Source organism: Frankia sp. CcI156, assembly GCF_001983015.1.
GTDB classification, from domain to species: domain Bacteria; phylum Actinomycetota; class Actinomycetes; order Frankiales; family Frankiaceae; genus Frankia; species Frankia casuarinae.
In genome coordinates this window covers 57672-173014 of the sequence record NZ_MOMD01000003.1, presented here as the reverse complement: position 1 = coordinate 173014, position 115343 = coordinate 57672, and the positions used below count along the sequence as shown (strand labels likewise).

Annotated in this window: 93 protein-coding genes, 4 tRNA genes and 3 riboswitches (1 of these 100 only partly in view); of the genes, 31 read left to right on the top strand and 66 right to left on the bottom strand. The window is 70.3% G+C overall.

Annotated elements, in window-relative coordinates:
- Position 1: 1 nt before the first annotated feature.
- A riboswitch (SAM riboswitch) is annotated at positions 2 to 118 on the bottom strand.
- A 207-nt stretch (positions 119 to 325) separates the two neighbouring features.
- On the top strand, positions 326 to 1123 hold the full coding sequence (locus tag CcI156_RS02305; RefSeq protein ID WP_011438750.1) for an HAD family hydrolase: 798 nt from the start codon (positions 326 to 328) through the stop codon (positions 1121 to 1123).
- Positions 1124 to 1185: 62 nt separating this feature from the next.
- On the opposite strand, the gene CcI156_RS02300 is transcribed toward CcI156_RS02305, so the two are convergent.
- Complete coding sequence (locus CcI156_RS02300) at positions 1186 to 2727, bottom strand: trehalose-6-phosphate synthase (protein ID WP_076804150.1); 1542 nt, start codon at positions 2725 to 2727, stop codon at positions 1186 to 1188.
- 173 nt (positions 2728 to 2900) lie between these two features.
- On the opposite strand from CcI156_RS02300, the gene CcI156_RS25390 reads away from it, so the two are divergent.
- Positions 2901 to 3062, top strand: coding sequence for a hypothetical protein (locus CcI156_RS25390; protein ID WP_023840657.1), 162 nt, complete (start codon positions 2901 to 2903; stop codon positions 3060 to 3062).
- A 54-nt stretch (positions 3063 to 3116) separates the two neighbouring features.
- On the opposite strand, the gene otsB is transcribed toward CcI156_RS25390, so the two are convergent.
- The 3 genes from otsB to CcI156_RS02285 all read right to left on the bottom strand — a co-directional run bounded on the left by otsB (position 3117) and on the right by CcI156_RS02285 (position 5047).
- On the bottom strand, positions 3117 to 3965 hold the full coding sequence (gene otsB, locus CcI156_RS02295; RefSeq protein WP_023840658.1) for a trehalose-phosphatase: 849 nt from the start codon (positions 3963 to 3965) through the stop codon (positions 3117 to 3119).
- Between the two features lie 69 nt (positions 3966 to 4034).
- Complete coding sequence (locus CcI156_RS02290; RefSeq protein WP_023840659.1) at positions 4035 to 4700, bottom strand: LytR C-terminal domain-containing protein; 666 nt, start codon at positions 4698 to 4700, stop codon at positions 4035 to 4037.
- Between the two features lie 8 nt (positions 4701 to 4708).
- Positions 4709 to 5047 (bottom strand): DUF3263 domain-containing protein, encoded by a 339-nt coding sequence (locus CcI156_RS02285; RefSeq protein ID WP_023840660.1) that lies wholly within the window; start codon positions 5045 to 5047, stop codon positions 4709 to 4711.
- Positions 5048 to 5355: 308 nt separating this feature from the next.
- On the opposite strand from CcI156_RS02285, the gene CcI156_RS02280 reads away from it, so the two are divergent.
- Complete coding sequence (locus tag CcI156_RS02280) at positions 5356 to 5733, top strand: RNHCP domain-containing protein (RefSeq protein WP_049761025.1); 378 nt, start codon at positions 5356 to 5358, stop codon at positions 5731 to 5733.
- A gap of 7 nt (positions 5734 to 5740) precedes the next feature.
- Here the strand turns inward: CcI156_RS02280 and CcI156_RS02275 are convergent, their stop codons facing one another.
- The gene (locus CcI156_RS02275; protein WP_076804149.1) at positions 5741 to 6997 is read right to left on the bottom strand and encodes a Glu/Leu/Phe/Val dehydrogenase; all 1257 of its coding nucleotides are present in this window, start codon (positions 6995 to 6997) and stop codon (positions 5741 to 5743) included.
- Positions 6998 to 7116: 119 nt separating this feature from the next.
- Between CcI156_RS02275 and CcI156_RS02270 the strand changes: the two genes are divergently transcribed.
- Complete coding sequence (locus tag CcI156_RS02270) at positions 7117 to 8652, top strand: glycosyltransferase 87 family protein (protein WP_254847237.1); 1536 nt, start codon at positions 7117 to 7119, stop codon at positions 8650 to 8652.
- Here the strand turns inward: CcI156_RS02270 and mptB are convergent.
- The gene (gene mptB, locus CcI156_RS02265; protein ID WP_023840662.1) at positions 8600 to 10288 is read right to left on the bottom strand and encodes a polyprenol phosphomannose-dependent alpha 1,6 mannosyltransferase MptB; all 1689 of its coding nucleotides are present in this window, start codon (positions 10286 to 10288) and stop codon (positions 8600 to 8602) included. The genes CcI156_RS02270 and mptB overlap by 53 nt on opposite strands.
- 266 nt (positions 10289 to 10554) lie before the next feature.
- Here mptB and CcI156_RS02260 point away from each other — a divergent pair, with 266 nt between their 5' ends.
- Positions 10555 to 12204, top strand: a complete 1650-nt coding sequence (locus tag CcI156_RS02260; RefSeq protein ID WP_011438741.1) for a hypothetical protein — start codon at positions 10555 to 10557, stop codon at positions 12202 to 12204.
- Positions 12205 to 12298: 94 nt separating this feature from the next.
- Here CcI156_RS02260 and CcI156_RS02255 read toward each other — a convergent pair whose 3' ends face one another.
- The 22 genes from CcI156_RS02255 to fbaA form a co-directional block, all read right to left on the bottom strand.
- Positions 12299 to 13657 (bottom strand): PP2C family serine/threonine-protein phosphatase, encoded by a 1359-nt coding sequence (locus CcI156_RS02255; RefSeq protein ID WP_076804146.1) that lies wholly within the window; start codon positions 13655 to 13657, stop codon positions 12299 to 12301.
- Between the two features lie 270 nt (positions 13658 to 13927).
- Positions 13928 to 17578 carry a hypothetical protein gene (locus CcI156_RS02250; RefSeq protein ID WP_236707285.1) on the bottom strand — a complete coding sequence of 1217 codons (3651 nt, stop codon included), beginning with the start codon at positions 17576 to 17578 and terminating at the stop codon, positions 13928 to 13930.
- A 914-nt stretch (positions 17579 to 18492) separates the two neighbouring features.
- Positions 18493 to 20253, bottom strand: a complete 1761-nt coding sequence (locus CcI156_RS02245) for a metallophosphoesterase family protein (RefSeq protein WP_076804145.1) — start codon at positions 20251 to 20253, stop codon at positions 18493 to 18495.
- A gap of 68 nt (positions 20254 to 20321) precedes the next feature.
- Positions 20322 to 22826, bottom strand: a complete 2505-nt coding sequence (locus CcI156_RS02240; protein WP_076804144.1) for an ATP-dependent Clp protease ATP-binding subunit — start codon at positions 22824 to 22826, stop codon at positions 20322 to 20324.
- A gap of 566 nt (positions 22827 to 23392) precedes the next feature.
- Positions 23393 to 24340 (bottom strand): (2Fe-2S)-binding protein, encoded by a 948-nt coding sequence (locus CcI156_RS02235; protein WP_076804173.1) that lies wholly within the window; start codon positions 24338 to 24340, stop codon positions 23393 to 23395.
- Positions 24341 to 24575: 235 nt separating this feature from the next.
- The gene (locus CcI156_RS02230; protein ID WP_076804143.1) at positions 24576 to 25493 is read right to left on the bottom strand and encodes an SGNH/GDSL hydrolase family protein; all 918 of its coding nucleotides are present in this window, start codon (positions 25491 to 25493) and stop codon (positions 24576 to 24578) included.
- A gap of 202 nt (positions 25494 to 25695) precedes the next feature.
- Complete coding sequence (locus CcI156_RS02225; protein WP_076804142.1) at positions 25696 to 26448, bottom strand: type III pantothenate kinase; 753 nt, start codon at positions 26446 to 26448, stop codon at positions 25696 to 25698.
- On the bottom strand, positions 26448 to 27491 hold the full coding sequence (gene nadC / locus CcI156_RS02220) for a carboxylating nicotinate-nucleotide diphosphorylase (RefSeq protein ID WP_076804141.1): 1044 nt from the start codon (positions 27489 to 27491) through the stop codon (positions 26448 to 26450). Before nadC ends, CcI156_RS02225 begins: the two co-directional genes overlap by 1 nt.
- Entirely contained in the window at positions 27488 to 29188 is a 1701-nt protein-coding gene (locus CcI156_RS02215; RefSeq protein ID WP_076804140.1) for an L-aspartate oxidase, read from the bottom strand. Before CcI156_RS02215 ends, nadC begins: the two co-directional genes overlap by 4 nt.
- A complete protein-coding gene (panD, locus tag CcI156_RS02210; RefSeq protein WP_076804139.1) occupies positions 29185 to 29667 on the bottom strand; it encodes an aspartate 1-decarboxylase in 483 nt (160 codons plus the stop codon). Before panD ends, CcI156_RS02215 begins: the two co-directional genes overlap by 4 nt.
- A 2-nt stretch (positions 29668 to 29669) precedes the next feature.
- The gene (gene panC, locus CcI156_RS02205; protein ID WP_083718254.1) at positions 29670 to 30815 is read right to left on the bottom strand and encodes a pantoate--beta-alanine ligase; all 1146 of its coding nucleotides are present in this window, start codon (positions 30813 to 30815) and stop codon (positions 29670 to 29672) included.
- 200 nt (positions 30816 to 31015) lie between these two features.
- Positions 31016 to 31222 carry a hypothetical protein gene (locus CcI156_RS26115; protein WP_133056995.1) on the bottom strand — a complete coding sequence of 69 codons (207 nt, stop codon included), beginning with the start codon at positions 31220 to 31222 and terminating at the stop codon, positions 31016 to 31018.
- A gap of 302 nt (positions 31223 to 31524) precedes the next feature.
- Positions 31525 to 32436, bottom strand: a complete 912-nt coding sequence (locus tag CcI156_RS02195; protein ID WP_076804137.1) for a phosphoribosylaminoimidazolesuccinocarboxamide synthase — start codon at positions 32434 to 32436, stop codon at positions 31525 to 31527.
- Between the two features lie 97 nt (positions 32437 to 32533).
- Positions 32534 to 33841, bottom strand: a complete 1308-nt coding sequence (gene purB, locus CcI156_RS02190; protein WP_011438726.1) for an adenylosuccinate lyase — start codon at positions 33839 to 33841, stop codon at positions 32534 to 32536.
- On the bottom strand, positions 33838 to 34362 hold the full coding sequence (purE, locus tag CcI156_RS02185) for a 5-(carboxyamino)imidazole ribonucleotide mutase (RefSeq protein WP_011438725.1): 525 nt from the start codon (positions 34360 to 34362) through the stop codon (positions 33838 to 33840). The genes purB and purE overlap by 4 nt, the downstream gene beginning before the upstream one ends.
- Positions 34363 to 34365: 3 nt before the next feature.
- Positions 34366 to 35676 carry a phosphoribosylamine--glycine ligase gene (purD, locus tag CcI156_RS02180; RefSeq protein ID WP_076804136.1) on the bottom strand — a complete coding sequence of 437 codons (1311 nt, stop codon included), beginning with the start codon at positions 35674 to 35676 and terminating at the stop codon, positions 34366 to 34368.
- A 338-nt stretch (positions 35677 to 36014) separates the two neighbouring features.
- Positions 36015 to 36854, bottom strand: a complete 840-nt coding sequence (locus tag CcI156_RS02170; protein WP_369808115.1) for a hypothetical protein — start codon at positions 36852 to 36854, stop codon at positions 36015 to 36017.
- 179 nt (positions 36855 to 37033) lie between these two features.
- On the bottom strand, positions 37034 to 38317 hold the full coding sequence (locus tag CcI156_RS02165; protein ID WP_076804135.1) for an adenylosuccinate synthase: 1284 nt from the start codon (positions 38315 to 38317) through the stop codon (positions 37034 to 37036).
- 91 nt (positions 38318 to 38408) lie between these two features.
- Positions 38409 to 38843, bottom strand: a complete 435-nt coding sequence (locus CcI156_RS02160; RefSeq protein WP_023840671.1) for a DUF3151 domain-containing protein — start codon at positions 38841 to 38843, stop codon at positions 38409 to 38411.
- Between the two features lie 85 nt (positions 38844 to 38928).
- Positions 38929 to 39648 carry a transglycosylase family protein gene (locus CcI156_RS02155; protein WP_076804134.1) on the bottom strand — a complete coding sequence of 240 codons (720 nt, stop codon included), beginning with the start codon at positions 39646 to 39648 and terminating at the stop codon, positions 38929 to 38931.
- A 2-nt stretch (positions 39649 to 39650) separates the two neighbouring features.
- A riboswitch (cyclic di-AMP (ydaO/yuaA leader) is annotated at positions 39651 to 39840 on the bottom strand.
- Positions 39841 to 40313: 473 nt separating this feature from the next.
- Positions 40314 to 40991 (bottom strand): transglycosylase family protein, encoded by a 678-nt coding sequence (locus tag CcI156_RS02150; protein WP_076804133.1) that lies wholly within the window; start codon positions 40989 to 40991, stop codon positions 40314 to 40316.
- Positions 40992 to 40997: 6 nt separating this feature from the next.
- A riboswitch (cyclic di-AMP (ydaO/yuaA leader) is annotated at positions 40998 to 41232 on the bottom strand.
- 905 nt (positions 41233 to 42137) lie between these two features.
- Positions 42138 to 43175 carry a class II fructose-bisphosphate aldolase gene (gene fbaA / locus CcI156_RS02145; protein WP_076804132.1) on the bottom strand — a complete coding sequence of 346 codons (1038 nt, stop codon included), beginning with the start codon at positions 43173 to 43175 and terminating at the stop codon, positions 42138 to 42140.
- A gap of 233 nt (positions 43176 to 43408) precedes the next feature.
- On the opposite strand from fbaA, the gene CcI156_RS02140 reads away from it, so the two are divergent.
- The 5 genes from CcI156_RS02140 to CcI156_RS02120 all read left to right on the top strand — a co-directional run bounded on the left by CcI156_RS02140 (position 43409) and on the right by CcI156_RS02120 (position 48731).
- The gene (locus CcI156_RS02140; protein WP_023840672.1) at positions 43409 to 44008 is read left to right on the top strand and encodes a DedA family protein; all 600 of its coding nucleotides are present in this window, start codon (positions 43409 to 43411) and stop codon (positions 44006 to 44008) included.
- A gap of 309 nt (positions 44009 to 44317) precedes the next feature.
- On the top strand, positions 44318 to 45037 hold the full coding sequence (locus CcI156_RS02135; protein WP_076804131.1) for a CAP domain-containing protein: 720 nt from the start codon (positions 44318 to 44320) through the stop codon (positions 45035 to 45037).
- A gap of 270 nt (positions 45038 to 45307) precedes the next feature.
- On the top strand, positions 45308 to 46603 hold the full coding sequence (locus CcI156_RS02130) for an NAD(P)-dependent oxidoreductase (RefSeq protein WP_023840673.1): 1296 nt from the start codon (positions 45308 to 45310) through the stop codon (positions 46601 to 46603).
- Positions 46596 to 47195 (top strand): GNAT family N-acetyltransferase, encoded by a 600-nt coding sequence (locus CcI156_RS02125; protein WP_076804130.1) that lies wholly within the window; start codon positions 46596 to 46598, stop codon positions 47193 to 47195. Before CcI156_RS02130 ends, CcI156_RS02125 begins: the two co-directional genes overlap by 8 nt.
- Positions 47196 to 47633: 438 nt before the next feature.
- Positions 47634 to 48731 carry a nucleotidyltransferase gene (locus CcI156_RS02120; RefSeq protein ID WP_076804129.1) on the top strand — a complete coding sequence of 366 codons (1098 nt, stop codon included), beginning with the start codon at positions 47634 to 47636 and terminating at the stop codon, positions 48729 to 48731.
- 32 nt (positions 48732 to 48763) lie between these two features.
- Here CcI156_RS02120 and CcI156_RS02115 read toward each other — a convergent pair whose 3' ends face one another.
- The 8 genes from CcI156_RS02115 to CcI156_RS02080 form a co-directional block, all read right to left on the bottom strand.
- Positions 48764 to 50095 (bottom strand): PH domain-containing protein, encoded by a 1332-nt coding sequence (locus tag CcI156_RS02115; RefSeq protein ID WP_139341399.1) that lies wholly within the window; start codon positions 50093 to 50095, stop codon positions 48764 to 48766.
- Complete coding sequence (locus CcI156_RS02110; RefSeq protein WP_076804128.1) at positions 50092 to 50577, bottom strand: PH domain-containing protein; 486 nt, start codon at positions 50575 to 50577, stop codon at positions 50092 to 50094. The genes CcI156_RS02115 and CcI156_RS02110 overlap by 4 nt, the downstream gene beginning before the upstream one ends.
- A 116-nt stretch (positions 50578 to 50693) precedes the next feature.
- Positions 50694 to 53303: an ATP-dependent chaperone ClpB gene (gene clpB, locus CcI156_RS02105; protein ID WP_076804127.1), complete on the bottom strand. Its 2610-nt coding sequence runs from the start codon at positions 53301 to 53303 to the stop codon at positions 50694 to 50696.
- A gap of 135 nt (positions 53304 to 53438) precedes the next feature.
- Entirely contained in the window at positions 53439 to 54062 is a 624-nt protein-coding gene (locus CcI156_RS02100) for a heat shock protein transcriptional repressor HspR (protein ID WP_023840675.1), read from the bottom strand.
- On the bottom strand, positions 54059 to 55249 hold the full coding sequence (locus CcI156_RS02095) for a DnaJ C-terminal domain-containing protein (RefSeq protein WP_076804126.1): 1191 nt from the start codon (positions 55247 to 55249) through the stop codon (positions 54059 to 54061). The genes CcI156_RS02100 and CcI156_RS02095 overlap by 4 nt, the downstream gene beginning before the upstream one ends.
- Positions 55250 to 55351: 102 nt before the next feature.
- On the bottom strand, positions 55352 to 56167 hold the full coding sequence (gene grpE, locus CcI156_RS02090; protein WP_011438707.1) for a nucleotide exchange factor GrpE: 816 nt from the start codon (positions 56165 to 56167) through the stop codon (positions 55352 to 55354).
- A complete protein-coding gene (dnaK, locus tag CcI156_RS02085; protein WP_076804125.1) occupies positions 56164 to 57993 on the bottom strand; it encodes a molecular chaperone DnaK in 1830 nt (609 codons plus the stop codon). Before dnaK ends, grpE begins: the two co-directional genes overlap by 4 nt.
- Positions 57994 to 58311: 318 nt before the next feature.
- Positions 58312 to 59541 (bottom strand): nuclease-related domain-containing protein, encoded by a 1230-nt coding sequence (locus CcI156_RS02080; protein WP_076804171.1) that lies wholly within the window; start codon positions 59539 to 59541, stop codon positions 58312 to 58314.
- Positions 59542 to 60201: 660 nt separating this feature from the next.
- Here CcI156_RS02080 and CcI156_RS02075 point away from each other — a divergent pair.
- The gene (locus CcI156_RS02075; protein ID WP_076804124.1) at positions 60202 to 62421 is read left to right on the top strand and encodes a (Fe-S)-binding protein; all 2220 of its coding nucleotides are present in this window, start codon (positions 60202 to 60204) and stop codon (positions 62419 to 62421) included.
- A gap of 79 nt (positions 62422 to 62500) precedes the next feature.
- Here CcI156_RS02075 and dcd read toward each other — a convergent pair whose 3' ends face one another.
- A complete protein-coding gene (gene dcd / locus CcI156_RS02070) occupies positions 62501 to 63100 on the bottom strand; it encodes a dCTP deaminase (RefSeq protein WP_011438703.1) in 600 nt (199 codons plus the stop codon).
- Positions 63101 to 63277: 177 nt separating this feature from the next.
- Here dcd and CcI156_RS02065 point away from each other — a divergent pair, with 177 nt between their 5' ends.
- The 4 genes from CcI156_RS02065 (at position 63278) to CcI156_RS02050 (ending at position 67754) form a co-directional block, all read left to right on the top strand.
- Positions 63278 to 64039, top strand: a complete 762-nt coding sequence (locus tag CcI156_RS02065; RefSeq protein WP_076804123.1) for an HAD family phosphatase — start codon at positions 63278 to 63280, stop codon at positions 64037 to 64039.
- Positions 64036 to 66450: a glycoside hydrolase family 65 protein gene (locus CcI156_RS02060; protein ID WP_076804122.1), complete on the top strand. Its 2415-nt coding sequence runs from the start codon at positions 64036 to 64038 to the stop codon at positions 66448 to 66450. Before CcI156_RS02065 ends, CcI156_RS02060 begins: the two co-directional genes overlap by 4 nt.
- 78 nt (positions 66451 to 66528) lie before the next feature.
- Positions 66529 to 66602: transfer RNA gene (locus CcI156_RS02055), tRNA-Gly, on the top strand.
- 153 nt (positions 66603 to 66755) lie between these two features.
- Positions 66756 to 67754 carry a PIG-L deacetylase family protein gene (locus tag CcI156_RS02050; protein ID WP_232234820.1) on the top strand — a complete coding sequence of 333 codons (999 nt, stop codon included), beginning with the start codon at positions 66756 to 66758 and terminating at the stop codon, positions 67752 to 67754.
- Positions 67755 to 67791: 37 nt separating this feature from the next.
- Here the strand turns inward: CcI156_RS02050 and CcI156_RS02045 are convergent, their stop codons facing one another.
- Positions 67792 to 69135, bottom strand: coding sequence for a glycosyltransferase family 4 protein (locus CcI156_RS02045; RefSeq protein WP_076804121.1), 1344 nt, complete (start codon positions 69133 to 69135; stop codon positions 67792 to 67794).
- Between the two features lie 746 nt (positions 69136 to 69881).
- Here CcI156_RS02045 and CcI156_RS02040 point away from each other — a divergent pair.
- The 4 genes from CcI156_RS02040 (at position 69882) to CcI156_RS02020 (ending at position 74119) form a co-directional block, all read left to right on the top strand.
- The gene (locus CcI156_RS02040) at positions 69882 to 70772 is read left to right on the top strand and encodes a class II glutamine amidotransferase (RefSeq protein ID WP_076804120.1); all 891 of its coding nucleotides are present in this window, start codon (positions 69882 to 69884) and stop codon (positions 70770 to 70772) included.
- Positions 70773 to 70939: 167 nt separating this feature from the next.
- Positions 70940 to 71806 (top strand): LLM class F420-dependent oxidoreductase, encoded by an 867-nt coding sequence (locus CcI156_RS02035; protein WP_076804119.1) that lies wholly within the window; start codon positions 70940 to 70942, stop codon positions 71804 to 71806.
- Between the two features lie 448 nt (positions 71807 to 72254).
- The gene (locus CcI156_RS02025; protein WP_076804117.1) at positions 72255 to 73361 is read left to right on the top strand and encodes an ABC transporter ATP-binding protein; all 1107 of its coding nucleotides are present in this window, start codon (positions 72255 to 72257) and stop codon (positions 73359 to 73361) included.
- Positions 73358 to 74119: an ABC transporter permease gene (locus CcI156_RS02020; protein WP_076804116.1), complete on the top strand. Its 762-nt coding sequence runs from the start codon at positions 73358 to 73360 to the stop codon at positions 74117 to 74119. The genes CcI156_RS02025 and CcI156_RS02020 overlap by 4 nt, the downstream gene beginning before the upstream one ends.
- Positions 74120 to 74278: 159 nt before the next feature.
- Here CcI156_RS02020 and CcI156_RS02015 read toward each other — a convergent pair whose 3' ends face one another.
- The 4 genes from CcI156_RS02015 to CcI156_RS02000 form a co-directional block, all read right to left on the bottom strand.
- Complete coding sequence (locus CcI156_RS02015) at positions 74279 to 74725, bottom strand: hypothetical protein (RefSeq protein WP_023840681.1); 447 nt, start codon at positions 74723 to 74725, stop codon at positions 74279 to 74281.
- A 382-nt stretch (positions 74726 to 75107) separates the two neighbouring features.
- Positions 75108 to 75180, bottom strand: a tRNA-Lys gene (locus CcI156_RS02010).
- A 160-nt stretch (positions 75181 to 75340) separates the two neighbouring features.
- Positions 75341 to 75472, bottom strand: a complete 132-nt coding sequence (locus CcI156_RS27365) for a hypothetical protein (RefSeq protein WP_023840682.1) — start codon at positions 75470 to 75472, stop codon at positions 75341 to 75343.
- A 487-nt stretch (positions 75473 to 75959) separates the two neighbouring features.
- Positions 75960 to 76169: a negative regulator of replication initiation SeqA gene (locus CcI156_RS02000; RefSeq protein WP_023840683.1), complete on the bottom strand. Its 210-nt coding sequence runs from the start codon at positions 76167 to 76169 to the stop codon at positions 75960 to 75962.
- A 284-nt stretch (positions 76170 to 76453) separates the two neighbouring features.
- Between CcI156_RS02000 and CcI156_RS01995 the strand changes: the two genes are divergently transcribed.
- The 3 genes from CcI156_RS01995 to CcI156_RS01985 all read left to right on the top strand — a co-directional run bounded on the left by CcI156_RS01995 (position 76454) and on the right by CcI156_RS01985 (position 78388).
- Entirely contained in the window at positions 76454 to 76687 is a 234-nt protein-coding gene (locus CcI156_RS01995) for a type II toxin-antitoxin system Phd/YefM family antitoxin (RefSeq protein WP_011438691.1), read from the top strand.
- On the top strand, positions 76684 to 77109 hold the full coding sequence (locus CcI156_RS01990) for a type II toxin-antitoxin system VapC family toxin (RefSeq protein WP_023840685.1): 426 nt from the start codon (positions 76684 to 76686) through the stop codon (positions 77107 to 77109). The genes CcI156_RS01995 and CcI156_RS01990 overlap by 4 nt, the downstream gene beginning before the upstream one ends.
- 322 nt (positions 77110 to 77431) lie before the next feature.
- On the top strand, positions 77432 to 78388 hold the full coding sequence (locus CcI156_RS01985; RefSeq protein WP_254847236.1) for a terpene synthase family protein: 957 nt from the start codon (positions 77432 to 77434) through the stop codon (positions 78386 to 78388).
- Between the two features lie 81 nt (positions 78389 to 78469).
- Here CcI156_RS01985 and CcI156_RS01980 read toward each other — a convergent pair whose 3' ends face one another.
- From CcI156_RS01980 to CcI156_RS01960, 5 genes are read right to left on the bottom strand one after another with little or no spacing between them, the layout of a single operon-like run.
- Positions 78470 to 79924, bottom strand: coding sequence for a cytochrome P450 (locus CcI156_RS01980; RefSeq protein WP_076804113.1), 1455 nt, complete (start codon positions 79922 to 79924; stop codon positions 78470 to 78472).
- 2 nt (positions 79925 to 79926) lie between these two features.
- Positions 79927 to 80571, bottom strand: a complete 645-nt coding sequence (locus CcI156_RS01975) for an ATP/GTP-binding protein (protein WP_076804112.1) — start codon at positions 80569 to 80571, stop codon at positions 79927 to 79929.
- Positions 80552 to 80926 carry a DUF742 domain-containing protein gene (locus CcI156_RS01970; RefSeq protein ID WP_011438686.1) on the bottom strand — a complete coding sequence of 125 codons (375 nt, stop codon included), beginning with the start codon at positions 80924 to 80926 and terminating at the stop codon, positions 80552 to 80554. The genes CcI156_RS01975 and CcI156_RS01970 overlap by 20 nt, the downstream gene beginning before the upstream one ends.
- A complete protein-coding gene (locus tag CcI156_RS01965) occupies positions 80923 to 81333 on the bottom strand; it encodes a roadblock/LC7 domain-containing protein (protein WP_023840687.1) in 411 nt (136 codons plus the stop codon). The genes CcI156_RS01970 and CcI156_RS01965 overlap by 4 nt, the downstream gene beginning before the upstream one ends.
- Positions 81334 to 81336: 3 nt before the next feature.
- The gene (locus CcI156_RS01960; RefSeq protein ID WP_011438684.1) at positions 81337 to 82887 is read right to left on the bottom strand and encodes an ATP-binding protein; all 1551 of its coding nucleotides are present in this window, start codon (positions 82885 to 82887) and stop codon (positions 81337 to 81339) included.
- A 325-nt stretch (positions 82888 to 83212) separates the two neighbouring features.
- On the opposite strand from CcI156_RS01960, the gene CcI156_RS26110 reads away from it, so the two are divergent.
- Together CcI156_RS26110 and CcI156_RS01955 are read left to right on the top strand one after the other, a co-directional pair.
- Positions 83213 to 83356 (top strand): hypothetical protein, encoded by a 144-nt coding sequence (locus tag CcI156_RS26110; RefSeq protein WP_198030927.1) that lies wholly within the window; start codon positions 83213 to 83215, stop codon positions 83354 to 83356.
- Between the two features lie 91 nt (positions 83357 to 83447).
- Positions 83448 to 83536: transfer RNA gene (locus tag CcI156_RS01955), tRNA-Ser, on the top strand.
- 568 nt (positions 83537 to 84104) lie between these two features.
- Here the strand turns inward: CcI156_RS01955 and CcI156_RS24405 are convergent.
- Positions 84105 to 84251 (bottom strand): hypothetical protein, encoded by a 147-nt coding sequence (locus CcI156_RS24405; protein WP_198030930.1) that lies wholly within the window; start codon positions 84249 to 84251, stop codon positions 84105 to 84107.
- A 972-nt stretch (positions 84252 to 85223) separates the two neighbouring features.
- Here CcI156_RS24405 and CcI156_RS01945 point away from each other — a divergent pair.
- Positions 85224 to 85814: a hypothetical protein gene (locus tag CcI156_RS01945; protein ID WP_023840742.1), complete on the top strand. Its 591-nt coding sequence runs from the start codon at positions 85224 to 85226 to the stop codon at positions 85812 to 85814.
- 46 nt (positions 85815 to 85860) lie between these two features.
- Here CcI156_RS01945 and CcI156_RS01940 read toward each other — a convergent pair whose 3' ends face one another.
- From CcI156_RS01940 to CcI156_RS01925, 4 genes are all read right to left on the bottom strand, one after another.
- Complete coding sequence (locus CcI156_RS01940) at positions 85861 to 86283, bottom strand: DUF3817 domain-containing protein (RefSeq protein WP_076804111.1); 423 nt, start codon at positions 86281 to 86283, stop codon at positions 85861 to 85863.
- Positions 86283 to 86717 carry a hypothetical protein gene (locus CcI156_RS01935; RefSeq protein WP_049761022.1) on the bottom strand — a complete coding sequence of 145 codons (435 nt, stop codon included), beginning with the start codon at positions 86715 to 86717 and terminating at the stop codon, positions 86283 to 86285. The genes CcI156_RS01940 and CcI156_RS01935 overlap by 1 nt, the downstream gene beginning before the upstream one ends.
- A 402-nt stretch (positions 86718 to 87119) precedes the next feature.
- Positions 87120 to 88052 (bottom strand): hypothetical protein, encoded by a 933-nt coding sequence (locus tag CcI156_RS01930; protein ID WP_023840741.1) that lies wholly within the window; start codon positions 88050 to 88052, stop codon positions 87120 to 87122.
- Positions 88053 to 88710: 658 nt separating this feature from the next.
- The gene (locus tag CcI156_RS01925) at positions 88711 to 89490 is read right to left on the bottom strand and encodes a SigE family RNA polymerase sigma factor (protein WP_235463006.1); all 780 of its coding nucleotides are present in this window, start codon (positions 89488 to 89490) and stop codon (positions 88711 to 88713) included.
- 914 nt (positions 89491 to 90404) lie between these two features.
- On the opposite strand from CcI156_RS01925, the gene CcI156_RS01915 reads away from it, so the two are divergent.
- Positions 90405 to 91397, top strand: coding sequence for an NAD(P)H-quinone oxidoreductase (locus CcI156_RS01915; RefSeq protein WP_076804109.1), 993 nt, complete (start codon positions 90405 to 90407; stop codon positions 91395 to 91397).
- 81 nt (positions 91398 to 91478) lie between these two features.
- Positions 91479 to 92051 carry a bacterial proteasome activator family protein gene (locus tag CcI156_RS01910; RefSeq protein WP_076804108.1) on the top strand — a complete coding sequence of 191 codons (573 nt, stop codon included), beginning with the start codon at positions 91479 to 91481 and terminating at the stop codon, positions 92049 to 92051.
- A 128-nt stretch (positions 92052 to 92179) separates the two neighbouring features.
- On the opposite strand, the gene CcI156_RS01905 is transcribed toward CcI156_RS01910, so the two are convergent.
- The 3 genes from CcI156_RS01905 to CcI156_RS01895 all read right to left on the bottom strand — a co-directional run bounded on the left by CcI156_RS01905 (position 92180) and on the right by CcI156_RS01895 (position 96382).
- Entirely contained in the window at positions 92180 to 93715 is a 1536-nt protein-coding gene (locus CcI156_RS01905) for a metallopeptidase TldD-related protein (protein WP_083718250.1), read from the bottom strand.
- On the bottom strand, positions 93712 to 95280 hold the full coding sequence (locus CcI156_RS01900; RefSeq protein WP_217697665.1) for a TldD/PmbA family protein: 1569 nt from the start codon (positions 95278 to 95280) through the stop codon (positions 93712 to 93714). Before CcI156_RS01900 ends, CcI156_RS01905 begins: the two co-directional genes overlap by 4 nt.
- Before the next feature lie 307 nt (positions 95281 to 95587).
- Positions 95588 to 96382, bottom strand: coding sequence for a Cof-type HAD-IIB family hydrolase (locus CcI156_RS01895; protein ID WP_076804168.1), 795 nt, complete (start codon positions 96380 to 96382; stop codon positions 95588 to 95590).
- Positions 96383 to 96552: 170 nt separating this feature from the next.
- Between CcI156_RS01895 and CcI156_RS01890 the strand changes: the two genes are divergently transcribed.
- Positions 96553 to 96882: a phosphoribosyl-ATP diphosphatase gene (locus tag CcI156_RS01890; protein ID WP_241882770.1), complete on the top strand. Its 330-nt coding sequence runs from the start codon at positions 96553 to 96555 to the stop codon at positions 96880 to 96882.
- 40 nt (positions 96883 to 96922) lie between these two features.
- Complete coding sequence (gene hisG, locus CcI156_RS01885; RefSeq protein WP_076804167.1) at positions 96923 to 97771, top strand: ATP phosphoribosyltransferase; 849 nt, start codon at positions 96923 to 96925, stop codon at positions 97769 to 97771.
- A 16-nt stretch (positions 97772 to 97787) separates the two neighbouring features.
- Here the strand turns inward: hisG and folE are convergent, their stop codons facing one another.
- The 6 genes from folE to CcI156_RS24400 form a co-directional block, all read right to left on the bottom strand.
- Positions 97788 to 98522, bottom strand: a complete 735-nt coding sequence (gene folE / locus CcI156_RS01880; RefSeq protein ID WP_076804166.1) for a GTP cyclohydrolase I FolE — start codon at positions 98520 to 98522, stop codon at positions 97788 to 97790.
- The gene (gene ftsH, locus CcI156_RS01875; protein WP_076804106.1) at positions 98519 to 100780 is read right to left on the bottom strand and encodes an ATP-dependent zinc metalloprotease FtsH; all 2262 of its coding nucleotides are present in this window, start codon (positions 100778 to 100780) and stop codon (positions 98519 to 98521) included. The genes folE and ftsH overlap by 4 nt, the downstream gene beginning before the upstream one ends.
- A gap of 235 nt (positions 100781 to 101015) precedes the next feature.
- A complete protein-coding gene (hpt, locus tag CcI156_RS01870) occupies positions 101016 to 102803 on the bottom strand; it encodes a hypoxanthine phosphoribosyltransferase (RefSeq protein ID WP_083718248.1) in 1788 nt (595 codons plus the stop codon).
- A gap of 82 nt (positions 102804 to 102885) precedes the next feature.
- Positions 102886 to 104007, bottom strand: a complete 1122-nt coding sequence (locus tag CcI156_RS01865) for a zinc-dependent metalloprotease (protein WP_011438666.1) — start codon at positions 104005 to 104007, stop codon at positions 102886 to 102888.
- Between the two features lie 94 nt (positions 104008 to 104101).
- Positions 104102 to 105553: a D-alanyl-D-alanine carboxypeptidase/D-alanyl-D-alanine-endopeptidase gene (gene dacB, locus CcI156_RS01860; protein ID WP_011438665.1), complete on the bottom strand. Its 1452-nt coding sequence runs from the start codon at positions 105551 to 105553 to the stop codon at positions 104102 to 104104.
- A 9-nt stretch (positions 105554 to 105562) separates the two neighbouring features.
- On the bottom strand, positions 105563 to 106054 hold the full coding sequence (locus CcI156_RS24400) for a hypothetical protein (protein WP_076804105.1): 492 nt from the start codon (positions 106052 to 106054) through the stop codon (positions 105563 to 105565).
- An 83-nt stretch (positions 106055 to 106137) separates the two neighbouring features.
- Between CcI156_RS24400 and CcI156_RS01850 the strand changes: the two genes are divergently transcribed.
- Positions 106138 to 106677, top strand: a complete 540-nt coding sequence (locus CcI156_RS01850) for an inorganic diphosphatase (protein ID WP_011438664.1) — start codon at positions 106138 to 106140, stop codon at positions 106675 to 106677.
- A 178-nt stretch (positions 106678 to 106855) separates the two neighbouring features.
- Here the strand turns inward: CcI156_RS01850 and CcI156_RS01845 are convergent.
- A tRNA-Thr gene (locus tag CcI156_RS01845) sits at positions 106856 to 106927 on the bottom strand.
- 331 nt (positions 106928 to 107258) lie between these two features.
- Between CcI156_RS01845 and CcI156_RS01840 the strand changes: the two genes are divergently transcribed.
- Positions 107259 to 107993: a response regulator transcription factor gene (locus CcI156_RS01840; protein ID WP_011438663.1), complete on the top strand. Its 735-nt coding sequence runs from the start codon at positions 107259 to 107261 to the stop codon at positions 107991 to 107993.
- Here the strand turns inward: CcI156_RS01840 and CcI156_RS01835 are convergent.
- From CcI156_RS01835 to topA, 4 genes are all read right to left on the bottom strand, one after another.
- Positions 107975 to 108922, bottom strand: a complete 948-nt coding sequence (locus CcI156_RS01835; RefSeq protein WP_076804104.1) for a regulatory iron-sulfur-containing complex subunit RicT — start codon at positions 108920 to 108922, stop codon at positions 107975 to 107977. The genes CcI156_RS01840 and CcI156_RS01835 overlap by 19 nt on opposite strands.
- A 152-nt stretch (positions 108923 to 109074) precedes the next feature.
- Entirely contained in the window at positions 109075 to 110319 is a 1245-nt protein-coding gene (locus CcI156_RS01830) for a DNA polymerase III subunit delta' (RefSeq protein WP_011438661.1), read from the bottom strand.
- A gap of 42 nt (positions 110320 to 110361) precedes the next feature.
- Complete coding sequence (gene tmk, locus CcI156_RS01825) at positions 110362 to 112440, bottom strand: dTMP kinase (RefSeq protein ID WP_371681747.1); 2079 nt, start codon at positions 112438 to 112440, stop codon at positions 110362 to 110364.
- A gap of 299 nt (positions 112441 to 112739) precedes the next feature.
- A protein-coding gene (gene topA / locus CcI156_RS01820; protein WP_076804103.1) for a type I DNA topoisomerase crosses the window boundary here: on the bottom strand, positions 112740 to 115343 show its 3' portion. 576 nt of this gene lie beyond the right edge of the window; only the last 2604 of its 3180 coding nucleotides appear in the window; the start codon falls outside the window, past its right edge; it ends in the stop codon at positions 112740 to 112742.

The following is a 115343-nucleotide window of genomic DNA, read 5'->3' as shown; positions in this document are numbered from 1 at the left end:
CTCCTCATCTTTCCCGGGGCAGTCTGCCACCAGGCCGGAATTAGCACCTGCCGCGCACGGGATGCGGGTGGTTGCCGGGGCTTCGCTGGGCCGTTCCCTCTGCCCCTCTGGATGAGCCAGATGAAGTTGTCTGTCCGTACTGTAGACCGTGCGCGGGTGGTCGTGCACCGGTGTTGCCTCTGGTTGTGGACATGATATGGGTCGGTCGGAGGTTTCTCGGTGTGGTCCCACCGGTGCGGGCGGGGCCTGCCCGCTCCTACCGGCCGCGCGTGCCCCCATGCCCGGAGATCGACCCGATCATGYCAGAGCCAGGGAGTCTGTAACAGTGAGTATCCGCGTCGTCTATACCGATCTTGACGGCACGATGGTCGGTCCCAAGGGTTGTTTCTTCCGGGCGGAGGGGGGAGCGATCACGCTGGAGCCGGCTCGCGCGCTCGCCGAGCTGCACGACGCCGGCATTGCGCTGGTTCTGGTCAGCGGGCGTACCCGTCCGCAGCTTCTCGAGGCCGCGGCGATCTTCGGTGCGGACGGGTTCATCGGGGAGCTCGGCGCGATCGTCGGCTGGAACGAGGGGCGCGACAGCGAGATCCTGCGCGGCGCGATGCCGCCCGACTTCGACCAGGTACCGGAGTACCTGCTCGACCGGATGGTCGAGCGCTACCCCGGGCGGCTGGAGCTGCACACCCCCTGGCACTCCGGCCGGGAGGTCGACGTCATGCTTCGCGGGAAGATCGACGTGTCGGAGGTCGACGGCTGGCTCACCGAGACCGGATTCTCCTGGTTGAGCATGCGTGACAACGGGCTGATCTCGCCGGTCCACATGCCTGATCTTGGGGTGAATCCGCACGTCTACCATCTGGTCCCGGACGGTGTGGGTAAGGGGGACGCGGTCGCCTACGACCTCAAGCGGCGCGGGGTGTCACCGGCCGAGGCGATCGCCATCGGCGATTCCGCCAGCGACCTGGCCATGGCTCCCCATGTCGGGCGGATGCACCTGGTCGCGAACGCGGTGCGGCACCCGGACATCGCCGCCCTGCTGACGCGGTACGACAACGTCACGGTCGAGGCGGGCCCGGTCGGCGCCGGCTGGGCCAGCGCGGTGCGAGCGGCCGCCGCCGTCTGAACGCCGCCGTCTGAACGCGGTCCGCGCGTCGACGTTCGGCCCCGGCAGGGCAGACCGGACGGTCACCGGTCGGCGGCGAGGGCGTGCAGTTGGTCAGCGAACCAGCGCTGGGGCGGTAGCCGCCCGGCGACGGCGGCCAGCTCCTCGGCGCGCCGACGCCGTTCGGGGGCGGGCATCGTCAGGGCGGCGTGCAGGGCCCGCGCGGTCGCCTGGATGTCGAACGGGTTGACGACCAGCGCCGCCGTGCCCATCTCCGCGCAGGCTCCGGCCTCCCGGGAGAGCACGAGGACGGCATCCCTGGTCGAGACGATCGGCCCCTCCTTGGCGACGAGGTTCATGCCGTCCCGGATCGGGTTGACGACGAGCACCTCCGCGAGCGAGAGGGCCGCGATCGACCGGGGGTAGTCGTCGGTGATCTCCAGCCGCAGCGGCAGCCAGGTGTCCGTGGCGAACTCGTCCTCGATCTCCGCGGCCAGGCGCTGCACCGCGGCGGTGTACTCCCGGTACTCCGGCAGATCGTGCCGTGACGGGTAGGCGCAGACCAGGTGCATCACCTTGCCGCGCCATTCCGGACGGGTGCGCAGCAGCTCCCGGTAGGCGTCGAGACCGCGGACGATGTTCTTGGACAGCTCGGTGCGGTCGACCCGGACGATGAGCCGCCGCCCGCCGGCCAAGTCGACCAGCTCGGCGGCCCGGGCRGCCACGTCGGTGGCGGCGGCCCGGCCAAGCAGCTCGTYCGCGCTGACGCCGAGCGGATGCACCCCGATCCGCACCGTTCGGTGCCGCCCGGCCTCCCGTCCCGACCCGGCTCCCCGTCCYGACCCGGCCGTCCCGATGGTCACCGCCCGCCGGTCGATCCGCAGTCCGAGGAGGTCGCGGCAGCATTCCTGGAACGCGTCGGCCCAGGCGTCGGTGAGGAACCCGAGCCGGTCGGCGCCGAGCATGCCGCGCAGGATCTGTTCGCTGACGTCGTCCGGGAGAATCCGGAAGTACTCCGGCGGTGCCCAGGGAGTGTGGCTGAAGTGGGCGATCCGCAGATCCGCCCGCAGCGCCCGCAGCCGGGCCGCGACCAGGGTCAGGTGGTAGTCCTGGATCAGCACCGAGGCGCCCGGGGCGGCCTCGTGCGCGAGAGCCTGGGCGAACATCTCGTTGTAGGTCTCGTACGCCTGCCAGTCGCGGCGGAACGCCGGGCCGAAGACCGGCTGCGACGCCGGCGCGTAGAGCAGGTGGTGGATGAACCAGAGCGTGCGGTTCGCGACCGCGTTGTAAGCGCGGTCGAAAACGACCTGGTCGACGTCGAGCATCCGGACGGCGGTGCCGTCGGTGTCGTGGCCGGCGAGATCGAGGCGGCCGGCAGGCGCGGAACGCGCCGCCCGGCGATCGGCGTCACTGAGGGCGGCACACACCCACGCCATCGGACCGTCACCGTTGTCGGCCGCCACCCGGCTGAGGCCACTGACGAGGCCGCCGGCGCCCCGCCGGATTCGCAGCCTCCCGTCGTCCCCGACGGCGAACGCCACCGGCCCCCGGTTGGAGGCGACCAGCACCCGCGCGGTGCCGGTCGGCCACAGCCGCGGCAGGGTGTCTTCCTCGGCTCCCGGCATCCGACGCACACTGCGGAGAGTAGGCCATCCGCTCAGCCCTGTACGCCGGTCCATCAAGATCGTATTTTTGGGCGGCGGAGGCTCACGAATCGGCGACAGATGTCTCACGGAAATGCCCCTGGCTCAGGTTTTCCATCCAGAGAGATCACGTACAGTAATGAATCATCGAGTTGGTGGCGCTGACGAACACGCACCGGCGGGTCGTCGGCATTGAGATGCTGGTCGGCCCGAACCGGCCGTACGGCGGTGGCGCCGAGCCCACCCTGACGGCGTGGATCCGCCTGCGGGAGGACGACCACCCGCCGGACACGAACCGGCTGATGCGGGTGGGATGAGCCCCGGGCGGGCTGAGCGCGCCCTGCGGGGATGAGCGAACAGGGCGCGGGCGGTCAGCCGCTGAGCCGCTCGACCAGCACCTCCAGCAGGGCGACCATCCCGGGGGGCCCGCCCACGACCAGGTCGGCGCGTTCGCGGATCACGTCCGGGACCTCCGGGCTGTCGCTGCACACGGTGATACCGGGCAGCCCGCCCGCCCGTAGCTCGTCGACGGCCTCGAATGCCGGCAGATCGCCGTAGTCGTCCCCGGCGACCAGCACCGAGCGCGCCTGGCAGGCCGCGATGAGCCTGCGCAGCGCACCGCCCTTGTCGTGCCCGGGCGGACGCAGCTCCAGCACTCGCTTGCCCGGTGCCGCCTCCATCCCATGGTCTTCGGCGAGGGCCGTCAACGCCGGCGTGAGCGCGGCGAGCGCCGAGTCCGGATCGGCGGTGCGCCGCACGTGTACCACCAGCGCCTGGTGCTTGTCCTCGACGGCGGTGCCGACCGGGGCGTCGCGGAGCAGTTCGGGCAGCGCCGCGCGGACCGCGGCGACACCGGGCAGCGGCTCGGGACTGCTGATCGCGCGGCTGCCCGAGTCCCAGCGTTGCAGTCCGTACTGGCCAAGGATGATCAGGTTCCCGAAGTCGGGGATCTTCTCCAGCCCGGTCAGTTTCAGCAGAGAGTCCACCGGCCGTCCGGTGATGATGGCGAGGGTGCCGATCTCATGGGAGATCCGGCGCAGCGCATCCATCGCCCCCGGCGCCGGGACGGCGTCCGACGGCCGCGGGACGATCGGCGCGAGGGTGCCGTCGTAGTCGAGGGCGATCAGGGCGCGTTCGGGCGCGGTGAGCAGGGCGGCGAGTCCAGCGCCCCCGGCGGGTGTGCGGGGGGCGGGTGGGCTGTTCGGCGCGGATTCGGTCACTGGGCCTTCCTCGGTCACGGGTCGAGGTGGTCGGGCGCCGGTGAGGAGCGCGGCGCGGCGGTCAAGTGATCATTTTTCCGGATGGGCGGGGAAGTCGCGGGTGATCACCAGGATCAGTGTGTCGGTGGAGACGATTCTGGTCTTCGACCGGGGCACGATGCTCTCGATGCCCGGCATCGCCTCCTTCAGGGCGCGGGCGGCGTCGGCGTCGGCGTCGTCGTAGAAGACCGTCGTCACCGGGACGTTGTAGATCGACTGGTAGTTGCCCACCCGCTCGACCCGGAACCCGGCCGACTCGACCTGCTTGGCGGCCACCTCGGCGAGTCCGGCGATCCGCGAGTTGTTCAGGACGACCACCGGGGCTGTGGCCTTTGGTCCCGGCGGGGCCGGCGGCTTCGTCGCGGTGGACGCGGACGGCGCCGGCGTCGGTTTCGGGGACGCCGGCGCCGTCTTCGTGGCCCTCGGGCCGGGGGCCGGGGCCGCCGCGCGGTGCGGCGGCGGGGCCGGAGTGGTCCGGCCGCCGCCGGCTTGGTCCGTGCCCGGCCGCGCCGAGCGCGTCGGGGCCGCGACCTGGGTGGTGGAGCCGTCCGTGTTGGACGAGCCGTTCAGCAGATTGACCACCAGGATGCCCGCGAGTACGGCGAGAACCGCGACGACGCCCGCGCCGAGGGTGTGGAGCCGGTCCGGGCGCCACCGGTGGGGACGCCGCTGCGGTGCGTTCGTGGCATGTGTCATGCGTGGTCTTACCTCTCGGCCCGGTCATGTCGGCCGGATCGGGCCGCCCGGCGTTGCTCCCGCAGCCGGCGCAGCCGGCGGACCAGCATCGGATCGGCTATCAGCGCGGCTTCCGAATCGATCAGCCGGTTCAACAACTGGTAGTAGCGTGTTGATGACAGTCCGAACTCGACCCGGATCGCCTCCTCCTTGGCTCCCGGGTGACGCCACCAACCCTGCTCGAAGCGCAACATGCGACGATCGCGATCGGACAGTTCGTTCGGCGGGACGTCCGCCCGCGCCGGTTTCTCGGGCGCCGGTTTCTCGGGCGGCAGTCTCTCGGGCGGCAGAGGATGTGCTGCCTCCACAGCGGGACCTCCTCGGGACGCATCCGGGACGATGGGCGCGATGGTGCGCCGACGTACCACGCCCGGTATGGTGCGCCGCCCACTATTTCACCCCGTGGGTCCGACATCTTCGGCGTCTCCGGCGACACACGTCCCGCCCACGGCCCGGCCGCCCGGCGCGGATACGATGAGATGTTCGCGGGAGGCCCCCACCMGGTTCCGGCCAGCTCCGAGTTCCGGCCAGCTCCGAGGGCCCCGATTGGCTACCGTTGGCGCTGATTGACTTCCGGGCAGGCGGGGCACGCCGTGTGGTGGCCTACCCTTGGCCGGTGAGCCGGCGCTTCACCCGCACCACCGAGGACTTCGTCTGCCTGGTCTGCGCGACGGCCGTGCGTGGTGACGGGTACACCAACCACTGCCCGTCCTGTCTGTCGTCGCGGCACGTCGACGTCAACCCCGGCGACCGGGCGGCGCGGTGCGGCGCTGTGATGCGGCCGGTCGCGGTGGAGAGCCGTACGCACGATCTGGTCATCACGCACGTCTGCGAGCGGTGCGGGCATCGGCGCCGCAACCGGTCCGTCCCGGCGGACGATCACGACACGCTGCTGGCGGTCGCCGCCGCGGCCGCGCAGGCTGCGACGGCCCCAGGGCTGCCGGCCCCAGGGGCACGACCGCCGCGCCGCCCGGGGCGCGCGCGGCGGTCATGACCGCCGGTCAGGGATACAGACCCCGGGTCCGGTGGGCGTCGGCCACCCGGCCGACCCCGATGACGTGCGCGGCGTTGCGCATGCTGATCTTCTGGGTCGTGGCCAGCAGGGAGACCTCGCGGTACGCGCGGTCCATCAGCGCCCGGAGCCGGTCGCTGACMTCGTCCTCGGACCAGAAATACGCCTGGATGTCCTGCACCCATTCGAAGTACGAGACCGCCACCCCGCCGCCGTTGGCGAGGATGTCCGGCACCACCAGGACGCCCCGGTCGTCCAGGACCTGGTCGGCCTCGGCGGTCACCGGGCCGTTGGCACCCTCGACGATGATCGGCGCGCGGACCCGGTCGACGTTCTCGACCGTGATGACGCCCTCCAACGCCGCGGGGACGAGCACGTCGACGTCGAGCTCCAGGAGCTCGTCGTTGGTGATCGTGTCGGTTCCCGGGTAGCCGACGACCGTCTCCGCGCCGCCGGCGAGATGGCGGATGAGGGCGGCCGGGTTGAGTCCCTGCGGGTTGTAGATCCCGCCCTTCACGTCCGAGACCGCGACCACAGTGCAACCGGCGTCGTGCAGGTACTGGGCCGCGAGCGCCCCCACCTTGCCGAAGCCCTGGACCGCGATCGTCATCGCGTGCGGGTCGCGCCCGGTCTCGCGCAGCGCGGCGAACACCGAAAGCTGCACCCCCAGGCTGGTCGCCCCGGCCCGACCGGCGGAACCGCCGATGGACAGCGGTTTGCCGGTTACCACACCGGTGGTGGTGTACCCGGTGTGCGCCGAGTAGGTATCCATGATCCAGGCCATGGTCTGCTCGTCGGTGCCCACATCCGGTGCCGGGATGTCCTTCTCCGGTCCGATCAACGGGACGAGTTCGGCGGCGTAGCGCCGGGTCAGGCGTTCGCGTTCCGGCAGGGAGAGCATCGCCGGTTCCACCGCGATGCCGCCCTTGGCCCCGCCGTAGGGGATCCCCATCAGCGCGCACTTCCAGGTCATCCACATCGCCAGCGCCTTGACCTCGTCGAGGTCGGTGGTTGGGTGGAAGCGGATCCCTCCCTTGCCCGGGCCACGGGCGAGGTTGTGCTGGACGCGATAGCCGGTCAGCACGGTCAGCTGACCGTCGTCGCGCTGTAGCGGAACGCTGACGGTGATCGCCCGGCGGGGCGTGCGGAGCAGGTCGTGCATACCGTCGTCAAGGCCCAGATGACGAGCCGCGTTCGCCAGTTGAACGCAGGCCGTGTCCCATGCTGAGCCGGATCCGAGGATCACAGGCACCTCCGCGGCGCGTTTCGAGCCACCCTTCGCCGCCGAACGCGCCGCCCGGTCCGCCGGCCACGGCGCGCTCCGTTGCGCGCCGCGGTGGTGACTCGATATGGCGCAAACAATAGGTGACGGGAGATGCCGTCCGTCAGGTGCGCGCAGGGCGCGCCATCGCCCACCAGGCACCTGCGGGTACGGTCGCGAGCGTGCGCGCGGACCCGTCGAGCCGCCTCCCGGTGCCGCGGCGCGCCGGGGGGCCGGCTTTGTCCGCACCCGGACGGCCGGCCGCGCTCGCTCGTCCCGGAGCCGGCACCCCCGACCGGTCAGCCCGGCGCCTCTGGGCATGGTGGCTGGTCAGCCGTGCCGTCCTCGTCACCCTGGTGGTGACCGACCAGGCGTTCGGCATGCAGCAGAGCGTGCTCGGCGATCTACACATCTATGCGGAGTGGGGCCGCGGGCTCAGTCGCGGCGAGGGGATGCCCACCGGTGACGACCGTTGGCAGTATCCGCCGGGCGCGGCAGTTGTGTTCGTGTTGCCCGACGTAACTCACGCCTATCTGGGATTGCCCTATCGAGCGGTGTTCGTCGGGATGATGGTGGCCGTCGACGCCGTCCTGACCGCCGCGCTGGTGCGTCGCTCGGTCCCGGCGGCGGGGTTCTGGGTGGCGGGTCTCACCGCGTTGGGACCGGTGGCGCTGGCCCGTTTCGATCTGCTGCCGGCCGCGGCGGCGGTCGCGGCCGTGCTCGCGCTCGCCGCGGGCCGGTTCGGCCGGGCGGGATTTCATCTCGCCGCGGGTGCGCTGCTCAAGATCTGGCCGGTCCTGCTGCTGATCGCCCTGTCCCGTCCGCCGCTCCGGTCCCCGGGTCGGTCGGCGTCCATCGATCCGCCCCCCGATCCGCCCCCCGGCCGGCCCACCGGTCGATTCCCGGCGCCCTCGCCGGACTGGTTGCGTCTTGCCGCCGGCGTCCTGTGCGCCGTCGGGGGGCTCGCGGCGCTGTTCGCGCTCACCGGGTGGTGGCGGGACGCGTTCGGGTTTCTCGGCGCGCAGCAGGCCCGCGGACTACAGGTGGAGGCGGTGGCCGCGACGCCGTTCGTCGTCGCCCACATGCTCGGCCATGGAACGGCACCCGGCTATTCCTACGGTTCGCTCCAGTTCGACACCCCGCTGGCCCGCGGCGTGGCCACCGCATGCTCGTTGACCGAGATCGTAGTGATCGCCATTTCGGCCCTGTGGTGGTGGGGGTGGGCGCGTCCGCCCGCGGCGGCGGACGGCGCGGGCCGGGCCGGTGTGCTCGTGGGGCGCACGCTCGCGCTGCTGCTTGTCGTGGTCGTGACCGCCCGCGTGCYCAGCCCGCAGTACCTCGTGTGGATCATGGCGCTCGTCGCGGTCTGGATCGCGATGGCCCGGCCCGCCGGCTCCGGCGGCCTGACCGTCCCGGCTGGTGGACCGGCTGCCCCCGTCCCGGCCGGTGGACCGTCGTGGCGGTGGGTGGCGCTGCTGCTGATCTGCGTTGTGCTCTCCCAGGTCGTCTATCCGTGGCGGTACAACGACGTCGTCCAGGGACGGATCATGATGAGCCTGGTCCTGGTGGTCCGCAACGTCGGACTGGTCACCGTCTGCGGGTGGGCGTGGCGTGCCGCCGCCGGATCGCGACCAGCGTGATGACCGTTCCCGCGGCCGCAAGGCCGGCGCAGCCGATGACGGCCAGGGACGTCTCGACGCGCCCGAGCAGCCGCCAGGTCGCGGCGAGCGGCGCGAGGGTCGTCAGGCACAGCCAGGCCGACGTGACGACCACCAGGGCGATGGTCCACCCCCCGACCCCCCCGACGATCCGCTCGACGGCCGCCCCGAGACGCCTCATGCGGCGTGGTTGCATCCCCGGCGTCCTGGGACGGGCCGTTCCAGGGTGGGGCGTCGGCGGGGTTGACCGGGCGAGGGCCACGACGACCGCGAGTGCCGGCAGGCACAGCGCGAGGTACCAGGGGTAGAGCACCGGGCTGCCGAGCGCCACCGCCAGCCCGCCGTAGCCKAGCACGATCAGGTCGTGCCGACGGCCGGTGTACCCGTCCCGGTCCCGCCAGGCGCGCAGGGCGAGCCAGGCCACCACCAGCGCCGCGCCGGCCAGGCACAGGGCCCGAGTCGCCCGCTGCGTTTCGGCGCCGGACGGATGGCGGCCGACCGGACCAAGCATGCCGTCGACCCCGTCGACCGCCGCGGCGAGAATCGAGGCCGGTGCGGTCCCCGTGGTCAGGGTGCCCGACGTGGACAACGCGTGGATCCAGGTCGGGCCGAAGCCGCCAGCCACCATGCTCAGCCCCGCGGCGAGCGCGACCGCGGCGGCATCGGCCGCGAGCAGCACGGCGCCGGCGCGGATCGGACGCCGCGCCGACCGGGCGGCCCGCAGATGCGCCAGCACCAGCCAGGCGACGCCGAGGAGGGCGGTCGCCTTGACGCTTCCGGCCACGCTGACCAGCGCCGTCGCCGCGGCGCCGAGCGCGGCCTGCCGAGCCGTCGGCGTGCTCCTTCCCTCCGGGCCGGGCGCCGGTGCCGAGGCGAGCCGTCGGCGGTCCACCACCAGCGCCGCCACGAGCAGCGCCGCGGCCGTTGCGTCGAGGTGGGCTCCGCCGATCAGGTGCACGACGACGACCGGATTGGCCGCGACGAGCACCATGACCAGGGCCCGTCGGCCCGGCTCCGGTCCGGCGAGCCGTAGCGTCAGGACGACCATCGCGATCGTTGCGAGGATCGCGACTATCTTGAGCAGCGCGACCGTCCCGGCCGGCCCGCCGCCGAGGGCCGCGGCGCTCTTCTCCACGGTGACCGCGGCACCGCCATAGGGCGCATGGGTGTTCCACCACCGGGGGTCAACGGCCCGGACGAACGCCGAGCCCGAGCCCTCGGCGGTCAGCAGGGCGGAGACGCCGTGTGTCGCCGGATCCAGGCCGAGCCTCGCCAGCTCACCCTGAGCGGCGTAGGCGTAGATGTCCCGGCTGAACAGTGGTGGGCCCACCGCGAACGGGAGGCTCCAGACGATCCACGCCGCGAGGGCGGCCCGCGGGGAGGTGCGGCCGGCGATCGTCGCGCGCACAAGTCCGCCCCAGCACAGACACAGAGTGATGATGCCCAGGGCCGCCAGGCCGGCCAGGACGCCCCTTGCGGTATCCGACGAGGCCGCCGATGGGAGAATGCCCCACCAGGAGGAAGGGTCGGTCGTGTGCGGATCGCGCGAACCGAGCCGACCCTCGCTCATCATGGCCACGACCGCGGCGCCGCCACCGGCGAGGACCAGCAGGGTCACCCTGGTCGGGGCCAGGATGCCGGCCGGTCGGGGCCTGCCGCTGCCCGGTCCGGACGGGACGGGCGCGGCCTGACGCCGCCCGCGGGGCAAGCTGTCGGGTGATGACCGGTCGGAGACGGCGGATGGACTGTCGTCGGTGTGTGGGGGGGTCGCGGGTGACAACGCTCGCGACCCCGGGTTCCCCGCCTGACGCCATCTCGGGGGGGCGGACGGCGTCGACCGCCCCGGCGACGGGTGGGCCCGGGYACCCCGGGTCGGAGCCTCGCGTGGCCACACTGCCCCAGACCCCTTCCATCGCCCTCGAGCCGCCGCGGCACCGCGGACCGCTCGTGCGGGGTGTTCTCGCTGTCGTCGTGGCGGTTCGCCGCTGGCCCTGGATTCTGACCGCCGCGCTCTGCCTGCTGTGCGTCGGTCTTGGCATCACCGGTCCGGACACCCCCGCCCAGGAGTACCGGGTCTGGCTGTTCCGGCACGGCGGAGTGGTGCTCTGGGATGATCAGTGGTACGGCGGTCACACCATCCCCGGCTACAGTGTGCTGTTCCCCCCGCTCGGTGCGCTTGTCGGGGTACAGCCGCTCGGCGCGATCTCCTGCGTCGCCTCGACGATGATCGTGACCCGGTTGCTCCGCGGTCCTGGCCGGCGGACCGGGCATGATCTGGTCCTCGTCTGGTTCGCGGTCTCGACGGTGGCGAACCTCGTCGTGGGCCGCATGCCGTTCGCGCTCGGGATGACCTTCGGTGCTCTGGCGCTGGTCGGCGCGCGGGAACGGCACACGAAGCTGACCTGGATCGGCGCGGTCCTGTCGTCGCTGGCGTCTCCGTTGGCCGGCGGCTTCGTGCTGCTCGTCGGCCTCGCGTTGCTGCCGACGATCGGATGGCGCCGGGCGCTCCCGTTCGCCGGCGCCGGATCCGGCATCATCGTCGCGCTCGCGTTTCCCGAGGACGGGTACCAGCCCTTTCCCGCGCTCACCTTCCTGTCGCTGCTGACCCTCATCGCGGTCGGCCTGCTCGTCGTGCCCGGGCACGCCCGGCTCATCCGGCCCATCCGGCACGGCCTGTTGCTCTGGGCGGCCGCGGCAGTGGTCTTCTTTTTCGTGCCCACCCAGATCGGCGGAAACATCACCCGACCGGCGACGCTGCTCGCCGGCCCTACCGCGGCGTTGTTGCTCGCCGAACGCCGCCGCGTCCTCGCGGTCGTGGCGATCCCGCTGATCGGCTGGCAGATCGGGCCGGTGCACGGGGCGCTGCTTGTCCACGGCGATCCGTCCGGGTCGAAGGCCTATTACACCGAGCTCCTCGACTACCTCGACCGCGGCGCACCGGTGTCGGCCGGGCGGGTGGAGATCCCCTTCACCCGGGCCCACTGGGAGGCGCGCTTCGTCGCCCCGTCCGTACCCATGGCCCGCGGCTGGCTGCGCCAGCTCGACAGCAAGTACAACGCGCTGTTCTACGACGGGACACTGAACGCCGAGACCTACCACGAGTGGCTGCTCGCCCGCGGCATCCGCTACGTCGCCCTCCCCGACGTCGAGCTGGATCCCTCCGCGGTCGCCGAGGCCAGGCTGCTGCGAGCCGGTCTGCCTTATCTCGATCTCGCCTGGCAGAACGCGCACTGGAAGGTGTGGCTCGTCACCGACTCCCCGGGCCTGGTGCAGGGACCGGCCTCGCTCACCGAACTGGGGGTGAGTTCGGTCGCGGTCGACTTCCACGCGCCCGGGGTCGCCACGGTGCTCGTGCACTACACCCCCTACTGGCAGCTGTCGGGGGGCACGGCGTGCGTCTTCCGGGCGGCCGGGGGCTGGACGGGCATTCTCACCGAGTCGTCCGGACCGGTGCGCCTGTCCGCCCGGCTGTCCGTCGACGGCCTGACCCGCGCCAGCGCCCTGGACTGCCCGGTCGGTCAGCGCGTCTCCTGACTTCTCGGGGCGRCTGTCGGCGGGTCTCAGCCCGTCTATCTAGGACGTCCGGACACCGGGCCGGACGACCGGGTGTCCGGGTGTCCGGACGAACTCACCGGGCGGCGGGTTCGGACACCAGATCCGCGACGACGATGGTGGTGTCGTCYCGGGCACCGGCCAGCAGGGCCGCTTCGACGAGCGCGTCCGCGGCCCGCTCGGGCGGCTCGGGCCCCAGCGCGCTCAGCAGGCCGTCGAGCTGTTCCGGGCTCATCACCTTGGTGATGCCGTCGCTGGCGAGAACGACCCGGTCACCGGCGCGGACCGGCTCGCTGAAGATGTCCGCCTCGATCTCGTCAGCGAGCCCGACGGCGTTGAGCAACGGACCGTTACGGATCGCGTGCGGCGTGGTCAGTGCCCGCGGCCGTCCCTTGCCGGGCTGCAACCACACCGAGCTGTCGCCCACGTGTGCGACGGTGAGGTACTCGCCGGTGCTCTGCTGACGCCCGAGGATGACGACGTCCAGCGTGCAGGCCATGCCGAGCCAGGCCGGCTCCTCTCGAGCCCGGGTCCGGACCACCCAGTTCGCCCGTTCCACGGCCTTGCKCAGGCCCTCGAGCGGATCCTCGGCGTACTGCGGGCGGAAACCCGCCACCGTGGTGACCGTCAGCGTGGACGCGATCTGGCCGGCAGCCTCGCCACCGACCCCGTCCGACACCGCCAGCAGCCCGTCGACGACGACGAACGCGTCCTCGTTGGGACCGCCGCGTTTGCCCCGGCGGGTGCGCCCCGCGGCGGCGAGTCGCAGCGCGGCGGCCGTCGTCTGCTCCGGCTCGATCGCCATGAGATCGCCCGTCTGCCCCCTCGGGGGAGCGGGCGGAGCCACGGGGATGGTCGTCGCCGTGGGGGAGCTCTCCCACGGCGTGTCCTCAACCGTTCGGGTTGACTCGGCGCCGCGCGGAGCCGGCGCGTGTTCCCCGGGTGGCGGGAGGGGATAGTCGCCGGTCGCCGGGTCGTAGTAGCGGGTGGCATCCGCCCGTTCGTCACCGAAGGCACCGGGCCCGAGGTGCRGCTGACCGGCGGGCGGTGGCGTCCAGCCGGTGGAGTCGGGATCGCGGTCGCCTTCACCGCCGCCGACGGAAACCTGCGAGGTCACATCCCCTCCCCATGCCGCGCCTGCGTCCGGGACGCCGCTCGCGCTGTCCGCTGACCTGTCCGCCGTGTTGCCCGTCRCACCGGTTGCCGAGGAGACCGGCGCCGGCTCGGCGAAGCCGGGCACGATCCCGTCGGGCGGGGTGGCGTCAGAGCTGTCACGGATCGGCACCGTACCGTATCGGTGGCGCTGATGGTCGAGGCCACGAGAGCGTCGCTGGTTCTCCCCGGGCCGGACGGGCCGGTTGTTGAGGATGACGAAGACCAGCCCACCCACCAGCAGCATCACAATGAGCATGATCGGTACCAGCGGGCTACCCATGGCCTCCGTCCTCGCCGTAGCAATTACGATCACGCTGTAGGACGTGTCGCCAGCCGTCTTCCTTCATACCTAAAGGCATCAACTCAGAAGAGACCGGGTATGTGTCGCGACACTGACACAAGTGCTGAGCATTGTTCCAGACTTGGGCGCGGCCGAGTAGGGCCGACGCCCGGGCGGCCCCGCCGAGAGGCGGGCGCCACGAAGGATGCCTCCGATGAACGGTGACGGCCCGTATCGGGGGGCGCGAGACGGTGATTGTTCGCCGCCRCATCAACGCGTCACGGTGATGAAGATCATCAGGGTCAGGCACAACGTCACGGCGGTCACGGCGACTCTGGTGGTCATGGCGGTCGTGGCGCGCCACGGGAGCAGGCGGCGGCGCCTGAGCGGTGCGGGTCGGCCGATCGCGGCGATCACCTGGCTCTCGACGAAGCCGGGCAGCTCGCTCGCGGCCCGCAGCCGCGGGTCGTCGGGGAGGTAGAGCGCCACCAGCCGGCGCACGACGCGTTCCAGGTCGGCGGGGAAGGGGTGATCTGCCTCCGATCCCCGCACTGTTCGGCGGAAGTACCTCTCCGCCGCTCTGGCCAACTCCGGACCCGTCAACGGCCCCTCCTCCGGATGGGCGGTTTCCTGGCCCGGGGCACCGTCCCGGCGGATAACCTCGTGCAGATCCCAGGCGTCGTCCCAGTTCGGAACGTGTCGGACCAACAGCCCGAAGATGCGGGCCGCGTTCGGCTGGCCAAGCTGGCAGGCTCGGAGGAAGGCGATCGCCGGATCGGGACCATCCGGCCAGGTCGGCGGAATGCGGGCGGTGAGCTCCGCACCCAGGACACGTAGATCGTTCTCGAGTGCTCCTGGTGCTCCTGGCGGACCGGGTTCGTGGGACGCGCCGGGCAGGTAGAGGCCGGCGATGCGCCGCACGGTCTGCATCAGCGGCCCGTCGCCTCGTCCCGACGCGGCCTCGACCGCGACCAACCGCTCGAAATACGGGCGCGCACCGGCTCCGAGTACCTCCGCCTCATGTGCCCGCGACGTGGGCCGGCCGGGTGGCCCGACCGGGGAGGCCCCCGCGTAGGCGATGTCATCGCGGATGTCCTCGGCGGTATGCCATCCCGGGGCGTAGAGAACGAGCAGCCGGAACGCATCAGCTCCCCGGGCATGGGTTTCGCGCAGCAGACGCACGACTTTCGCCGCGGCCGACTCCGGGGGCCACCGCGACCCGCCACCCGTCGGTGCGGCGCCTGTCACCACCTCGTCTGCCAGGGCTCTGGCGAATTCGAAACCCTCGGGCAGGCCGAACAGGTCGAAGAGGGCCCGCAGCGTCTGATGGATCAGATCGATGCGGCGCCCGGCCCAGACGGCGGGGTCTACCGCGGCCGCCGGGATCGCGAGCGCGGCGAGCCCCGCGACCAGCCGGGTCAACATCTCCACGACTTCGCGCTGCATCGTCGTCACCGCGCGGTGCACCGCGTCGATGTAGGCGGCGCGGTCGTGGTCGCTCTGGTAGGCGTCCGGGGCCAGCCGTCGAGTGATGGCCTGAGTGACGTCGCTCGCGGCGCGGGCCAGGACATCGGTACGGTGGCCGGGTGGGCGTTGAGAGACCGTTCCGAGAGGAGACCGGGCGGGCTCGCCGCGCTGCGGCAGGGTGCAGTGCAGCAGGTCACGTAGCGCGGCGAGCTCGCGGAGTTCGGTGGGTGACTCGAGCGGATCGACGAGAGGGTCGTACGCCGCGTCGCTGAGGGAGATACCCAGCGGGACGCCCAACGCGGCGAGCAGCCGGTCGATCGGGTGCAGACGATCGTCCCAGTACGACCACTCCTGCCGATACGCCTCCGCGACGTGTCGGATGACGGCGTTCCCCGCGTCCCGTTCCAGCCGTTCCAGGTGCCGCCGTTCCCCTGGGCCCGGATCGGTTGGCTGCGCGGTGGCCGATTCCGGGGTGGCGGGCGGCGGCGTGGCAGGTCGGGGGACGCGGCGCACGGTGACGGGGAGTCGGGCGGGTCGGGAAGCAGCGGTAGGCGACGCCGACAGGTGGTCCGGTCGGGCGGCGCGCAGCGCCTCGACGGTCTCCGTGGCCAGCCGGATCGCGTTGTCGCGCGCGGAGGTCATCCGGTATCCCGAGAAGATCGACTCCAGGGCGACCGCGAGCAGCGGGACTGCCTGGCGCAGTGGCTCGTCCCGGCGTGGTGGCTCGTCGTGGACCTGTGCGGGCGAAGGAACCCGCAACGCGGCGAGTTCGTCCGCGAGGGCGGAGATTGTTCCTTCGACCTGGCGCTGCTCCTCGGAGACCGCGTTGGCGACCGCGTTGGAGATTTTGTCGATCATCCGGCCGGCCGGCTCCTCCTCCCGCAGCCGGCCCAGAATGACGCCGACGATCTCCTCGCGCAACCGTTCCCGGGGCCCGGGGCCCGCTGCCCGGGCCGCTGGCACGAGCCCGCCGCCCGGGCCGGCGACGGGGCCGGCCAGCAGCCCCGCGACCCGGCGCAACTGACCGCGCAGCCGCTCCACGCTCGCCAGGTCCGCCGGCAGACCTACCGGTTCGATGAGGGCGGTGAAAAGACGGCGCACGGGGTCCGCGGCCGTGCCCTGTTCGGCGGAGCTCGACCAGTTCGAAGCCCGCAGGCGTTCGTACCGTTCGCGGAGGTGTTCGCGGACGGCGAGCGCTCCGGCGCCTGTCGTCGCTGCCGGTGCCGGATCGCCCGGCGCGGCCGGGGCCGTCGAGTGTCCCAGGCCGACGGCATCGGTCGTGGTCGAGAGGGGTGCCGGATCCGGGGGACCCGACGTACCCGAACCACTCGCGGTACCCGGGACGCCCGTACGCGGAGCACCCGCGGTATCCGCGAGGGTGGCCAGGTCGCCGCCGGGCGGCGGCGCGGTGGTYCTCTCGACCCCGTTCTCCATCACCCGCCGGCACCAGGCTTCCGGCCGGCTCGGGTCGAACATCTCGTCACCGACCAGGGCCAGCAGGTCGCCGATTCCCCGCATCCCACCGCGGCCGTGGAGGTCCACGAGCAGCCGGGCGGCGGCGGTCATGATCGGTGGAGCGTCCGGCCCGACCCGCGGATCCACGTGGATCGCGGCAGGCTCCCCGTTRCCGGCACACTCTGGTTCGAACGGGACAAACAGGAACCGCGGGCCTGGCTCGTCGGTGTGCCGCGCGCCCGAGGGGGTGGCGCCTGAAGGGACGGTGGTCGCATGCGTGGAGAAGGTCAGCCGGTAGGGCAGAACGCCTTCGAGGATCTCCACCAGGGCCCACATCAGCATGAGCGCCTCATCCGAACCGGTGTGGGCCACCACGAAGGGACGCTCGGCCCGCGACCATGCCAATACCGTCGCGATGAGCGTGACGAGCCGATCGCGCCGCACCCCCGCGCGCGCCGACTGGCGCAGGGTCCGCTCGCCCGTCCGCCGGCGTGCGGTGAGGTCGCGCAGGTGCAGGGGAGCCAGCCGCGGGATGGTGCGGGAGTTCCCCACCACGACCCCACCCGCCGCGTACAACGCGAGCCCCACCCGTTCGGTCAGATAGTCCGCCCGGCCGATCAGGATGTGGGCACGCAGCCGAGCCCGGCTGTCGCCGCCGCGTTCCGGGATCCGGATCCGGTGCACGAGCGCCGCCTCCGGGATGCGGTGCGGATCCCTCGCCGTAAGATGATCCGGCGCCTCGGGATGATCCGGAGATCGGATGAGGTAGGCGAGCGCCGACGGTGGGTGGGGGACCCGGCTCTCGTCGAGCTCGACCTCGCCGGCGAGAAGCCCGCTCCAGGACCTGGTCACCGTGGAGCCCAGGGAGCTCGCCGCCGGGAGGTGACCCTCGCCACCCGTCCTGCTTCGGCGCGGCCAGGCATAGATCATCTGGTCGAGCCGCGTTGCCTCCGCCGCCCGGCCGGACCGCGCCATCGACGTCCCCAGGTGATCGATCACGGTAGACACCCGTTCCGCCGGACCCGGCGGCGTCGCTGAACGTGCCAGCCGCGACAAGCGCCGAGGACGACGGATCCGGCGGCGACGCCTTCCCGGGCGTCTTCAAATCCGCTCGCACCCGCCGGTGATACTTTCTTCCGGGGACCGTAATACCGGGCCGCGTAATGCTGGTCCCGTCCGAAAATCCTGGTCATAGCGGGTGGGCCTGAGGGCAGGAGCCCCCTGGCCGCTCGCTGCTTCTCAGCCAATGGTCGCCCCCCAGACGGCGGTCCCTCAGCCGGGCATTGATCGTGCTATCCCGGTGAATTGTGGCGTGCTGGCGGAAAAATATTCCTGGCGCCTGGTGGATGTCCAGAGGAGTCCTGAAAAATCGGCCTTGCGATCGCTGCCGGCCCGTCGGTTGCGATCCTTCCGTGGGGTGYGCCGTCGCTCCCGCCCGAGGAAGGATCGGCAACCGGGCCCAGGGTCGTACCCCCGACGAAGTTCTGTAGTGCCCGCTGCCGCGCCGCCGGTATACGCGTGCGCCGGTGAACTTCCGCGGTCGTCCTTTCGTCGCATGGTGGGTCGCCGTTGTATCCATGATGTTGACATGATGTTATTCGGCTCGTTCGTCGTCCCGGATGTGCCCGCCACCGCGCGGGCGCGGTTTGTTCGCGGAATTGGCGGGATCCATCGAGCTGATCGGTGCAGCGGCGGTGGTTCCGGCGCCAATAATCCGACGGATCTCACAGCGAGTGACGCTATCCCGGGGGCGGATCTGACGTTGAATACCGTCACACGATGCGAGCGGTGAACGGTCTTCGGTCGAGATCGAGGTTGTCATGGTCGTGGCACGATTCCTGAGCTCCCGCCGGAAGGGCGATCAGAACCGGCCCGCTTCGCACCGTCCGACGGCTTCTCGGTCGGGTGGCCGGTCAGGTGGTGGGCACGGCCGCGTCGGCGCGTGGCCGGACGAGGGTGAACCGGTCGAACGGGACCGGCGTCGGTGCACTGGAGTCGTACACGGTCACCCGGATGCTCGTCGAGCCGCCCGGTTCACCTGGATCCACCTCGAAAGCCGCGAAGGCGTATGGATGCTCCGGTGCCCGGAAGGCGAGCCAGGGCGCGTCCTCTCTCGCCCGGACCGATTGGCGATGCCACCGGCCGGGATCCTGTTCGTGCACGCCGACGATGACCCAGCAGGCGGGTGGATCGAACAGTGCGTGCGCGGACGGCGACGAGGATCCTCCGGTGCCCACGAGCAGGTGGACGGTGCCCGCCGAGGTGTCGAGCAGGTCACCGGCCCCGTCACCGGCCGCGGCGCCCGCTCCGTCAGCGGTCTTCCGGGCGGGCGTCGTCGCGCCGGGGGCCGGGCGGGGAGTCCGGGTCGCGCTGTCCGGCACGACCCCGCGCAGCGGATGAGTGCGCTCGTAGTGGTGCTCGTGGCCGCAGAGCACCAGATCCACCTCGTAGGTGTCGAACAACGGCAGCCATTCTTCCCGGATACCGAGGTCGGCGCCGTTGTGCTCCACCGCGGTCGACACCGCGGCGTGGTGCATGCCGACGACGATCCAGTCGATACCGGGATCGGCGCGGGCCTGTTTGAGGGTCTGTCTCAACCAGGAGGTCTRCCGGCCGGCGCTGTACCCATGGAGGTAGACCCGCCCGCTGTCCTGATAGCAGACGTCGGCGGCGCTGAGCATGACGAACCGCACGCCGCCGACGGTGAACGCGTACCAGAGCCCGGCGAGGTAGGCCTCCTCGTCGTGCTGGGGAAGGGCGAAGTAGGTCTGGTAGGCGGCGAGCCCCAGAGCTCCGTTGCCCCGCTCGGTCTCATGGTTGCCGTTGCAGGGCATCCACGGCCGGAACCGGGCGGAGGCGCTGATCATCGCGAACCAGTCGAACCAGGCGCGAACCGGATCCGTGCGCTGGTTTGCGTACGACAGGTCACCGTTCGCGAGGTTGAACAGTGGCGCGAGGCGTTCCACTCCGGTTATCACGTGGCGTGACGSAGCCGAGCCGTACGGATCGTGCGGCTCGTCGGTGCCCTGGTCGCCGAAGCAGGTGAAGCTGAAGGCGGCCCGATGCCGCGGAGCCGTGCGGAACGACCCGTGGGCCAAGCCCCAGCGCCCGTCATGACCCACGTCATAGCGGTAGTCGGCAGCCGGCAGGAGCCCGGACAGGTGCGCATGGTGGGCGAAGACCACCTCGTTCGTCAGGGCGTCCGTGTAGGAACGGGTGAGCGCGGTCACCGAGCCGGTAGATCCGCCAGCCGCCGGACCGAACCGTACCTGGGGCCGAGGGACGGCCGTTCGGGTCAGCCACGAGACGACCATGGACGTGGCGGGATCGGAGCCGAAGGTCAGGTGAACGCCGAGCGCGACGTCGGGACTACCAGTCACCAGCGGAGCTCTCCCGTTCGCCGAACCAGCAGTCCGAATCGTCCTCGGGGCGATGAAGTTGTGCCTGTGCTCGTGCCTGCGCCGGCAACCGGACCCGATCTCGCCGGATGCCCCGGCCGGCAAGGTGGTTACCCGGTGGCTGACATTTTCCCATATTCTGTTACCGGTCGCCGATCGAGCGGTGCGACCGAGCGATGTGTGAGAGAACGAACGTGTTCCAGCTCTGGAGCGACCAGCCCGGCTACGCGGCCGAGACTGCGATGGCCGGAGCAGCCGCGGGGCTACTCCGGCCATCGCGTCCGGCCCTCGCCGGGTCACCGGACTGGCCGCCTCCCGGGAGGCGGCACGGAATTCCCGACCGCCTACTCGCTGGACTTGGCCAGATCGACCGGCGGGGCATCGGGCACCTGGTTCGGCTTCGCCTCGCCGCGGAAGACGAACTTCGCCTCGTCACCGTCGCCTTCGACATCCCCGACGACGATCTCGCCCGGCTTGAGCGTGCCGTAGAGGATCTTCTCGGACAGGACGTCCTCGATCTCCCGCTGGATCGTCCGGCGCAGTGGCCGGGCACCCAGCACCGGGTCGTACCCCTTCTTCGCCAGAAGCGCCTTGGCGGCCGACGTCAACTCGAGAGCCATGTCCTTGTTCTTGAGCTGGGCGTCCACCCGGGCCAGCATGAGATCGACGATCTGGATGATTTCGGCCTCGGACAGCTGGTGGAAGACGATGATGTCGTCGATCCGGTTGAGGAACTCGGGCCGGAAGTGCTGCTTGAGCTCGTCCTGGACCTTCGCCTTCATCCGCTCGTAGTCGACGGCGCCTTGGCCGGTGGCGAAGCCGATGCCGGGGCCCTTGGAGATGTCCCGGGTGCCCAGGTTCGACGTCATGATCAGGACGGTGTTCTTGAAGTCGACCAGCCGGCCCTGGGAGTCGGTCAGGCGACCATCCTCCAGGATCTGCAGCAGCGTGTTGAAGACGTCGGGGTGGGCCTTCTCGACCTCGTCGAACAGGACCACCGAGAACGGCTTGCGCCGGACCCGTTCGGTGAGCTGGCCGCCCTCCTCGTAGCCGACGTAGCCGGGCGGGGAACCCACCAGCCGCGAGACGGTGTGCTTCTCCATGTACTCGGACATGTCGAGCTGGATGAGCGCGTCCTCGTCGCCGAAGAGGAACTCGGCGAGCGTCTTGGACAGCTCGGTCTTACCGACACCGGAYGGGCCGGCGAAGATGAACGAGCCGCCGGGGCGCTTCGGRTCCTTCAGCCCGGCGCGGGTGCGCCGGATCGCCTGGGAGACGGCCTTGATGGCCTGCTGCTGGCCGATGACGCGCTTGTGCAGCTCGTCCTCCATGCGCAGGAGGCGCGCGGTCTCCTCCTCGGTGAGCTTGAAGACCGGGATGCCCGTCCAGATCGCGAGCACCTCGGCGATCTCCTCGTCGCCCACCTCGGCGACGACGTCCATGTCGCCGGCCTTCCACTCCTTCTCCCGCTTGGCCTTCTCGGAGAGGAGGGTCTTCTCCTTGTCCCGCAGGGACGCAGCCTTCTCGAAGTCCTGCGCGTCGATCGCGGACTCCTTGTCCCGGCGGACGGCGGCGATGCGCTCGTCGAACTCGCGCAGGTCCGGCGGGGCGGTCATCCGACGGATGCGCATCCGCGAACCCGCCTCGTCGATCAGGTCGATCGCCTTGTCCGGCAGGAACCGGTCGGAGATGTAACGGTCGGCCAGGGAGGCCGCCGCCACCAGGGCGGCATCGGTGATCGAGACGCGGTGATGCGCCTCGTACCGGTCCCGCAGCCCCTTGAGGATCTCGATCGTGTGCGCCACCGACGGCTCCGCGACCTGGATCGGCTGGAACCGCCGCTCAAGAGCGGCGTCCTTCTCCAGGTGCTTGCGGTACTCGTCGAGCGTGGTCGCGCCGATGGTCTGCAACTCACCCCGGGCGAGCATGGGCTTGAGGATCGACGCCGCGTCGATGGCACCCTCGGCCGCGCCCGCGCCGACCAACGTGTGMAGCTCGTCGATGAACAGGATGATGTCGCCGCGGGTCCGGATCTCCTTGAGGACCTTCTTCAGCCGCTCCTCGAAGTCACCGCGGTAGCGGGAACCGGCGACCAGAGCGCCGAGGTCGAGGGTGTAGAGCTGCTTGTCCTTCAGGGTCTCGGGCACCTCGCCCTTGATGATCGCCTGCGCCAGCCCCTCGACCACGGCGGTCTTGCCGACGCCGGGCTCGCCGATGAGGACGGGGTTGTTCTTGGTGCGGCGCGACAGCACCTGCATGACGCGCTCGATCTCCTTCTCGCGCCCGATGACCGGGTCGAGCTTGGACTCGCGCGCCGCCGCGGTGAGGTTGCGGCCGAACTGGTCGAGCACCAGGGAGGTGGACGGGGTCCCCTCGGCGGGCGCGCCGGACGTGGCGGTCTCGCCCTTGCCCTGGTAACCGGACAGCAGCTGGATGACCTGCTGCCGCACCCGGTTGAGGTCCGCACCCAGCTTGACGAGCACCTGAGCGGCGACACCCTCGCCCTCGCGGATCAGGCCCAACAGGATGTGCTCGGTGCCGATGTAGTTGTGACCGAGCTGCAGCGCCTCCCGAAGCGACAGCTCCAGGACCTTCTTCGCGCGCGGCGTGAACGGGATGTGCCCGCTCGGTGCCTGCTGCCCCTGGYCGATGATCTCTTCGACCTGTGACCGCACACCCTCAAGGGAGATGCCGAGGGACTCGAGAGCCTTGGCGGCGACGCCCTCGCCCTCGTGGATCAGGCCGAGCAGGATGTGCTCGGTCCCGATGTAGTTGTGGTTGAGCATCCTGGCCTCTTCTTGGGCCAGGACGACGACCCGACGTGCCCGGTCGGTGAATCTCTCGAACATGTGCGCTCCTTCGAGCTGCGACCGACCACACGACAGCCGGTATCCGCATGCTAGCTCCGCCGAGGCATGTCCTCACGCATCGAACAGAAACCTACCCGCCGGCACCGCCCACATCGTCGTGGGCGGCGGACCGGCGCAAGTGCCGGCCGTCCAGCGGAGACGTCTAATGCAACCGTGGCCGACCAGCCATGACTCCGTCACGTCGTTCCGCCAAGAGCAGAACGACGCCACCCGCTTCGCGACGCCACCCGCTTCGCGACGCCACCCGCTTCGCGACGCCACCCGCTTCGCGACGCCACCCGCTTCGCGACGTCTCCGGTCGGACGTACGGTGCGGCGGGACGCGCCAGGCGGTGCGTCCCACCTCGGTGAGCCTCCTCACCGATGCTACCGACGGTAGTGGATGAGGAGGTGCATCTTGTTGTGATTCAACTCACATGTATATCGTTTTGCGTTGTCAATGTTACTCATTGTCGTCGCCCTGGGGAGTTTCGGCGACGGATCTTGCTTGCATCTCGCGAGTAACTACTTTACGTGCGCATACTCGGGCTGTACTTCGGGTGGCTCTCAGACCGCAAGGCCTCCATTGCCCTGCGTGTCSATCCAGGCGCGCAGCCGTTCCTCGCGATCCTGGTCACCAGTAAAGGGACACGAGGTGCAGTAGTCGTCACCAAGCCGGTAGGCCAGGCAGCACGACCCACGGCGTATGCCGGTGTACCGTCGGCCGTGGTGGACGAACTCGTGCCAACGGGGCCGGGCCCGGATGGTGGGCGTGGCCCGGGAGAAGAAGGCGTCGGCCTCCACTCGGCCGAGGTKGGGATCGCCGGTCGCGCGCTCGGTCAGCAGGAAGGCGCGGGCGCACTGCGCGGCCACCGCACCCCACAGCGCCGGAAGGCCGAGCCGGACCCGTCCCCGCAGCTCCTCGACGAACGGTTGGAGATGCGCGAGCACCTCCTCGACCAGGCGACCGCGCAACGCGGCGACGTCCCCGACCACGCCGATCCGGGCATTCATCCCGTCTCCGGCGGTGGCGCCCCCCGCGATCGGGTCATCCGCCAGGACGGTCATGGCCGGTCGGTGGAACGCGGTCTGGTCGAACCAGCCGCCGTCGAGGACGCGCAGGGACATCGTCGCCGGGGTCAGGGCCGGCACCCGGTGCAGGAGGACGAAACAGGCGATGGCCGGGGCGGCGACGTTCGCCGAGTACCAGTTCGCCAGGTAGCTCGCGGCGACCTCCGGGCTGGCGCCGTGCGTGTCGCCCACCCGGGCCAAGGCCTCGGCCACGCCTGCTGGCCCGGTCAGGAAGGCACAGTCGGYCCAGCCCGGGCCGTCCGGCATCCCGAACTGCACACCGCGTGGCTCCAGCACCTCGGCGAGGTCCCGCAGGCTCGCCTCGAACGGCGGTTCGGCGCACTGAACGGTACCCCCGGAGAATTCCGGCGCCGTCCCCTCGGGGGCCACCTCCCTGGAAGGCGCCGCCGGGGACGCCGCCGAGCCGGTGCGGCGTTCGTTCACCGACTGCTTCACTGCCGGGACCGGGAGGTGTGTCGCGGCTGGGCCGGGCGTAGCTGTGCCAGGGTGCGGGATCTCCCGCGGAGTGGCGTGAGCGTGAGCATGAGCATAACTTTAAGTAAGCCTAACTTCATGTCTGGCGTCAACTGGAGTCGCCATCAGTGCTATGCCCACGAGTCATCGGGTCGGCATCATGAGTGGTTCGACATCGCGCGGTTGCCGGGATGGTCGGCCCGCGTCACCAGCTGTCCATGGCGAGATGGCGCTGGACGGCCTCGGCGATGGCCTGCTGCCCGTGCATGGTGGGGTGCGCGCTCAGATCACGTGTCGGTCCGAACAGATTGACCGGAGCCACCCACGGGTCCGGTGTGCAGATTTCGTGACCGCGTAGCACCCGATCCGTCGAGACGAACTCCACTCCCGCATCCGACGCGGCTTTTCTGATGACCCGGTCGAGCTGTCTGTTCAGCCTCGTCAGCTGTCRACGTTCCCTGTTGGTCAGCCAGGTACAGATGTTRTTGAGTTGGTTGTCCGGAAATATGTAGGGATAGCCGACCACGATGATCCGCGAATGCGGGGCGGCGGCCTTCACCGCCGTGTAGTTGGCGCTCAGGACACCCGRGAGTTCCTTGGTGACAAGATCGCGCTCGCGGCGGTCGTTGCCATCCCAGAAGCATCTCCACGCATAACAACTGAAGATGACTCTGCCGAATCCGGCATCGTTGCCGCCGATGGTGATGGTGACGACGTCCGGGGCCCGGCCCRGTGCACGTAGCTGGGCCAGCTGGGGTTTCTCGCCCTTGAATGACTCGTGTAGGGCGCCGGTGGTGGCTCCGGAACACGCGGCGAACAGCGAGACGGTGACCCCCGATCCCATACCGCCCAGTAGTCGTGGCCAGGCCTGGCTGCTCCGCCGGCACCGGGGGGCCAGCGAGTCGAAGGGGGGATTGCCCTCTCCCGAGGAGTAGGAGTCGCCCAGCACGGMCAGGGTACGGGGCTGCGGACCGGCCGAAGCCGGATCATTCCAACCGTATGTAATCGGAACCGCGGCGAACAAGAATGCTGCCATCGCGGTGACAAGAAAGGGATGAGTGAAGTATCCGCTGCCGGGATGTGACGATACGCCGGGTTGTGTTCCCGAGATTCGGTCCCGCATGGCACGGAATCGTAACCGAGTCGCGGGAGGGCGGTCCRTCGAACCCGGTGGCTGTCGCTCGGCAGAGTCGGTTGCCTAATCCGCTGGACCGGCCGAAGCCCCGGAGATGCACGATCGTCGTAATTAGCCTGGTCGCCGTAAGGCAGCCCGAACGAGCCCGAACGAGCCCGGTCGGGATCGGTCGGGATCGGTCGGGACCGGATCAGATATTCTTCTCGAAGACGAGACGCAGGCCGATGAGTGTCAGATGGGGCTCGTGACGGTCAAGGGTCTCACTTTCCTTGATGACCACGGACGCGAGACCCCCGGTGGCGATCGCCACCGCATCCGTGTCCAGCTCGGCCCGGATGCGGCGTACCAGGCCGTCCACCTGGCCGGCGACGCCGTAGATCATGCCAGACTGGAGTGCCTCGACCGTGCTCTTGCCGATGACGGAACGTGGCGCGACCAGTTCCACCTTACGGAGCTGGGCCGCCCGGGACGCGAGTGCGTCCAGCGCGATCTCGATGCCCGGTGCGAAGATTCCGCCGATGAACTCGCCGCGTGCCGAGACGATGTCCAGGTTCGTCGAGGTGCCGAAGTCGACGACGATCGYCGGCCCGCCGTAGAGGTGGTGCGCGGCGAGTGTGTTCATGATGCGGTCCGCGCCGGCTTCCTTCGGATTGTCGATGAGGATGGGAACCCCGGTCCGCGTCCCCGGTTCGACGATGACGACCGGGATGTCGTGGAAGGCCCGGACCACCATCCGGCGCAGCGCTCGAAGCGCGGCGGGAACGGTTGAGCAGATCGAGACACCGGTGACCTGGTACTCGCCGAGCAGGCCGCGGTAGAGAAGCACCAGTTCGTCCGCGGTCGCCTGCGGGTCGGTGCGCACCCGCCAGGAGTCGGCGAGGTGTTCACCCTCGAACACGCCGACGACGGTGTTGGTGTTACCGACGTCGATGGCGAGCAGCATCAGGATTCCTCCACGATCAGATCCTCGATCGGTGGGCCCGCGGTGGCCGATCCMGGGCGATGATCGGGGTCCAGGGCGAGATCGAGGCCGAGGTCGAGAGCGGGCGCCGAATGGGTCAGGGCGCCGACGGCGAGATAGTCGACGCCGACGGCTGCCACCGCCGCCGCCGTTCGCAGGGTCAGGCCGCCGCTCGCCTCGAGCCGCACCCCGGCCGGACGGGCGAGCTGGACCGCGGCTCGCAGGTCCGCCAGCGACATATTGTCGCAGAGGATGAGATCACATCCGGCATCGACGGCCTCCGCGACCTGGTCGACGGTGTMGCATTCGACCTCGACGGGCAGCCCGGGGAACCGTGCCCGCACCGCGGCGAACGCCGCCGCCACGCCGCCCGCCGCGACCACGTGGTTGTCCTTGATCAGGGCTGCGTCCGTCAACGACATGCGGTGGTTCACCCCGCCCCCGCAGCGCACCGCGTACTTCTCCAGCGCGCGCAGGCCGGGTAGCGTCTTGCGGGTGTCGCGGATCATCGCGCCGGTGCCGGCGACCGCGTCGACCCAGGCCCGCGTCAGGGTGGCGATCCCGGACAGGTGGCACAGCAGGTTCAGCGCGGTACGTTCGGCGGTGAGCAGGCCGCGGACCGGCCCGTTGACGTAGGCCACCGTGGTACCCGGCGGGACAGGGTCGCCGTCGCGAGCGGTCAGGGTGACGGTCGCGGCCGGCCCGAGCAGGCTCTCGAAGACGGCGGCGGCGACCGGCAGGCCGGCGACGACGCCCGCGGCCCGCGAGACGATGGCGCCGTGCCCGACGAGAGCGGGGTCGACCGTCGCCTCGGAGGTCGCGTCGACCGCGCCGATCTGGCCGGTCACCTCGTTCTCCTCCCAGACCGGGAGGTCCTCCACGAGCGCGCGGCCGACCAGGGCCACCACCCCGTCCGGGTCGAGGCCGGCCGAGGCGAGGGCACTGCGGGTGGCGGGCGAGAGCCGTCCGCCGGGCACACCGGCGGAACCGGGCCCGCAGACGGAGYCGGGCGCGGAACCGCTCACCGCGAGCCGCGCATGGGCTCGACGTCCACGATCAGTTCCCCTTCTGGATTGAGCCGGGTGAGGATCCGGCCGAGCCAGTGTTCGTCGTCCCGCTCACCGAAGTCCTCTCGCCAATGGGACCCGCGGGTCTCCGTCCGGCTGGCGGCGGCGGCGRCGAGGGCCGTCGCAACCGTGCGCAGGTTGGTCATCTCCCAGGCCGGCGGCCCGGCCGTGACCGTCGCCCCGCTGACCCGCAGGTCCCCGAGACCGGCCAGTACCTTCGCCGTCGCCCGCAGGCTGTCCGCGCTGCGCAGCACCCCGGCACCGTCGGTCATCGCGCGCGCGAGCTCCGCGCGTTCGGCGGGGTCGGTCAGACCACTGCCGCGACCGACCACCGGCGCGGCGGGGATGGYGACGCGGTGCCGGCCGCCGGGCGCTGTGCCGGCCAGGTGCTCCGCGATGCGTGCGGCGAAGACCAGCCCCTCCAGCAGGCTGTTCGACGCGAGCCGGTTGGCGCCGTGCACCCCGGTGCAGGCCACCTCCCCGCAGGCGTACAGGCCGGCCACGCTCGTGCGGCCCCACAGATCCGTGCGCACCCCGCCGCTGGCGTAGTGGGCGGCCGGCGCGACGGGGATCGGCCTGGCGACCGGATCGATGCCGGCGGACCGGCAGCGCGCGGTGATCGAGGGAAACCGCCGCTCGATGGTCGCCGCGCCCAGCCCCCGGGCGTCCAGGAACAGGTGATCGACCCCCTGGGCCGCCATGACCCGCGACATCTGCTTGGCGACGACGTCGCGCGGCGCGAGGTCGGCCAGCCGATGGACGCCCGCCATCACCCGTTCGCCGGCCGCGTCGACGAGAACGGCACCCTCCCCCCGCATGGCCTCGCTGACCAGTGGCTGCTGGCCCCCGAGCAGTTCGGCGACGGCGCCCGGCCTGGACGGGGGTAGCCACAGGGCGGTCGGGTGGAACTGGACGAACTCCAGGTCCGCGACGACGGCGCCCGCGCGCAGAGCCAGCGCCACCCCGTCCCCGGTGGAGACGCCGGGATTGGTCGTCGACGCGAAGATCTGCCCCATCCCGCCGGTCGCCAGGACCACCGCGCCCGCCGTCACCGCGCCGACGCCGTCCCGGCTGCCCTCCCCCAGCACGTGCAGGGTAGCGCCGGCGGCCCGGCCGTCGGAGTCGAGCAGCAGGTCGAGGACCAGGGCGTGTTCGATGACCTCGATGCTCTCATCGGCCCGGACGGCGGTGATCAGGGCGCGTTCCACCTCCAGGCCGGTGGCGTCCCCACCCGCATGGATGATGCGGTTGCGCAGATGGCCGCCCTCCCGAGTGAGGGCGAACGAGCCGTCGGTGGTCCGATCGAACCGGGCGCCGAGCTCGGCGAGCTCACGCACCCGCGCCGGTCCGTCGCGGACCAGCACTCGGGCTGCGTCCTCGTCGCACAGCCCGACGCCGGCGACCAGGGTGTCGGCAAGATGATCATCGGGCGAGTCCTCCGCGGCGAGCGCGGCGGCGATCCCACCCTGCGCCCACCGGGTCGACCCGGCGTCGAGGTGCGCCTTGGTCACCAGCAGCACCCGGGCGGCGGGCAGCGCCCGGCGCAGGTGCAGGACCGTCGTGAGCCCGGCGATGCCCGAACCGATGACGACGACGTCCGCGGCGCGCATCCATCCCGGGCGGGGCGCGCCGAGCCGGCAAGGTAGCACGGTCACTGCGTAGCCATGRCCGATCGGACCGCCGCCGCGGCTGTGGGTACCGGGATGTCGACCGGGATGTCGACCGGGATGTCGCCACGCAGGCTCGACGGGTCGCCGGGGAGCGGTTCGGCCGGGTCGTCGCCGTGCCCGATGATCCGGTTTGCCGCGTCGACGAACAGCACCTTCGGGACGTGCCGGCGCGCCTCGGCGTCGTCCATGAGCCCGTACGCAATGATGATCACTAGGTCGCCCGGCTGGACCAGGCGCGCCGCGGCACCGTTAATACCGATGATCCCGCTTCCCGCCGGTCCCGCGATGGCGTACGTCTCCAGCCGGGCGCCGTTGTTGATGTCGACGATCGTGACCTGCTCGCCAGGCAGCAGGTCGGCGGCGGCCAGCAGGTCCGCGTCGATCGTCACGGAGCCCACGTAGTGCAGATCGGCCTGGGTGACCGTGGCACGGTGGATCTTGGCGGTGAGCATGGTGCGCAACACGGTCAGGCTCCCGGGTGATCGCGGTCGGYGGGACGGTCCGGTCGGGGGGTGACGGCGGGGGATCCGGCTGATGCCGGAGTTCCGGTGGGGGCCGGCGCCGGGGATTCCGGAGGCAGGACGAGATCGATGTTGTCGATCAGGCGGGTGGTGCCCACCCGGGCGGCGACGAGTAGCAGGGCGGGACCGCTCCGGACCGGACGTAGATCGTCGGGGCTGGCCAGGGCGAGGTAGTCCACGTCCACCCCGTCCGCGGCGGCCAGAACCTCCCGCGCGGTCGCGAGCACGGTGTCCCGCCCGCCCGCCTGGGCCCGTGCCCCGGCGGCGAGCGCTCGGGACAGCGCGAGCGCGCTGCGCCGCTGGTCGGGGGTCAGGTAGACGTTCCGGCTCGACATMGCGAGGCCGTYGGGCTCGCGCACGGTCTCCACGCCGATCACGGTGACGTCGAAGGCGAGGTCCGCGACCATCCGGCGGATGCAGACCAGCTGCTGGGCGTCCTTGCGCCCGAAGAACGCCAGGTCCGGACGGACCAGGTGGAGCATGGTCCCCACCAGGGTCAGCATCCCATCGAAATGGCCCGGACGGGCGGCGCCTTCAAGCAGCTCACCGAGCGGCCCGGCCTGCAACCGGACGAGCGGCGGCGGGTCGTGGATCGCCCGGGGGACGAAGACGAGATCGACCCCCTCCCCCGCGCACACGTCGAGATCGGCGGCCAGGGTGCGCGGGTACCGGTCGAGATCCTCACCCGCGCCGAACTGCAGCGGATTAACGTAGATCGTGGCAACCACCTGGTCCGCCTGGGCCCGGGCGGCGCGCAACAGCGAGGCGTGGCCCTCGTGCAGCGCTCCCATTGTCATGACGACGGCCCTGGTCGGGCGCGGGTGCCCGGCTGCCGCCCGAGTGGGCGCGTCGTCCGGCGCGGGCGGACCGCCCTCACCCCGCCGGGCGATGTTGGCCTGCCGGTCGAGCGCGGCGAGCCCGGCGCGCAGCTCGGCCCGGTCTCTGGCCAGGACGGGACGGGACGAGCCGGGGAGCGTGCTGGGCCGGGCGGAGGGGGCAATGCTCCTTGCGGAGGGGACCGTGGCGGTGGCCGCCTGATCGCGGGATTCCGTCGATGGGCGGCCGGGCGTGGTGGAGGAAACAGTAGTCATGATCCGTTCCAGTCCTCGGATGGGGTACCGGACGTCGTTGGCAACTGTAACTCGGCTGCAATGGTTGCCGCCCTCCCCTGTGAGCTGGGCTTCGTTCGGGCGATCGTCCCGAACGAAGCCCTCTGCTCACGCCGGAAGGTGCAATTTGTTGCTTTATGACGTTATGCGCCACTTCGTGGGGGCGGCGAGTCCACCGGAGTTCAGGCCCCGGCGTGCGTGGGCTCAGCCCGCTCAGGGGCCTCGGCCTCCTCGGGGGAGGAGGGCGTGGGGGCTCCTGGGCGGGTGTGCTGCGCGACGTAGGTGCCGGCGGCGATCGCCGCCGCGACCGGCCATTCGATGATTGAGGCCGCGGCGAGCCCGCCGAGTCCCAGGTAGTAGGCGCTCTTGCCCAGTGACGGCCACTGCATGCTCGTACCTCGTCCAACCTCGAACCGCGACGTGAGTAGCGGTGCCCGGACCGTGAAGGTGCGTGTGCCAGACGACCGCTCGGGGCCCGTGGGCGCGGCCGRCTGCTGCTGGTCCCGCTCAGGGGCAGAGGTGTCCGTGTCCTCCCGGTGCGGCTGTGGCCGTGCCCGTGGCGGGGTGTCCGTCTTCGTGGCCATGGCAGCTCACCTCTCTCGATATCTCGATCTCCTTCTAGGAGAGAACCTAAGATGAACTTATAGTACCCAGAAGATAACTTCTCGTGTTGTTCGCGGTGCGAGCGCGGTCAGACGGTGGACAGGTAGTCCTTGAAGGAGATGCCGGTCAGCCGCTCGTAGGCCTCCACGTAACGGACCCGGGTCGCCTCGACAACGTCCGCGGGCAGCTCCGGCCCCGGCGCGGTCCTGTCCCAGCCGGTACTCGTCAGATAGTCACGGATGTACTGCTTGTCGAAGGACGGCTGGGAGGCCCCGGGCCGCCAGGTGTCCTCCGGCCAGAACCGGGACGAGTCAGGGGTCAGGACCTCGTCGGCGAGCCGCAGCGTGCCCTGGGTGTCATGACCGAACTCGAACTTGGTGTCAGCGAGCAGGATGCCGCGCTCRGCTGCGAGGACACTGGCCCGGCCGAAGATCTGCAGGGTCAGYCGCTCGAGCTCGGCGGCAAGCTCGGTGCCGATCCGGCCGGCCGCGTCGGCCCGGCTGATGTTCTCGTHGTGCTCACCGATCGGCGCCTTCGTGGACGGCGTGTAGATCGGTGCCGGCAGCTTGCTGCCGTCCACCAGCCCGGTGGGTAGGGGATGCCCGCTGACCGCGCCGGTGCGCTGGTAGTCCTTCAGCCCGCTGCCGGTCAGATAACCACGGGCGACGCACTCGATCTGCACCATGTTCAGGCGTCGGCACAGCATCGACCGGCCACGCAGCTGCTCCGTGTACGGAGTGAGCTCGGCCGGGTACTCGTCGACGTTCGAACTGACGACGTGGGACGGGACCAGGTCGGCGAGCTGGTCGAACCACCACAGCGAAAGCCCGGTGAGAACGGCTCCCTTGTCGGGAATCTCGGTCGGTAGGACCACGTCGAACGCCGAGATGCGGTCGCTGGCGACCAGCAGCACGGCGTCGTCCCCGACCGCGAACAGCTCCCGGACCTTGCCCGAACCCAGGTGGGTGAGTCCGGCGAATTCCTCATGTGTCAGCGGCATAGACAGACCGTACCCAGGGAGAACAACAGCACCTGCCGGCCGGGGCACCGCGCCATGCCTGCGCGGCTGCGCGGCGGGTCAGGTGCGGGGGTGCGGGTCAGGTGAGGGCCGCCAGGGCGTCGAAGACCGAGCCGAGGCGCTCGGTGTAGCGCTCGGGCCGGCTCACCTCGTTGAGCCTGGCCTCGTCCAGGGGCAGGCCGCGGTCGCCGGCGTGCTTGCGCAGCGTTTCCCAAAACGGCACGCCGGTCTGCCAGGTCTCCATCGCCGCCGCCTGGGTGACAGCGTAGGCGTCYTCGCGGGACAGCCCCGTCTCGACGAGTTCGAGCAGCACCGCCGAGGTGTAGACCAGCCCGCCCGTGGCATCGAGGTTCGCCCGCATCCGTGCGGTGTCCACGACCAGCCCGGTGACCAGCCGGGTCGTCAGGTGCAGCAGGTAGTCGACGCCGGTGGCGGCATCCGGCAGCGCGATGCGCTCGGTGGAGGAGTGGGAGATGTCGCGCTCGTGCCACAGCGGCACGCCCTCCAGCACCGGGACGTACTGCGCCCGGACGATCCGGGCGAGCCCGGCGATGCGCTCCGACATGATCGGGTTCTTCTTGTGGGGCATCGCGGAGGAGCCCTTCTGCCCGGAGCCGAACGGCTCGGACAGCTCCCGGACCTCCGTGCGCTGGCCGTGCCGGACCTCCAGGGCGACCGCCTCGCAGACGGTCGCGAGCCCGGCCAGCGCCGCGACCCAGGAGGCGATGCCGTCGCGCAGCACGACCTGGGTGGCCACCGGGGCCGCGGTGAGGCCCAGCTTGTCGGCCACGTAGGCCTCGACGTCGGGGTCGATGTTGGAGTACGTCCCGACCGCGCCGGAGATCTTGGCGACGGCCACGTCCGCGCGGGCCGCGCGCAGCCGGTCGCGGCAGCGGGCGAGCCCGAACGCCAGGTCCGCGACGCGGTGCCCGAACACCGTCGGCTCGCCGTGGATGCCGTGCGTCCGGCCGACCCGCAGGGTGTTCCGGTGGGCCAGGCCGAGGTCGCGCAGCGCGGCGACGAGAATGTCCGCCCGGGCGAGCAGCAGGTCGGTCGACTCGACCAGCTGCAGCGCGAGCGCCGTGTCGAGCAGGTCGGAGGAGGTCATGCCGAAGTGCACGTAGGCGGCGGCGGACCGGGGTTCGGTGCGGTCGGCCCAGGCGGTCAGGAAGGCGATGACGTCATGCTGGGTGACGGCCTCCACCTCGGCGACGGCTTCGGGCGTCGGAGCGGGGGCGGCCCGGACCGGCTCGATGGAATCGGCGGGGATGCGGCCCGCGGCGGCGTGCGCCTCCATGACCAGCACCTCGACGCGACACCACAGCTCGTACTTGTGCGCCTCCGACCACACCCGGCCCATCTCCGCCAGGGTGTACCGGCCGATCATGGCTGGCTGCCGGCCGCGGCCGCCGCGCTCAGCCCGTCCGCCGCGGCCTGCTCGAACTCGTCCTTGAACGCGGCCAGCTTCAGCCCCAGATCGGGATCGGCCAGCGCCAGGATCTGGATCGCCAGGATCGCCGCGTTCGTCGAGTTGTTCAGACCCACGGTCGCGACCGGGACGCCCGGCGGCATCTGCGCGATGGCGAGCAGCGAGTCCATGCCGTCCAGCGCCCCGCCGGAGATCGGCACGCCGATTACCGGCAGCGTGGTGAGGGCCGCAATGGTGCCGGGCAGCGCGGCGGCCAGGCCTGCCCCGGCGATGACCACCGAGATGTCGCGGGCCCGTAGCTGACCCACGTAGTCGGCGAGGGTGCGCGGCGCGCGGTGCGCCGACAGCGACACCTGCTCGTAGGGCACACCGAAGCGTTCCAGAGTGGCGCCGGCCTTGCTCATGGTCTGGGTGTCCGACGGTGATCCGAAGACGATCGCCACCTGGGGATGATCCGGCCCGGGGGTGCTCTGCGACACGGTCTACTCCTTCTTTCTATGTCCTGCGGGATCCTCGCCGGACGCGACGTCCGTTCGACGGACGTCGGCCGCGTGGCGCATCCGGGACGGATCTCCGATGTCGGTGCGGTAATGGGCGCCGGGCAGCGAGATGCGGCTGACGGCCTCGTAGGCCGATCCTCGCGCGGACTCCAGGTTGGAGCCGATGGCCGTGACGGACAGCACACGGCCGCCGGCCGAGACGACCCGACCATCCGGCTCCCTGCGGGTACCGGCGTGCAGGATGTCGACGCCGGCCAGCGCGCCGGCGGCGGCGAGCCCGCGGATCGGGTCGCCGAGCCTGGGGGCCGCCGGATAGCCGTGCGCGGCGACGACGACGCTGATCGCCGCGCCGGAGCGCCACACCGGTGCCCGCCGGCCGGAGAGCACGTCYGTCAACGGCGTCGTGAGCAGGGCGAGGATGGCCTGCACCTCGGGGTCACCGAAGCGCACGTTGAACTCCACCACCCGCGGCCCGCGGGTGGTCAGCGCGAGCCCGGCGTAGAGCAGACCGGTGAACGGGGTGYCGCGCCGGGCCATCTCGGCCACCGTCGGCCGGATCACCGTGGTRACGATCTTCGCCGGCAGGCCATGCGAGGCCCAGGGCAGCGGGGTGTACGCGCCCATCCCCCCGGTGTTCGGGCCGGTGTCGCCGTCGCCGACCCGTTTGTGATCCTGTGCCGGCAGCATCGGGAGGACCGCGCCGGACTCGGTCACCACGGCGAACAGGGAGACCTCGGGCCCGTCGAGGTACTCCTCGAGGACAACCCGGTCGTCCGGTCCGCGCAGGCTCGCGCGGACCGCGGCGACGGCCGCGTCGCGATCCTCGGTCACCGTGACGCCCTTGCCGGCGGCGAGCCCGTCGTACTTCACCACGTACGGTGGCCCGAAGACGTCCAGGTCGGCCAGGGCGGGCTCGATCTCGGTGTGGTCGCGAGAGGCCGCCGTGGGCACCCCGGCGGCGCGCATGACCTCCTTGGCGAACGCCTTGCTGCCCTCCAGCCGGGCCGCGGCCGCGCTCGGGCCGAAGACCGCGAGACCGCGGGCGCGTATCTCGTCGGCGGCCCCGGTTACCAACGGCATCTCCGGACCGATGACGGTGAGGTCCGCGCCGACCGCCTCAGCAAGGTCGGCGACGGCGTCCGGGTCAGCGACGTCGAGCGGGCGGGGCTCGGCGAGCTCGGCGGTTCCGGCGTTTCCGGGCGCGCAGACCAGCGAGCCGACCCGGGGATCGCGGGCGAGCGCCCGGCACAGCGCGTGTTCACGGCCGCCGGAGCCGACAACAAGAATCTTCATCAGTTCACCTCGCGACGCAAGCAGCGGCCCGGTGCGCGGCGGCGAATTCCCGGTAATGCCGGCGGAGCGGGCCGCGTCGCCGCCACGGCCGTGCGCGGGGGACGCGAGGGTCGGTGGCGGCCGTCACCGGTTGTCCCTGGCGCGCGGCGCCGGGACGGAGATCCGGACCGGGCGCGGGTGCCATCGCGAACCGGCGAACCCCGTCTGGGGCATCGCGTCGTCGCAGTTCGGTCGGGTCACGGTTCCACAGTAGCGGGTGTGCTGATCATCGTGCGCGTCGTGCCCGGTCGGTGCCGGTGACTCCCGGCCGATCACCTGGGACGATCCGCGCTGAGCGACTACAGCCCGACACCCGACCGCCAGAGCAGGTGGGCCATGCCGTGCACCAGGTGCAGCGCGCAGCGGCGTGCGTCCACCTCGGCCATGCCCGCGACGATGGCGGCGGCGTCGACCGGCCAGACCCGGACCTCCCGGCCGAGCACGGTCAGCGGGGCGGGATCGTCGCGGCCTTCGAAGGCGCGCCCACCCGGTTCGACGAACAGGTGCAGCGACCGCCCCGCAGCCGGGAAGTTCTCGCAGCGCCAGTACAGCAGCGGCCACGCCTGCAGCCGTTCCCGCCGTCCCGGCCAACGCCGGCGGCGACCGGGGTCAACGGCCGCCTCACCCGCGTCCGCCCGGTCCGCCCGGTCCGCCCGATCCGCCCGGTCCGCCCGATCCGCCGGGTCGGCCCGGGCCGCCGGGTCCGTGACCGCCCGTGTCGCCCGTGTCGCCCCGCCCTCGCTCAGGTCCAGCGCGGGCAGCGGCCGCCCGGCACGGTACCGCGCCGGCGCGCGGTGCGGCGCGGTGCGGGTCGCCCGCACCGTGACCGGTGGTACCAGGTGTTCGGCCGCGCAGAAGTCCAGGAAGTCACGGATCTGGGCGTCGACGTGACTGGCGACGGCCGCGGCGCGTTCGAGCCGCTGTGCCTCGGCCCGCTTCGAGCTCCGGATGGCGTGGCTGCCCCGCAGCAGCACGTCGGTCAGGGTCTGCGGCAGAGCCTCGCCGGTGGGGGAGAACCCGACCGGCCAGGCGTCGGAGTCGGTCGGGTGCAGGTAACCGCGYCTCACGGCTGGTGGCCAACGGGCCGGTTGCGGGGCTTCGGCCGGTTCCGGCAGCGACAGCGGTGTCCGCCCGGGGATGGAAGGATCGTCATCCGACGGCCGGGACCTGACAACGGCCACCGCCACCACCCCCGGACGTCATTGCTTTGCGTGACCGCCCAAGCGTCGACGGTAATGCTTCCGGGTGCAACCGGAACCGACCGGATCTCGGCCCGCGCCGGGCGGGATCAGATCAGGTCCGTTCCGGACCAGTCGTTTCAGACCAGGTCATTGATGACGAGCGTCTGGTCCCGCCCGGGACCGACGCCGACCGCCGACACCGGGGCGCCGGAGAACTCCTCCAACGCCCTGATGTAGTCCTTCGCGGCGCCGGGCAGGTCGGCGAACGACCGGACGTCGGAGATGTCCTCGTGCCAGCCGGGCAGGTCGGTGTAGATCGGCTTGGCGTGGTGGAACTCGGTCTGGGTCATGGGCATCTCGTCAACCCGTTCGCCGCCGAGGTCGTAGCCGACGCAGATGGGCACCCGGTCGAAGCCCGACAGGACGTCCAGTTTGGTGAGGAAAAGGTCGGTCAGGCCGTTGACCCGCACCGCGTAGCGGGCGATTACGGCGTCGAACCAGCCGGTGCGCCGCGCCCGGCCGGTCGTCACGCCGAACTCCCCGCCGATGCGGCGCAGCTCCTCTCCGACCTTGTCGTCCAGTTCGGTGGGGAAGGGGCCGGCGCCGACCCGGGTCGTGTAGGCCTTGATGATGCCGATCACCCGACTGATCCTCGTCGGGCCGATGCCGGCGCCGGTGGCCGCGTAGCCGGCGGTCGGGTTCGATGACGTGACGAACGGGTAGGTGCCGTGGTCGACGTCGAGGAGGGTGCCCTGGGAGCCTTCGAGCAGCACGACCTTGMCCGCGCGCAGCGCCCGGTCGAGGATCAGACCGGTGTCGGCGATGTGGGGTTGCAGGCGTTTCGCGTAGTCGGCGTACTCCTCGACCACCTCGTCGAGCTCGATCCGGCGCCGGTTGTAGACCTTGGCCAGGACCTGGTTCTTCTCCCGTAGCACCAGTTCGAGCTTCTTGTGGAAGATGCCCGGGTCGAGGAGATCCTGCACTCTGATGCCCGTACGGGCAACCTTGTCGCCGTAGGTGGGACCGATGCCGCGACCGGTGGTACCGATCCGCGCCTTGYCCAGGTAACGCTCGATGACCCGGTCCAGCGCCCGGTGATGGGGCATGATCAGATGGGCGTTCGCGCTGATCAGGAGCCGGGAGACGTCGATGCCGCGGGCGGTGAGCCCGTCCATCTCGGCCAGCAGCACGCCCGGGTCGATGACGACCCCGTTGCCGATCACGGGAACGCAGTCGGCCCGCAGCATGCCACTGGGAATCAGGTGGAGCGCGTAACTCTCCGCCCCGATGACCACGGTGTGGCCGGCGTTGTTGCCACCCTGGTACCGGACGACGTAATCGACGGCGCCGCCCAGGAGGTCGGTCGCCTTTCCTTTTCCCTCGTCGCCCCACTGGGCACCGATGAGGACAAGAGCAGGCACCGGGCGAGGTTACTAGGGATGGCGGGGTCGTGGGGCCGGCTGCGGCATCCTCGCTGGTCTCCACCACCGACGCGGCCTGATGAACTCACTGTCAGGTGAAGCCGAGCTCACTGGCAGCGACGGAATCGCTGTCGGCCAGGAACGTCCGGCAGCGGGTGGCCTCCTCGGCCTCCCCGATGGCCGCGGCCGCCCGACCGAGAGCGGCGAGCGAACGCAGGAACCCGCGGTTGGGTTCGTGTGACCAGGGGATCGGCCCGTTGCCCTTCCAGCCCGAGCGGCGCAGGGCGTCGAGGCCGCGGTGATAGCCCGTGCGGGCGTAGGCATAGGCCTCGACGGGTCGTCCGCCGGTGAGCGCGAGCTCGGCGAGCGCGGCCCAAGGCACGCTGAACGCGGGCAGCCGGGCGGCGACGGCATCCGGCGGATCACCGGCGACCAGCGCATCGGTCGCGGCCGCGTCGGAGGGCAGGAGCGTCGGCGGCGGACCGGAGAGCAGGTTGGGCTTTCCCGAGGTGGACGGCGTCGTCATGAGTGCATCCTGCCCGACGACCGGCCGCACACGTCATGGAGGTCACCCCGGACGCGCTTGCCCTGCGCGCACGGTGACCGGTCGGTCAGGCCCTGACGCTGACGTTCCACAGATTCTGGCCGACGACCCCGGGTTGACCGTCGCTCACCCGGGTGAGGTACGAGTACAGCGCGGCGATGCCCTGCGACTGCGGTCCGAACTTGCCGTCGAYGGTGAGTACGAAGCCCTTCTGACGCATCCTGTCCTGCCAGACGAAGGCGTCCGGGCGAACGTCGTCGCTGAGGGACGCGTCGAGGACCGTGCCCCTGAACGAGCCGTCCCCCATCTCCCGGCGGGCCCGGTCCAGCGTCATGGGGGGTTCCACCGGGGTGATGGCCTGCTGGATGACGTCACCGGAGCCGCCCGGGACACTGGCCGGGCCGTTGTTGGTCAGGCCCATCTTGACCGAGCAGGACGGCCATGGCTGCCAGCCCCGCTGGTTGTAGAGCTTCGCGGCCGCCTCGTCCTGCGTGGCGGGCGATGCCTGGTACGGGCGGCCGGAGTACCCGAGCCCGTGCCAGGTCTGGTCGTCGAACTGGTAGGCACCGGAGAAGCCGTTGCCGGTGTTGACCGCGTAGTTGCCGCCGGACTCGCATTGGCGGAGCTTGGCGAAGTCGTCGGAGGTGGCCGCGCCCGCCGGAGCCGCGGTGACCGCGAGGCCGCTGCCGACGATGGCCGTGACCGCGCCGGTGGTGCGCAGGATGCGACCGGCGGGCGATGGGGCCTGCGGTGCTCGATGTCTGCCGCCACGACGCCCAGAGGGCATGTCAGTCCAATCCCGTCGCCTGCGGGGTGAGCTGTCGGGTGCGGGCTGGGATGGCCCGGCCGGAGGATCCGACCCCGGGTGGGAACCGCTCTCCACCATGGGCCGGGACGCACCGGCTTTACCCCAAGGACGCCGCTTGCGGCGCCCGAAATGTGGGTCCCCCACTCCTGCCCGCTGCGGTCGATGTTCGTTCCGGCCGCTCGTACGGGGGCAGGACTCGGCGTCCGTCCGGGCGGCCTCGCCGACGAGGCGAGTGAGYGGCACTCTAGCGAGAACCGCTCATGGAGCGCAAACCGGGGTGGTCCGGAGTAACCAGTGAGGATCGCGCGAATCGTGCCACTTCCATACAGGTTCCGCAGGTGGCTCGCTGGTCCTGCTGTTCCTCGTCGGCCTTGCCGAAGATCGGCTCTGCCGAAGATCGGCCCTGCCGGAGGCCGGTCAGGGTGCGGTCCTGGTGATGCTGGTGGTGGGTTGTACGGGCCGGCCCGTACGGGCCGTCAACCGGAGATCGTCCGGAGACAGGTCGGGCCAGCCCGTCGTCGAGGTGAGATCCCCTGACCGGTGTCGCCGGGGTGGGATGTCCGGTTCCCGCGGCGGTCGTCCCTCCGCCACGGGGGCGGAGCGAATGGATCAGCTGATGGAGCTGATGGGGCTGATGGGGAGGATCAGCGGAAGGTGGCCCGCCAGGTCGCCGGGCCGACGATGCCGTCGACGGCGAGTCCCTTGGCGGCCTGCAGGGCGCGGGCGACTGCGGCGGAGCGTGGTCCGTAGCGGCCGTCGATCGTGATCGGATAGCCCAGATGGTTGACGCGGGCCTGCCAGGCCCGCACGTCGTCACGTACCTGCCTGGCCAGTGCGGTCGTCAGGTTACGGGTGAATACGGGGGTGCTCATGGAGATGGGGCTGACCGTCAGCTCGCGGCGTTCCGTCGTGCGCGAGGCCTGGCCCGAGGAGCTCGACGAGCCGCCCGCGAGCTGGTCGGCGCCCATCCCGCRGCCACAGGCCGGCCACTGGCCGAAGCCGGACCGTCGGGCGAGCTTGAGCGCGGCCTCGTCCTGGACGGCCGGGGAAGCCTGGTGCGGCAGACCGCCGTAGCCGAGGCTGTGCCAAGTGCTGGCGGAGAACTGGTAAGCGCCGTAGTACGCGTTGCCGGTGTTGGTCGTGTAGTCACCGCCGGACTCGCACTGCCGCAGGCCCGTCCAGGTGGTGGCCGCATCGGCCGGCTGGCTGAGCGCGAAGGTGCCGCCCACCGCCGCCGCGAGTACTGGTGCGACCACGAGGGCCCGGGCCCGGCTGCGGGTACCGGCGCGGCATTGTCGGCCACTGATACGTGCGTCGGACATGTCTTGTGGTCCTTCCCCACGCCTGCGAGGTGAGCTGTCGGATTCGGGCTGGGAACTGCCCGGCCGTGCCAGGGATCCCTGGAGACGGAAGCCGCACCGGAAATACCTTTCCGGGTGGTCGTCGCACATGGCTTCACCCCGAGAGCATCGAATCCTTTCGATACTCGGAGATGGGTCCCCCGTTCMTGCCGCCCGGTTCGAGAAATCGTCGGCCAGGGGCAGGATTCGGCGTGCCGCCCGACGAATGCCCGACGTTGTTGCCGGGCACGGCGAAAACCATAACCACGCCGCCCGGCGAGTCGCCAAGCATTGAATAGGGTGCGTGAAAAAGAGCACACTCGGCGCGCCTGCTTGAGTAGGAACTGGCGGCCTGGTATCGCGCGTGCGCGCCCGCTCATCAACCTGGCGGTACGGCGTGCGGAGGCATTTGTGCTCGGCCGATCACCCTGTTTGCCGATGGTCGACGATGAGCGGAGAGTCCCACATCAGGCCAGATGCGTGACATGTCGACAAAGGCGTGACGGCCCTGCTACGAGATCGACGCGAGTGATCGGCCTGATACTACGCTTCGTCCATTGAAGCCTGTTTTTGTGAGAAAAACAACGGAAATCGGGCGGTAACTTGCGGCGTTGTGATTTTTGCACACGGCGGATTCAATCGGACACCGACTGTGAAAAGCGCCCGTCGGATCACCACAGTGGGCGAAGGGGTTCCCTGGGGGTGGGGCGGTAGGTGAACGGTTACCGAAGGTCCGGTGCGTGTCCGCTCATTTGGCCGAAACCTGCTGGTTGCCGGCGGGGGCGGCGTTACGCGAGGAGCGGGATGCCGCGCCCGCTAAACAGTGGTCCCCCAGCCGTCGGAGCGACCGGGGGACCGCGCGGGCCGGCATAGTACGGGAAATCGGCGGGTCGTGCATCGGACCGGGGCGGGTCGGATGTCCGCCGCGTGCCGGTCGTTCCGTCCGCCGGAAATGATGGAGAGGGTCGGACCGAGGGGTCCGGAGAATGTCCTCGGACGAGCGGCGGCGGTTGCTCGGTTGCCCGTTCGCGGCCGGCGGCTATCTGTCCGCTTGTCCGCCGGCCGGCGGACAAGCGGCCGGTATCCGACGAACCGATCCCGCCAGCCGGCGTGCGCTCCTGGGCCCGACTATGCCCGCCCGAGGCTGGTGCCGGCGGAACGGAGGTCCTCACACGCCTGGGCGACGCGGGCCGCCATGCTGCTCTCCGCGAGCTTTCCGTAGGTACGCGGGTCGTACGCCTTCTTCACGCCGACCTCACCGTCCACCTTGAGAACGCCGTCATAGTTTTTGAACACGTGGTCCACGATGGGGCGGGTGAATGCGTACTGGGTGTCCGTGTCCACGTTCATCTTGACCACCCCGTAGTCGAGGGTCTCGCGGATTTCGGTGAGAGCCGACCCGCTACCGCCGTGAAAGACGAGGTTGAACGGCTTCGCGCCGGCTGGCAGCCCGAGCTTCCTGGCGACGTACTCCTGTCCTTCGTGCAGAATCGTCGGGCGTAGCTTGACGTTTCCGGGCTTGTACACACCGTGCACGTTGCCGAAGGTGGCGGCGAGCAGGTAGCGCCCCTTCGCGCCGGTGCCGAGCACCTCGGCCGTCCGCCACATGTCCTCCGGCGTCGTGTAGAGCTTCTCGTCGATCGCGCCGACGACGCCGTCCTCCTCGCCGCCGACGACCCCGATCTCGACCTCGAGAACGATCTTCGCGGCGGCGGCGTCCGCGAGTAGTTCTTCGGCGATCTTGAGGTTCTCCTCGAGGGGGACCGCCGAGCCGTCCCACATGTGCGACTGGAAGAGCGGCTCGCGTCCCTGGGCCACCCGATTCTTCGAGATCGCGATCAAGGGGCGGATGTAGGTGTCAAGCTTGTCGGCCGGGCAGTGGTCGGTGTGCAGGGCGATGTTGACCGGATACGCCTTCGCGACGTGGTGGGCGAACTCGGCCAGTGCCTCCGCGCCGAGGACCATGTTCTTCACCGTCGAGCCGGACAGGTACTCGGCACCGCCGGTGGACACCTGCACGATGCCGTCACTGCCGGCTTCGGTGAAGYCCCGCAGCGCGGCGTTCAGGGACTGCGACGAGGTCACGTTGATCGCGGGGTAGGCGAAGGACTGGGCCTTCGCCCGGTCGAGCATCTCGGCATATACGTCTGGCRTGGCGATGGGCATCGGTGGGGCTCCTTACGAACCTGTAGGGGCGCCGATCAGCCATGCACCCGCGGTGCAGGGCAGCCGGATCGGGCCGAAGCCCGCCGTGGACTCCTGATGGGCGAAGGGTATGACGCCTTGCCCCGTCCCGGGGTCGGATGCGGCTGACGTCGCCGGCGCGGTGCGGATCCGCGCGATGTGGTCCCCGCCGACTTGGTCGGCGGGTGCCGACCAGGGGCCGGCACACTGGTCGAGTGGACGTCGGCAGCCTGTCCGGGATGACGCTGTACGTCGTCCTCTTCGCGGTCATCTTCGTCGAGAGCGGGATCCTGATCGGGTTCTGGCTTCCGGGTGACACCATTCTCTTCGCGGCCGGGCTGATGGCGGCGGACGCGGCGTCGAACGTGTCCGTCGCGGTCCTCTCGATCGGGGTCGCGGCGGCAGCCACCGTCGGGGCGGCGGCGGGCTACTACACCGGGCATCGTCTCGGCCGGCCGTACCTGGAACGCAGGCACGCCACGGTGCTGGCCCGTACGGAGGAATTCTACCGGCGGTTCGGGCCGATCACCCTGGTCGCGGCCCGCTTCGTGCCGTGGGCGAGGACGTTCGCGCCGGTACTCGCCGGGACCGTGGCGATGTCATGGTCCCGCTTTCTGATCGCGGTCGTGCTCGGGGCGCTCGTCTGGGGGACCGGATTGATCCTTCTGGGCTATACGGCGGCCGCCATTCCTGGGCTGCGGGACGCGGCGGTGTGGATCGCGCTCGTAGTGATCGTCATCTCCGTCATCGCCGGGATCGCCGGCGAGCTGCTGCGCCGGCGATCGGGCCGGCTCCCCGACCAGGGGCCGCGGTAGTCCGCGTCGGGCGAGGAGCGCCGAGGGGGCGGGCGAGGAGCGCAGGGATGTTGTCCGTCAGTGCCCCGCGGCGCCGGATCATGCCRGGAGATCCGTGGACCGGTAGTCTCCACGACGTTACGACCAGATCACATTGGACGATCAATTCCCTTTCCTATGGCAATTTCTGGCTATGGCCGGCTAACCTTGATCGATCCAGGTACGCGGTCGGGGGTCCGACCACCGAAGGATTCGATGCTTCGACAGCACGGGCGGCACCATGCGGGACGGCGTCGCGCCGGCCCCGTCCTCTGCAGCGCGGCAGGGGCCTTGACCGCGGTTCTGACGGTCGTGCTGCTCGCGGGTGGTCATTCGGCACCGCGTGACGGTGACCGCCTGGCCGGCCGCGCCGGCACGCAGCCGGATCGGGGCGTGGTCKGGGTGGCGGCCGGGGTCCCCCCCACGTCGATCGCGGGTCGGATCGCGGATCGGGGTGCGCCGACCGGACCCGGGGCCGAGCCTCCGCCCACCGCTCGCCTGGCCGGTCCGGATCAGCTGGCCGCCGCGCGGGCGGCGGCTCTGGCCCTGGCCGCGCCGGTGACTGCTCCGTCCGCGTCGGCCCCGGCCGTCGCATCCCCCCACCCGCCGTACCTGCCGGCCTCCTGGATGAGCCTGGTCGGTCAGGTCGCGACCTCGACCAACTTCGAGCGCCGGGCGGCCGGTTGTCCTCCGTTGATCGTCGACTTGCGGTTGGCCGCCGCGGCCCAGGCACACAGCGTCGACATGGCCACGGTCGGCTATTTCGGCCACGGCAGCCCGGACGGTCGCTCGCCCTTCGACCGGATCGCCGCCGCCGGCTTCTCCTTCTCCATCGCCGCCGAGAACATCGCCGCCGGTCAGCGCACCGTGGCCGAGGTGATGCGCGGATGGATGAACAGCCCGGAGCACCGATCGAACATCCTCACCTGCTCGCTGACCCGGATCGGCGTGGGCTACGCGACGGGCGGYAGGTACGGCACCTACTGGACCCAGGACTTCGGGACGCCGTGAGGGCCGGCCCACCTGCCGGGCGCGACCGGCCCGTGGCATCCCGGGAGGTGCACCCGACCTCGATCCTCCCGACTCGCGGGGATGTCCCGGTCCTGATCAGTAGTCGATCCCGTAGGGTCGGGTCGTCGCCGACGGCAGCGAGCACGGCAGCGAGCACGGCAGCGAGCACGGCAGCGAGCGTGGTAAAACCCGCGGACCCAGCCGGTGGACGGGCCGGCGGGCCGCGCGGCAGCGCCGTCGGCGAGGGTGATCCTGGCAGGAGGAGCGACCTTGGTTCGGGCGGTGGTCACCGGCGCGGCCGGCTTCCTCGGCGGAGCGCTGGCCCACGCGCTGCGGCGGCGCGGTGACGACGTTGTCGCCATCGACATCCGGCGCGCGCCGGGTGTCATGCAGGCCGACGTCAGCCGTCCCGGTGAGTGGGAGAAGGCCTTTTACGGCACGGAGCTGGTGATCCATGCCGCCGCCATCGGGACCGGTGGCGTCGCGGAACTGACCCCGGTGCGTCCCGGCCGAGCCGGAGCGCCGGTACGGGTGTCCGACGCCGAGATCCGGCGGGTGACCCTCGGCGCCACGGCGGCGTTGCTCGACGCCGCGGGTCGGGCCGGGGTCGACCGCTTCGTCCATCTCTCCTGCGTGGACGTGCTTGCCCGGACGAGTGGCCCGGTCCCCGGCGGGACCGGGGACCGCAGGCCCGCGCGAGCCGTCGGCCGATCATTGGACGAGACCACGCCGATCGGACTGACCGGCGACGTCCGCGCCGACGCCATGGCCGCCGCGGAACAGGCGGTCGGGTCGGCCGCTGCGCACGGACTCGGCGCGACCGTCCTACGGATCGGGGATGCCTACGGTCCCCGGGCCGGTCGCTGGACCCTCTGGCCGGTGCTGCTGATGCGGGCCGGGCGGTTCGTCCTCGTCGACGGCGGCTGGGGTGTGCTCAGCCCCGTGCATGTCGACGACGTGGTCACGGCGGTGACCACCGTCGCCGGTGCGGACCGGTCGGCGGTCGCCGGTGAGGTGCTGCACGTGACCGGGGGGGAGTCGGTGTCTGCCGCCGACTTCTTCACCTTTTACTGTCAGATGCTCGCGATCGCGGCGCCCCGCTCCGTACCGGCCAGGGTCTTCGGAGCGGTCGACGCGATTGATCGTTTCTGTTCGTTCGCGGAGGGTTACCGAAGGCGAGGTGTGGACGATTCCGCGGCCGAGACGCCACCCCTCCCCACCCACCCGGTCCCGGCGGTCTCGACGACCTCGGTGCGGCCAGCGGGCTCGGCGGCCCCGGCGGCCCCGGCCGTTCCGGTGAACTCGGCGACGTCGCGGCGGGGACCGGGCCTGATCCGCGGTGTAGGTGCCCGTCTGGTGGCCGGAGTCGATCCCCGCGCCCGGGTGGACCTCGGTCCGCTCACCGTGCGCGCCCTGACCCGCGACGCGGGCCTCTCCATCGAGAAGATCCGGGCCCGGACGGGATGGTCGCCGGTCGTGCGGCTGCCCGAGGGCATGAACCGCACCGAGTCCTGGCTCCGGGAACGGGGTCTGCTCGGGGTCCGGGAGCCGTCCCGTCGTGGGTGAGGGCCCTACACTCACCACCTCCCGACTACTCRCACTCCCGCTCACCATTTGGAACGCGGGATACGTCGCCGAGGAGCTCGCGCCCTCGCTGGCGTTCACGGTCATCCCCCCGCGATCAGGCACGCGTGGTGCCTCCGGTGACGGATCCGGCCCCTTCGGCGGAATCGTCGGGACCGATCCTGCCGCGGGGGCGCCCGATCCCGACGATCCGGCGGGGGCGCTGCGGCGCGAACTACGCCGTCGGGCGAGCGCCGGCCACATGGTCCTGACCTGGGTGCTGCGTCGCCAGCCGGGTCGCCAGCCGGGTCGCCAGCCAGGATCGGCGGCGGTGGGCCTGCTCGCGGCGGAGACCCACGGCCGGCGGGTGGTGGTCGGGGTGTCGATCGCGCTCGGCTGCCGGCGCAGCGGCTACGCCACCGAGGCGATCCGCGCGGTCGCGGGATGGTTCGAATACCGCGGCGCTCTGGTGGAGACGCGGATCCGGCGCGGGGACAGCGTGGGGAAGCGTCTCGCGCAGGCGACCTCGTTCGTGCCAACGAGTGTGTTGGTCGCCGATTGGTGGCGGATCTGGCTGCGTCCGCCGCCAAGTTGACCATTGAGGTTTGTCACGCAACGTTATCGGGCGTCGGGCTTCGCCTGGGCCTGACGTCGCGAGTCACCGCCGACCGTTCCGGTACCGTCCGGATTCGGCCGTCATCCGGCCCGAACGGGCAAAACCCATGTCCAGCCGCCTTTCGCGGTGTGGCGGAAGGTCATTGTGACGGTACCGTTACCATGCTGTGTTGTCGGCTGGGTGACAGCTCCCGGCTCATTTTTTCGCCGTCACGAGGAGAGTGGTGAACACRCCGCGCAGACAGCCCCCTGTTCAGACTGTGATGCCCTGGGGCACCATGTAAGGCGATGTCGCGACCAATGGCCGACGGGCCGAAGCTGGGCGGGGCGTCCGTGGGGGTCCGTGGGAGGGCCGTCGCGTGCCCGGGGAGGGGAGCCCGAGCGGTCCGGCRCCACCTGCGCCTGGGAGGTCAGCACCATGAGTGTGGATACCCCTCGGGGAACACCGGCCGGAGTCCGGCCGAGCGAGGTCACGTACGATCATCTGATCATTCCGCCGGACTGGCGTCGGCCGAAGGAGTCGGCGCCGGGGACGCTCAACGCTCTGTTCCCCTCCGAGGGAGGCCCCCGCGCCGAGCCTGCCGCGGCCGGCTCGACGTCGCCGATCAACCCGACAACCGGTCCGTTGACGGGTCCGTTGACGGGCCCGCTGCTGGTCGGCACCACGGCGCGTGCCTTCGCGAAACTCGACGACCTGATCCGTCTCGGTGCCGAGGACCGTGCCGTCGTCGCGGCTCGCCGCGACGAGGCGGAGCGGGCGCTGCGCGCGATCTTCCCGCCTCGTTGCGCGCTGCCGCTGGTCGGGGTCGCCACGATCGGCTCGGCGGGTCGGGACACCATGATCCGTCCGCTCGACGAGGTGGACATCTTCGCGGTCTTCTCGGCGGCCAACAGCGCCTGGAAGCGTTTCCGCTGGGACTCCCGCGACCTGCTGCTCTGCGTGCGCAACGCCATCGGCGGAGATCGAATCCAGACGATCGGTAGCCGCGGCCAGGCGCTGCGCATCGTCTACGACGCCMCTCCGGACGTCCATCTGGTGCCGGCCTTCGATCATCCGCGTGCCGGGTACGTCATACCCGATCGGGTCGGTGGCTGGCTGCCGACCCGGCCGGAGCGGCACACGAGCTGGACGGCGGACCTCGGCCCCCGGGTGATCTCGGCGGTCCGCCTGCTCAAGGCGTGGAACCGGGTGCGCGGCAGCCACCTGCGCTCCTTCCACATCGAGGCGCTCGCCGGGCAGGTCCTCGCCGGCCGCGGGCTCAACACCCGGCAGGGGCTCGCCGAGGTCTTCCGGCATCTGGACGATGTCGGCCTCACCGTGGCCGACCCGGCCGACGTCGGCGGGGACCTGTCGTCGTATCTACGCGCCGAGGACATCGAGGCGTTGGCCGAGAGTGTCCGGCTCGCCCGGATCTACTCGGCGAAGGCGGTGGACGCGGAACAGGCCGGCGATCACGAGGAGGYCGTGAATCTGTGGGGTTCCCTCTTCGGGCCGGAGTTCCCCACGTTCGGCTGAGGGCGGGGGCTCCGTTTACCCGGCGCCCCGGCTCATCCAGCGGTCCGTACGGCGTGGCGCCGACCGATCCGGGATCGTTCGGCCTGTGCGGCGGCGAGCGAGACCGCCTCGTCGGCGTCGCGCAGGCCGGCCCGCACCGTCACCGGGCCGCCGGTGGTATCGAGGTGCATGTCGGCCAACCGTAGCAGTCTGGCCAGCGGATTCTGCACGATCCGGATGCTCTGCACCTTACCGTGGGGGATGAGATCGGTGTGCCGCCGGACGATTCCCCGGCGTACGACGAAGACCGTGTCGTCCRCTCCGCAGGACAGCCGCCGCCAGTGGAGCGGGGCGAGCCAGGCGGCCCGGCGTGGCGGCCGGGTCATCGCCACCGCCGCGACATCCACTCCGGGCAGTAGCCGGCCGATCAGGGCCAGCGCATCCGCCCGGCGAGCCACCGGTAGCAGCACGGAGGGCCCGCCGCCGGCCACGTTCATCCGGAGCGTCACCCAGCCCGACCAGCGCCACAGCGCCGGTTCGCCGATGCTGATCGCCTGGACCCGTCCCGGCGGGACCGTGGCGTGGGTGCGGTTGAGCAGACCGCTGTTGATGCGCAGCCCGTCGGGTGACTCGGAGACGGTGTAGGGGTAGCCGGCCGCGAACCGGCGAAACGTCGTGTGCCAGAGGCTGCCGAGCATCGGAACGGCGCCGAGGGCGCCGGTGAGGGTACCGGTCAGCAGGGCGGGCGTGGCGATCGCGGCCACGCCGAAYAACGCCACCCACGGCGCGGGGGACAGCGCGATCGCGGCCACCAACCGCCGTGGCGGCACCTCGGCGAGTGGGCGCTGCGGTGCCTCGCCCACGTCCGGCGCGAGTCCCGCGGCGGTGGCCAGCAGCTCGGCCCGCAGCCGCTGGGCGTGACCCACCGACAGGTACCGCAGGTCGGACCCGGAGTCGGTGTCCAGTTCGGAGCGTTCCCTACCGGCGAGATCGATCCGGAGGATGGCGAGCCCCGTGACCCGGGCGAGAAGTGGTTGAGCGATGTCCACCGACTGTAACCGATCCAGCCGGACATGGCGGGTCCGTCGGACCAAGAGCCCGGTATCGAGCCGAAGATTGTCGCGTTCGACCCGGTAGCGGGTGAATCGCCAGGCGCAGTATCCGTAGGTGCCGGCGGCGGGAATCAGGAAGATCAGGGTGAGCCCGATGATGCGGGGGGTGACGTCGTCGGCGAGGTTTCTGCCGACCGTCGCCATGAACGCCACGACGATTACCCAGCCGCGCAGGAACGGGGTGAGCGGATGCAGCCGGTGAAACCCGTCCTGGCCGGGGCGTGTCGCCCGAGCCGGCGCTTCGCCGGTGGTGGACCCCCGCTCGATCGTCACAGCCCGGCCGACCGGGCTTCACCGCGTTCGGTGAGCGCGTCACGCAGCCGCGCGGCCTCGTCCGGGGCCAGGCCGGGGATGATGGCATCGCTGTCCGCGGCCGCGGTGTGCAGCTGCACCTTGGCGATGCCGAAGCGGCRCGCCAGTGGTCCGGCGGTGACGTCGACGAGCTGCATCCGGCCATACGGCACCACGATCAGGCGACGCGTCAGCACCCCGCGGCTGATCAGGAGATCGTCCTCCCGCTCGGCATAGCGCCAGGCCTGCCAGCGGAGGCCGATCGAGCGCCAGAGCCAGCCCGTCACGAGGATTGGCGCCACCGTGATCAGTATCCAGGGCCAGCCGCCGAACGCCGCCGTGATCAGCAGGGTGAGCGCCACCACCGGGACGGCTCCCACGATCAGGAGCGCCCGTCGAAGCCGCCGTAGGYCCGGTGGCAGGACCCGCCACTGCGCGGGATCCGGCAGAAGAGCGTCGTGCATTCCGCAACGATAAGTCGCACATCCGCTACGTCCGGCCCGAATCGGTCGAGGAACCGACGGCGTGCCGTCCCCACGATGGTCCTCGCCCGGTCTGCGGCGATTCGCCGGGAGGCCCGTCAGAGGGACTTGACGGTGGCGRCCTTGACCGTCAGACCCGAGCGGTCCGGCGCGGTGTTGACGAGCACCTCGTCGCCGTCCCGGATCTGCCCGCCGAGCAGTTCCTTGGCGAGCTGGTCGCCGATCGCCGTCTGGACCAGCCGCCGCAGCGGACGGGCCCCGAACACCGGGTCGTAGCCGACGTCGGAGAGCCATCCCTTGGCGGCGTCGGTGACGTTGAGGGTGATCCTCCGGTCGAGCAGCCGGGCCCGCAGCCGATCGAGCTGGAGATCGACGATGCGGGTCAGCTCGTCCCKGCCCAGCTGGTCGAAGACGAGGACGTCGTCGAGGCGGTTGAGGAACTCCGGCTTGAAGGCGTCGCGCACGGCGACCATCACCGACTCGCGGCGCACCTGCGGGCTGAGCGTGGGGTCCGCGATGAACTGCGACCCGAGGTTCGAGGTCAGGATGAGGATCGTGTTGCGGAAGTCCACCGTGCGGCCCTGGCCGTCGGTGAGCCGCCCGTCGTCGAGAACCTGCAGCAGGACGTCAAAGACGTCCGGATGGGCCTTCTCGACCTCGTCCAACAGGATGACACTGTATGGCCGGCGGCGGATCGCCTCGGTGAGCTGACCGCCGGACTCGAACCCGACGTACCCGGGTGGGGCGCCGATCAGACGGGCCACCGAGTGCTTCTCGGCATACTCGCTCATGTCGATGCGCACGATCGCCCGCTCGTCGTCGAAGAGGAAATCGGCGAGCGCCTTCGCGAGCTCGGTCTTCCCGACCCCGGTGGGCCCGAGGAAGAGGAAGGAGCCGGTCGGCCGGTCCGGGTCGGCGATCCCGGCCCTGGCCCGGCGGACCGCGTCGGAGACGGCCCGCACCGCGTCGTCCTGGCCGATGACCCGCGCGTGCAGCGCGGACTCCATACGCAGCAGCTTCGCCGTCTCGCCTTCGAGGAGGCGACCGGCCGGGATCCCGGTCCAGGCGGCGACGACCTCGGCGACGTCGTCCGGGCCGACCTCCTCGTTGAGCATCGCCCCACCGGGGGAGTCCGCGCCGGCCAGCGCGTCGGTTGCCGCCGACAGCCGCTTCTCCAACGTCGGGATGGTGCCGTACCGCAGCTCCCCGGCCTTGGCGAGGTCGAGGTCGCGCTCGGCGAGCTCCACGGCGCGCCGCGCGTTCTCCAGCTCCTCCTTGATCTTCTGAACCTCGGAGATCGAATCCTTCTCCCGGTGCCAGCGGGCCGTCAGGCTCGACAGCTCCTCACGCCGGTCGGCGAGCTCGCGCTGCAGGCGCCCCCGCCGCTCGCGGGAGGCCTCGTCGTTCTCCTTGGACAGCGCCATGTCCTCGATCTCCAGGCGGCGCACGGCGCGTTCGAGTTCGTCGATCGCCACCGGCCGGCTGTCGATCTCCATGCGGAGCCGGGACGCGGCCTCGTCGACCAGGTCGATCGCCTTGTCCGGCAGGAAGCGCGCGGTGACGTAGCGGTCGGACAGGGTGGCCGCGGCGACCAGCGCGGTGTCGGTGATGCGCACGCCGTGGTGCACCTCGTAGCGTTCCTTGAGCCCGCGCAGGATGCCGATGGTGTCCTCGACCGTCGGCTCGCCGACGAGGACCGGCTGGAAGCGACGCTCCAGCGCCGGGTCCTTCTCGATCCGGGTGCGGTACTCCTCCAGGGTGGTGGCGCCGATCATGCGCAGCTCGCCGCGGGCGAGCATCGGCTTGAGCATGTTGCCGGCGTCCATCGCTCCTTCCGCCGCACCGGCGCCGACGACGGTGTGCAGCTCGTCGATGAAGGTGATGATCTGACCCTCGGCCTCGCGGATCTCGTTGAGGACAGAGGTCAGCCGCTCCTCGAACTCGCCGCGCAGCTTGGAGCCGGCAACCATCGAACCGAGGTCGAGCGAGACGATGCGCCGGCCGCGCAGCGACTCGGGCACGTCACCCGCGACGACCCGCAGCGCGAGCCCTTCGACGATGGCCGTCTTGCCGACCCCGGGCTCGCCGATGAGGACCGGGTTGTTCTTCGTCCGCCGCGACAGCACCTGGATGACGCGGCGGATCTCGGCGTCGCGGCCGATCACCGGGTCCAGCTTGCCCTGCTGCGCACGCTCGGTGAGGTCGATGGAGTACTTCTCCAACGCGCGGTAGGAGCCCTCCGGGTCCCGGCTGGTCACCCGCCGGGCGCCGCCGCGCACCTTCTCGAAGGCGCCGCGCAGCGCGTCGGGCGTGGCGCCGGCGGAGGTGAGGATCCGCCCGGCCTCGCCCCCCTCCTCGGCGAGTGCCACGACCAGATGCTCGACCGAAGTGTATTCGTCACCCAGCTGACCGGCCTGCCGCTCGGCGTTGTTCAGCACCGCGATGAGCTGGCGGGACAGCTGCGGCGGGGACACGCTCAGGCCCGTCGCGCGGGGCAGCCGCGTCACCGCGGCCTCGGCTCGGGAGCGCACCGTGTCGACCGAGGTGCCCGCGGACGCCAGCAGTGCCGCGCCGACCCCGTCGGACGCTTCGAGCAGGGCGTTGAGCAGGTGGAGGGGGTCGACGAGGGGTGACCCGTCGGCGGTGGCTCGACTGATCGCTGCGGAGAGTGCCTCCTGCGACCGGGCGGTGAGGCGTTCAGCGTTCATGGCGGATCCCAGATGGTCGGATGGCGTGCACCGTCGCTTTTTCAACGCTCAGCATACCTGAGTCGTTCCCACTCAACCCTGCGGGCGCGCCGCGATGAACCTCCCGCATCCGTTCGCCGGCTCCGCCCCGGCCGGTCAGCGGCGGGGCAGCGGCCGCCAGACCACGAGCGCGCCGCGATCCACCGGGACGAGGTCACGCCGGTGACTGGCATGCGCCTCGGCCACCGCGCGGTCCGCGTCGGCGCGGGACCGGGCGAGCTCCTCGGTGAGCTGACGCACCTGCGCCTGCAGCGCCATCACCTGGGCGCTCAACCGGAGGATCTGCTTGACCCCCTCCAGGTTGACGCCTTCCTCCTGGGACAGTCGCTGCACCTCGCGCAGCAACGCCACATCCCGGGCGGAGTAACGACGCCCCCGCCCGGCCGTGCGCCCAGGCGTGACCAGCCCGAGCCGGTCGTAGGACCGCAGGGTCTGGGGATGCATCCCGGCGAGCTGCGCGGCGATCGAGATGACGTAGACCGGTGCGTCCTCGTCGTGGGCCGGACCCGGCAGCGGGCCGGCGGGGTAGTAGCCCTCCGGTCGAACCTCGGTGTCCGGCCGAACCTCGGTGTCCGGCCGAACCTCGGTGGGGGACGCCGCCGGCCCCCGCTGGAGCTGCCGTTCCCCTGTTCGCCCTGCCCCCATTGTTCGCCCTGTTCCCGTCGCTCGCCCACGCCGGGCGGGCGGCGGGTCGGATGTGCGGTTCGGCCGCCCGGTCATCCGCCTGCCTCCATCCGTTCCATCAACGGCGCCCGTGGGTCCTCGGGATGGGCCTGGGCGAACTCCAGCAACGCCGTACGTGCCCGTGGCGAGAGATCACTCGGCTTCGGTACCGTCACCTCGAGGGTGACGATGAGGTCCCCGTTCCCGCCTCCGGCTGTGGGGACACCCCGCCCGCGGGCCCGCAGGCGTCGACCGCTGGAGGTCCCCGCCGGCACCTTCATCGTRAGCGGAGCACCGTCCAGGGTCGGCACCCGTATCGATGCGCCGAGCGCGGCCTCGGTGATCGTCACGGGGAGAGTAATCGCCAGGTTGCTCCCCTCCCGCTCGAACACCGGATGGCGCAGCACGTGCACCGTCACCTCGAGGTCGCCGGCCGGTCCGCCCYGTTCGCCGGGTATACCACGCCCCCGGACCCGCAGCCGCTGTCCGTCGCTCACCCCGGCTGGGATGCGGATGCGCTGCTCACGCTCACGCCGGCCGGTGCCCCGGCAGTCCGGGCAGGGATGGTCGATCAGGGTGCCCTTGCCCAGGCAGTCGCGGCAGGGCTCGGAGAGCGCGAAGCCACCCTGGGAGCGGGAGACCACACCTAGCCCACGGCRGGTCGGGCAGGTGCGCGGCGTCGTGCCGGGACGCGCCCCGCTGCCGGTGCAGGTGGTACAGGTCGCGGCCCCGGGAAGCCGGACCGACGCCTCCAGGCCGGTCAGCGACTTCTCGAAGGGGATCGTGACCTCGGCCTCGATGTCGGCACCCCGACGCGGACCGCGTCCGGGTGACGACCGCTGGAACAGGTTGTCGAAGATGCCGCCGAGGCCGCCGTTCGCCCCCCCGAGAAGGTCGTCGAGGTTGAGGTTCGGCCCGCTGCCGTAGCCCGTGCCGGGCGCGCCGAACCCGCCGTAACCCCCGGCTCGGCCAGGCCCGCCGAAGCCGCCGCCGGGACGACCGCCGGCCGCGAACAGCGCGCGGGCCTCGTCGTACTCCCGTCGACGGCCCTCGTCCGAGAGAACGTCGTAGGCCTCGGAGACCTCCTTGAAGCGCGCCTCGGCCTTGGCGTCCCCCGGGTTCTTGTCGGGGTGCAGCTCACGGGCCAGCCCGCGGTACGCCTTCTTGATGTCGGTCGCCGAGGCGTCCTTTGGAACGCCGAGAGCGGCGTAATAGTCCTTCTCGACCATGTCGCGAACACTCACGGCGCCCCTCCTTCCCTCATGATGTCGTCCGCGCGAGGCGGTGGCCCGCCGTGTCCGTCAGACCCCGGCTCGCGGACGGCCGGACGGACCTGGCTCCCCTTTTCAGCCGGCGCTGACAGTGGGCCCGCCGTTGTCCGGGCCGGGCACACTGCCCGTGTCATCGGGGACCGATGTCGGCCGATCCGGCGGTCCGCCTGCCTGGCCCGGGCCGCTCCCCGGCACCTCGCCGGCCCCGGCGACGACCTCCGCCTCGACCGGCTGATCGACGATCTCGTCCACCTCGCCCGACGGTTCCGCGACCGACACCTGCGCGGGCCGCAACACCTTGCCCGCGTGCAGGTAACCCGCCCGGAAGACGTCCACGCAGGTCGGCCCGCTCACGTCCGACCGGTAGGAGTGCATCAGGGCCTCGTGGACCGACGGGTCGAACTCGTCGCCCTTCGCCCCGTAGCGCTCCAGCCCGGTCGCCTCCAGGGCCGCCTCCAGGGCCTCCGCGATCGCCTTGAACGGGCCTTCCAGATCGCCGTGGTCACGAGCCCGGCCGATGTCGTCGAGGGTCGACAGCAGACTCGCCAGCAGTTTCGCCGTCGCCTGCTCGCCGATCTGCTGACGGTCTCGCTCGACCCGCCGACGGTAGTTGTCGAACTCGGCCTTCAGGCGCTGCAGGTCCGCGGTCCGCTCGGTGACCTGCTGGCGCAGCGACGCCACGAGCTCACCGTCACCCTCACCCGCCGGGACTCCGGCGGGTGGAACCTCCGTGGCCGTCGGGCCGGGAGGCGCGGCCGCCTCCGGCCGGACCTCGCCGCTCTCCGGATCGATCCGGCGCCGGTCCCGCACCACCACCGGGGGCTCTTCGGCCTCGTCCCGGCCGTCGGGCCGAGACGAACCCCACCAGTCCGCGGCCTGGCCTGAGGTCACTTCTTGTCCTCCTCATCCACGATCTCCGCGTCGACCACGTCGTCGTCGGCTGCTCCGGCGCCGCCGGAGGCACCCGCGCCCTCCTGGGCGGCCTGCGCGTACATGGCCTGGCCCATCGCCTGGCTCGCCGCGGCCAGCGCGTCGGCCGCCTCGCGGATCGCCGCCGTGTCGGTGCCGGCGACGGCGCCCCGCAGCGTGCCGAGCTTCTCCTCCACGTCGCTCTTCACCGCGGCGTCGATCTTTTCGCCGTTCTCGGCGAGGAACCGCTCGGTCGAGTAGACGAGCGTCTCGGCCTTGTTGCGGGTCTCGGCCTCCTCCCGGCGCCTGCGGTCCTCCTCGGCGTACTGCTCGGCGTCGCGGACCATGCGGTCGATGTCGTCCTTCGGCAGCGCCGAGCCGCCGGTGATGGTCATCGACTGCTCCTTGCCGGTGCCCAGGTCCTTCGCGGACACGTGCACGATGCCGTTCGCGTCGATGTCGAAGGTGACCTCGATCTGGGGCATGCCCCGCGGGGCGGGMGGCAGGCCGGTCAGCTCGAACATGCCKAGCTTCTTGTTGTAGGCGGCCATCTCGCGCTCGCCCTGGAAGACCTGGATCTGCACGGAGGGCTGGCTGTCCTCGGCGGTGGTGAAGATCTCCGAGCGCTTGGTGGGGATCGTGGTGTTGCGCTCGATGAGCTTGGTCATGATCCCCCCCTTCGTCTCGATGCCGAGCGAGAGCGGGGTGACGTCGAGGAGCAGGACGTCCTTGACTTCGCCCTTGAGCACGCCGGCCTGCAGCGAGGCGCCGACGGCGACGACCTCGTCCGGGTTGACGCCCTTGTTCGGCTCCTTGCCCCCGGTCAGCTCGCGGACCAGCTCGACGACGGCGGGCATCCGGGTGGAACCACCGACGAGGACGACGTGGTCAATGTCGCTGACCTTGATCCCCGCGTCCTTCACCGCCTGCTGGAAGGGGTGCCTGCAGCGGTCGATGAGGTCGGAGGTCATCCGCTGGAACTCGGCGCGCGACAGCGAGACGTCGAGGTGCAGGGGACCCTCGGCCGACGCGGTGATGTAGGGCAGGTTGATCGCGGTCTGGGTGGACTGCGAAAGCTCGATCTTCGCCTTCTCGGCGGCCTCCCGCAGCCGCTGCAGGGCCATCTTGTCCTTGCCGAGGTCGACCCCGTGCTGGCCGTTGAAGGTCTTGATCAGGTGGTCGGTGATGCGCTGATCCCAGTCGTCACCACCGAGGTGGGTGTCACCGGAGGTGGACTTCACCTCGACGACACCGTCGCCGATCTCCAGCAGGGAGACGTCGAAGGTGCCGCCACCGAGGTCGAAGACCAGGATGGTCTGCTCCTTCTCGCCCTTGTCCAACCCGTAGGCGAGGGCCGCGGCGGTCGGCTCGTTGACAATCCGCAGGACGTTGAGCCCGGCGATCGTGCCCGCCTCGGTGGTGGCCTGACGCTGGGCGTCGTCGAAGTACGCCGGGACGGTGATGACCGCGTCCGTAACCGTCTCACCGAGGTAGGACTCGGCGYCCCGCTTCAGCTTCTGCAGGATGAACGCGCTGATCTCCTGGGGCGTGAGATCCTTCGCGTCGACCTTCATCTTCCAGTCGGTGCCCATGTGGCGTTTGACCGACCGGATGGTGCGCTCGACGTTCGTCACCGCCYGACGCTTGGCGACCTCGCCGACCAGGACCTCGCCGTTCTTCGCGAAAGCCACGACCGACGGGGTCGTCCGGGAGCCCTCGGCGTTGGCGATCACCGTGGGTTCGCCGCCCTCGAGCACGCTCACGACGGAGTTCGTGGTGCCGAGGTCGATACCGACCGCTCGTGCCATGTCTGTGTGCCTTTCGATCATGTCGGTGGCGCCGATCAGACGGGCGCACCGACCTCGTGGGGATGGAACCTGTCGGTGAACCGAGGCTTGAGGATCACTCCGGGACGCCTCGGTTCCGCCAACGTTAAGTCAGGTCGGTGTATTGAGTCGCTCTGACTCATGATGACGGCTCCCATCATAGCCCGACAGAGGTGAGCCTGACACGCTCAACTTTATGTGTGGCCGGGAAATTCCCGCCAGCGTCGCCGGGCGGGACCGGAAGGGGAGCCGGCGGGAGGAGCCGGCAGGGCGTGGAATGGGAGGTGGAACGGGAGAGCGTCAGCTTCCGGCGGGTGGCTGCGGGGCCGAGCCACCCGCGRCATCGTCGCCACCCGCGGCACCGTCGCCGGGCGCCTGGCCGGCGTCGGGGTCCGTCGTCTCCCGGGGCGGTCGGACGGCGGCCAGGATGCGCCCGCGGCGGGCCCCCGGGCGTGGCCGTCCGCCCGCGCGTGATCCGAGCCGGGGAACCGGCCCCATGCCGGCAGCCGACGGACCGTCCGGCCCGCCGCTCGTGGCCTCGCCGGCGCCCGCCCGGCCGGGAACCGCGAGTGGCATTCCGGTCCGGTTGATGAGGTCGGCCTGCCGGCCCAGGTCGGACTCGATCTGGGCGAGCCGGTCGAGCATCTCGGAAGCGTCCCCGTCGCGCTCACGGATCGTGCGCAGCGCATCCATCAGGGTCAGCCACTGGTCCCGACCGACGGTGATCTGTTCGGCGAGGCGGTTGGCCGAGTAGGCCGGAAACAGCCGTTCCGTGGCGGCGACGATCTGCTGGACCTCACCGGGGTTGAGTCGGCCGGGCTTGCGCCGGATGTAGTTGACGACGTCCTTGATGCTGATGATCGTCACTCCGTCGAGGGCGCCGTCGCTCCACAGGACGTTGGCCTCGACCATCACCAGGATCGGACTTATCGGGATCTTAAGCATCGGCAGTGCCGCGCGGATCTGGTTGCGGACCTCGCCACCCAACCAGGCGGTGCGGTCGATCGGGGGTTTGAGTGACTCTCCGTCACAGGTCGCCCCACCCTTCTTGTACCGCACGGTGCCCTTGTTGTTGTYGCTGCTGAGCACCATCACCCCGCCGGGCCCGACCAGGAGGTGACCGATGGTCGCCTCGGAGTAGGGGACGGCCCGGTCGTGCAGGATGACGTACCCTTGGCGGCGCAGCCGGGCGATGGCGCGCGCGGTCCTGCGCTCCGCCTCGGCCCCCTCGCGCAGCGACTCGACRTCGGGGGCGGTCCCGAACGAGGCGATCACGATCCCGGCCGGCCAGGCGATGAAGACCAGCAGGAACACGACGACCGCGACCGTGGGCAGCCCTAGGCCGAAGCCGATGACGAGGGCGAGAGCGAGTCCTACCAGGGCCGAGCGCACCGCGGTGCGGGGTACCTCGCRGCTCAGCTTGTCCCGCCGCACGAGTGCCTGGTTTTCCCTGGCCCGGAGGTACTCCGTCTGCAGGGAGTGTCCAGGGCGGCCGACTCGGGTCATCGTCGGCCGGGTGATCGTCGCCATCGTGCCCACCATGTTCGCAGGGTCGTCGTTCGCGGAGTTGTCGTTCGCGGAGTTGTCGTTCGCGGGGTCGTCAACGTCGGTAGGGCCCGTCCGCCGGAGCACGCCGGGCGTCGTCGCGGCAGCGCTGGCACCGGGCCCAGGCACAACGTGAAGGTGGCGAGCACCGCGGGACACACGATCGCCCGGTCACCGTGGGCGAAGGCTGTCCTTATGGTGCGTCGAAGCACCTGCCGGCACAAGGGTTGACCTCGTCGGCCCGGGAGGCTCCCGGCGGGGGAGCGACGTTCCGGGATGGCGGGATCCGGGGCGCCGTGGTAGTCGTGACGGTGCGAGGCGTTGCGTGTCGGTTGGGCATCTGCCGCTGAACGTAGCAGTCCCGTGCACCTCGCGCGGACGATCGGGCCTTCGGACCCCSTATATCGGGCCGCTCGGACCACGTCGTGGCAGGGTCGACGGTGAGCGGGTTCGCTGTCGGCCTCATAGTGCCCCTACGTCCGGGGTGGGGACCCGGACAGACGGGTTGGCCGGGAGGTTGGGACCGGACCCGCCCATACGGTGGCGCGGGCCACTTGTCCGGGTGGCGTGAGCCACTCGTCCCATACGTTGCTGGTCGGTACGAGCAGGCTCGCCCGCGATAGTGGGTGCCAGATGGAGGATGCTGTGAGAATTGCGATCGGTGGAGCGATCACGCTGATTGCTCTCGCGGTTGCCGGGCGTCGGGTTTTCTGGCTGTTCCGGCTGATCGGGTCCGGCCAGCCGGCCGAGGGCCGGCTCGACGACCTGCCGACCCGCGTCTGGACGGAGATCAGCGAGGTCGGGGGGCAGCGCAAGCTGCTGAAGTGGTCGGTGCCCGGGGCGGCCCACTTCTTCACCTTCTGGGGCTTCACGATCCTGCTGCTGACCGTCATCGAGGCCTACGGCGGCCTGTTCGACGACGACTTCCACATCCCGGGATTCGGGCACTGGGCGGCCATCGGCTTCCTCGAGGACTTCTTCGCCGTGGYGGTCCTCGCCGGCCTGGTCGCCTTCACGATCATCCGGTTGAAGAACGCCCCGGCGCGGCTGGAGCGCAAGTCGCGATTCTACGGCTCGCACACCGGGCCGGCCTGGGTCATCCTCGGCCTGATCACCGCCGTTATCGTGACGCTGCTGCTCTACCGTGGTGCCCAGTACAACACCGGCAACCTCCCGCAGGGCCAGACGAAGTGGGCCTTCGCGTCCTACGCTGTGAGCCGCATCTTCTCCGGTCTCTCCCACGATGTGAACGAGGGCATCGAGACGGCCTTCCTGCTGCTCAACATCGCGGTGATCATGGGCTTCTCGGTGCTGGTGGTCTACTCGAAGCACCTGCACATCGGCCTGGYCCCGATCAACGTCGTGCTCAAGCGCCAGCCGGTGGCCCTCGGCCCGCTGGCCACCACTCCCGACATCGAGAAGCTGATGGAGGAGGACGAGCCGGTCGTCGGCGTCGGCAAGGTCGAGGACTTCTCCTGGAAGGCCATGCTCGACTTCGCCACCTGCACCGAGTGCGGGCGGTGCCAGAGCCAGTGCCCGGCGTGGAACACAGGCAAGCCGCTGTCGCCGAAGTTGTTGATCATGGATCTGCGTGACCACCTCTTCGCCAAGGCGCCCTACCTGCTGTCCACCGAAGGCGCGGCGGAGGGTGAGGAGGCGCCGAAGGCGGTCACCGGGATCGCCGAGGACGCCTCCGCCTCCCACACCGTGCACCACGTGCCCGAGTCCGGCTTCGGCCGGGTGCCGCAGCCCGGTCAGCCGCAGGTCGACCGGCCGCTGGTCGGCACCGAGGAGGAGGGYGGGGTCATCGATCCCGACGTCCTGTGGTCGTGCACCAACTGCGGCGCGYGCGTCGAACAGTGTCCGGTGGACATCGAGCATGTCGACCACATCGTCGACATGCGTCGCTACCAGGTGATGATCGAGTCGGCGTTCCCGTCCGAGGCCGGCGTCATGCTGCGCAACCTTGAGAACAACGGCAACCCGTGGGGCGTCTCGCCGCGGACCCGCACCGAGTGGACCGAGGGCCTGCCCTTCGAGGTGCGTGTCCTCGGCGACGGTGAGCAGATCCCCGACGACGTCGAGTACCTGTACTGGGTCGGCTGCGCCGGGGCGATCGAGGACCGCGCCAAAAAGGTCGCGCGGGCCTTCGCGGAGCTCCTGCACACTGCCGGGGTCGAGTTCGCGATCCTCGGTACGAACGAGTCCTGCACCGGGGACCCGGCGCGCCGKCTCGGCAACGAGTACCTGTACCAGGAGATGGCCAAGGCGAACATCGAGCTGCTGAACGCCACGGGCGTCAAGAAGATCGTTGCCACCTGCCCGCACTGCTTCAACAGCCTCGCCCGGGAATACTCGGCCCTCGGCGGTCAGTACGAGGTCGTCCACCACACCCAGCTGCTCGGCAAACTGGTCGAGGAGCGCAAGCTGGTACCGGTGACCCGGGTGGAGTCGTCGGTCACCTACCACGACCCCTGCTTCCTCGGGCGGCACAACAAGGTCTACACCCCGCCGCGGGAGATCCTGGCGGCGATTCCGGGCATCCGGGGCCAGGAGATGCACCGCTGCAAGGACCGCGGCTTCTGCTGCGGTGCCGGCGGCGCGCGGATGTGGATGGAGGAGAAGATCGGTAAGCGGGTCAACGTGGACCGGATGGAGGAGGCCCTCGGCCTCGACCCGGACGTCGTGTCCACCGCCTGCCCGTTCTGCATCGTGATGCTCACCGATGCCGTCACCGAGAAGAAGCTGAGCGGCGAGGCGAAGGACGGTGTCGAGGTACTCGACGTCTCCCAGCTCCTGGCCCGTTCGCTGGCGCCGTCGGCGCCAGCGGCTCCGACCGAGGCGTCCGCCGAGCCTGTCGGCTAAATTGCGTCCCTGCCTTTCCAGAGGGATAAATCGGACATAAAACCCTCWGGAAAGGCGAGGAAGCTGAAAGACAAGGAAGTCAGCCTGGGGGGATCTCCCCGTTCGGGACCGGTGCGCGGGTGAAGTCCCGGTAGGCCCTCGACGGGGTCGGGCCGCGCTGACCCTGGTAGCGCGAACCGTAGATGGTCGAGCCGTACGAGTGCTCGGCCGGCGAGGACAGCCGGAACAGGCAGAGCTGGCCGATCTTCATGCCGGGCCAGAGTTTGATCGGCAGCGTCGCCACGTTCGACAGTTCCAGCGTGACGTGCCCGGAGAAGCCGGGGTCGATGAAGCCCGCCGTCGAGTGCGTGAGCAGCCCGAGCCGGCCGAGACTCGACTTCCCTTCCAGCCGGCCRGCGAGATCGTCGGGCAGGGTGACGATCTCCAGCGTCGAGCCGAGGACGAACTCGCCCGGATGCAGGACGAACGGCTCGTCGCCCTCCGGGGCGATGAGCTCGGTGAGATCCTCCTGCTCAAGAGAGGGATCAATGTGGCTGTACCGGTGGTTGGCGAAGACCCGGAACCAGCGGTCCAGCCGTAGATCGATGCTGGACGGCTGGATGAGGCCAGGGTCGTGGGGGTCGAGACGGATCCGGCCCGTGGCGATCTCGGTCCGGATGTCCCGGTCGGACAACAGCACGTCCCGGACGTTAGAGCATGAGCGGTCGATCTTCACCGTCCACCCGGAGGAGGATGGGGCCGCGTGGAAGAGTGAGACGGAGCGTGACCCGGGTAGGAGGCACGTGGYCGGTCGATGAATACCCGGTCGGACGGGTGCCCCCGGGGAAGGCTGGGGCGGAAGGGACAGGCGGGACGGATGCTCGGGCTACCCGATCACATCGAGGCATGTCTGTTCGACCTGGATGGCGTGCTGACGAACACCGCGACGATCCACGCGGCCGCGKGGAAAGAGACGTTCGACGATTTCCTGGAGAACTGGGCCAAGCGGTCGGGAGAGCCGTTCGTCCCCTTCGACCTCGAGCATGACTATGTCGAGTACGTTGACGGCCGGCCCAGGATCGACGGTGTGCGAGCCTTTCTCGACGCCCGTCACATCAGGCTTCCCGACGGAACACCGGACGACCCGCCGTCCGCGCTCACCGTGCATGGGCTGTCCAACCGGAAGAACTTCCTCCTGCTGGAACGGATTCGGAGGGACAGCGTGGACATCTATCCCGGCTCGGTGACGTATCTGCGGGAACTGGCCACGCGGGGGATCCCCCGCGTGGTCGTCTCCTCCAGCGCCAACTGCGCCGAGGTGTTGAAGGCGACTGGGCTTGACGCCCTCGTTGACGGAGCGGTGGACGGCCTCGTTGCCGCCCGTGACCACCTCGCCGGAAAGCCCGCGCCCGACACCTTCCTCGCCGGCGCCCGGCTGCTCGGGGTGCCGCCGCGGCGGGCGGCGGTGTTCGAGGACGCCCTGGCCGGCGTCGAGGCGGGGCGGGCCGGCGGGTTCGGCTGGGTCGTGGGGATCGACCGGGTGGGGCACGCCGCCGCGTTGCGCGCCCACGGGGCCGACATCGTGGTGAACGACCTGGCGGACCTGCTCGGCCACGGCTCCGGGCCCGGCCCCGAATGATCGACAAAGCGTCCTATCTGATCGAGTCGTGGTCCATCCAGGAGTCCGGTCTCGACATCTCCGATCTGGGCCGCTCCGAGTCATTGTTCGCCCTGTCCAACGGCCATATCGGGCTCCGGGGAAACCTCGACGAGGGCGATCCGCACGGCCTGCCGGGCACCTACCTGAACTCGGTCCACGAGCTGCGGCCCCTGCCCTATGCCGAGGCCGGCTACGGATATCCAGAGTCCGGCCAGACGGTCATCAACGTCACCAACGGCAAGGTGATCCGTCTACTTGTCGACGACGAGYCGTTTGACATCCGCTATGGCGATCTGCGGTCGCATCAGCGGGCGATCGACTTCCGGGAGGGCGTGCTCCGGCGGGACGTGGAATGGGTCTCGCCGGCGGGGCAGACTATCCGGGTGCACTCCGAGCGGCTGGTGTCGTTCTCGCAGCGTTCCATCGCGGCCGTGTACTACGAGATCGAGCCGGTGGGCGACCCGGCGCGGGTCGTCATCCAGTCGGAGCTGGTGGCCAACGAGCAGCTGCCGGCCTGGCACGGTGACCCGCGGGCCGCGTCCGCGCTGGAGTCGCCGCTGCGATCCGAGCGCCATCGGGCGAGCGGCACGATGGTTGAGCTCGTCCACATCACCCACCGCAGCGAGATCCGTGTCGCCGCGGCCATGGACCACGAGTTTGCCGGGCCGGACTCGCTGGGTGTCTCCTCGGAGAGCGAGCCGGACGCCGGCCGGGTGACGGCCACGGCGGTACTCGCCCCGGGCGAGAAGCTGCGGATGGTCAAGTTCATCGCCTACGGCTGGTCGGAGCAACGGTCCCTGCCGGCCCTCAGAGACCAAGCGGCCGCGGCGCTGGTCGCAGCGCGGCAGACCGGGTGGCCCGGTCTCGTCGCCGAGCAGCGGCAGTACCTGGATGCCTTCTGGAAGCGGGCCGACGTCGAGGTCGACGGCGATCCGGAGGTGCAGCAGGCCGTTCGCTTCGCGCTGTTCCACGTCCTGCAGGMCGGATCGCGGGCCGAGCGGCGGGCGATCCCGGCCAAGGGCCTGACCGGCCCCGGCTACGACGGGCACGCCTTCTGGGACTCCGAGTCGTACGTGCTCCCCGTCCTGACGTACACCGCGCCCGACGCGGCCGCCGACGCGCTGCGCTGGCGGTACGCGACTCTGCCGCTGGCCAGGGAACGAGCCGATCTGCTCAATCTGAAGGGCGCCGTCTTCCCCTGGCGCACCATCCACGGAGAGGAGTGCTCCGGATACTGGCCAGCCGGGACGGCCGCCTTCCACGTCAACGCCGACATCGCCGACGCGGTCGCCCGCTACGTCACCATCACCGGGGACGAGCGGTTCGAGCGCACGGTGGGGCTGGAGATCCTGATCGAGACCGCCCGGCTGTGGCGGTCGCTGGGACATCACGACCTCGACGGCCGCTTCCGGATCGACGGTGTCACGGGCCCGGACGAGTACTCGGCCATCGCCGACAACAACGTCTACACGAACCTGATGGCGCAGCGGAACCTCGTGGCCGCGGCGGACGCCGCCCGCCGCCATCCCGACCGGGCCGCCGAGCTGGGCGTGGACGCCGAGGTCACGGCGTCCTGGCGGGACGCGGCCGAGAACATGTTCATCCCCTACGACCCCCATCTCGGCGTCCATCCGCAGTCCGAGGGATTCACCGAACACCAGGTCTGGGACTTCGCGAACACCGCGCCCGAGCAGTACCCTCTGCTGCTGCACTTCCCGTACTTCGACCTCTACCGCAAGCAGGTCATCAAGCAGGCGGACCTGGTCCTGGCGATGCAGCGCCGGGGTGACGCCTTCACGATGGACGAGAAGATCCGCAACTTCGCCTACTACGAAGCTCTGACGGTTCGGGACTCGTCACTGTCGGCATGCTCCCAGGCGGTGCTGGCCGCTGAGTGTGGGCACCTGTCGCTCGCCCATGACTACCTGCGCGAAGCCGCCCTGATGGATCTGCATGACATCGAGCACAACACCGGAGATGGGCTGCACATGGCCTCCCTCGCGGGAAGYTGGATCGCCCTCGTCGAGGGCTTCGGTGGGCTGCGTGACGGCGGTGAGGTGATCTCGTTCGCGCCGCGGTTGCCCGAGGGACTGACCAGGCTGGCCTTCGGGCTCTGTGTCCGCGGGCGGCACCTGCGGGTGGAGGTCTCCGACTCGACGGCCGTCTACACCGTCCCCGCGGGGCCGGCGATGACGTTGCTGCACCACGGCAAGACCGTCCGGGTGGTTCCCGGCCAGCCGGTCAGCATGGAGGTCCCGCCGACGCCCGTCCTGGAACGGCCGAAGCAGCCCTCGGGCCGGGAGCCGCTGYGCTTCCTGCGCCTGCCCGGGACCGGCGGCCGTATCGGTCCTACCGGCCCTAGCGGTTCCGTCAACAGCATCGACGGCTGACTCCGGACGCGCCGGACGCGCCGGACAGCCCGGGGCCCCACCCGACCCGGTCCGTCCGGTACGATGCGAATGCGCTACGCGGGCGTAGTTCAGAGGCAGAACACGAGCTTCCCAAGCTTGCAACGCGGGTTCGATTCCCGTCGCCCGCTCCACTCTGGGAGACGTGTGTCAGACGGGGTCTGACCAGGTCTTTTCGCCATGTCTGCTGGGGCCGAACCCGGCGAAGAACTGCCCTGCGCCCATCGGCGTCTCGTGAACGAACATGGCGAGGACCTGCGGGAACACCACCCGAGGGCGGAATGTCGGTGGCGGTCGCTACAGTGAGCGCGGCCACGGCGTCGATCTCGGATCGCGTCCGCTGGCCGGTGTTCGCCGCCATACGGGAGGTCGACGGGATGAACGTGGCGAAGGTGGTCCGGCGGGTGATCCCGGGTGATCCGGAGACGGTGCGCGACCGGGTGATGGTGCCGGCGCGGTCGCTGTGGCGCCGGGCCTGGACCCGGCGAGGCATCGACATCACCTCGTCCATGACGACGAGGTCGTGTCTCGTCGTCGCACCACACCCCGACGACGAGACGCTGGGCTGCGCGGTGGCCATCATGCGTAAGCGGGCCGCCGGCACCCCGGTCACGGTGGTGATTGTCAGCGACGGCTCCCGCGCGGAGCCGGTGACGCTCCCGCCAGCGGAGTTGATCGAGGTGCGCAAGGCGGAGACTCGCCGGGCCTGCACCCTGCTGGACGTTGACGAGTCCGACGTGCGCTTTCTTGGTTTCCCCGACGCCGAGCTCTCCGACCGGATCGACGCCATCGCCGCGCGGCTCACCGAGCTCATCGAGACCCTCGCGCCCGAGCAGATCTTGGCGCCGACCTCGTGCGAGGGGCACCCGGACCACGACGCGACCAACGAGGCGGTGCGCCGAGCGGTCGCCACCACCGGTTATCGCGGCCAGGTGCTCGAATACACCGTCTGGTTCTGGACGCACTGGCCCTGGACCTTGGGTTACGGGACGGCGGGCTGGTCGGCTGAGCGTCTGTTCGTCCAGCCGGTCCGCCGGTTGCGGGAACGCCGCCCGCTGCTCGTGGACGCCCGCGGTTTCCGGGCGCGGCAGCGCAGGGCCCTCGCGGAGCACGCCACCCAGGTGGGGGAGGACGACGCGGCGTCCGACGCCGCCACCCCGGTGACCGGCTCCCTGCTCGCGACCCTGGGGAGTCCGTACGAGGTCTACGTCGCCGCGGGGGCGCTGCGGCACCTCGACTTCGAGCGGCCGTGGCGGGCCGGTCACCAGGTACGGGGCAGCCGGTAGTCAGCCTGCGAGCGCCACCTCAGGGCCGGGTGCCACCTCAGGGCCGGGCTGCGGGCCAGTGCCGGTGGCGGCGCCGTTCCCGGGACAGGTCGGGGTATAAATCGGCGGCCGCGTGGCTCGGCCGGGGGTGTTGCTGCCGGTTGCGGGTGTCGAAGTGGGCGATGCCGCGCTGGTACRCCTCGACCTTGCGGCGAGCGATGGCCGAGGGCTCGATCTCGACCACGCCGAGGCGACCCCGTGCCCCGAACGCGCTCGCCCGCGCGGGGTCAAGCAGGAACGGCGCCAGCGCATCCGCCAGCGCCACCGGATCGCCGGCCGGTACCGAGGATCCGGCCTCCCACCGCTCGACGAAGGGCGCGACTCCGGCCCGGGTCGTGGTCACCACCGGCCGGCCGGCCGCCATCGCCTCGACGGYCGCGATCGAGAAGCTCTCGAAGCGGCTCGGCACGGCGACGACACGGGCCCGCCGGTAGACGTCGCGGATCTGAGAACCGGACAGGTGCCCGGTGAACTCGACGTCCAGCTCAAGCTGGCGGGCCCGGCGGGCCAGCCACTCGCCCGAGGGCACCCCGTTGATCTCACCCGCCGAGCGTCCCGCGAGCACCAGCCGGTGCGCCACCCCCGCGCCACGAAGGCGGGCCGACGCGTCGAGCAGCACGTCCACGCCCTTGTAGGCCTCGAGTCGACCCACGACGGCGACTGTCGGCGTGGTGTCGGCGACGTCGGGTATGTCGAGCCACGGCTCGGCGTCGAACGGATTGGGAATCACCTCCACCTCACGGTCACCCAACCAGCCTTGCTCCCGCAGCGTGTCGACGAGCAGCTGCGACGGTGAGGTGACCACGGCGGCCAGGCTCGCCGATGTCCGGTCCAGCCGGTCGGCGACCAGGCCCTTCAACCCGACCGGCTGGCCGGAAAGCCTGACCGTGAGCATGGTCGGGCAGTGGAGGTGGATGGCGAGCGGCGTGGAGCGACGTATGGCCTGGATCAGGCCGCGGGTTTCCCCGTCCTGGGTCTCGATCACGTCTGGTCTGAGTCCGAGTTGACRCATCCACAAGCTATAGGACAGCGGGAGGCTGGCCCGCAGCGCCAGCGAGTCACGCGGGTACAGGGGTCMCCGGAGTTGGGCGCCGAGCTTTCCCAGCCCGCGGCTGACCGGCACCCGTAGTAACGGGCGCCGGTGGACGTGCACCCCGTCCTCCACCGAGTCGACGACATGACGCCCTTGGGCGCACAGGACGTGGACGTCGTGGCCGAGCTTCGCGAGTGCCGTGGCCAGCGCCGCGGTGTAGGTGCCCGCGCCGTCCCAGACGACGGGCGGGTACTGCTCGCAGAAGAAGAGAATGCACAGCGCCTGGAAAGATCCCAATGACTCCGCCACGTGTCCCCGATTCTGCCGTGCCGTAACGGGAGAGTAAGACTAATAGCGTAAATACGTTACTCCAGGGAGGGGGAGTGACGTCTTCATGGTCCCGCGGTTCCGGGKGGATCGAGGGAAACTTAAGGTAACGAATTGGTACGGGCATCCCGGTCGGTGCCCGGGGCGGCGGTCGTACGGGTGGCCGGACACGGTTGCGGTTGTCGCCCGAGCAGGATCCGACGGTCAGGTAAGGGTTGATCATCGTGCGGTCTGACAGCCCTTCTGATCACGTGATGTGATGCAAATTTACGGAAAAAACGGGATGCAATGGTCGCTTCGATCCGGATGTGTCACCGTTAGTGGTCCCAGGCGGTTGTCGGGTGACGACTCGGAAGGTTGATCACGGCGGGGCCGGCGGGGCGCGGGGAACACCGCCTTGCCCGTCGGCACCATGCAGCGTCCCGGCGGGCACCCGGCCAGTGCCCGGACGGGGTCCGGGTGCCGTGCGACCTCTGCTCGGCAGCCCTCACGGCAGCCCTCACGGCGGGACCGATGCGCCAGCAGGCCCTTGACGGGTTGACGAAAGCGGATTCGCGTGCAGATTCGTCGGCATGTCGCGGRCGCCGGGGCGGGGGTAACGTTGCCCCTTTCGCTTCGRGGAATCGACCCGGCCACCGCTCGGTGGACCCGCGTCTGGGACGCGGGAACCAGTAGCGTCCTGGCCGGCACAGTACCGGAGCCGTTGAGATCGGCGAGGGAGGGCGTAGATGTGTCATCTGTTCGCGATGAGCAGCGGGCCGACGAGGGTGCAGGCGACTTTCTGGCTGTTGGATGCGCCGGACAGTCCCCGGGCGGCGACGTTGCGGACCCCGGAGGGGGCTGGTCTCGGCGGATTCGACGCCGATGGCACCGCGTGGGTGGTCAAACAGGCCATTCGGAACCGGGCCGACACGGCATTCGCCCAGGAGCCGCAGCACGTCACCTCCTCGACGTTCGTCGCGCATGTCCGGCACGCCTCCACCGGCCGGGCCTGCGAGGACAACACCCATCCGTTCGTTCGAAACGGGCGGATCTTCGCGCACAACGGCGTGATCGAGGGGCTGGACAAGCTGGACGCCGAGCTCGGCACGGGCGGTCTCCCGGTCCTCGGTGACACCGACTCGGAACGCTTCTTCGCCCTCGTCACCCGCGAGATCGACGCCTGTGACGGGGACGTCGGCGAGGGAATCGCATCCGCCGCTCGTTGGGCCGCCGAGAACCTGCCGCTGTACTCCATCAACATGATTCTCATCACGGAGCGGGACCTCTGGGCTCTGCGGTATCCGGACACCAATGGCCTGTACGTCCTTCGGCGTGGCCCGGGTGGGCGCAACGAACGCCACCTTGATCACGCGAGTCCGTTCAGCGAGATCCGGGTCCGCTCTCTCGACCTGCTCACCAAGCCCGCGGTCGTGGTCGAGAGCGAGCGGATGGACGAGGACCCTCGGTGGCGGTTGATGGAGAGCGGGGAGCTGCTGCATGTGGCCGCCGATCTCACCGTGACCTCTCGGATCGTGTTGGACGGGCCGCCGGTTCACCAGCTGTCCCTCGACGAGCTGCGGCCGCAGGCCGCCGTGTCGCAGACCACCGCGGTGCCCGACCTCCYTCTGTCCGCGTGATCATTCCGGTTCCTGAATCCCCTGTATCCCCTGATCCGCCCATCCACTGAACTACCGATCCACAGATTCAACGAACCGGCCGACATGCCGGGCGTGCGTACGGGGTAGCAGACGTGATGGGGTAATGGCACGGACAGTGGCAGTTCCCTGCGCGGAAGGGGCTCGTCGTGGTAGCAGAGGTYGGCAGGATCKGGTTGTGGGCAACCGAGCGGCAGTGGCCGAAGGATGTCCCGGCCCGGGCGGAGATCGCGGCCGAGGTGGAGGCCCTTGGCGTSCCGACGGTATGGATCGGCGCGGCCAGTGGCGATCTTGAGCTCGCGGCCGCGATCCTGGACAACACGGATCGGTTGGTGGTCGGTACCAGCATCCTCAACATCTGGACCGAACCGGCGGACGTCGTCGCCGATCATTACGCCATGCTGGCGAAGGCGCACCCCGACCGGATCCTGCTCGGGCTCGGTGCCGGCCACAAGGAGCTGGTGGAGAAGAGGATCGACCGTCGCTACGAGCGTCCCGTTGACGTCCTCGTCGACTATCTCGACACCCTCGACGAGCTGGGCGTCCCRCGGGCCGGCCGGGCGCTGGCCGCTCTCGGTCCCCGCGTGCTGGGGATCGCCGCGCAGCGCACCGCGGGTGCCCTGCCCTACCTCACCACCCMCGAGCACACCCGGCGCGCCCGGGAGCTGCTTGGCCCGGACGCACTACTCGCGCCCGAGCAGATGGTCATCCTCGACACCGATCCGGCTCAGGCCCGGGCGGTCGCGCACGACACCCTCGCGTTCTACCTGAAGCTGCCGAACTACGTGAACAACCTGCGCCGTCTCGGCTTCACCGAGGACGATCTGACGGGTGCCGGCTCGCAGCGCCTCGTCGATGCCGTGGTGGCCTGGGGCGATGTGGACTCCGTGCTAGCCAGGGTCGCCGAGCACCATGAGGCCGGTGCCGATCACGTGGCCATCCAGGTGCTGACCTCCACTCCCACCCGGCTCCCGCGCGAGCAGTGGGCCCGGCTGGCGCCGGTMATCGTCGGCTGATCCGGCTGATCCGGCTGATCCGGCTGATCCGCCGGCGAGCCGAGCGGGTGCCACCTCGGCTGGTAGCCGGTCCATCGCCGACGGTCCGCCCTGGGCGATCGGTTAGCATACTGAACGTCGCCTCGGGCAAGCCGCGGGCCTGGACCGACGGTGAGCGTGACGTCACCGTGCATTTCGGCGCGGTGCTGGAAAATCTGCTGCGGGTTCACGGCCTGTTTCCTGTCGGCAGGATGACACTCCGCTGGCCGATAGCGGCTGGCTCGATGGTGGGTGCTCCGCGACGATGATGCCAACCGGGGGAGGCGCGGCCGGTCGGTGCAACTACCTACCTACCTACCTACCTACCTGCCGTCGGCGGGTCCTGCCGTCGGCGGGTCCTACCGAGCGGGCAGCAGCCCGGGTCCGGTCCGTCATCCCGACATAGTGATGTTCCACGGAAAGGAGGGGAATGATCGAGGCGCAAGGGCTCACCAAGCGGTACGGACGTACGGTCGCCGTCAACGACCTGTCCTTCACGGTGCAGCCAGGCAAGGTGACCGGTTTCCTGGGGCCGAATGGTGCGGGAAAGTCCACTACAATGCGGATGATCCTGGGGCTCGACAATCCGAGCGCAGGCCAGGTCCGTATCGACGGTAAGCGATATGCCGAGCTGAAGGAACCACTCCGCCAGGTCGGAGCGCTGCTGGAAGCGAAATGGGTGCATCCCAACCGCTCCGCCCGCTCGCACCTGCGGTGGATGGCCGCGGCGAACCGAATTCCCGGGAAGCGGGTCGACGAGGTCCTGGAGATCGTCGGGCTCACCTCGGTCGCCGGCAAGCGGGCGGGTGGCTTCTCGCTCGGGATGGCACAGCGTCTCGGGATCGCGACGGCCCTGCTGGGTGACCCGCAGGTCCTTCTCTTCGACGAGCCCGTGAATGGGCTGGACCCGGAAGGAATCCTCTGGATTCGTCAGTTCATGCATCGACTTGCGGACGAGGGGCGGACGATCTTCGTCTCTAGTCATCTGCTGTCCGAGATGGCGCTGACCGCCCAGGAGCTCGTCGTCATCGGTCGCGGGCGGCTGATCGCCCAGACCAGTACCCATGYGTTCATCGACATGGCGTCCGAGTCGGCGGTCCGGGTCCGCGGGCCGGAGATGGAGCGGCTGCGTGGCGTGCTGACCGGTCAGGGCCTCGCGGTTCGAGACGTCGCCGCCGGCGACGGTGGTCCGGCGGCGTTCCTCGTGTCGAACAGCAGCACCGAGCAGGTCGGCGAGCTGGCCGGTCGGATCGGRCTCGTCCTGCACGAGCTGGCGGCGCAGCGCGGCTCGTTGGAGCAGGCGTTCATCCAACTGACCGGCGGCGAGGTGGAGTACCACGCCGGGACGCCGGGGCCTGGCGACAGCCGGTCGGCGACAGGTGCTCCGCCGGGGCCCGTGCCGGYGGGAACTGCCGCCGGTCCACTGGCCGGGACACCCCGCCAGTCGGTTGACGGTGGCGTGGATGCCGGTGGCGTGGGTGTCGGGGGCGGTTCGTCGGCCTCGGCCGAGGCGGCACGAGGAGGGACTGGACGATGACACTGCTCACCGTCGAGCGGATCAAGCTGTTCTCGACCCGCTCACCGTGGTGGTGCATGATCCTGGCGACCGCGCTCACCGTGGGGCTGACCTCGATCTTCGCGGCGGCGACCAGCGATAACGACCTCGCCGACCTCACCCCGAACGTCACCCAGTTCGCCTACAACTTCGGCCTCGTGGTGATGATGGTGATGGCCGCGCTGGCGGTCACCACCGAGTACCGCTTCAGCACGATCCGGTCCACGTTCCTCGCGGTGCCCACCCGGACGCCGGCACTGCTCGCGAAGGCCGTCGTCGTCGCCCTGCTCGCGGGGACCGTCGGCGAGCTCACCGCCTTCGCTTCCTGGGGCGTCGCCAAGCTGATCAGGCCGGATGCCCCCCTGGCCCTGGACACGGCGCAGGAGTACCGCAACGTCTTCGGTGTCGGTCTGGTCTACCTGTTCGCGGCGATCTTTGCCTTGGCTCTGGGTCTGATCATCCGGCAGTCGGCGGGCGCGATCGTGATCATGCTCGTCTACCTGTTCCTGGCGGAGAGCCTGTTGCCGGCGATCCCCCGGGTCGGTCGCCACATCCAGCACTGGCTGCCGTTTGTCAACGGCGACAACTTCATCGTCRCCGGGCAGGTGGAGCATTCCGACGGGCCGCCCGTGGTGAAGGGGATGCCCTTCGGCCCCTGGGGCTCCCTGGTGTACTTCGCCGCGATCTGCCTCGGCCTGTTCGCCATCGGGCTCGTCCTGGCCAAGCGTCGGGACGCCTGAGCCCGCCGGCGGTGCGATCTCCGTCGGCGTGAGCTCTGAAGCCGTGATCATCTGACTATCTGTGATCATCGGAATGCCTGAACTCACCGGCAGGTTGCCTTCAGGCCCGGAGCCGCGGTCCACCGGTCGTCCTGATGTGGACGCTCGGTGGACCGTAGGTCAGGCGCCCGGGCCCCACAGGTCCCGACCGGCGCGGGCCCGCTCCTGAGCCTTCATGCGAGCCTCGTGGACGTGGCGCCTCCCACCGGTGAGCCGCAGCCGGACCTGTTCGTCCACGGCAACGAAGGGGCGGTAGTAGATGTCGTCGTACTCCTCGATGATCTGGAAGGTCCACCGCCCGTCGAGGACGTTGCGTCCGTGCAGCTCCCGGCGCACATAGGCGGCCAGCTGGGGGTGGCCGGCGTCTTCCAGACCGCTAATCGCCTCCGCGAGGATCAGATCGGCCCGTCCGGAGAGTTGATGGAATTCGTAGAGCGCCCCGCGGGCCCGTTCAACCCACTCCAGCGCCTCGCTGAGCTTGCCAACCGCGTCAGCGGTCGTGTCGTCGAGGTCGGGCTGCGTGCGGTCGTCCTCTCGGCGGCCCCCGGCCGGACGATTCCCGCTCATCCGGTCAGTTCGACTGCCGTCAGCCCGACTGCCGTCAGCCCGACTGCTGTCGGTTTGACTGCTGTCGGTTCGACCCCGGCGGGTGTGTCTGCTCACCCTGACGGGATGCCCCGGCGGTGTCGGGTCACACCGACCTGCCGCCTCGCGCCGGGAACGACCACGACAGGYGTGCGCGCGCACGCCGGGAACGACCACGAGAACCACCGGGCCGCCTCCGTGACTCTGACGGGCAGGTATCCATTCAGGGGTGCTGGAACCTGTACCCTGAATGGATACATCCAGAGATCGAGCTGGTACAGGATCCACGAATTACCGGAGCTTCAAAAGCTCGACAATGTGAGTCTGATAAGCTCTTCAGAAATGTACGAAAAATCCACCAGTGTGGGCCGTCAGGGACTCGAACCCTGAACTCGCCGGTTAAAAGCCGGCTGCTCTGCCAATTGAGCTAACGGCCCTGCGAGAGTCATGATACCGAACTGTGTGTCCTCGGGGTGGTGGTCGGGGTGTCGGTGCGGTTTGTGGGGGTGTGGATGGAGCGTCGGCTGGTGGGGTGGGCGGGTTGTGGTGGCTCGTGGCTGCCCCTCCGCCCCGATGGGGCGGAGGGGCGGTGCCGGGTTAGTCGATCGTGGTGGTGTGTCGGGGGTACTCCTGGGGGCTGCGGGTGCGGGGGATGAGGCGGGCGGTGTTGCGGGCGATCTCGGCGGCGAGGTCGGGGAGGATGTGGGTGTAGGTGTCGGCGGTGATCATGATCGTGGAGTGGCCGAGGAGTTCTTGGACTGCTTTGAGGTCGGCGCCGGCGGCGAGGGCGAGGGTGGCGGCGAGGGCGAGGGTGGCGGCGCCGTGGCGGAGGCCGCGGATGGTGATGGGGGTAGGTCGGCTTCCTGGATGAGGGTGTGGAAGCGGTTGGTGAGGTGTTCGGGGTGGATGGGAGTGCCGTCGGGGTGGGTGAACGCGAGGCCGTTGTTCGGCCGGGTGGTTCCGGCGGCGAGCCGGTTGGCGTTTTGGCGGGTGCGGCAGGCTTTCAGGACGGCGAGGGTGTCGGGGTCGAGGGAGATGACACGGTCCCCGGCGTCGGATTTCGGCTTGGCGAGTTGGGTGGCGTAGCCGATCTGGACGAACTGCCAGCGGRGGGTGAGAGTTGCGTTGGTGAAGTCGATGTCGTCCAGGTGGACGGCGACGGATGCACCGCGTCGGAGCCCCTGGTAGGTCGCGCCGCTTCACTTGCGGACATGCGTCAGTCCGTCCCCCCGGGCTTCACGAGCCCGGCGTTCACAAGCTTCGCGAGATTGCCAGGCGGACGGGCCGCGCCCGGCTCTTTGGCCACCGCTGGAGCGGAGAGCCCCAAGACGCGACGCAGGACATCATTCGGGGTGTCGACGAAGGGCGCAGTCTGATCCTGCAGGCACTTGAAGACCTCGTCGTCGATCTCGATCCGCGGGACCATGCCTGACTCCAGGGGCCATGCCTGGCTCCAGCCTTCAAATACGGTACCACTTGAAGTCTGTGATATCTGGAGTGAGAAATTCAAGGGACGACTGCTCAGGCCGACCTTGCCGGCGACGAGGGTTCATCCTGGATGGTCACCAGGTCTGGTGAGCAAGCCGGTCGCCCGGCCACGCGACCCTGGCCACATCGAAGGGCGCGAGCTGGCTTCAGCGGTTGGCCGCGCGAACGACGTTCGGCGCATATTGTAGGTACGTACCTACCAGGGGGGTGGTCGTGGTGACCATGGTCTCATCGCGAGAGTTCAACCGTGACGTGAGCGCGGTCAAGCGGGCCGCCGCCAGCGGTCCGGTGATCATCACGGATCACGGTCGGCCGTCACACGTCCTGCTGTCGTTCGCCGACTACCAGCGGCTCACCGGAACCGCGGGCAGCCTGGGAGACGCGTTCGTTCTGGAGGAGGAGATCGACTTCGAGCCCCTACGGCCGCGGGACTCGCTGCGCGAGGTCGACCTGTGAGCTTCCTACTCGACACCAACGTCATCTCCGAGCTCCGTAAGCCCGCGAAACGCCGCGATGACCGCTTCAACGGCTGGGCCGCGAGCCTGTCAGCATCGGATACCTTCCTCTCCGTCATCACCCTGCTAGAGCTGCGGGCTGGCATTGAGAACAAGCGATGGCGCGATGCCCGCCAGGCGGCCGTCCTGGACTCATGGCTCGATCAGAACGTGCTCCCGGCATACGCAGGCCGGCTGCTCGACGTCGATCAGATCGTCGCCGGCTCGGCGGCGCGACTTCACGTGCCCGACCGGCGYCCAGCCCACGATGCGCTCATCGCCGCCACGGCCCAGGTGCACAGCCTCACGCTCGTCACCCGCAACGAGGCCGACTTCGCCGCCATGGACGTCCCACTCGTCAACCCTTGGACCTCCCAGCTGTAAGCAGGTCCCGAAGCTGGGCGGCACAGAACCTCTGGCGGTAGGATCGGGCACACTCATGTCTTCGGCAGCGTGATCGGTCGCAACGGCACCACCTGAGGACCCTCCAACGGACCACGACCGAGGTGCCCTCCATAACGGCCCGAATCCGCGACATGATACTTCGCACTTCTGGGATCATCGTGGTACCTGGATCTGATAGGACGTGGTTCCCCTGACCTGGAGGCGCAGAAGTGTCCGAAACTGCCAGATGCTCGCGATCCATGATCACCATCTTTGCCAGGAGACAGGCCGAGACGCGATGAATGGCGAGCAGATCCTCACAGTGCACGAAGCTGCGCGCTCCTGGCAGCCGAACGAGAACGCTGCCGAAGCCCTGGCGCACACCGTCGAATGGCTCACCCGCTTCCAGGTCTGCACGCCCCGGGCCGAGAGGTACGCCACGCTTTCGGCCTGGGTGTACCCTCTGGCCCCGCTGCCGGAGCTGGAACTCGCTTACGACATCCACGCCTTCTTCCGGATCTACGACGACTTCACCGACGACCTTGCGGCGGACATCAGCCGCATCAACGTCATCAGCGCGGAGCTCACCGSGATTCTCTACGGGAGACCCGCGAAGTCCCTCATGGGGATGATCTTCCATGACCTGTGGGCGCGGCAGATCGTCAGCTCGCCGGACCAGTGGGTGGCTCGGGTCAGCGAGCACTGGGAATGGTACTTCAACACGCAGGCCACTTACGCGGCGATGCGGGACCGGCGGATGGACACGACGGTCGAAGAGTACTTGGAACTACGCCTGGGAAACGGCGCGGTGCCGCTGTGCCTGGTGTTCGGCGAGAAGATGAATTTCACCTATCTGGCGCCGCACATCCACCACTGTACCCAGCTGCGACTGCTGCGCAGGTTAGCCAGCGACATCATCGTGTACTGCAACGACGTCTACTCCTCGGTCCGCGACGCGAAGCGCGACGACCCGCGCAATCTGATCTCGATCATCCGAGACCAGGACGGCTGCGATTGGCAGGAGGCAAGAGCCCGTTGCGAGCAGGAGATGCGGACGCTCGACCAGTCGATACACACCACAAAGCAGCGCCTTGACACGGCCTTCGACGTGCTGCATTTCACCGACACAGAACGCGCCCAGGCCCGGATGGGTGCGAGGATCGTCGACGACTGGAACTGGGGTTACCAGGCGTGGGCGGCGGTCAACGAACTGTTGATGGACACGGATCCGCCGCGCGAGGAGATCTCTCGCATGCTGACCTCGCCGCAGGCGGTCTGACGGCGTGTCGGAAACAAAAGAGCGGCGCCCGGGAGCGATTCCCGGGCGCCACTCGGCGGTACGTCAGCCGACCGTGAACCCTTAGCGTCGACCGCGGAACATGCCGCCCAGCGAAGCCCAGAAGCCGCGGCGGGTGTCCGCTCTGGCCTGTGCGTCGGCCTCGGCCACCGCCGCCAGCGCGTCCTTCGCGGCGCTCGGCTCGACCACCGGGGCGGAGAACGCCGGGGCGGCTGGCGCAGACTGCGGGACGGGGCGGCACTGCGGGGCGAACTTGACCGGGAGCGCGTCAAGGTGCCGGGACCAGGTCGAGGCGGTCCAGGTCAGCTGCTCCTCCGGCACCGTGAGGTGCAGGTCGGGTAGCCGGTTGAGCAGCACGTCGACGCCGGTGTCGGTGATGGCGCGGGCGATCTCCTGTCCCGAGCACTCGTGCGGGCCCCGGCTGAACGCCAGGTGCGAGCGGTTGCCGTGCATCGGCGCGCCGAGATCCGGACGGATCTCCGGATCCGCGTTGCCTGCCGCGATGCCGAGCAGCAGCATGTCGCCCTCGCGGATCTCCTTGTCGGCGAAATGCATGTCGTGCGTGGCGAACCGCGCCGGGCAGACCAGTAGCGGCGGATCGTCCCACAGCATCTGCTCGACCGCGTCCGGCAGCGTCATGAGCCCGCCAGCGAGCGACGCGCGGAAGCGGGGGTCGGTCAGCACCATCCGCAGCGTGTTCGAGACCAGGTTCGCCGTGGCCTCGTAGCCCAGCACGATCACGAGGCGCAGGTGGTTGAGTACCTCCTCGTCGTTCAGCCCCGAGGGGTGCTGAACGAACCAGGACGCCAGGTCGTGCGCAGGGGCCCTGCGCCGCTYCTCGGTCAGCGACCGCAGGGTGCCGATGATGTACTGGTTGTGCGCGTATGCATCCTCGCCGCCGCTGACCATGCCGACGATGGCCTCGACCAGTTTCCGGCCGTACCCCTCGCTCAGGCCGACCAGCCGGCTCAGCACRAGCATCGGAAGGTAAACGGCGAACTGGGTCACCAGGTCCGCGCGGCCGTCCTCGACAAAGCCGTCGATCAGCTGGTTCGCGTAGCGCTGGACGTGCCGCCGGGTGCCGTGCCGGTCGAACCTGGTCAGGCACTCGTTGACCGCGGCGCGCAGCCGCGCATGTTCCTCGCCATCGTAGGACACGACGTCGGGACGCCATCCGATGAGCGGGAGCAGCGGGTCGTCCRCGGCGATCCTGCCCTCGTTCCAGTCCCGCCAGAGCCGGGCGTCCCGGGTGAACCGGCTCGGGGTGCGAGCGACCTCCATGTTCTCCCGGTAGCCGAGCACCAGCCAGGCCGGGACGCCACCCTCGAGTTCCACCGGGGCGATCCCGCCGTGTTCCGCGCGGAGCTTCTCGTAGACCGCGCCGGGATCGTGCTGCGCTTCCGGGCCGTAGAGCGCGGTCCGTACGGCATCCTGCGCGAAGGCCGCGTGCGCCGGACACCCCGGAGGCGGGATCGCAGCGCCTGATTCCGCGCCTGCTTCGGGAATGGGTGTTGACACACTTACTCCGTGGCGGCCGAGGCGGCCACCGGGGCCGCGGGTTGGGTGGACAGCCAGTACAGGTAGCGCATGAGGGCCAGCAGGGTGTCCCGGCTCGAGGCCCGGCTGCGCGCGTCGCACGCGACGATCGGCACGGCGGCCGGCAGATCCAACGCGGCACGGACCTCGTCCAGCGGGTGGTTCGGGGCGTCCGGGAAGACGTTGACGGCCACGATGAACGGCACGCCGCCGTCCTCGAGCCGCCCGATGACGTCGAAGCTGRCCTCGAGCCGCCGGGTGTCGACCAGCACGACCGCGCCAAGGGCTCCCTCGAACAGGCCTGTCCACAGAAACCAGAAGCGCTGCTGTCCGGGCGTGCCGAACAGGTAGAGCACCAGTTGCTCGTTGATGGTGATCCGGCCGAAGTCCATGGCCACGGTGGTCGCATCCTTCTGCTCGACCCCGCGGACGTCGTCTACCCCGATGCTGACCTCGGTCATCGTCTCCTCGGTCGTCAGCGGTCTGATCTCGCTGACGGAGCCGACCAGGGTCGTCTTGYCGACGCCGAACCCGCCGACCACGACAATCTTGACCGCGGTGGCGGCCGAGGCGGGCAGCGCGTCCTCGCGCGCCGGTCCGACGGCCAACTCAGAGCCTCTGGAGTCCATTCATCACCGCCTTGAGCAGTTCAGGATCGCCGATTCCTTCCATGCGCACCGAGGCGCGCACCTCGACGAGCGAGTCCCTGAGCAGGTCGGAGACCAGGATGGCGACCACGCTGAACGGCAGCTTGAGGTAGGCCGAGATCTCCGCCATGGACAGGGGCCAGTAACACATGCGCAGGATGGACGCGTGTTCCGGCTGCATCTCGGGCCGGCCCGCGGCCCGCGCCACCACGAGGGTGACCAGGTCGATGTCGGCCCGGCGGCCCGAGGCGCCGCGCCCGCCGGTGAGGACGTACAGGCGCTCGGGACCGCCCTGCTCCCAGGCGCAGGACGCGTCGTTGATCGGGGACGGGGTCACCCGGCCGTCCTCTCCTCCATCCGCGGCGGACTGGTGAGATGCTCACCGATACGTGCGACCAGGTTGCGCATCTGCTGTCCCATCAACCCCGCGTCCACCCCTTCGTCGGCCAGCACCGCGAGGTATGCGCGCGCGCCGGCCGCCATGAGGTAGAAGAATCCCCCGCCCACCTCGATCACCACGAGCCGCATCCGCTTGTCCCCCTGCGGGAACTCGGCGCCGACGGCGGCGGACAGGCTCTGCAGTCCGGCGCACGCGGCCGCGAGGCGGTCGGCGGTGTCCACATCCGTGTTGTACTGGGCCATGCGCAGGCCGTCCGCGGTCAGGACGATGATATGCCGGGTGCCTGGCACGCTCTCCGCAAGGTCCTTGAGCATCCAGTCCATGCTGGGCCGCAGGTGGTCCATCGGCTACTCGCTTTCCTTACTCGACGCATCGTCAGTCAAAGCGTGCTGGGTGCTCGTGCTTTCGCCGGAGACCGCGTTCTGGAACGCGGCAAGCCACAGCCCGGGCGGCGGGGGCGGGGCGGCGGGAGCGGATGCGTTACTCGACACGGGCGGGGGCGGGGCGGCGGGAGCGGATGCGTTACTCGACACAGGCGGGGGCGGGGCGGCGGACTGCGGCCCGCGCGGCGCGGTCAGGCTCCGCTGGCTGCCGCTCCCGTTGAGCGGGGCGGTGACGCCGCGCCTGCGCTGCGGCAGGCCGTTGTTGTTGATCTTTATGCGCTGCGGCTCCTCCGACTCCAGGGCGATGGCGGGCATCGGCGTGTTCGGGTTCGGCCGGACCGCGGCGCCCGGGCTGGCCGCGGACAGCGGCACGGCGGTGGCCAGGTCACGTGGGATGATCAGCACGGCGCGCACGCCGCCGTACGCCGAGGGCCGCAGCGAGACCTGAAAGCGGTGGGTCTGCGCGAGCCGACCGACCACGGACAGGCCGAGGCGCGGGTTCCCGCCGAGGTCAGCGAGGTCGAGGCCCGACTTGACCTCGGCGAGCACCCGCTCGGCGCGCAGCCGGGCCTCCTCGCCGAGGCCGACGCCGCCGTCTTCGATCTCGACCGCGATCCCGGACTGCACCTCGACCGCGGTCATGTGCACGCGGGTCTGCGGCGGCGAGTACCGGGTGGCGTTGTCCAGCAGCTCGGCGAGCGCGTGGATGAGCGGTTCGACGGTGGGTCCTGAGATGGCGACCTCGACCACCGAGTGCAGTTCGACGCGTTGGTAGCCGATGATCCGGGACATCGCGCCGCGCAGCACGTTGAACAGCGGCACCGGATGCTGCCACTGCCGGCCGGGGCGGGATCCGCCGAGCACGGCGAGCGAGTCGGCGAGCCGGCCGATCAGCGCGGTGCCGTGGTCGAGGCGGAGCAGGTCGTCGAAGACATCGGGGTTCCCGCCGTGCCGCTCCTCCATCTCGCGCAGATCCTGGAACTGCTGGTGCACGATGGCCTGGACGCGACGGGCGACGTTGACGAACGCGCGCTGCGAGGAGTCGCGCAGGTCCTCTTCCGCCTTGACCGCTTCGAGGACCGAGCGGACCACGTCGTCGTGCGCCTTGATGAACGCGGCGCCGAGGGCGGGCGACTGGCTCGAGCCGGACAGCGCCTCCTCGACCGAGTCGCCGCGGTGCAGCCGACTGATCGCGGCGGGCAGCACCTCGACGGCGAGGCGGCTGGTCTCGGCCTCCTGTATCTCCAGGCGGTGCATGAGTTCCTGCTCGGTGGCGGCCTGCCGACGGCGCAGATGGACGATCTCGTGCCCGCGGCGGCGGATCTCGGCGCAGGCCAGGCCGACCGTGACCGCCGCGACGAGGCCGCACACGGCAACAGCGCGCCGGGCGTGCGGGGCGACGAGAAGGATGGCGGCCACTGTACAGAGTGCGGTCAGGGCTGCCGCTACCAGAGCACTGTAGACGACGGAGAAGTCGCCTTCCGAGCCACGAGGTGACGGTCGCTTGCGCTTCATTCGCAGAACCTTGGTCTGATTGTGGGCGTGTGTCGGTGACCGACGGGGACGKGGAGAACAGTCACGGGCGCGGCCCGCGGAGAGACTCGCGCGCCGACGAGGGCCCGACGGCGATGTTCTGACTGGGCACGCGGCTACCTTGCTCAGTGTTCGCGGTTCTGATGTCTCTCCGGATAGGTCTGACGTTATATCCAGGGCTTCGGCGAGATCGCACCGCGCCGCTATCAGTGACCTTGAGTAGCCGGCCACCCTGTCTGACAGCATGAGGTAAGACAGTTCCCTGTGTCAYAGCTGCATCTCGGGCTGGCTGATGGACGGGGTCAGCGTGCAGCAGGCTGCGGAGCGGGCGGGTAACAGCCCTGCCGTGATCTGGCGGACGTATGCGCGGTTGCTCGACGGAGGGGAGCAGGATGCGGTGCAGTCGGCTCGCTGCCGCACGGCGGGCGGACGGCTAGAATGGGAGGCGTGAGGGCGCCTACCGGGCGTCCTTCGGCGTTTCTGTACCGTGCCTGTATCGAGCCGGAGGAAAAATGTTACGATAAGGTTAAAGTCGCAGGCTGGGAGGGCTCGCCTAGTGGCCGATGGCGGCGGTCTTGAAAACCGCTACGGGGAGTGATCCTCGTCGTGGGTTCGAATCCCACGCCCTCCGCTTTGCCAGGCTTTTTGTCGCCGGAGACAGCTGGCGACGATCAGCCTGGAACACCTGAAGATCCTTGTGGGCACGAAATGGGCACGCTGGGACGTGACCGGGGATCACAGCCACCGTCCCCGCTGCCTTCTGCCTCGCTGAGCGCAGCAGGTGGACATATAGCGTCCCTGTAATGGCTGTCGAGCGGGCCCGGCGGATGCGGGCCCGGCGGGAAATGTGGAGGGTGAGCGACGGTGTGGAGACCGTGAACCGTGACTGACCCTCCACGCTTCAGCCGCCTCACGAAGCGCACTTTGTGGGTGGGCGTGTAGGAGCGGGAATCTCTCTCCAGGAGAAGCTCGTCGCGYGGGGGCCGCAGTCGCCCGCAGGCCGAACCCTTCTGAGCGGGACTGGGCCTGCTTCGCGGGACTGGGCCTGGTCGACTCCGATCCGATGTACGGATCCTGCACCATCGRCCTCGGCGACAGGCAGGAACTGCTCATCCGGTTCCGCACCGACGGGCACGTGGCCCGCGCAGCACCATCGGGCGACTCGGAATGGAGCGGCCGGTCTCGATGAAACTGATGCGTCAGGCGGAACTGTCGGCTCGCAACGCCAGTCCGAGCTGACTGATCCGGCGTCGCTCCCGCCACCCTCGCAGCAGTGCGCCGGCACTCACGCCCGGGATCCCCTCACCGCCGGCCCTGGCGATGGCGTCCGTCCTGCGTTCGACCATAGCCAGTCTAGTGATATTACTGTGTGTCAGTAGTTATTTTTTGCCTGTCCGGCGATGTTCCAGGTGTCGCTCGGCCCGGCACGGTTGTTTCCGGCGCGGGTTCCTGCCGGCGGTCGGCCTTCGCCGATGACGACCCGTCCGGGCGGAACGCTCTGGTTCGCGAGCTCCGGAAGCGTTGCCGCAGGACAATCACCCTGAACACTCGACAGCCGGTTGCGTGACGCTTGTGCAGGTCTGCGACAGGATGGCCGGGTGCCYCCCCGTCGGTCGACATCCCCTCGCGCGATCCCGGCYGCCATCACCCCACCTCGGCGTCCACGCGCGGTTTCCGTCACACTCCGTTCCCCAGATGAACAAGCCATCCAGCAGGCGTTGCCGATCCAGGTCTCTCGTCGCCGGCAGCCCGACAAGACAGCGCATATCCCGGTCACGGCCAGTTGTGCCGGCTGCGAAGAGCGGTGGACCGATCCGGCCACGACCCATTGCGGGTCCTGCCACCAGTCCTGGCCGACGGTGCAGGGCTTCGATGAGCATCTGGTTGATTGCCCGGCTCATCCGGTGATCGCGACTCGTCGGGTCAAGCGGGAGCGTGAGCCGTCGGGCGCCAACGTGGCCTAAGTCCGTCCTCCCCCGTGACCGCGGTCTTCCTCCGCATGCGGCCGGTTTCCGCCGGACGTCTTGGTCACGGGCGATCGGCGGCCGGTAGGCGGCCGAGGTGTTTTCGAGCCGCCGTCCCGGCCGAGYCCGGATCATGACGGTGAGGCCCGGCACCGAAGGTCGGAACCACTCGGCGATTCCGTGCAACGGACCGGTGAGGCGGGCGAGAAACTGCTACGTTCCAGCGCTGGAGTACCCGTGAACGCCGCCGCACCGTGTCGATCATCCGGCCGGGAGTCCGTCCGTGCCGTGCGTCATCGGATCGCGGATCGCGGATCGCGGATCGCGGATCGCGGGCTGAGGACGGAGGAACGGATGACGGTCTGCGGATTGGTCCGGCTGGACGGGGCGGAGGTCCGGCGGGCGTCCCTGACCGCCATGCTGGCCTCATCGTCGTTTGGGCTGCCCGCCGCACGCGGTGTCCACCTCGACAGAGCATTCGGGGCGGTGACCGCCGCGGACCTGCGGGCGGACCCGACTCCGCCGATCGCGGTCGACGACGCGGGGCTCGTGGTGATCGCGGATCGTCCACCTCGCCGTCCCGAGGGAAACGAGACGGCCCGGATGCTGGCGGCCGCCTACCGCAGCGGCGGCAAGTGGGCGTTGCTCCGGTCCACCACGCGGACGGTGACGATCGTCTGGGACCCGCGGCGCGCCCAGCTGGTCCTCGTGCGACCCGCCAGTACGGCCGACGAACTGATCACCTGGTCGGACGGGCGCCTGTTTGCCTTCGGTACCGAGGCTGACCAGGTGCTGTCCGCGGAGATACTCGCTCCGCCCTCCCGGTTGGCCCGGCTCCGGCGGCTCACCGCCGGTGAGGTCCTGACGATCGCCGTGCCCGCCCGTCTCCGCCGACCCGCACCGGCGGCGCTCCGCCTGGCCGGAGTCGACTCGGACGTGTCCTGAGGCGACGTCTCCCGGCGCTCTGCGCGTGCTGYGTGGACTGCGCGTGCTACGCGGGCTTCGCGGACTTCGTGGGCCCGGTGGCCGGGCCGACCGGAGCCGCGGCGGCGGACAGCTGGCTCTCCCGCACAAGGAACGTGACCCGCCGCTCGGCGAAGAACGACAGGAACGGGATGGTGCCGGCAAGCATGATCAGGATTGTCCGGGTCGAGGACAGCCGGCAACGGTTCGCCAGATCGAAGGAAGCGGCAAGGTACACCATGTACAGCACACCGTGGATCGGGCCGACGGCCGCGACGATCGTGTCGCTGCCGCCGATGTACTTCACCGGCATACCGATGCACACCAGCACGATTAGCCCTACGCCGACGATGTAGGCGATGGCCCRGTACCGCAGCAGGGACGCGCGAATCGCTGTCGCGGAGGCACGTCCTGTGGTGGCCGTACGGGTGGGGTCGGGCAATGCCGTCATCAGCGGGCTCCGTTGATGTGCTTGAGGGCGTCCCGAAGGGCGTCACGCTCGTACAGTGAGGCGAGATAGCGGTTGTAGGCGTCGAGTTCGTCGTCCTCGGCGGACTGCTCGGCGCCGCCGGTCGTCAGCATTTTGGGGCCCCTGTCGAGATCCGGTCGCCAGGGCGCCTCGGGGGCGATCCGGCCGTGGGCACCCCACCGCGGCCCGGTGGTGTCCTTGGGTGCCAGATCCTCCTTCATCATCTTCACCCACCAGTACACGACGAAGGCGGCGAAGACAGGCCACTCGACCCCGTAGAAGAGGTTTTGCAGCGATCCCTGCGGGGATTCGCCCTTCGTCAGCTGCCAGATGCCCATGCGGATGAAGAATGCGATCAAGAGGAGCGCGAGGAGATGACGCGCGATCCACGAGGGTGACAACAGCAGCCGACGCACGAGGTTGACGCTACCTCTCCCCGGCCGGTCGGCGTAGGGCGCGTGGCACCTTCCCGCGACCGGACTCACACTCGGACCGGACTCACACTCGGACCGGGGCGCCGGGTGGCGTGGGAGAGGTCGCGAGGGGCTGGCCGACCTTGGCCGGGCCGGCCAGCCCGCGTGCCGCCGTCGACGGCCGCTTGGCGACCCGTCCGCCGGGCTGGGGGGGTTAGCCGGGGAGCGAACGGGCCGAAACACCGCCGGACCTCCTGGCGCGGGGGGCCGGTATGGCGTTCATCTGTCAGTCGTCCGACGGAGGTTGATTGGTTGCCGTCGTTGTGAAGATTTTTCTTCCGCATGGTTGCCTGTGGTTCCGCATGGTCAAGTGCAGACCCCCGTAACCGGCGCAGACCCGCGCCGTCAGCGCAGGACTGCGGCCGCCAGCGTCCAACCCGATGTGCCCCCGCTGGAGATGGTGACCGACGTCGTGCCGATTCCGGCAGGCAGCCCGATGCTCACCACTCCATCGGCCGAGCCGTCGGCGATCGGTGAAGGCAGGGTCTGGGTGAAGGTCTGCGTGCCGCCGATGGAGGTGACGATGATCTGCACCCGCCCGGAACCGGATCCGAGGAGGACGTCCAGGGTGAGCGGAGACTGCGAGACGAAGACCGTCAGCCGGGCCGAGCCCTGCAGGGACAGCCGGTCGGTGTCATCCACACCGGTCGCGACCGGTGTGCCCTCCGTCCAGTCGAATCCCGAGGATGACGGCACGGACGTGCCCAGCAGGGTGCCGGTGTCGATCAGCGGCATCACGATGGCGGCCCGGTTCTGCACACCGTCCCACGAGCCCCCGAACAGCACCCAGTCGAGAGTGCCGGGGCCCGGAAGCCGTACCCGTGATCCACTGGGGAAGGGGGCGACGGTGCTGGTGTAGATCCCGCCGCCGAGGCCCGCGAACGTTCCGCCGGGCAGGGAGGATCTGCTGTCACCATGGTTCGCGGACGGTCCTGTGGACGGTCCCGCGGACGGTGACGGTGCGCCGCCGCCACCGCTCGCGGACCCCGGGTCCGCCGGGTCCGGGCCGGCGGACCTCCGTGCGGCGCTCGCATCGCTCGTCGCGTCCGGGACGGCGGCGCTGACCCCGGATGTTCCGGCGGGGCTCGACCTGGCCGGTTCCGGTGGAACCGCCGCAGTGGCCTGGGGCGACGTGACCGGCGTCCGTACGACCGGAGACGTCGTGACCAGCGTGGCGGACGGCCGCGGCTTTGCCGTGACGGTCGTTGTGGGCGGAGCCGGGGAGTTCGATCCCGACGGCCCCAGCAGGGCCAGGGCCGTCAGGGCCGTGATGCTCATGATGGCGAGTAGTGCCCCCGTGATCGTGCCGCGTCGGGCGACCGAGCGCCGCCGGGAACGGGGCCAGTGGTGGGACCGGGGGAGCCGGTCGGGGCTGGTGGACCGGCTGGATCGGCGCCGTCGGCTCGATGGGGTCTTCGCGACGGTACGGCCCAGGCGGTGCTGCCGGGTGATGATCCGCCCATCCCCGGTCCGGGTGCCGGAGCCGATCGAACCAAGCGGTCTGAGTGGTCCGTTAGCGCTGAGTGGACCGCTCGGGCCGACAGGTCCGATCGGGCCGAGGGGGCGGATGATCGTGCTGCTCAGGGGAGCATCGACCGCCGCCGCGACACGTCCGCGGATGCGATCGGAGTCGGGGTGGTGCCGGCCCATCTCGGCGCTCAGMATGCCGCGGAGTCGGTCGGGGAACGGAAGCTCCCCCAGGCCGCCGCCATGACCGTCGCCGCCGCGGAACTCGCCGACGCGATCGGCTGACCCTCGACCATCCGCGCTCGGGCTGCTGGTTTCGCGGTCGCCTGTTCCGTGGTCGCTGATCACGCGGTCACCCGTCTCCGGAGTGGAGGGACGGCAATCGGCCGGAGGCTCGCCGCGCCGCGCTGCCGCGCCACCCTGCGCATCATGATCGAGCTCCTGGAACCCCGGGCGCCTTCTGCGTCATCTATGCCTCGCCGACTCGCTGCTGCCACCAGGGCCATAGCTTGACGCGGCCGAGGCGGGCGAACGCCGACGGGCTCGGACCCGCCGGTTTGCCGGACTGACCACTGCCCCGCCGCCGTCCCAGGCGACCCGAGCCCGACCGGGAGCCATTCATCCGGGAACTGCCCGATCGGGATGTGGCGCCGCGTGATGTGCCCGGCCGACCGGACGATACCTGTGGCCTCGCCACCTCCGCGGCACCGGCCGGCGGCAGCTCGGTGTTCTGGAGAATCCGCTCCAGTTCGGCGACTCCCTTGGCGGTCTGGCTCTTCACCGTGCCGACAGAGATACCCAGCGTGCGAGCCGTCTCGATCTCCGACAGGTCGAAGGCGTAGCGGAGCACGACACAGGCACGTTTGCCTGGCGGCAGTGTCATCAGCGCGGAGCGCAGATCCATGACCGCGGGGAGATCGGGTATCCGCGCCGACTGGTCGGCTCGCTGACCAAGGAAGAGCAGCCCGCGTCGCTCGCGGACGACCTTCCGGACCCGGTCGGCCGCCAGGTTGGCGACGATCCGCCGGACATACGCCAGTGGAAGGTCCGCGGAGCGGACCCGGTCCCAGGCGGACCAGGCGGCCGTCAGGGCGTCCGCGGTGATGTCGTCCGCGACGTCGTGATCGCCGGTCAGGAGATACGCAAACCGGCTCAGCTCGCGGTGATGTCTCTCGAAGAAGGCATGAAACTCCGCCTGGGTATGGGGATGTTCGGGCTCGTCGTCGGCCGCGACCGCTTCCACTGGCACGCTCCCCGGGCCCGTCGAGGCCGGCGCGTCCGCGGCGCCGGCCGGACAGCCGATGCTGTGGTCGTCTGTCACTGGTTGCAGAGAACCATGAGTTCAGGGCGATATGCATATGACGGTAGCGACTCGATCKGGTATGCGTCGTGGTACCTGGATGCCGAGTGGGGCGGTCACTGTTAATACGCTCGAAGCAGTGGCTTTACCCTCGGTCCGATGATGTCGGGCTGGCCACACATGGTGATGGTCCTGGCGCGCGTTGACATCGGCCACGGGGGCAAACCCGTCTCGGACCGGCCGAGGHAGCCACATTATAGGACATAGGGGCATAGGACTTGACGGCATAGGATCGGAGATGCGAGCCGATGAACCGAGATCCGGACGGGACAGCCGCGATGACGGGGCGGCGCACGGATGCGCGACGCCGGTCCAGCGGGGTGACCGGCGACCAGGCCGCGGCGAGGGACGAGCCGCCGACATGGGATGCTAGGACGATGTTTCCGCCGCGACGCCCGCCGGGTACGGCGAAATCTATGTCTGCCCTGTCTGGTCCGGCTGCCCTGTCCGCCCGGTCTGGTCTGTTTACCCGGTCTGGTCTGGTTGCCCCGTCTGTCGTGATGCCCGAGGCCGTCCGTCCCCATCGCCCGAGTCCCCCGCCCCMGCTCGATCCGGACACCCCGATCCCGGATGATCCCGGCCCGCTCCTGCCCGACGCTCCTGACCTGCCGCCGGCTCCGCACGAGCCCTCCCCGTACACCGAGCCGGTTCCCGGCGCACCCCAACCGGAGCCCGAGCCGGTCTGAGGCCCGAGCCGGCGTCCGTCCACCCMACCGGAACATCCGTACGGCCGYGGCATGAACATGCCCGCACGCCGGATGATGCCGCGGCATCGCGTGCCGAGGAGCCGTAGCGTGTGACGGATGCATGCTGTGACGGTGAAAGCGCCCGGTGGGCCCGAGGTCATGACRTGGTCGACGGTGGCGGACCCTCCTGCCCCGGGGCCGGGCGAGGTTACCCTGGAGGTGGTCGCGACGGCGGTGAACCGCGCGGACCTGCTCCAGCGGCAAGGTTTCTACCCGCCGCCGCCCGGTGCCTCTGAGATCATCGGGATGGAGTGCTCCGGGCGGGTGGCGGTTCTCGGCGCCGGCGTGGACCGGGTTGAGGTCGGGGCCGAGGTGTGCGCGCTGCTCAGTGGGGGCGGCTACGCGAGTCGGGTGAACGTGCCGGTCGGCCAGGTGCTGCCGGTCCCGGCCGGGGTCGACCTCATCACGGCGGCCGCTCTGCCCGAGGTCGCCTGCACGGTGTACTCCACGGTGTTCGGCATCGCCGGTCTGCGTGACCGCGAGGTCTTCCTCGTGCACGGCGGGGCGTCCGGCATCGGGACCTTCGCGCTCCAGGCGGTCCGCGCGCTGCGTCCGAACGCGCTGGTCGCGACCACCGCCGGCACCGCGGCCAAACTGGCCAGGGTGCGGGAGCTCGGCGCCCACATCGCGGTCTCCTACCGTGACGACGACTTCGTCGCCAGGATCCGCGAGGCCACCGACGGCCATGGGGCGGACGTCATCCTCGACAACATGGGTGCGGCGTATCTCGCCCGCAACGTCGCCGTGCTGGCCGTGGGAGGCCGTCTGGTCGTCATCGGCCTGCAGGGCGGGGTGAAAGGGGAGCTCAACCTCGGCGCCCTGCTCACCAAGCGGGCGGCGGTCCACGCCGCGTCGCTGCGCGGGCGGCCGGTCGAGGAGAAGGCCGACATCGTGACCGGTGTCCGCGGCGACTTCTGGCCGGYGATCGAGGCGGGGGCGATCCGGCCGGTCATCGATCGGGTGCTGTCGATCACCGAGGTCGCGCGGGCGCACCAGCATGTGGCTGATTTCGGACATGTCGGAAAGGTGGTACTCACGATCCCGGAATGACCCTCGATGGGTGACACCCGGCGTGACCGTGGAGGCGAAGCCAGTGCCGTGGGAGGCGGATCACGGGGCAGGATAGGGGGCATGACGGATCAACCGGAACCCCGCGTCGTGGTCGTCGGGCCTGACGGCGCGCTGCACGAGACCGCGGACTCGGGGGTACCCGACCGGCCGGTGCGGCCGCTGGCCCCGGACGGTGGCCAGGCGCCGCAGGCCGCGGAGGAGCTGGACGGCGGCAACCCCATCGCCGCGCTGGTCTCCCAGCCCGACAAGGTGATGCGCATCGGTACCATGATCAAACAGCTGCTCGAGGAGGTCCGGGCCGCCCCGCTGGACGACGCGAGCCGAGTCCGGCTGCGCGAGATCCACCGCAGTTCCATCCAGGAGCTCTCCGACGGGCTTGCCCCGGACCTGCGCTCGGAACTCGATCGGCTGTCGCTGCCGTTCGACGAGGAGCGCACGCCGTCGGACGCCGAGCTGCGAATCGCCCAGGCACAACTGGTCGGCTGGCTCGAGGGTCTGTTCCACGGCCTGCAGACCGCGCTGTTCGCCCAACAGATGGCCGCCAAGGCTCAACTCGAGGAGATGCGCCGACGGGCCCTGCCGAGCGGGCAGCAGCCCGRCAGCGAGACGTTCGGCCGCGGGGCCTACCTCTGACTGACCCGTTTTTCATTGACCCGTCCCCGAATCGACCCGTCCCCGAATCGACCCGCGATGGTGAACCGGGAGCCATGGCTGCTCGCGGTTCACCATCGATGGTTCGATGCCCCCGGCCCGGCCGGCGGTCAGTTCGCCGGGCTGACCGAGGACATGTTGAAGTCGGGGATCCGTACCGCGGGCATGCGGGTGAGCGTGAACCAGTCCGCCCATTCCCGCGCCATGGTGCGGGTGGTGGCGCCGATCTCGGCCAGGCGGCCGAGCAGGTCGACCGGTGACTCGTTGAAGCGGAAGTTGTTGACGGCCCCGGTGACCTCACCGTTCTCCACCAGGTAGACCCCGTCCCGGGTGAGGCCGGTGAGCAGGAGCACCTCGGGATCGACTTCGCGGATATACCACAGGCTGGTGAGCAGGAGCCCGCGTTTCGTCGAGGCGATCATCTCCTGCAACGACGCGGAGCCTCCGCCGTCCAGGATCAGATTGTCGATCATCGGGGTGGTCGGGACCCCGGTGRCACGGGCGGACGCACGGGTCTCCACGAGGGCGGCGAGGGTGCCATCCGAGATCCAGTCGGTGGGCCTCAGCGCCAGTCCGTTGTCGAAGACGCTGGACATCGACGAGGAGGACTGCGCGGTCACGAAGGTGGTCGTCGCGAGTTCCGGGTCGTGCGGATCGCTGGCCAGCCGCAGTCCCGCCGGTCCGATCGCCTCGCCGAGACGCGTGCCGCCGCCGGCCCGGCTGAAGACCGTCCGGCCCTCGGCCGCGTCCCGACCGGCAGCCGTCCAGTACATGTAGATCATCAAATCCGCCACCGCGGAGGGCGGCAGCAGCGTCTCGTACCGGCCGGCCGGCAGTTCCAGCGACCGTTCGCACCAGGCCAGCCGGTCGCGCAGCGCCGCGTCGGTACCCGCGACGTCGACGTCGGTGAAGTCACGGGTCGACTGGCCGTGCCAGACCGAGCCGCCGGGAACGCCGCTCTTGGCGTTCCACTCCACGCTGCCGGTCGGCTGGCTGTACCGCAGCCGCAGCCCCGTCGACGTCCCGAGCCACGTGGTGGTCAGATTGTGCTCGGCGAAGCCGAACAACCGCCGCCCGCCCGCCCGCGCCGCGGCGAACGCCTCCGCGAGGTCCCGGGCGAAGGAGGCGAACACCGTGGTGCTGGTCCGGGCGGCCGGATCGGTGAAGGCCTCGGCCGCGTCACCCGCCGACCCCGCACCCGCCGACCCCGCACCCGCGCCGACGTCCGTCGTGTCCAGCCCGAGCAGGTCCGTGTAGTCCTCGGCATCCTCGGCGTCCCGGGCCGCGTCCTCGGCGGCGCGGACGAGTTCCGCGAGGCCGTCGGCATCGGTGGGATGCGGCAGGTCGGTGGGACGCGCGGTGGGGTGGCCGCCGGAACCGGGGGAGTCGATGGTGGAGGCCGTCCGCACCCCGAACGAGCGGCCGATGACGCTGATGACGGTGATCGACCGATCCCGGCTGGCGCCGTTGGTCGTCAACGTGTTGTTGGCCCAGCGCAGGTTCACCGCGCTGGACTCGGTGGCGATCACTACGCAGCCGTCCGCCTTCGACAGGCCCAGGGCGCGTTCGACGATCTCATGGGCGGTCTCGCGCACCGTGCTTCCTCCGTCGGCTGAGGCTGGTTGCGGTCCGGCCGGCCGGCTCATCGACCGGCCTCTCGGCGAGCATTGAGAATGTTGGTGGCGCGGAACAGAGCCGACGGGCAGCCGTGGCTGACGGCCGCGACCTGGCCGGGTTGGCCCTTGCCGCAGTTGAACGCACCGCCCAGCACGTAGGTCTCGGGGCCTCCCACGGCCTCCAGGGATCCCCAGAAGTCGGTCGTCGTCGCCTGGTAGGCGACGTCGCGGAGCTGGCCGACGATGCGACCAGCGCGGATCTCGTAAAACCGCTGGCCGGTGAACTGGAAGTTGTACCGCTGCATGTCGATCGACCAGCTCTTGTCCCCGACGACGTAGATGCCGCGGTCGACCCGGCTGATCAGCTCCTCGGTCGACGGGCCGCCGGGCGCCGGGAGCAGGGAGACGTTCGCCATCCGCTGGATCGGCACATGGGCGGGGGAGTCGGCGAACGCGCAGCCATTGGAGCGGTCGCCCCCGAGCACGGCGGCATTGCGGGCCGCCATCGCCCGGTCGAGCTGATAGCCGACGAACTGGCCGTCGCGGACGATGTCGAACCGGCGGGTCTGCACGCCCTCGTCGTCGTAGCCGATGGTCGCGAGCCCGTGCAGGGCGGTGCGGTCCCCGGTGACGGTCATCGCCGGGGAGCCGTACCGCAGCGTGCCCAGCTGGTCGAGGGTGACGAAGGAGGTACCGGCGTAGGCGGCCTCGTAGCCGAGCGCCCGGTCGAGCTCGGTGGCGTGCCCGATCGACTCGTGGATCGTCAGCCACAGGTTCGACGGGTCGATGACCAGGTCGTACGGCCCTGGTTCGACTGAGGAGGCCCTGGACTTCTCGGCGAGCAGACCCGGGATCAGATCGATCTCGCTCTCCCAGTCCCAGCAGCCGGCCGCGGGGCCCGCCACCAGCCACTCCCAGCCTCGACCGACGGGCGGGGCGATCGTGCGCATCGACTCGAAGCCGCCCGCGGGATCGACCCGGGTCGCCTCGATCTGGCAGATCACCCRCACCCGTTGCTGTGTCGTCGTGGTCCCGGTCAGGTCGGCGTAGTACTTGTTCTCCATCACCGCGCTGAACCGGCCGTCGACATGGTCGACATCGTGCGCCGCGAACAGCGTCCGACACAGGCCGCCGACCCGTTCGACCCGGTCCCGGGCRTCGACCGCGAACGGATCGGTCGCGTAGGCCGAGACCCAGACCGCGTCGGTGTGGGTCGGTTCCGCGGCGAGTTCGACTGGTTCGGAGTTGAGCGGGGCGGCGACTCGGGCCATCTCGACGGCTTCGCGGGCCAGCCGCGCCGCCTCGTCCGTCGTCAGGTCGACGCCGGCGGCGAAACCCCAGGTGCCGCCGTGCACCACCCGGACAGCCAAGCCCAGCGTCGCGCCTTCATGGCGACTTTCCAGCGAGGCGTCGCGGAACGACAGCGAGGAGTCCTTGAGCCGTTCGACGCGGATGTCGGCGTGCGTCGCGCCGAGATCACGTGCGGTCTGCAGAGCCGCGTCGGCGAGTGCGGTGCGCGGCAGCGCGAGGAACTCGCCGTCGATCTCGTGAGCCGGCAGCCCGGATGAGGCCGAGTCCTGGACGAGGGGTGCCATGTCCCTATCCTGGCCCGTCTGTGCGACGGGTGTCGGGGCGGCATGCCCGGGTGTCGGGGCGGCATGCGGACGCTGTGCATGCGGACGCTGTGCATGCGGACGCTGTGCATGCGGACGCGCTGGGAGCGCGAGACCGGGAGGCGATGCGTGTCCGGATCCGGCCGGGCAGGTATCAACGCGGCGGTCCACCGGGAATCCCCGTCGTCGACCGGGAACCGTCCGGAGGGTATTCGTGGAGAGTATCCGGCCCGGTATGCGGCCCGATCGTGATCGGGACGGACCGGAATGCCCAGGAAGATCATCGTGGTTATGGGAAAAGCCGCTCCAGGACGATCGCGACCCCGTCCTCATCATTCGACACGGTGATCTCGTCGGCGGCGGCCAGTACTTCGGGATGGGCATTCGCGACGGCGACCGCGTATCCGGCCCAGGCGAACATCGGTAGATCGTTCGGCATATCTCCGAACGCGATGACGTCRGCGGCGACCACCCCCCGCCCGGCGGCGAGTTCAGCCAGTGCCACCGCCTTCGACACCCCCGGCCCCGCGATCTCGAGAAGGTCCGCGCTGGAGGTTGTGACGACGGCGTCCACCCCGGCGAGTTCGACGATGGCGTCGTACACTTCCGTGAACGGAGCGCCCCCCCGCCGGACAAGCAGTTTCGTCGCCGGCAGGACGCCCAGCAGCTCCGAGAACTCCGCGACAATCTCCTTGGGATCCGGCCACATCGCCTCGAAGGCGGGTTCCCGGCCGAAGCGCACGCCGCTCTCGACCGCGAACACCGCGTCGGGAACCGCGGCGCGGATCGCCGCCGCCAGCCGCAGGGCCGTGGCCGATTCCAGACAGCGCTGGCTGACCGGCTCGCCGGAGTCGAGATCGAAGACCAGCGCGCCGTTCGCGCAGATCGCGAGCCCGGAGACCTCGGTCTGGGCGACGACGCYGGCCATCACCCGACTGGGTCGTCCCGTCACGAACACCACGGTCGCCCCGGCGCGTTCCACCCGGCGCAACGCCCCGCGGGTGCGTTCGGACACCGTGCCGTCGCTGCGGATCAGCGTCCCGTCCAGGTCGGTGGCGACGATCGCGGGCGGAAGCACAGTCATCAAGTCAACCAGCAACATGGCGGCCGGTGCAGGGACTCCGGTGCAGGGACTCCGTCGCATCGGCTTGCCGGCTGGCCGCGGAGCGCGTGTCTGTGGTCGTCGTGTGCCGCTCCGCACCGCGGGCCCGCGGCGCGGAGGTTGTCCGCCCGGTGACGGGTAGCATGCCGAGCATGCTCCCTGCCGATCGGTCCGCCGTGCCATCCGTCGGCGCATCCGATTCGTCGAATGTATCCAACCTGAAAACATTCGACGAACTCTTCGTCGAGCTTGCCGAGAAATGGCGGCGTCGGACACCCGGCTCGGGAACTGTCGCCGCGCTCGATCAGGGCGTCCACCATCTGGGCAAGAAACTGGTCGAGGAGGCCGCTGAAGCGTGGATGGCGGCCGAGCACGAAGGCCGGGGAAGGGCCGCCGAGGAGATCTCCCAGTTGCTCTACTGGAGTCAGCTGCTGATGATTTCTCTAGGCCTTTCGCTGGACGACGTATACTCCCATCTGTGATCGATGTCCTGCCCTTTCTCGTAGACGCTGAGTAGTGATGATGCTTCGTATCGCGGTTCCGAACAAGGGGGCGTTGTCGGCCGCCTCCGGTCAGTTGCTCTCCGATGCCGGCTACCTCGCGCGGCGCGAGGGGAGCGAGCTGGTGATCGCCGACGTCGAGAACGACATCGAGTTCTTCTTCCTGCGCCCTCGGGATATCGCTGTCTACGTCGGGTCGGGTCGTCTCGATCTTGGCATCACCGGGCGTGATCTCCTCCTCGATAGCAGTGCCGCCGCCGAGGAGCTCGTTCCGCTTGGATACGGGTTCGCCACGTTTCGTTACGCCTMTCCGGAGGGGACGCTCGCGGACATCACGGAGCTCGCCGGCAAGCGGATCGCGACGTCGTTCCCCGCGCTGGTCCGAGCCGACCTTGCCGGCCGGGGGGTCACCCCGGGTGACATCGTGACTCTGGATGGTGCGGTCGAGACGGCGGTGCGGCTCGGTGTCGCGGACGCGGTCGCCGACGTGGTCGAGACCGGCCGTACGCTCAAGGCCGCGGGTCTGGAGCTGCTCGGCGAGCCGGTCCTGCGCTCGGAGGCCATCGTGATCGCCAAGAGAGGCGCGGACCTGTCCCCTTCGCATGAGCGTCTGCTGCGCCGGATCCAGGGGGTTCTGGTCGCCCGGCGGTACGTGATGATGGACTACGACGTTCCGACGGCCGTGCTCGACAAGGCATGCGAGATCACGCCGGGCTACGAGTCCCCGACGATCTCTCCGTTGCAGCGCGAGGACTGGGTCGCGGTGCGGGCGATGGTGCTGCGCGCCGAGGTCAACCGCATGATGGACGACCTCTGGGAGCTGGGTGCCCGGGGCATCCTCGTCTCCGGGATTCAGGCCTGCYGCCTGTAATCCCTGCCACCCGGAGCTACCTGTGCAGGATGAGCGACATGCCCTCGTTGCGGGTAGCGGTGCTGAGGAACTGGCCACGCACCGCGGATGTCACCGTGGTGGCCCCGGGCTTGYGCACACCGCGCATCGACATGCACAGGTGCTCCGCCTCGATGACGACCATCACTCCGCGCGGGTCGAGCACCTCGACGAGGGCGTCCGCGATCTGCGAGGTCAGCCGTTCCTGGACCTGCGGACGACGGGAGTAGAGGTCGACCAGCCGGGCAAGCTTCGACAGGCCCGTGATCTGGCCCTTGCTGTTGGGGATGTAGGCGACGTGCGCCTTGCCGGAGAACACGACCAGATGATGTTCGCACAGCGATGAGAAATCGATGTCGCGGACCAGCACCATCTCGTCGTGACCCTCATCGAAGACGGTGGTCAGGACCTCGGAGGGATCCCGGCCAAGACCCTCGACGGCTTCCCGGTACGCCCGCGCGACCCGGTCCGGGGTCTTGCGAAGACCCTCGCGGTCCGGGTCCTCGCCGATCCCGATCAGTAGCTCACGAACCGCGCGTGCGACTCGGTCGTGGTCGAAGGGACGGACCTGCCGCGGCCTGCCATTGCCCGGCGCCAGGGTTGACGCAGCCGGTCCGTCGCCGTCGGGGTCCGGGATGCCGAAACCGTCCATTCCTGGGGCCTCCGCCGCGGGAGATGATTCACTTCGTCGTTCGCCCGCGGCAGTGGACGCCTCGTCGGAATAAGACGTCAACGGCGTCTCCTCTCGTCGTCGCTCGGCCAGCTTGGCGGGGCCCACGGGTTGGCGATCCTCGGCCCGTCATGGGCCGGACCCTCGCCTCCGGGGGGCGCCGGCGTGCCCTGGCCCTGGGGATAACCGTGCCCCCCGGGGCTGCCATTCCCACCCGGACCACCGACATCCGTGCCGTGCGGTACGCCCCCGCCCGGACCGGACGGGTCGACCCCGGGGCCCGAGCCCGCTGGTGCCCCCGGCACGCCGGCGGGCTGACCGTGACCGCCGGCCCTGTTGCCCCCGGTTCCGTTGCCGCCCGGTCCGCGTCCGGCGGCACCATTACCGTGGCCCGGGTCGTTCACCAGGTCGGCGACATCCGCCGTCAGCAGGCCGAGCTCGGCCGGGGTCTGCACCGGTGGCCGGTCGGAGGGGACGCGACGCCMCACCCCGGTGTAGATGCCACGCACGGGGCGTTTCTGGACCGTCGCGAAGACCTCGGCGACCTCGTCCTTGCTCAGCGTCTCGGTGTCCATCAGCCRCAACACGAGGTTGTCCAGTACRTCCCGGTAGGTCACCAGGATCTCCCAGGCCTCGTCGTGTGCGGCCTCGATCAGCCGGCGCACCTCGATGTCGATCTCACTGGCGACCTCTTCGGAGTAGTCGCGTTGGTGGCCGACCTCCTTGCCGAGGAAGACCTCGCTGTTCTCGGTGCCGAACTTGATCGCGCCGAGCTTGTCGCTCATCCCGTACTGGGTGATCATTGCTCGCGAGATCTGGGTGGCCTTCTCGATGTCGTCGCTCGCCCCCGTGGTCGGGTCGTGGAACACCAGCTCCTCGGCGGTGCGCCCGCCGAGCAGGACGGCGAGGCGGTCGAGCATCTCCGAGCGGGTCGAGAGGTACTTGTCCTCCAGGGGAAGCTGCATCGTGTACCCGAGCGCGCGCCCCCGGGGCAGGATGGTCACCTTGTGCACCGGGTCGGAGTTGGGCAGCGCGTGCGCCACGAGGGCGTGGCCGCCCTCGTGGTAAGCGATGCGCTTCTTCTCCTTGTCGCTCATCGCGCGGGTCTTGCGCTCCGGTCCCGCCATCACGCGGTCGATGGACTCCTCGAGCAGCGCCGACGAGATGAATTTCAGGTTGGAGCGGGCGGCCAGCAGGGCTGCCTCGTTCAGTACGTTGGCCAGATCGGCACCGGTGAACCCGGGGGTCCGCCGGGCGATGACCATCATGTCGGCGTCCGGGCCGATCGGCTTGCCCTTGGCGTGCACCCGSAGGATGGCCTCGCGGCCGAGCAGGTCCGGCCGATCCACGACGATCTGCCGGTCGAAGCGGCCGGGCCGCAGCAGGGCCGGGTCGAGGATGTCGGGCCGGTTCGTCGCGGCGATGAGGATGACCCCGCCCTTGACGTCGAACCCGTCCATCTCGACCAGGAGCTGGTTGAGCGTCTGCTCCCGCTCGTCGTGGCCACCGCCGAGTCCCGCTCCGCGGTGGCGGCCCACGGCGTCGATCTCGTCAACGAAGATGATGGCGGGCGCGTTGGCCTTGGCCTGTTCGAACAGGTCGCGAACCCGGCTGGCGCCGACACCGACGAACATCTCGACGAAGTCGGAACCCGAGATGGAGTAGAAGGGCACCCCGGCCTCACCCGCGACGGCCCGGGCCAGCAGCGTCTTGCCGGTTCCCGGCGGGCCGTAGAGCAGGACCCCCTTGGGAATCTTGGCTCCGATCGCCTGGAACTTGCCCGGGTTTTCGAGGAACTCCTTGATCTCCTCGAGCTCCTCGATGGCCTCGTCCGCACCGGCCACGTCGGCGAACGTCGTCTTCGGCGTGTCCTTGCTCACCAGCTTCGCCTTGGACTTGCCGAAGTTCATGACCCGGTTACCGCCGCCCTGCATCTGGTTCATGAAAAAGAACAGCAGAAGGACGACCAGCAGTACGGGCAGCAGGTTCAGCAGGAGCGAGACCAGGATGTTTCCACGGTCGACCGAGACGTCGTAGGCGACCCGCTTGTTGCGGAGCTCGTTCRCCAGGACGACACCCTGTTCGGTGACATAGGACGACTCGAACTTCTGGCCGTCCTTCGTCTGGATCTGGATGAGCTGCTTYGAATCCTGGATCTTGGCCTTCGCCACCTGGCCTTCGTCGATCTGCTGCTGGACGAAGTTCAGGTCTCGCTTGCCGTACTCACTGGGACCCGAGAGGACGCCCGTCGTGAGAATGATCACGAACAGGACCAGGAGCAGCAGTGGCACCCAGCCGCGGAAGATTCTTCTTGGAGTCATCTGTCTGGAGCACCGGACACGAGCGCTCCACCCTCCTGACGTGTGTGCTGCCCTCGATCGGGATTCCCTTGTGCCGAGGGTACCGCCGGTGCGCGCATCTCACCGCGCGTACATCCGACCAACGGATCGGCGGYCCGCGCTGTTCCGATCGTGGCGGTCTGATGGTGTTCGGTGTTTCGCTCGTGGCGGATGCGGTGACCGAGGGCGTATCCGAGCGGGCGGAAGGCCAGCGGGYTCAGGCCGGGGCGCCCCTCTCGATCGCCGCGGGCGTGAGGGTCCCGACAAACGGCAGGGTTCGATAGTACTCCGAGTAGTCAAGGCCGTACCCGACGACGAACGCGCCGGGAAGATCGAAGCCGACATATCGGACATCCACATCCACGGTGACAGCCTCGGGCTTACGGAAGAGCGCCAGGACCTCAAGCGAGGCGGGGCCGCGTGAGCGCAGGTTCTTCAGCAGCCAGGACAGGGTCAGCCCGGAGTCGATGATGTCCTCGACCACCAGGACGTCCCGGCCCTCGATCGACCGGTCCAGATCCTTGAGGATGCGCACCACCCCAGACGAGGAGGTTGACGACCCGTACGAGGAGACCGCCATGAACTCCATGGTCAGCGGGACCGTCAGCGCGCGGGACAGGTCCGCCATGACCATGACGGCGCCCTTGAGCACGCCCACGAGCAGGATCTCCCGGCCGGCGTAGTCGGYGTCCACCCTGGCCGCGAGCTCAACGATCTTCGCGGCGATCTCGTCCGAGCTGACCAGGACCTCGGCGATGTCGGGATGCGGGCTGTGCCGGGGGCCGTCATGGGCSCCTCCGGTGTCGGGGGTCGTCGTCGCGGTCTGACTCACCTGGTCGTCCTCCTTGATGTGTGGCGCGGTGACGGCATCCGACCGTCGGGCGGCATCCGACCGTCGGGCGGCGGGGCCGGCTGGCGGCGGTGGAGGAACCACCGGCCCGGTCAGCGTGACCCTGTTCTCCCATCGCCGGGCAAGCACGCCGGTGGGAAGCGGTACCGGCTTCTGCCCGCGCCACCGCGTCACCAGCTCCTCCACCGCCCAGATGTGCTCCGCGCGCAGCGCGGAGGCCGACGCTCCGACGTCGATGGCCGCCCGGCGCAGCAGCCGACCGCGGACCGCCGCGGTGAGCCCGGCCAGCGCGGCGACGTCGAAGGCGACCTCGCCGGTGCACGGCCGGCCACGAGCCCTGACGACCTTGCCGTAGACCTCGGCGGCCATGGCGTCCAAGGCGTCCGCGTCGGCCCGCAGCAGATCGGCACTGCGCGCCAGCGACTCGGCGATGCCCGGGCCGAGCTCCGTCTCCATCACTGGCAGGACCGTGTGACGCACCCGGGACCGGGTGAACGCTGGGTCCCGGTTCGTCGGGTCATCCCACACCTCGAGCCCCTCGGCGAGGCAAGCGGCCCTGGTGTCCGCGCGGCGGATCCCGAGCAGTGGCCGGCTAAGCAGGCCGTCGTCAGCCGACATCCCCCCGAGGGAGCGGGCGCCCGCGCCCCGCGCGAGCCTCAGCAGCACCGTCTCGGCCTGGTCGTCCAGCGTGTGGCCGAGAAGCACCGCCCGGGCGCCGAGCCGGTCGGCGGCCGCCGCGATCGCGGCCCGCCGTGCCTGTCGGGCGATCCCCTCGGAGCGAGCGGTGTGCTCGGTCAGGACCTCCACCGGATCCAGGCCGAGGGCCCGACCCTGGCGGGCGACGCGCTCCGCCCGTTCGGTCGAGCCGGTGTCCCAGCCATGATCGACCGTGACCATGCCGGCCCGCAGGGCGCGGCGGGGGGCGACGAACGCGAGGGCCGCGGCGAGCGCCAGGGAGTCCGGGCCGCCGGAGCAGGCGACCAGCACTAGTCCGCCGGGTGGCAGGTCGGTGACCGCGCGGCGAACCGCCAGCCTGACTGCCGCGACCGCGGGAGTGGGAGATCTCGACGAGAGAACCGTGCGCGGAGCCRGATCGCCCGGTCGGACGTCGCCGGCATGGCCGGTGTGGTCCTCACCGGCGATCGGTGGGGTCACAGCGTCGGCCGGAAGGCGGATGTGGAACAGCCCGGGGAGTCGGCGGCCCCGACGACCCCCGCGGCCCCGACGACCATGGTGCTCACGCCGAGATCGGCGGGCGGCTGCCCAGGACCCGTTGCATCCAGGCGGTGGGATCGACCAGCTCGGCGCGGGTCGGCAGCGCCGCCGGTGACTCCCAGACGGTGTTGAAACCCGTCACCCCGGCCTGCGCGACCACCGCACGCACGAACGCCCCKCCCTGGCGGTACTGCTGCAGCTTGAGATCGAGACCGAGGAGCCGGCGGACGAACCGGTCGATCGGCGATCCCCCGCCGCGGCGACCCTCGAACTTCGTCCGGATGTCGGCGACGGTGGGTACGATCTTCGGCCCCACYGCGTCCATCACCTGGTCGGCGTGGCCCTCCAACAACGTCATGATGGCCTGGAGGCGGTCGAGAACCGCTCGCTGGGCCGGGGTCTGCAGCGCCTCCACGACGCTCGGGCTGTCGGCCTCCCGGTCGAACACCGCCCCGCGCAGCGCGCTCATCGCCGAGCGGACGCGGTCCGCGAGGACGTCCGGATCGAGGTCCGTGGCCTCAATGAACGCGGTGATCTCGGACTCCAGGTGGGTCCGCAGCCACGGCACGGCGGTGAACTGACTGCGATGGGTCTGCTCGTGCAGGCATACCCACATCCGGAAGTCTCGCGGCACGACCCCCATGGCCGCCTCGGCGTGCGCGATGTTCGGCGCGACCAGGCTGAGGCGCCCGACCGACCCCGGCACGTCGGGCGGACCCGGATCGTCCCTCCCGGCCTGGTACTCCTCCGGCGGGAGGAAGACCTCGTACTGGCCCAGCACCTTGCCGGCCAGATAGGCCAAGGCTGTGCCGATCTGGACCCCGGTGACCCGCCGACCGACCGCCGCGGCGAGGTTGCCGCGCTGCTGTTCGGACAGTTTGCCCAGCAACGGGGAGGTCAGCACCCGCAGACCGGCGACGTTGGAGCGGACCCACTCCAGCCGGTCCACCACGGTGATGGGGGTGGCCGGCCCGGCGGGAGTGAGCCGGGTGTAGTCCTCGACGTGCCGCTCGGCCTCGACGGCCAGTCGCCGCAGCTCCGAGACGACCTCGCCGGCCTGCTCCCGCGAGATCTGCGGGCCGGGGCGAACCAGTTTCCTCGCCGTCGTCACGGCGAGTTCCCAGTCGACCAGCTCGGCGTCCACGAATCCGAGCGTACCGGGCTCGCCCGTCGTCTGGGTCCGATCATGAACCGTGCCGAGAACGGGATGGGACGCGCCGGGGCGCCGACGGTCCTGCTCAGGTCGGTGGGCGCGATGCTGCCGGTGGGCGCGATGCTGCCGGTGGGATCGCCACGGTCGTCGACCGGGCCGGGGTGCATCCGCAGCCGGTGAGCGCCGCGGCTGCCCGGTCGAGGGCGGCCTTGGTGCTGCCCGCCTCCTCGGCGGGCGAGAGGAACGCGAAGAGGAGCAGCCTGCCGTCCGCGTCGACGAGCTGGCCCGCGAGGCTGCTGACGTTGTGCAGAGTGCCGGTCTTCGCCCGGACGTCACCCGCTCCGATGGCGGTGTCGCCAGTGGTGTAGCGGTCACCTAGCGTACCGGAGAACCCGGCTACCGGCAGCCCCGTGAGAATGGTGCGCAGCGCCGGCCGACCGGGGAGGACGGCGGCGCGCAGGATGGCCACAAGGGTCATGGGCATGATCAGGTTTGCGATGGACAGGCCGCTCACGTCGGCCAGTGCCATCCCTGCGACGGGGAGGCCCGCCTCGGCGAGGACGTCCCTCACCGCGCGGGTGGCGCCGGTGAACGAGGCGGGCAGGCCCCTCCGATGGGCGACGAGCCGTCCCAGGCTCTCGGCGAGATCGTTGTCTGACTGGGTGAGCATGCGTTCGACCAAGACCCGCACCGGCGGGCTGTAGACCGCCGCGACCCGTTGTGCGGCCGGGTCCGCCGGGCCGGTGGCCACCGATCCGACGGATACTCCGGCGGTCATGAGCGCCGCGGCGAAGGCCGTGGTCGCGGCGGCGGCCGGGGTGGGGCTGCGCGGTCCGACGGCTTCCGGTGCCGACCGTCCGGCGTCGACCTCCAGCGCCGAGACCGGGGCGACGTCCCCGTCGGTCACGTAGTTGTCGCGCCATCCCGGTGCCCGGTCCGGACCGACGAACAGCCCTCCATCGCCGATCACCCGAGCCGCCGAGGTGATACCCGCGGCCCGGACCTGAGCGGCGAGATCGCTCAGCCGGGCCAGAGCCGGATAGCCGCCGGGCGCGGTGGAGGCGGTCAGGGTCGGATCTCCGCCGCCGACGAGCCACAGTGTTCCGCCTGATGTGCGGGCGTTCCCGCCCGCGGGCGGGCTGTAGACCACGGTGGTCCGCAGCCGGTCGTCGGGGAAGGTGGTCAACGCGGCCGTGGCGACCGCGGTTTTCAACGTGGAGGCCGGTGCCACGGGGATGCGGGACCGGACGTCGAGGAGCACCCGACCCGACTGTGCGTCTATGACGAAGGCCGCGGGCCGCGCCAGAACGGGATCACCCAGCGGGCCGGCGAGGCGGGCCGCCACCGCCGCGGGCTGCGGGATCGGCGCGGCCGAATCGAGACCGCCGAGCACCGCAGCGCCCGCGCGGTCGGACCCGCTGCCGGCGAGTTCCGCGGCTGATCCGGTGGTGGGACCGACGGACAGGGACCCGGCGAGCAGCGCGCCGGCCAGGGCGGTGAGCCCCCCTACCCGGGCGACCGGTGCGGCTGACGTCACTCACCGACACTACGCAACCAGCGGGCGGTCGGCGACGGCGCGGCGGGTGAACCCGGATCCGTCGCCGCCGGCCTGCCCGGCGGTGTCCCGCCGCGACGGGACACCGGGGGTGCGACGGGACACCGGAGGTGTCGTGTCGGCGGGCGGCACTGGTACGAAGAAGGCCCCACCGGGCGTGTCGCCGGTGCCCAGCATGGTTTCGGTGCCCGGGAGATCCGGCGGTGGAAACGTGGTGGTGCCGGTGCGGTTCGGGTGGGAGTGGTTCGGGTGGGAGGCGGCGTCCGCGACACTAGGTGCGCGGTCGTGGGTGTGACGCCTCGTTGTGGTCACTGGGGTGGGTGGCCCGCGCCCCGGGCGGAGCACGTCCACCGCCTGGCAGAGCACGACGTACGGCACGAGCACGACGTACTGCGCCACGAGCACGACGTACGGCACGAGCACGACGTACTGCGCCACGAGCACGACGTACGGCACGAGCACGACGTACTGCGCCACGAGCACGGTACGGCTCGAACGAGCACCATGTGACAAACGGCGATCGCTCCGGTGCGGACCGGGCGAAGACGAAGGAGACAGGGAGCGGAGTGGACCTTGAGTTCGATGTGACCATCGAGATCCCCAAGGGGCAGCGCAACAAGTACGAGATGGATCACCACACCGGCCGTATCCGGCTTGACCGGATGCTGTTCACCTCCACCCACTACCCGTCGGACTACGGGTTCATCGAGGGAACCCTCGGGCGCGACGGTGATCCGCTGGACGCCCTCGTCCTGCTGGAGGAGCCGACGTTCCCGGGCTGCCTGGTGCGGTGCCGGACGATCGGCATGTTCGAGATGACCGACGAGAAGGGGCCGGACGACAAGGTTCTCTGCGTGCCGGTGGCCGACGTCCGGCAGGAGCACCTGCGGGATCTGCGGCACCTGCCGGAGTTCGACCGGTTGGAGATCCAGCACTTCTTCGAGGTCTACAAGGACCTCGAGCCCGGTAAGTCGGTGGAGGGCGCATCCTGGGTGGACCGCAAGGAGGCTGAGCGGGAGATCCTGGCGTCCATCAAGCGGCTGCGCGAGGCGGAGGCCGCGGAGGCGGACGGGCACGACCAGGAGGCCGAACCCAGGTCGGCCTGATCCCTCCGTCCGGCTTGTGGTATCCGTGACGACCTGTCCCACGTCCCAAGCGGGGTGGGACAGGTTCAGGAACCCACGGGATGGGCCCGGGGCGGGAGCCGGCCCGCCGCCGGGCCGGACGTGCCGGCTATGACGGTTACCTGGCGCGTAATGATCGTGCGAGCGGAATCGGGGAGTGAGCCGGAGGCGGGGATTGAACCCGCGACCTATCGCTTACGAGGCGATTGCTCTGCCACTGAGCTACTCCGGCGAACGGCCAGGACCGCACTGGCCCGGGTCGAGTATGCCAGATGCGTGGGCGGGCTCGACCCGGCGGTGGTTCGGTGGCTGTTCGCGGGCCGAGATGCCCGCCGTCGCCCCGGATCCCAGCCGTCCACGGTGATGCCACCAGTGGCGGGCACGGTCTGGAATGCCTCCGTCTCAGGCTGTCATGGCGAGGGATGTGCTATGTCGTCAAAATGGCCCTGAGTCGGCAAATTATCTTCTTTATGTCACATTTAGTTAGTTTTGGGTGCTGCAACACCGTAAATCGCCACCCCCGGTCGCAGTGGTTCCGATGAGGATGCGTAGGGTTTCGCACCATGACCGGGGCCGGAGACGCTGCACCAGCAGCGACGACGCGAGGAGCCTCGCTCCTCGTCGCTGAGGACGATGAGGCATCTCGCATAGCACTTGCGCGCAGCCTGGAGAGATTCGGTTATCGGGTGCTGGAGGCCGCGGACGGCGAGGCCGCTCTTCGGCTCTTCCAGACCACCGAGATCGATCTGGTGGTGCTGGATGTCGCGATGCCCAGGATGGACGGCTTCGCCGTCCTGAGCCGCCTCCGCCAGACCAGCGAGGTTCCGGTGATCATGCTCACCGGGCGGGCCGAGGAGGTCGACCGGGTGGTCGGCCTCGAGTTGGGCGCGGACGACTACGTCGTGAAGCCCTACTCGCTGCGAGAACTGGTGGCCAGGGTGCGCGCCCGGCTTCGCCGACGGCCGGCGGAACCGCCGCCGCAGCGCACCGGGGACGGCAGCGACCCGCTCGTCTACGGAGACGTCTCCATCGACCTGCGGGCCCGCGAGGTCGCCGTCGCCGGGGAGCGCATCGATCTGACCGCGCGCGAGTACGAGCTGCTGGCCTTCCTCGCCCGRCATCCTCGGCGGGTCTTCAGCCGGGAGGAACTCCTCGAGCAGGTGTGGGGCACGCGGTTCCAGGACCCCGCCACCGTCACCGAGCACGTCCGGCGGGTACGAACCAAGGTCGAGGGTCGTCCACCGCAGCGCCGGCTGGTCACGACCCTGCGCGGGATGGGCTACCGCTTCGACCCGTGACGTCCTTCCAGCAGGGCCGTCGTTTCCCCTCCTGTCGTCGTTTCCCCTCCTGTCGTCGTTTCCCCGCCGGCTGTAGAGGTGCTGCCCGGGGGGGAGCATCCCGCCAAGCCACCGGGGTGGGCGGTGTCGTGGACCCGCCGGGAGGCGCAGACATCCGCGCGGTCGCACGAGGTCCGGCCCCCGCCGTCGAGAACCACGACCACCTGCTGACGCGGAACATCGTGCCGCACGACCCGGCCCGCACCGTGTGGGGTCGTCGCCCGGTCTCCGACCGCGGGCACGGCTTCGGCGAACTCCTCGTAGAGGGGATGTTCGTAACGCAGGCAGCACATCAGCCGGCCGCATGCCCCGCTGATGCGCATCGGATTGAGGGCGAGGTTCTGCTCCTTGGCCATCCGCAGGCTCACCGGCTCAAAGTCGTTGAGAAAAGTGGCGCAGCACAGGTCGCGGCCGCAGGAACCGATCCCGCCCTGGACCCGGGCGCTGTCGCGGGCGGACAGTTGCCGCAGCTGGACCCGCGCCACCAGCGTCCGGTTGAGATCCCGCACCAGTTCACGGAAGTCGACGCGGCCTTCCGCGCTGAAGTAGACCGTGTAGCCGCCGGTGGCCATCACGTGGTCAACACCGACGATCTTCATCGGCAGGTCATGCTCACGGGCCAGGCGGCGGGCCGCGACACGCGCCCGGGCGCGTCGGCGCCGGGAGACCTGCTCGCGCTGGATGTCGGACGCGTCGGCCATCCCGACGAGCACCGGCAGGTCGCCGATGTCGTCGCTGACCCACTGGGGCGCCCACATGCAGGTGGCGACCTCGGGGCCCTCCTCGGTGGGGACGAGCACCCGGTCGCCGACCCGGGGGCTGCAGGAACCAGGATCGGCATAGTAGAGCTTGCCCCGTGGGGAGAACGCCACCGCGCACATCATCGGCATCCGACCGGTCACCTCCCTGCGCCCGCCGGGTCCCGCCCGGGCGGACCTGGTCGAAGGGCATGTCCGCGTCGCGATCAGGATATGCCCGGCCTTCCGCCCAGACAGGCCATTACGCCGGTTCGTCCCCACCGCCGGTCGCCGGTCGCCGGTTGTCAGGTGTCGCGCAGCGCGAGGGTGAGCGACTCCACCGCGAGCAGTGGGACGAGGCCGGGATTTCTGGCCAGTGACGCCCGGGTCGCGAGGACAGCCTCCAGCCGGCGCAGTGTCTGTTCCGGAGTGCAGGCCGCGGCGTATCCGGCGGCCTCGACGCAGTGATCAGGATGAATCGCGTCGACACCGGCGCCGAGCTGTTGGACCAGGACATCCCGGTACAGCCCCGCGAGGTCCACCAGGGCCCGATCCAGCGCATCGAGGACGGTGCGGCGACCTCGGCTCTTCTGGGTCCGCTCCAGCTCCTTGAGCGCCCCCGCGGCACCCCGCACCACCATCGTCCGGCCCTTGGCCCCCGCCTTCGGGGCCCGCGCGGACCTGGACTTCCCGCCGACCGCCGTGGCACCGACGCCGAGCGCGGTTTTCAGCGCCTCGGTCTCCACCTCGTCGCGTTCCGCATTCGCGGCCTCCGCGTCGGCGTTCGCCGCGCTCACCAGATCGGCCGCCGCGGCCAGGCAGTCACCGACCCGGCCGAGCCGGGCCGGGATACGCAACACCGCCGCCCGGTTGGCCCGGACCCGCTCATCCGAGGCGAGCCGGCGCGCCAGGGCCAGATGACCCTGGGAAGCCCGCGCCGCCGTCTCGGCGACCTGCTCGTTGACTCCCTCGCGAACCAGCGCGTCGCGGACGTCCGTGGCCGAGGGCAGCCGTAGCGCGACCGTCCGGCAGCGGGAACGGATGGTGGGCAGCACGTCCTCCACGGAGGGGGCGCAGAGCAGGAACACCGCCCGATCCGCCGGCTCCTCGAGGGCCTTCAGCAGGGCGTTCGCCGCGGCCTCGGTGAGCCGGTCCGCATCGGTGATCAGCAGGATGCGCCAGCGGCCGGCCGTCGGGGCGCTGGCGGCGTCGCGTACCAGCGCGCGCACGTCCTTCACACCGAGCGAGAGCCCCTCCGGTTGCACGGTTCGCAGATCGGTGGCCGTGTCGGTGAGCACGGTGTGGCAGCCGGTGCACTCGCCGCAGCCCGGCGGCTCGTTCTCGCAGGTGAGGCTTGCGGCGAAGGCGCGCGCCGCGTCCTGGTGACCTGCCCCGGCGGGTCCGGTGAACAGCCACGAGTGCGTCATCCCGGCACGGGCGGCAGCCGGCGCGCCGCCTCCACTCGCGAGCCCGGCACTCGCGGCGGACGCCGCGGCGCTCAGCGCCGCGACCACCGCGTCCTGCCCGACAAGCGTCTCCCAGACCGTCACCGGGCCATCATCCCCGAGCCACGCCGGTCCGGAGCGCGTCGGTCAGAGCACACCGAGCAGGACGGCTGGCCGATCGATGCGGCTGGCCATGAACGAGCGGATCTCGGCGTGGATCTCCTCCGGTGACCGCGTCGCGTCTAGCGGAAGGTAACGATCGGGCTCCTTCTGCGCCAGCCGACGGAACGTGTCGCGTACCCGGCCCTGGAAGGTCAACTTCCCGGCGTCGTCCGCCTCGGCCGGGCCGTCCGGCGGCCCCGGCGGCCCCGGCGGCCCCGGCGGCGGATCAGGATACGCGGTCATCCGCGCGCGGCGCAGGACGATCTCGGCCGGCAGATCCAACAGGACCGTGACGTCGGGAAGCAGCGCGTGCGTCGCCCACTGGGTGAGGACGGACAGCTCGTCGGTGCTGAGGGCCTGGCTCACGCTCTGGAAGGCGATGAACGAGTCGACGTAACGATCGGTGATGACGATCGCTCCCCGGGCCAGCGCGGGTTCGATCACCTGCGCGACGTGTTCGGCGCGGTCCGCCGCGGTCAGCAGCGCCTCGGTCCGGGGGTGCAGCCGTACCGTCGGGTCGAGGAGCAGTTCTCGCAGGCCCGTTCCCAGTGCGGTGCCGCCGGATTCGGAGGTCACCACCACCTCCCGGCCGGAGGAGGCGAGCCACGTTCGTAGCAGCTCCACCTGTGTGCTCTTGCCGGCGCCATCGATGCCCTCGATCGCGATGAACAGGCCGGTGCGGCGGGGACGTGTGGCCGCCGGCCGCCGGCCGCGCAGCGCGTTCCACAGCTCGGGCCAGACCGCGGCTCCGGTCGGGTCGTCCATCTGCCGATAGGAGAACAGGCCGACCGCGACGGCGAGCAGACCGCCGGCGAGCAGGACCGCGGTGACGCCGTCCGCGCGGACGTTGATGTCGCCCCACAGATGGATCCTGTGCGAGCCGATGAGGCCAACCAGGCCGGGCGCGGCGGCGAGCACGAGCAGCAGGTCGATGCGGACCAGCGACTGCACCAGGGCGAAGGTGCGCCCCCGCAGCTCGTCGGAGACCTCGGCCTGGAGCAGGGTGTATCCGGTCACCCAGGCCACGCCGGCGAACGCCCCCACCGCGACCACGAGGATGCAGGCGATGACCAGGTTCGGGATGATCGCGACGATCACCAGGGTGATACCCGCCCCGGTCACGCAGACGCCGAACAGGCGGGTCCGACTGTAGTCGCCGAGCAGCTTGGGACCGGCGGCCATGCCGGCGGCGAGGCCGACGAACACCGCGCCGAAGAGCACCCCGTACGCGGAGTCGCCGCCGCCCAGGATCTCGACGTAGAGCCGGCCGAGGGCGATGACGCAGCCGGCGCCGGCGAACCCGCCCAGGATGCCCACGACGAGTCCGCGGACCAGTTTGTCCTGGCCGACGTAGCGCCATCCCTCGGTGATGGAGGCCAAGAACCCGGGCTCGGGGCCGGTCTCCGGCCGCGCGGCCCGTCCGATGCCCTTCAGTCCCCAGATCACGATTGCCGAGCCGAGGAACGTCGCCGCGTTGAAGTACAACGCGAGGTCGACCGAGGAGTCATGGAAGAACGACACGCTGGAGCCGAGCGTCCGTGAGATCGTCGCAAGCATCGTGAAGATCGTCGCGGCGATCGGGGCCGTGCCGTAGGTCATGATCAGACTGAGGGTGTTGGCGGCCGCGAGCCGCTCCTTGGGCACCAGGTGCGGGACGCTCGCGTCCTTCGCCGGCGCCCACACCAGGGTGACCGCCTCCACCAGGAACGATGCGATGAGCAGCCACTTGAGCGTCCCGATGATCGGGATCGACATGAACAGCCCGAACCGCATGACGTCCGTCACGACCATGGTCAGCCGGCGGTCCAGCCTGTCGGCGAGGGCACCGGCGAGTGGGCCCAGGATCAGGGCCGGCATCAACCGGACGATCAGCAGCGAGCCGATGGCGTACGCCTGCCCGGAGAAGCTCTCCTGGAGCTGGGTCACCAGTGCGGTGGTTGCCAGCAGACCCATCCAGTCACCCAGGCTGGACAGGCTGAGCTKAATCCACATCCGGCGGAACGCGGGGATCCGCAGGACGGCCCGGATGTCGCTGTCGCCTCCGGCGGCGATGGTGGACGGCATTGGCGGCGAGGGAACCGTCGTCACCGGATGCCTGCTCGGCGAGCGGCGGACCCGCGGTCGCCGGACGGGCCAGGGTGGGCGCCGCCCGGCGTCCCGAGATCCGGCTGCATGGTCGGTGGCCACAGGGTCTCCTCCGGACGTCTCGACCGGGGTGGTGGACCTGCCGGTCACATTGGACGACTCTGCGTTACCAGATGTGGTCTCCGTGTCGCCGATGGTGAACGCCGTAACCTCGGAAACCACCCGGGGCGCGTCCGCTTCTCCAGGTTCTCCAGGGCTCCTACCGATCGGCAGCGCCATCAGTCCGTCCGGCGGGTGCCACTGGACGACGAGCTACCGGAGTCATCGGAGCCATCGGAGCCGCCGCCGTCGTCCGTCACCGTCCGGGCGGTCTTGGACCTGGTGGTGCCGGTCTTCGCGGTGCCGGTCTTCGCGGTGCCGGTCTTCGCGGTGCCGGACTTCGCGGTGCCGGACTTCGCGGTGCCGGACTTCGCGGTGCCGGACTTCGCCGTACCCGGCTTGGCCTTGGTGGTTTTCGGGCCGGTCTTGGCGGTGCCGGCTTTCGCGGTGCCCCGGGCAGGACGCTTCGCGGTGGCCGGTCCGCGGGCCCGACGGTCTGCCAGCAGCTCCGCGGCACGCTCATCGGTGATCGTTTCGACCGTGTCGCCCTTGCGCAGACTGGCGTTGGTCTCACCGTCGGTGACGTAGGGGCCGAACCGGCCCTCCCGCACCACCATCGGTTTGCCGCTGGCCGGGTCGGTCCCGAGCTCGCGCAGCGGCGGGCTCTGCGCGGCCTGGCGCCGACCGCGGGCCTTGGGCTGGGAGAGCAGCGCCAAGGCCTCGTCCAGGGTCACGGTGAACAACTGATCCTCAGATTCCAACGACCGACTTTCGGCACCCTTCTTCACGTATGGGCCATAGCGGCCATTCTGGGCGGTGACCTCCTCCCCGTCATCCCCCGCACCCAGAATGCGCGGAAGGGTGAGCAACCGCACGGCGTCGTCGAGGGTCAGCGTCTCCAACRACATGCCACGCAGCAGACTGGACGTGCGCGGCGGGTCAGTGTCGGTGGTGACGTAGGGGCCGAAGCGACCCGCCTTCGCCGTGATGGTCGCCCCCGACGCCGGGTCGATTCCCAGCATCCGGTCGCCACTGGGCGCGGCCAGCAGCCCCAGCGCTTTGTCGACGGTGAGTTCGTCCGGTGCGAGATCGTCCGGCACGCTGGCACGGCGCTCCCCGTGCTGGACGTAGGGGCCGTAGCGGCCCACCCGGACGACCAGCAGGGTGCCGTCGTCGGTCTCGCCGAGGGGGATCGAGTTCACCTCGCGGGCGTCGATCTCTCCGAGCCGCTCATTGACCAGGTGCTTCAGTCCGTCGGCGGCCGGGTCGGTGCCGTCGCCGGTTCCGAAGTAGAAGCGGGTCAGCCAGTCGGTCGAGGCGGCCGTGCCGGCGGCRATGTCGTCGAGGTCGTCCTCCATCGTCGCGGTGAACCGGTAGTCGACCAGCCGGGTGAAGTGGTCCTCCAACAGGCCGACGACGGCGAACGCGACGAAGCTCGGCACCAGGGCCGAGCCCTTCTTCCACACGTAGCCGCGGTCCTGGATGGTGCCGATGATCGAGGCGTAGGTGGACGGCCGACCGATCCCGAGCTCCTCGAGCGTCTTGACCAGGCTGGCCTCGGTGAAGCGCGCCGGCGGACTGGTGGTGTGCCCGCGGGGGGTCAGCGAGCGGGTGGTCAGTGGGTCGCCCTGCCGTACGTCCGGCAGCCRCCGCTCCCGGTCCTCCAGTTCCGCGTCTGGATCGTCGGCGCCCTCGACGTAGGCGCGCAGGAAACCGGGAAAGGTGATGACCTTCCCCGATGCCGAGAACTCGGCGTCCTCCCCAGCGGACGAGGTCGCGCCGAGCCGGATCGTGGCGCTCGTGCCGCGGGCGTCCGCCATCTGGCTGGCCACCGTCCGCTGCCAGATCAGCTCGTAGAGCCGGTAGGAGTCGACGTCGAGCTCGCCACGAACCTCACCCGGGGTCCGGAAGTGGTCCCCGGCGGGTCGGATGGCCTCGTGGGCCTCCTGCGCGTTCTTGACCTTCTTGGCGTACGTGCGGGGGCGTGCCGGCACGTACTCCGGCCCGTACAGGCTCGCCGCCTGCGCGCGGGCCGCGGTCAGGGCGGTCTTGGACAGGTTCGTCGAGTCCGTCCGCATGTAGGTGATGTAGCCGTTCTCGTACAGCCGCTGCGCCACCTGCATCGTGCGCTGGCTGGAGAAGCGCAGTTTGCGGCCGGCCTCCTGCTGCAACGTCGAGGTCATGAACGGTGGGTACGGCGAACGGCGGTAGGGCTTGGTCTCCACCGAGCGCACCRTGAATGCGGCGTCGGCGAGCCGCTCGGCCAGYGACCGGGCGGTGGCCTCGTCCAGCCGCGTCACCCCGGAGGAGACGAGCTGCCCCGTCGGGGAGAAGTCACGACCCGTCGCGATCCGGTTGCCGTTCAGGGCGATCAGGGTTGCCGGGAGCGGGGTCTTCTCGACCCCGTCGCCGCGGATGGACCCGGCGCCGGGTCCATCCGGCCCGGATCCCGGTGTGCCGTCCGCGCCCGACCACGCCTGGCGGGCGACGGTCGCCCCGAACAGGCCCTCGATGTTCCAGTACTCCGCCGAGTGGAACCGCATCCGGGCACGTTCCCGCTCCACCAGGATGCGGGTCGCCACGCTCTGGACCCGGCCCGCCGACAGCCTCGGCATGACCTTCTTCCACAGCACGGGAGAGACCTCGTAGCCGTAGAGACGGTCCAGGATGCGACGCGTTTCCTGAGCGTTGACCAGGTTCTTGTCGATATCGCGCGGATTGTCGACGGCCCGCTGGATCGCCTGGGGGGTGATCTCGTGGAACACCATCCGCTTGACCGGCAC

Coding starts and splice junctions, on each gene's coding strand:
- CcI156_RS02290 (WP_023840659.1), bottom strand. CDS start 4,700: ATGACACATGCCACGAACGCACCGCAGCGGCGTCCCCACCGGTGGCGC.
- CcI156_RS26115 (WP_133056995.1), bottom strand. CDS start 31,222: ATGCAGTGGCCGTCACTGGGCAAGAGCGCCTACTACCTGGGACTCGGC.
- CcI156_RS02160 (WP_023840671.1), bottom strand. CDS start 38,843: ATGACGACGCCGTCCACCTCGGGAAAGCCCAACCTGCTCTCCGGTCCG.
- CcI156_RS02100 (WP_023840675.1), bottom strand. CDS start 54,062: ATGACCGGGCGGCCGAACCGCACATCCGACCCGCCGCCCGCCCGGCGT.
- CcI156_RS02015 (WP_023840681.1), bottom strand. CDS start 74,725: ATGAGCGGGAATCGTCCGGCCGGGGGCCGCCGAGAGGACGACCGCACG.
- CcI156_RS27365 (WP_023840682.1), bottom strand. CDS start 75,472: ATGATCACCGCCGACACCTACACCCACATCCTCCCCGACCTCGCCGCC.
- CcI156_RS02000 (WP_023840683.1), bottom strand. CDS start 76,169: ATGGTCCCGCGGATCGAGATCGACGACGAGGTCTTCAAGTGCCTGCAG.
- CcI156_RS01995 (WP_011438691.1), top strand. CDS start 76,454: ATGGTCTCATCGCGAGAGTTCAACCGTGACGTGAGCGCGGTCAAGCGG.
- CcI156_RS01965 (WP_023840687.1), bottom strand. CDS start 81,333: ATGGACCACCTGCGGCCCAGCATGGACTGGATGCTCAAGGACCTTGCG.
- CcI156_RS01960 (WP_011438684.1), bottom strand. CDS start 82,887: ATGAAGCGCAAGCGACCGTCACCTCGTGGCTCGGAAGGCGACTTCTCC.
- CcI156_RS24405 (WP_198030930.1), bottom strand. CDS start 84,251: ATGGTCGAACGCAGGACGGACGCCATCGCCAGGGCCGGCGGTGAGGGG.
- CcI156_RS01945 (WP_023840742.1), top strand. CDS start 85,224: ATGACGGTCTGCGGATTGGTCCGGCTGGACGGGGCGGAGGTCCGGCGG.
- CcI156_RS01930 (WP_023840741.1), bottom strand. CDS start 88,052: ATGAGCATCACGGCCCTGACGGCCCTGGCCCTGCTGGGGCCGTCGGGA.
- CcI156_RS01890 (WP_241882770.1), top strand. CDS start 96,553: ATGCTCCCTGCCGATCGGTCCGCCGTGCCATCCGTCGGCGCATCCGAT.
- CcI156_RS01835 (WP_076804104.1), bottom strand. CDS start 108,922: ATGCCGATGATGTGCGCGGTGGCGTTCTCCCCACGGGGCAAGCTCTAC.